Here is a 115343-nt window from a genome sequence, read left to right as displayed (position 1 = left end):
TCGCATTACGAGAGACGTTATTGAGTTCGTCATTGCGAGGAGCTTTTTAACGACGAAGCAATCTGTTTGTTTCGTGTTTCAAATGTACAGATTGCTTCGCTGTGCTCGCAATGACATTAAATTAAAGTAACTTCGAGCAAAAGCAAAACTATCAACGAAAAATTGACATTAATTAAGCAGTTTCAAAGTTTTTTAAATACTCCACCAATATGGATTAATAAACAGTTTGGAATAGAACAGTTTAATTTTCCAGCGGTAAATTTGGAAAACTTCTCTCCTACACCAATACCCGATAATTTAAGATTAGGGCATCAGATGGAATCTGTCTGTAAACAGTTGTTAGCGCATTCTTCTCAGTTTAATGTACTGGTGTATAATTTACCTATACGAGAAGGAAAACAAACCCTTGGTGAAATTGATTTTATACTTAAAGATGCTACTACCAAACAGGTTATACATGTAGAATTGACCTATAAATTCTATATCATAAACCCAGATATAACAGAACCTATACACCAATTAATAGGACCCAATAAAAGTGATGCATTCTTTATGAAAATGGAAAAAATAAAGAACAAGCAATTTGCATTATTAGATTCAGAAGCTGGTACAGCTGCATTATCCAGTTTAAATATTGAAGCTTCTAACCTGAAACATCAAACATGTTTTAAGGCGCAACTCTTTAAACCTTACAACTTAGAAGCTTTACATCTAAGTCCAATAAACAAGAATTGTATTGTTGGCTATTGGTTACGGCTAAAAGAATTTACTACTGATGATTTTATCACCTGCCGATTCTATATTCCAAACAAAAAGGAATGGACTTTAAACCCAAATGTAAACGTAGAATGGATTTCATATACCGATGCACTATTAGCTATTGAATTACAACTAGCTAAACAAAAATCGCCATTAGTATGGATGAAGAAAAACAATATGCAATTTGAGAAGTTTTTTGTGGTTTGGTGGTAACAATTGCATTTTAAAATTAGTTGTTTATAAATGTTGAAAAGTAGGTTTTAAATTACCTGCTAATTATAGTACTTTTAAAATAGGGATATGTGTAATCGTTCATATATCAGCATGTTGTGCTTCATTATGACAAACCGCTAACCAATGATAAAATTCTTTAGAAAAATCAGACAAAATTTACTTTCAGAAGGTAAAACCAGAAAGTATTTTAAATATGCTATAGGTGAGATTTTCCTTGTTGTAATTGGAATTTTAATTGCATTGAGCATTAATAATTGGAATGAAAAACAAAAAGAAGAAAAGAGTGAACTATTAATACTTAAAACGCTACAAAAAGACTTTATCGAGAACAAAAAAATATTTTCAGACATAGTCGATAAACAGACCTTTGTTATTGGTAATTGTAAATCACTAATTGAATGTTTTGAAAGAAAAAATGTACAATATAAGAGAGATTCTATTGGTAGATTTATCTACTATGGGGCTTTTAATTATTATAGAGCCGAACCTATTTTGGGAGGTTATCAAGCTATGGTTGGAAGTGGAGATTTAAAAATATTGAAAAGCGAAACTCTTAAATCAAAATTAGCTTTATTTTCTGCAGAAATAAATCAAGGATTTGAAGATGAATCACTATCTATAAATTTACTAAATACACTACATAATGAATTCAAATCAATTGAAACCTTATTTTTAGACAATAAACTTAGACAATCTATTGGTTTAAGCAAGGTTAAAGAAGATAGAGAACAACAGAATATAATAATTTCAAATTTATATCAAAATTCAAATATTTTACACCCACTCTTTATGAAAACAGGTGTTGAAACTAATAGATTAAAATTGTATGCTAAAATGTTAGATTACTCAAATGAGATATTGAATTTGGTTGAATCTGAATTGAAAGAAAAAATAACTAAAGCATAACAATATGTTTAATTAATTGCTTGGTTTTCGACTACTTACAAAAATACTTGCATATTTTTATTAGGTTTTTATTTGCTAAACCAGTCAACTAATCATACACAATCAAGTTACCTGCAACCTCTAAAAGTCAACCGAATTGATAAAACGAAAAGTATTACTTACATCAGTTTTTATTATTGGAATGATTTTATTGAATTCTTGTAATAAAAAAATAGTGAGTCCGGCTAATTCCAATGCGAATACAGATTCAAAAACTACTCAAGAAAAGCCTTATTTAATCTTAATTTCACTTGATGGTTTTAGATGGGATTATGTAGAAAAATATCAGCCGCCAAATTTGAGTGCATTCATTAAAAAAGGTGTTAAGGCAGAATCATTAATACCCTCATTCCCTACCAAGACTTTTCCAAATCATTATACCATTGCTACTGGGCTTTATCCTGAAAAACATGGAATAATAGGGAATATTTTTTACGATTATAAGAAGGACACGCTCTTTAATAAAAGAAGCCCAGGGATGGCAGAAGATGGAAGCTTTTATGGAGGCTCACCGATTTGGGTAGAGGCAAATAAGGCAAATATTGTAACTGCCAGTTATTTCTTTGTAGGTACAGAAGCAGATATTCAAGGTATAAGACCAACGTATTATTATACATTTGATAATAGCGTTAAAAATGATGAAAAAGTTAATCAAACAATTCATTGGTTGAACTTGAATGAGCAAAACAGACCGCATTTAATCACTTTATATTTTGGTGATATGGATAAAGTTGGACACGATTATGGTATTAATGACGAGGAATTAAAAAAGGCGTTATTTGATTTGGATAGAAATTTAGGCGATTTGTTTAAAGGAGTATCAGAAACTGGACTTCCTATGAATATTATAATAGTTTCTGATCATGGCATGGGAAATCAGTCTACTAACAAAATTATCCCCATAGATTCCATCGAAAACGATAACTTGTTCATGACGATTGAAAATGGTACAATAGTAAACATTCATCCTAAAAAAGATGGTGAAATAGATTCTGTACTTCAGTATTTAAGACATAAGGAAAGTAATTTCAAAGCTTATAAAACTGAGAATACACCAGGTTTTGAGTACATCCCAAAAAATAAAAACTGGGGTGCAATACAATTAATACCAGACTACGGTTATCATTTTTGGAATCAAAGACGCAAAGACGCTCTTGTCGAAGCGGGTGTTACAACCTTTGGAGTGCATGGTTATGATAGCAAATACAAAGAAATGCATGGGATATTTTATGCGAATGGTCCTGCCTTTAAAAATGGCTATGAAATACCTTCGATAAAAAACATTCATCTTTATCCATTAATGTGTAAGATATTAGGCTTAGAAATTCCAAAATTAATTGATGGAGATATAAATCAAATCGAAAGCGTTTTGAAATAGTAAAGAACAAACAATAATTATAACATAAAGCCAGCAGACAACAAACCGTATAAACAATACGGACTTTGGGCTTAATTGCAGGGATCGAGTATTTTTATGAAGTCCGAAAAATTTTTGGGATTTTGCACTGAATGGGAAAAAAAACAAAACCAAATGATTTCGCCATGCACGTGGCGGAAAGCAAACGCTAGTTTTCTACCATACTATTCATGTCTAAATTGTTGTATGCAATATGATTAAATTATCTTAATGAATGAAAAAAACAATAGAATTAGCTAATAGATTTAGAGAAATTATCATAAATGGGACTTGGATAGCGAATACCAATTACAAGGACCAATTGGAAAATTTAGATTGGAAAATTGCGGTATCAAAAATTGATTCCTTAAATACTATTGCAATAATAGCTCAACACGTTCATTACTTTGTTAATGGAATCAAAAATGTCTTTGATGGCGGTAATCTTGAAATAAGAGACAAATACAGTTTTGATTTTCCTGAAATAAAATCAAAAAGTGAATGGAAATCCTTCTTGACCAAATTTTGGGAAGATGCAGAAAACCTGGCAAAATGTATAGAGCAATTACCTGATGAAAAATTAAATCAGGGATTTGTGGATGTTAAATACGGAACCTACAAGAGAAATATTGATGGATTGATTGAACACAGTTACTATCATCTTGGACAAATTGTATTGATAAAGAAAATAATATTTGCGAGGCAATAAATACTACATACAACAATGGCGATAGCAAGTAGAGTATAAAGTACTATATTTAAAAGCTCTGGCTCGTTGACCAGAAGAAAACGAAAAGTTTCATTACTTCTGCACTACGTTTAGTTAAACCGATAAGAGCGATTAATAAATTCACCGACCTGAAATAGTAATGACAAAAAAACAAAGAAAACGCATACTTAGAATAGTATTTATTATTGCAGGTGTAATGTCTTTAATGTTTGTCCCATGGGTTTTAGTAAAAGCTTGGATTCTACCACTACCTGATACTATTAAAGAACAAGTAAATGAAGCAATCGGTCATGGATTTGATGGAATGATTGTCTACGTGGACCAATCTGGTAAGCAACCAGAATTATACGCAGCAGGTTGGCACAATCGAGAAAATAAAATACCTGCCGACCCGAAAGCCTTATTCAAAATTGCGAGTATCAGCAAATTATATATAGCTGTTGCAACTGCCAAATTAGTTAAAGACAAACGTTTGTCATTGGATAAAACGCTCGCTGATTACTTACCGGAATTGAAAGGAAGGATTGCTAATGCAAATAAGATTACTTTAAGATTAATGGTGCAACACCGAAGTGGAATTCCCAATTTTACCGATACCCCTGGCTATTGGGAAGACATATCGAGAGGCAATAGGGAAACACTAGATTTGGTACTGGATAAGCCAGCTGACTTTGAACCAAATAAAAAATATAGTTATTCAAATACGAATTATTTATTGATAGGTGAAATACTTGATAAAACATTGGGATATAGCCATCACCAATACATTAAGAGTGAAATTTTGATTCCGCTTAAACTTAACAATACTTATAGTTTGCTAAGTGAAGTAGATTTAGACGATGTAATGAGTGGATATTACAAAGGTTATGATGCTGATATAAAATATAATGATTTTATAAACCCTGCCGGCTCAATGGTGGCTACAGCAGAAGATACGGGAATATTCTTGCGAGCATTAAATGACGGTTCACTATTTAATGAAGGTGAACAGGAAATATATTCATCCATTTATGTATATGAACATACAGGATTATTGCCGGGATACTCAAGCATTGCCAGGTATCACAAAGATATTGATACCGTTGTTATTCAGTTTGTAAATACTGGTGGTGGATACACTTGGAATTTATCGGAAATCGTATATAACCGGATAGTAAAAATAGTAAGAAGTAAAAAAGCTCATAACAAAATGTAAATGAGATGCAGGGTTTAGAGCAAAATCGAAAGGTCTCTGTATATTTATAATATCAACAAACCTTATGGAATTGGATTTGGACAAAAAATAAAAATAAGCCCATTCGAATATATCTTTTAGGTATTGGAAGGCAATAAACTTTAGCTTCGTGGGTATACGAACACGAAACGTTTCTTTTCTTACCTGCTATGTATGGCTCATGGGTTACCAGTAATTTTAATAATGAATTCTAATTATCAATATATCTCAGAAAGATCGATTAACCTTGATTCGGAAGATGAATTTCGCGATTTGATAAATACGCAGGGAATATTTGAAGATGAATTTTTAGAAAAAATAAAAACTCAAAGCCCAAGTTTACAATTGAAATATGACAATGATTACCTAACTCAAATTAGATATGTAAATCAACTAAACAATATCGATATTGTACTTATTAATTCAGCTAAAAGTTTTCGCTATTTTAAAAATAAAAGAAATCGAATCAACTTTTTAATACCGACAGAGAAAGAATCAAATAGTTTCATTGGTGAAGATGGTACAGCAAAATTTACAACTCCAAAATCAAATTTAATTGAAGTTCCATTTCAAATTATTGCAAAAATATCGAGAAAAGATAAACCATTTTCTTGGCTTCCATTTGAAGAATTATACATTACATATCCCATATTTTCAGGCACAAGTGAATTCATTTTTTTAGATTATAGTGAACCGTTATCTCCCGAGTTAATTGGAAATTACAAAAACATTGACTATCCATTTGGAAAAATGGACACAGCGGGAATACATAAATTCAAACGAACCAATTTATCTATCAAATCCATTAAAGATCTTAATGAAGATGAGGATTTGGATTTTGAATATTGGTACGCGGGAATATCAGGAATCCCTTTTTGGATTCAACACCCAGATATACCTAAATGTCCAAAAACAGGTAATTTAATGCGCTTTGTTTGTCAGTTGAACACTTCAGAATTAGTTAAGGTTAGCCAATCAAATCTAAAATCTAAGGAAGATTATTTTACGCAATACAATAAAAGTTTAAGATTTTGGGGTAGCGGATCTTTGTATGTTTTTATGGAGCCAATTAGCAAAGTCGTTGGACTTATTATACAAGACACTTAATTCTAAAAAACGAAATCAAATAATCTCCCTAAATGTGTTTTGTTATACAGCAATAATTAGTAGTTCCTAAATGAAAAAATGACCTATTTTAAAAGTATATTTCATCTTGTATTTAGTTTCTTGCTTAATTTATAAGATAATAAATTGGAACTTTTTTTGGAATGAATTAGTGAACTGGAATACTACACCATTCTATAAAGGGTGGGAGGTTATTTCTTTATCAGCCCTTATGTTACTTGGATTAACTGGCTTGTTAGTTGTCTTTATACTAACTAAGTATATAAAGAAAAGAAGAATATTAAATAGTGTTGAAATAGTACTAGCTATTTCTTTTTCGATTGTATTATGGTTTGTATATAAATAATTAAAGCCCCAATTTCTTGGGACTTTAGTATTCATAAAATTCATTTAAAATATGCTACTCTACCGTATAGATTATCGTATTCTTCTGAGTAACCCTAAAATAGCCATGTGCGTAATTATCTGGGTTAGTTGTGTTAATACAATTACCCTTTATTGCTACAGGCGTAGATTCAAAAAGACCGACACCACCAAGTTGATCGATTACAATATCAATATAATTGTAATAGGGTCTAGAAATACTGTGCATACTAATAGTTACCACATCACCTGGGGCTAATGGTTTTATTTCTCCCTCTTCATCATCATCATCTTCATTTATTTCGAACCACCAATCTACCTCGTTACCGTTTATAAATTCATCATCACCTGATTCTAGTATTGGTAAAAGATCTTGCGGTCTTTCATACTTAAAAAAGTAATTATCCCCTTCCGCTTCAAAATCATTAAAAACAATATGTAATTCAATGGTTTCATCATCAAATCCATCTTCCGTATCTTGAAATACATCTATAATATCTGCCACCGGATTCATAGTGTCATTTGCAGTATATGATTGTCCGTCATAAATAATTTCTAAGGTATAACTAGCGTCCAATTGCGGATTAAATGTATCAGTAGTATAAGTACCATCAGCTTGGTCTGTAAAGAGATAAACTTCTCCATTGACATCATTGGTTACAGAAACCTGTGCTCCAACTACATCTGTACTTTGGGTATCAAAAAACGGTGTAGAAGTACGTAACGTAATGGTTTGCTCATTACCGGTAGTACCTTTTTCCCAATCTAGAGAAGCTTCTACCACCAAACGTATAGTATCTGTCTGTACATCAACATCAATCACATCTGTACATGAAACTAGAGTACATAAAAACAAAAGTGCTATAAATTTTATTGGATTTTGCATGTCTTAAAATTTGAAGTTATAGGTTAATGAAGGCACAATACCGAAAATTGCAGTTCTAGTAGCTTCATTAGCCCCTGTTTCTATATTCTGACCAAATGAAATGGAAGCTGCATTTTTACGGTTGTACGCATTATACAGCCCTAATACCCATTCTCCTTTTAGTTTCGCATTTGGTTTTTTATTCGGTTTATAATTGACTGATAGATCTAAACGATGATAAGCAGGTAAACGATCAGAGTTTCTATTGGCATAGCTTGCCACTGAAATACCTTCATACTCATATTGCCCATTAGGGTATGTAACCGGTCTACCTGTTTGAAAAACAAGGTTGGTTCCAAAACTCCATTTGTCATTTAATTGATAAGATCCAGAGATAGAAATATCATGAGTTCTATCATACGGAGTATTATACCAATTACCATCGTTAATACCTAGTCCGCCAGCAGTACCACCAGGAGTTCTTTGTTCAGATTTGGAAAGAGTGTAAGCAATCCATCCTGTAAATTTCCCTTCATTTTTACGGAATAATAGCTCTAATCCGTATGCTCTAGATTCCCCAGTTAAAATTTCGGTTTCAATTGTATTTTGTCCAATAAGGTCTGAACCATCTATATAATCAATTCTATTATCGGTATTCTTATAATACACTTCAGCTTCCATAGAATACGCCTTGTTTTTAAAGTTTCGAAAATACCCAAGTGCATATTGATTAGATAATTGCGGGTCTATATACTGTCCGCTTGGTGCCCATACATCTAAAGGTGTTGCAGAAGAAGTATTCGATAATAAATGAATGTACTGCGCCACTCTAGAGAAACCGGCTTTTAAAGAAGAGTTATCATCAATCGTATAGGCTAAAGAAGCTCTAGGTTCTATATTTCCGAAAGATTTAATGGCATCACCATTTTCGTAAACAGTCTCCCCTACTGCCATTCCACGCTCATAAATGCCTAAGTCTGAATTATAGACTACTGGTTGGTTATTTTCATATTCTGTCATTGGTTGACCACCCATTCTAGTAAACGCACTATAACGCAACCCGTATTGAGCCGTAAATTTATCTGTCAATTTATGTTCAGCATTTACATAAACTCCGCTTTCGATAGCCTTTTTTTGATCTAGCAGTAACGGATTAACTGCCGAGGTTTCAGAAGTTGGTTTTATCTCACCTGGATCAAACTCATAATATATTCCGCTTGCGCCAAAATCTAATTTAAATTTATCGCTGAAATAGTATTTTAGATCATATTTAAGGTTGTAATTGATAATAGACGATTCCCAGTCGAACTCAGCAAAAGTAAGACCTAACTTATAATCGTACTTACTATAGATAACAGAAAGGTTTGAAAAGAGCTTGTCGTTAAAAATATGATTCCAACGAAGATTTCCGGTAGAGTTACCGTAAGAATTACTGAAAGTATCCCCTAGTTCAAAAGAATCTCTTCCAAAATAACCAGATAGAAAAAGTCTGTTATTCGAATTGATCTTATAATTGGTCTTTAGGTTTAAGTCGTAAAAACCAACACTATTATCTTCCCCAGCCGCTTTTAATAATAGATTGGCATATGAGCTTCTACCAGCAATTAAAAAGGATCCTTTTTCCTTAAATAACGGACCTTCAAGAGCTAAACGACTAGAAATTATACCTATACCACCAGTAGCAGCAAACCGTTTACTATTACCGTCTTTCTGACGCACATCTAAAACAGATGAAACACGACCCCCATAACGCGCAGGAATTCCGCCTTTATATAATTTCACATCTTTGATAGCATCAGCATTAAATACAGAGAAAAACCCGAACATGTGCGATGTATTATAAATAATAGCCTCATCTAACAAAACCAGATTTTGATCGCCCGCTCCCCCACGTACATGAAATCCGCCGGTGCCTTCTCCGTTATTGGTGACACCTGGCAACATCTGTAACGACTTTAAAATATCTACTTCGCCAAGTACAACAGGCATCTGTTTTACGGTTTCAATATTCATTTTAAGAACACTCATTTCTGGTTTTCTTAACACCGCAATTTCAGACTCTTCTGCAACCACTTCAACTTCATCTAATTTGGTAGACACCTCAGAAATTTCGAAATTGAATTGTTGGTTTTTGTTAAGGTTCACCTCCTGCTTAATATCAGAATACCCCATATAGGTAATTAGCAAACGATATTCTCCTTTAGGTGCACTAATGGAATAAAAACCATATTCATTGGTAACGACACCTATAGATGTTCCTTCTAAAAATACAGATGCCCCAAAAAGCGTTTCTCCATTATCTATATCTGTAATTTTACCGCTAATGGTATAACTTTCTTGGGCAATTAAGAAAGTAGTACTTAGAAATAAAGTTAGAGTGGTAATTAAGTTTAACCACCTTAATCGTACTTTCTCTTTTCTTCTTCTTGTCATATTATTTATTTGAATGATTGATGAATGCCACTAATTGACAACTTAATTTTTAAAAGGTTGCATGTATCTAAATATTTAGCAAAAAAGTAACATTGATATTCATTAATCACTGTACCTTCATAACACTAATTTTTCTAAAAATTGTTGGTGATATGCAACCATCAACATTTTCAACTGTCTTTATATAGAAACCTAATTTAGAGTACAATCAACCTCTTTAATTAATTGGAAACCGAAATACGTTTTACGCATAAGTCTCTTATTGAAAACAGCAAGTCTGGCGACAGAAACTCGCAGTACCAACTGTACGAGCTTTATGTTGATGCTATGTACAATATTGGTATGCGGTTTTTAGGATGTAAGGAAGATGCAGAAGATGTTGTACAAGATAGTTTCATTGATGCTTTTAAAAACCTTCATAAATTTAAATATGAAAGCACATTTGGGGCATGGTTAAAGCGAATTGTAATTAATAAAAGCATCAATCACTTAAAAGTTAAACGGTTACCGCTAAGTACCATAAATGATCATGAGTTTCACTTAACCGAAGAGGTAGCATATGAAAGGGTTGCTGCGGTAGATATTTTAAAGGTAAAAACAGGAATAGAAAAACTTCCCCAAGGTTACAGACAAATTATCAACTTATACCTACTTGAAGGGTTTGACCATAACGAAATAAGCGAAGTATTGGGCATAACAACATCAACTTCAAAATCTCAATACCACAGAGCAAAAAAGAAATTAGTAGAAATTATAAACACATTATAATGGATCAATTTGAAAAAAATATAAGAGAAAATAAATCGGTCTTTAATGACCAAAAGGCAGACCGTGCCAAAATGTGGGCACATATAGAAGCGGAATTAAATAGTAACCAACCAAAAGTTATTCCGCTTTGGAAATCTCCTATGCTTCGTATTGCTGCTAGCATAGTTTTAGTAATTGGTATTTTAGGTCTTATTGGTGTTTCTGCGTATAGTGGCGTTACTGCAGAAACAAATTATGTTTCCCAAGAATTGCAGGATATAGATATGCATTACCAAGGTTTGGTGTCATATCAAGTTCAATTGGTAAAAAGCAACCAGCAATTGTCAGAATCTGATAAAGAAGAATTTCTATCCTTTATGGTAGAACTAGATAAAGAATACCAACAGTTGAAAATTGAAATGCAGAACAACTTAGATAATGAGCTCGTACTTGAAGCGATAATAGGCAATTATAAAAAACGAATAGAACTTATAGAAAACCTATTACAACAGCTTAATGAATCTAAAATTAAAGACGAAGATTATGGATATACTTTGTAAAAAACTGTTCCTTTTCGCCTTTGCGATGTTTGTCGGCTTTACCGTTTTGGCGCAAGAAAAGGTGTCTAAAGAGACCACTAAAACCTACCATTTCGATAATACAGGGGAATTATATTTAGAAAATAAATATGGTAATATTAATGTTTATGGATGGGCAAAAGAAGAGGTTTCCATAACGGTTAGTATTACTGTTACCGACAAGAAAAAAGAAAATGCTAAAGACTTATTGGGGCGTATAAAACCAATAATAAGACAAAGTGAAAAATTCATTTCTGTGAATTATGAAATTGGTGAAAAGAGTACCGGATTCTTTTCTAACTTATTTGAAAAAGCCAATCCGTTTGATTTTGATCGTAGTAATGTTCAAATAGATTACAAAATCTATATCCCTAAAAAGGTAGAGTTGGAAATCGTCAATAAATTTGGTGACGTATTTATAGAAGATTGGGTAGGAATATTAAAAGCAGATGTACAACATGGCGATATGTGGATAAATGATAATTTGAACAAAGCAGATATTAGCATGAAATATGGCAAGTTAAAAGCTAAGAACATCAACTATGCCAACGTAGACTTAAATAATGGTGGCTTAGATATAGACCATGCTAATACTATGAGGTTAAATAGTAGTGGTAGTACAATAGATATACAACAAGTTGAATCTTTAGAATATTACGCTAATAAAGATGAAGCGGATATTAAAGATATAAGTACACTATATGGTAATCTTAAATTTAGTCAATTACGTATACGACACTTAAATAAAGACATTGATTTAAATTTGAAGATTTCAGATTTTTGGATAGACCATGTTGTTTCTCAAAATTCAAAAATTACCATTGAACAGGAATCTTCTGAAGTGAGTATAAATATTTTAAACTTTCCACATAGTTTCTCTGCTATATTAGAAGAAGGTTTGGTTCGTTTGCCAAAATCATTTCAGAATGTAGATTCAAAATTACAAGATAAAGGTAAGAAGCTACGAGAAATAAAAGCTACCTATGGTAAAGGCGGAAAAGGGCATATTATCATTTCAGGTAAAAAGGGAGTAGTTCTATTGAAAGAAATTTAAAAATAAGATTGACTTATAATTGCACCCTTTTTTAAATAAAACGGTAAATTGAAAGCTTAAATTAAAACTAGGTTTACCACATGAAAGGAATAAATAATTTAACGTTCATTCTCTTTATTTTTTTAAGCATAATAAGCACAGCACAAGATGCTAATTATGCAAATCTTCTTCAGAATATAGATTCCAGAGAAAAGACTTCATTAAATGGAAAATGGGATATGATCGTAGATCCCCTTGAAAATGGGTTTTACAACCATAGGCTACAGGAATACAATAAAGGATATTTTAGGAATGCAAAAATGCAATCTCCTTCTGACCTTATTGAGTATGATTTTGATACCAGTTTACAGTTAGATGTACCAGGTGATTGGAATACACAAATGGACAAGCTATATTATTATGAAGGCACAGTTTGGTATAAAAAGGACTTTGACTATACGCCTACTTCCAACGAATTAACTTATCTATATTTTGAAGCGGTAAATTACGAGGCTATTGTTTATTTGAATGGAGAAAAAATTGGCAAACATGTTGGTGGCTATACTCCTTTTCAGTTCGATGTTACGGATAAACTTGTTGACGGAAATAACTTTGTTGTTGTAAAAGTTGATAATAAACGTAAAAAAGAAAATGTACCTACAGTAAACCAAGATTGGTGGAACTATGGTGGCATCACTAGATCTGTCCACTTAATAAGCGTACCTAAAACTCATATATCTGATTATTATGTTCAATTAGAAAAAGGAGAAACCGGTAAAATTAAAGGGTGGGTAGCTATAGAAAATGCAACTGACGGAGACGAAGTAAGCATTAAGATTCCTGAGCTTAAGAAAACGGTAAAAGCAAAATTAAATGATGGGAAAGCATCTTTTCTAATCAATGCTAAACCAAGTTTATGGTCGCCAGATTCTCCTAAGTTATATGAGGTTGTTTTAGAAACAAGTACAGATAAAATTATAGATCATATTGGCTTTAGAACGGTAACAACAGATGGCTCTAAAATACTTGTTAATGGAAAAGAAACTTTCCTAAAAGGTATTAGTATACATGAAGAAGCAGCATTTAAGACAGGTCGTGTAATTTCTGTTGAAGAGTGTAAAGTACTTTTAAATTGGGCAAAAGAACTAGGCTGTAATTTCTTGAGGTTAGCGCACTACCCACATAGCGAAGCTATGGTGAAAGAAGCTGAAAAGATGGGCTTTTTAATCTGGTCTGAAATACCGGTATATTGGACTATTCAATTCGAAAATGAAGACACATATGCAAATGCGGAAAATCAATTAACCGAAATGATTTCTCGCGATAAAAATAGAGCATCTGTAGTGTTATGGTCAATGGCGAATGAAACACCAGAGAGCGAACCACGTTTGTCTTTCATAAGTAATTTGGCAGAAAAGGCACGTAGCTTAGATAATTCTAGATTAATAACTGCAGCTTTGGACACCCAAGGTAAAGGAGATGATGGTAATTTAATAGAAGATCCATTAGGTAAAGTTGTTGATGTTATTGGTATTAATAATTATTGTGGATGGTATTATGGCAATGTAGATTCATGCAGCAGTATAAAATGGGCAAGCGCATATAATAAACCAATGATTATGAGTGAAATCGGTGGCGGAGCTTTATATGGTAAACATGGCGATAAAAATGAAAGATGGACAGAAGAATACCAAGACGCTCTTTTTAAATCTAACATTGAAATGATGGAAAATATAGAATTTATGGCAGGCCTTTCTCCTTGGATTTTGATGGACTTTCGTTCATCTAGACGTCCATTACGTAGAATTCAAGATGATTTCAACAGAAAAGGACTTATTTCTGAACAAGGGATGAAAAAGAAAGCTTTTTATACTTTACAGGAATTTTACCTTGATATGGATAAGAAATAATACTATTAGATATGCTAATTGAGAATTCAAAATTTTTAGTTAGCATATTTTCCTTCTACATAAGAAGATAGAATACTGCTATTCGGTGTTTTACAATTTTGTGGAAAATCATAGAAATAGATACACTTAGGCAATCCGTTTTTAAAAGTAATACGCACAGATCCTTTACTATTGCCACTAAACCCGGAAAAGTTATAATTGGCACTTAACACCATTGGTCTGCCTTCGGTGTCACGAGATGATGTTGTTACTCCAGAAATACTTCCCTTAGTATATCTGTTAAAAGACCATGTTTTAGATTGATCATAAACCAAATCATCAATCAATTTACCGAAGTTTTGACTGCCTGTTGGCCCGCCAGACTTTTTCATCGTAGTATATTTACTGTCTTCATTCATTCGTATACCAGGTTCGTTCAGCGCAAATAGTTTTAAGTTTTCTTCAAAGCGTTTTAAACCGGGACTATCACATTCGTTAAGTTTAAAAATTTTGGCCATGTCATTTTTAAGTCCCGTTGCCTTATGAGCCATATCTACAGAATTACCCATGCTATTAGGGTCGGTAATCATCTTCATCATCGTACCTAGCCCATTCGCTCTTTGTTTACCTTCAATTTCCATTTTAGCATCATATAAATCTGGCTTTGCATACAATCCACTACCTACCCAAACGTATTCAACACATATTCTACTCACCTCTATTCCGTAGCCATCGGTAGTCACCTCTTCTGTTGCACAGGTTTGATTCATAATTTCTACTTTATTTGCTGGTAACGAATTAGCACATTGCCCACCGTAAGCCCTTAAGTATTGCCCAAAAATTAGTAAAAATTGCATATCATCTCTGCTAACGTCAAGTTCTTCAAAATGACCACGGAAAATATAATCGTAAAATTCAGCGTAATAGAGTCCGTCTGTATTCAGCTCTAAAACTTCTGAATTATCTTCTACAGATATTGGTTTAAAATGATGTGATTTAAAAAATGAAGTGAAAAGTAGCCATATGAAACTTAGTAGAAATACTCTAAGAAAAATAACAGATGATTTCATAGTTTGGTGGTGGTTTTAAAATGAAACATTCTGAGGGAAAGTTAAAGATATAAAAATTATATACACTTAATAATGAAGTCATTGAAATAAAAAAGCGATTAATGTTTAATTAAACATTAATCGCTTTTTTAGCTTTGTATTTTAAAATTATCCAGTATAAGCACCAGATGAATACGTTAATTCATAACTGTGGGTATAGACTTCAAAAACGATTCCGAAGGGATCTTCTACATAACACATTTTATATGGTTTCTCGTTCGGATAGTAAGAACGAATTGGCATACGTTGCTTTCCACCATGTGATACAATTTTAGCAACCAATTCTTCAATATTCGGGTCCTGGATACAAAAGTGAAATAACCCTGTGTTGAATGGATTAAATTCTGGAGCCTCTTTTACACCATGTGGAAAACAGAACAACTCTACACCAATACCATCGGAAGTAGACATGTGGGCAATTTCAAATTCTTCCCAGTCATCACCAAAAACATCGACACACATTTGCCCTATAGCAGTTTCTTTTTCCTTCTTAATTTTTGATGGTTTCATTATCACATACCATCCCATTACTTCAGCGTAGAATTCTACTGCTTTCTCTAGATTAGGAACTGTAATACCTATATGTGAAAATGATTTTGGATATTCTTTATTCTTGTTCATAGTTCTAATTTTAATGTAAAATAAACATATATTTGCCTTTTTAGCAATAACTTACCTAAAAGTATTATAGTTACCAAATAGAGTTAATTGCTGATTATCAGTTATTTAATTCTATATGAGTTTAAAAATATATTGCCCTTTAGATTATACAATGAATTTAATTGGCACCAAATGGAAACCAATAGTTCTCTTTCACCTTCTAGAAGGACCACTACGCTCAGGAATTCTTCAAAAGAAAGTGCCAGGTATTTCAAATAAAATGTTCACCCAAACCGTAAGAGAATTAGAAAAAGACGGATTGGTGATTAGAGAAGTGTTTCCCGTTGTACCACCAAAGGTAGAATATGCTTTAAGCGAACGTGGAAAATCTCTTAAAAGCATTCTTCTAAGTTTAGATTCTTGGGGTGCAAATGATGCGTCAAATTGCTAATTCATAAGTTATTAGCGTAGTCCAACACAACAAATAACGAAATTTTGGGTTTTATTTAAAAAATATGGGTTTTTGGTGCAACTATTTGTTAGTTAGGTTGTCTATTAAGTAATCAATCAAAAATCGAACAGTAATGAAACCACTAAAATTAACTCTTCTCCTATTATCACTTGTATCTTGTTTGGATAGCTTCGGACAAGAAGAAACTAATGAATACCTAGAATTTAACGACCGTAATAATGTTGTACATGGTGTTTACGTAGGTATAAACATGGGTGTGGGAGAAATAGATGGCGAAAACGCATATATGGGCGGACTAAAAATAGCATACGTAGCCAATCAGCAATTTGAAGTCGGATTTGCAAGTAATTTTCTTTACTCCGAACAAGATATATACAACAATAGCTTATCTAGGTATGAAGATTTAATTGCCGTTTATGGTGGCTTGCATTTAGAGCCTATTTTATTTAGTAAAAATCGGGTCAATTTAAGTTTCCCTCTTTTATTAGGTGCTGGAGCCGTAGGTTATGTAGACAATAAGTTTAGGCATGATGATGACTTTGAAGAAGAGCTTACTGAAGATGATTTTGATGCCGTATTCGTTGCAGAACCTGGCGTTAACGCACTATTTAACATATCAAGATATCTACAAATAGAAGCTGGTGTAAAATATCGCTTCTCAAGTAAAATAGACCTACCTCCTACGCGTATTACACGTATTAACGGTTTTACCGCTGGCATAGGAATTAAAGTAGGCATATTTAATATGGGCAGAAACCGTTATAAGAAAAACGTACAATAATGAGAAAAAAGAAATCCAATAAAGTTTATTCTCAAGAAGTTATAGACACGCAACATGTCTTTACAGAGGATAATAAAGTTTTTATAAAGAAGAAAACTTCTATTAGGTCCAACCCAAAAGAAGAATGGTCGCCTATAAAATTTACATGGGTATCTGTTGCAAACGTTCAAGATTCTTTAGTACTTGAATAAACTATAAAAGCTACCTACATTTGAGGTCAACTATACTATTCATGACCACAAAAATAATTGAGATAACAGCCGATGAAACATTACCCATTAGACATCAGGTAATGTGGCCTAATAAATCAATTGACTACGTAAAACTGCCAAATGACAATGAAGGTCTACATTTCGGACTTTTTTTAGATAAAAAATTAATTTCGGTAATCTCTTTATTTATTAATGACGGAGAGGCTCAATTTAGAAAATTTGCTACATTAGAAAATTACCAAGGCAAAGGATATGGCAGTATACTTCTAAATGAAATTATGCAAATTGCCGATAAGCAATCATTAAAAAGAATTTGGTGTAATGCCAGAAGAAACAAATCTGAATTTTATAGGAAGTTTGGTTTGGTAGCTACTAACATCATTTTTGCAAAAGGCGAGGTAGATTATGAAATCATGGAACGGATATTTTAATAACTTATTTCTGAAAATTTTGTCATTTTTTTATGGTATTGATAATAATGCCAAAAATTACTTACATCAAGAAGTAATCCGTTAGAATCATTTAAATATTATCTTATTTTAGAACAAAAGTTTTCTCTTTGATCATAATTTAAATAGCAGTTATGCAAATATTTACTAAGCTTATAAAGTCGATATTAGTTGTATTAATTCTCAGTTCAAGTGTAACTGCCCAAGAAAATTCCAGCCAAATGAGTTCAACTGAAAAAGAAGAAATTGCATTCTTGCTTTTCGACAATTATGAAACCCTTGATGTATTTGGACCTGCTGAAATATTTGGACGATTAACCGACTTATATACTTTAAAATTCTATTCACTAGAAGGTGGTATTGTGACCAATAGACATCAAGTCCCTATCATGACAGAAAAACTAGCAGATATCAATAAGAAGCCATTTGCCTTTTTGATCCCTGGTGGTTTAGGAACAAGATTAGAAGTAAATAACGATAAGCTAATAACTTCTATTAAAGATATAAGCCTATCTAGCACATATGTAATGACCGTATGTACAGGAAGTGCGCTCTTGGCAAAAACAGGACTTTTAGACAAAAGGAAGGCTACTTCAAACAAACGTGCATTTGCATGGGTCGTTACCAACGGACCAGAGGTGCAATGGGATAAAGAAGCTCGTTGGAAGGTAGACGAAAATTATTATACTTCTTCAGGTGTAAGTGCAGGTATGGATATGGCTTTAGGATTTTTAGCCGACCGACACGGTTTAGATTTCGCTAGAAATGTAGCTTGGGAAATAGAATACAATTGGATAGAAGACAAGGACAATGATACGTTTACTGCAGAATGATAAACTGCATGAAAAGCAGTTAACGTATCATTTGAACTTATGACATCTACTTCTTCCTTTTCATTAATTCTGCTTCAATATCTTTAAGCGTAAATCCTTTTGCCTGTAACAGCATTAAGTAGTGAAATAATAAATCAGCACTCTCGTACAAGAATAATTCATCATTATCATCCATAGCTTCAATCACCGTTTCAACGGCTTCCTCCCCTACTTTCTGTGCAATTTTATTGATTCCTTTTTTAAATAAAGAAGCAACATAAGATTTACTATCGTCAGCAGATGTTTTTCTTTCTTTGATTGTATCTTCTAGTTCAGTAAAGAATCCGAATTGTGAGTTATTTTCTTCATTCCAACATGTATCTGTACCATTATGGCATGTAGGACCCACAGGATTAACAGTAATTAAAAGAGAATCGTCATCACAGTCATTCTTAATAGAAACTAAGTTTAGAAAATTTCCACTTTCTTCACCTTTGGTCCATAAGCGCTGCTTAGAGCGACTAAAAAAAGTAACCTTACCAGTTTGTGTAGTTTTTTCTAATGCGTCAGCATTCATGTACCCAAGCATTAATACGTTTTTAGTACGTGCATCTTGTATGATTGCAGGTACTAATCCGTCACTCATTTTCTCCCAGTTTGGTGTATTAAACTTCATATTCTTTTTATTCAATTTCAATTCTATGTTTTACTAAAAGCTAACTCTGTATACTGAATACTAGTTAATTGCAAATTCTACAGCAGCATAGGCATGTTCTTTGGTTGTATCAACAACCGCAATATCACAATCTTCTTGCTGAATTAGCAAAGGTATTTCGGTACATCCTAAAATCACGCCTTCTGCACCATCTTTTTCAGACTTTTTTATGATGTCTAAATAGTGTTGTTTAGATTCGTTGGATATGATTCCTTTAGATAATTCTGAATAGATAATAGTATGTACTATTTCGCGGTCCTCTGTATTGGGTACCATAACTTCGATACCAAATTGGTTCTTTAGAATATCTTTATAGAAATCAAGTTCCATAGTATACTTAGTACCCAATAACAGTACTTTTTGAAATCCCCTTTCTTTCACCACTTTACCGGCTACTTCAGCAATATGTAGTAAAGGAACGGTAATTTTCTCCTTAATTGATGGTACACTTAAATGCATGGTATTGGCACAAATGAGAATAACTTCTGCACCAGCATTTTCTAATCGAACAGCAATATCTGTCATTTGAGCATGTAATGCTTGCCAATCACTTTTTGCTTGTTTAGCAGAGATATCGGCAAAATTAACAGATTCAATAATACATTCACAAGAGCTTTGTCCGCCTAATTCTTCGGATACTTTAGTGTTTAATAATTGATAATATAGTTGAGTAGACTGCCAAGTAATACCACCTATTAATCCAATTTTCTTCATTGCTTTATTATTTGTTCGTTCTTCCGTTCTATTTATATCAAGCTATATTATCCGTTCGATTAAAGTGTTCCAATCTCTACCAGCGATTAATAAAACATTGGAGTAATTAAATCTCCAAACTGAACGCAGCAACTGCTACTGCAAACTTCCCACTATTACTGCGTAGTAATTCTAAATCCGTACTGGAATTCCATTATCCCTTAACTCCTTCTTCAGTTCTTGAATACCAATTTCCTTAAAATGAAAAACACTAGCAGCCAAAGCAGCATCTGCCTTACCATCTATAAAGGTATCGGTAAAGTGTTGTTTATTACCAGCACCGCCAGAAGCAATTATAGGTATATTTAAATCCGTTGACAATTTTGCCAATGCTTCATTTGCGAATCCGTCTTTGGTACCATCATTATCCATTGAGGTAAACAAGATTTCTCCAGCTCCGCGCTCTTCCACTTCTTTTGCCCACTCAAACAATTTACGTTCGGTAGGTACTTTTCCTCCAACCAAATGAACAATCCATTCGCCATTTATCTGTTTAGCATCAATAGCAACAACGATACACTGCGATCCGAATTTAGCAACCAAATCATTAATCAACTGTGGATTCTTTACAGCAGATGAATTAACTGAAACCTTATCTGCCCCATTTTGAAGCAGCACATCTACATCTTCAACAGAAGAAATTCCGCCACCAACAGTAAAGGGTATATTTACTTTTTCCGCTACTCGGAAAACCAAATCTGCTAACGTTTTACGTTTCTGCTCTGTTGCAGATATATCTAGAAAAACCAGCTCATCTGCCCCTTCTTTACTGTAAATCTCAGCAAGTTCAACAGGGTCTCCAGCATCTCTTAAATCGACGAAGTTGACACCTTTTACAGTTCTACCGTCTTTTATATCTAAACAAGGTATTATTCTCTTAGCAAGCATATTTCTTAGTATTAAGTACTAACTACTCATTTTTAATATTCAAATCGACTCCGTCATAAAATCCTAAATCCTTTTCTTTAATCAGTTTCACATAAAAAGCAATCTGACCGGTATGGTATGAGTAATGCTCAACCGCATGCATAATTGCACCAACTCCAGAAAAAGACATTCCTTGTACAGACCTCACTTTTGTCAACTTATCAGCTGTTGAATCAAAAATGACACGTTTTACGGAGTCTACCGTATCTTCTAATTTATGTAATAACTCCCCTTTCGTTAGTCCTGAACCAACAGAAAACTCGGCATCTCGATTTCTATTATCATCAATTTCGCCTATGGAAGAAATCACATATTGCGTCATATTACCACATAGGTGTAAAATGAGATTAGCCATACTATTCAATGAAGGATTAGGTTTTTGCCAAACTTCATCTTCTGAAATTTCTGCAAGGCTCTTTTTAATCATGCGTGTACTTTCATCCATTCTGTACAACGCATTCTCAACGATTTCCTCCACTAAGCGAGCTTCTTTATCCATTGCTTAAAATATATGATTCCAATTGTTTTAAACTGATTCTATTTTCATAAATAGCTTTGCCTATGATTGTACCTTCACAACCCATTTCGGCTAATTTAGGCAGCTCATCAAAAGTAGAAATACCTCCGGAAGCAATTAGCTTTAAATCATTGGTCTGCTCTAAAATACGTTTGTATAATTCAAACGACGGACCTTCTAACATACCATCTTTACTGATATCAGTGCAAATTACATAAGTAATACCTTTTTCTTGATACCCTTGTATAAATGGGATAAGCAGTTCTTTAGATTCTTCTTGCCATCCAGAAACCGCTACTTTTTCATCCATAGCATCAGCGCCAAGAATAATTTTATCCGCACCATGCTTTTCAATCCATCCAATAAAAGTATCTGAATCTTTTACAGCGATACTACCACCTGTAATTTGTTTTGCTCCACTTTCAAAAGCAATACGTAAATCATCATCAGTTCTTAAACCACCACCAAAATCAATTTGTAAACCGGTTTGCGAGGCTATCTTTTCTAAAACTTTATGATTGACGATATGTTTAGATTTTGCACCATCTAAATCTACTAAGTGCAAGTGCATAATACCGTGTGCCTCAAATTCTTTGGCTACTTCTAAAGGGTTTTCATTATATATCTTCTTAGTATCGTAATCACCTTTTGAAAGACGTACACATTTACCATCAATGATATCTATAGCAGGAATAATTCTCATTCTTTAATCTAAAATTTGTTTATCAACAGACATCCACAATGGTGAATCTCCTATTTTATTAAATCCGAAACGCTCATACAACAAATGGGCATCCTTAGTTTTTAATGCTAATGTTTTAAGCTTTTTAATGGTAGTATCTTCTAATATCGCTTTCACCAAAATCTTACCATAACCTTGACCTTGAAATTTATCTAGAATAATCACATCCATGAAATATCCAAAGTAAATATAATCGGTAACTACCCTAGCAAAGCCAATTTGTTCATTTTTAAGTGTATATATTCCAAAACAGTAAGAGTTTTCAATCGTTGTTTTTACTTCTTCTAATGTTCTATTATCACCCCAATATGAATTAGCAATAAACTGTTGAATTGCATCTACGTTCAAAAGGTTTTTATCAGTTGAAATAAAATAATTTTGCTCCATTACATTTTTAAAAAATTCTCTAGAATTCGCTGCCCAACATCACTACTCTTTTCAGGGTGAAATTGAGTACCATAGAAATTATCTTTTTGTAAAGCTGCACTATAATCAACTCCATAAGAACATTCTGCGATAGTTTCATCGCACAATGGTGCATAGAAACTATGTACCAGGTAAATATGTTCTTTTTCCTCTATATCTTTAAACAAAGTAGATTTTAAGTTTGTAATCTGATTCCAACCAATTTGAGGAACCTTAACAGTGTCTTCAAATTTAATAACATCAACATCAAAAATCCCTAATCCGGTAGTATTACCTTCTTCAGAGGAGTGACACATTAGCTGCATGCCTAAGCAAATACCTAAAACAGGTTGCGTTAAAGTCGGAATGAGTGTATCTAAACCGCTATCATGAAGTTTGTGCATTGCGCTACTCGCCTCACCAACTCCTGGGAATATAACTTTATCAGCATGTTGTATTTCAGTTACATCATTACTTAAAATAGCCTCGTATCCCAGGCGTTTTATGGCAAATTTGATGCTTTGTATATTTCCTGCTCCGTAATTTATGATTACAATTTTCATAAGCTCAGATACAAGGTTAAAAGTACAAAGTACAAGGTGTTTATCGTATTTTTCATTTCTTTACATTCTATTTGCTCTTGACGTTTTTATCGAGGCAACGATTACTGCTAAAAGTTCTTTAGCCTCACTGTGCAATTTGTCTATTTCTTCTTTTCTTTCAGAATTAACTTCTAAAAACAATTCTAACCAATATGCAGATTCATCAATTTCCTCTTCAACAATCTTTAGTTTATTTATAAAATCAGCGGTAGATTTTGCTCTTTGCGAAGCTCGATAATTTGCACCAACAGAACTAGAACACCTAATTAATTGTCTTACCCAAGCATCTAACTCCCTTGATCTTGGAACATGTTTACAGAACACCCAGCAATCAATTGCAAATTGTTTAGTTCGTTTTTTTAAATCTTGCATTACTTTGTACTTTTAACTTCACACCTCGTACCTTATAATACTCCTTTTGTACTTGGCAACACCATTTTTTCAACATCTCTTTTAACAGACATTTTTATGCTCTTTGCAAAAGCCTTAAAAATAGCTTCAATCTTATGATGTTCATTGGTGCCTTCTGCTTTAATGTTCAAATTTGCTTTGGCGCCATCAGTGAATGATTTAAAGAAATGATGAAACATTTCTGTTGGCATATCCCCTACCATTTCACGTTTAAAGTCTGCATCCCATACTAGCCAATTTCTGCCTCCGAAATCAATGGCAGATTGCGCTAAACAATCATCCATTGGTAAACAGAAACCGTAACGCTCAATACCCAATTTATTACCTAGTGCAGCATGAAATACTTCTCCAAGTGCTATACCGGTATCTTCGATAGTATGGTGTTCATCAACTTCCAAATCACCATTAACCTTTATCATTAAATCCATTTGCCCATGACGCGCTAACTGATCTAACATATGATCAAAGAATGCCAATCCGGTTTTAATATCACTCTTACCAGTACCGTCTAAGTTCAGTTTTATGGCAATATCTGTTTCATTAGTTTTTCTATGAATTTCAGCTGTTCTGTCATTCAATTTCAAGAACTCATAAATCTTCTCCCAATCATTACTCTCTATAGCGATGTGACTATCTAATTCATCTCGTTTTACAGTAATCTCACCAGTTCCCAAATTGGTCTCATCATTTATGAAAATACCTTTAGAACCTAAGTTCTTTGCCAATTCCATATCTGTTAATCGATCACCGATTACAAAAGAATTTTCCAAATCGTAATCATCAGAAAAATATTCTGTCAATAATCCAGTACCTGGTTTTCTAGTATCGGCATTCTCATGAGGAAAAGTACGATCTAAGAATACCTTATCAAATACAACCCCTTCATTTTCAAATGATTTGAGAATGAAATTATGTACCGGCCAAAAGGTGTCCTCAGGAAAAACATCGGTTCCTAAACCATCTTGATTGGTAATCATGACTAATTCATAATCCAATTCTTTAGCTATTTTACCTAGAAAAGTAAATGACTTTGGATAAAAAATCATTTTTTCAAATGCATCTATCTGTTCATCAACTGTTTCTTTTATTATAGTTCCGTCACGGTCTATAAATAGTACTCTTTTTTTACTTTCCATATTAATTAGATAGTGCTTTTAAAGCGGTAATTACCATATTATTTTCTTCTGATGTACCAACTGTAAAACGTAGGGTATTCTCACATAACGGTTGTGTAGTGCGGTTTCTAACGACAATTCCTTTTACTAATAATTGATTATATCTAAGAGTAGCATCATCCACTTTTGCCAAAACAAAATTAGCATCCGTATCATGTATTACTTCAACAAACGATACTGTTTTTAATGCGTCTATCAATTTTTTACGCTCAACTAAAATTTCATTTATCTCATTTTTAACCGTCTCTTGATCTAAAACACGTTCAGTTGCTTTCTCTTGTGTCAATTGATTTACATTATAAGGCGGCTTTATTTTATTTACGACAGCAATGATTTCAGTAGATGCTATACAAATACCTAAACGTATACCTGCCATACCATATGCTTTTGATAAGGTTTGGGTGATAATTACATTTGGATAGTCGCCAAGTTTAGACACCCAGCTTTCTTCGGATGAAAAATCGACATAAGCTTCATCCATAACTACTAAACCATTAAAAGAATTTAAAAGCTCTTCAATAATTTTTGTTGAAAAACTATTACCGGTAGGATTGTTTGGAGAACATATAAACAACAGTTTCGTATGCTCATCAATAGCTTTTTTAATTTCAGAAACATTAGGCTGAAAATCATTGGTTAATAAAACCTCTCTATTTTCAATCATATTAATTCCAGAAAGTACTTTGTACATTCCATACGTGGGTGGTAATGTGACAATATTGTCCTGATTAGGCTCACAAAAAGCCCTGAATAGCAAATCTAAAACTTCATCACTACCATTGCCCAAAAGGATATTTTCTTCTTTAATTCCCTTTTGTTCAGCCAATATCGTTTTTAAACCACGTTGTTGTGGGTCAGGATAACGATTCACACCATTCTCGAACGGATTCTCATTTGCGTCTAAAAAGACCATTGTAGACCCGTCTGAAACATATTCATCTCGTGCTGAAGAATAAGGATTTAATCCTTTAACGTTCTCTCTTGTTATGTTATCTAAATTGAAACTCATTACTTCACAATTAGGTCTCGACTATGCTTGACCGGACAATACTCTATTTTTTTAGGCTATTTAATCTAAGCGTTACTGCATTCTTATGAGCTTCTAGACCTTCTGCCTCCGCCATTAACTCAATAGCATTACCAATAGCAAGAATCCCTTTTTCACTTATCTTCTGAAAAGTCATACTTTTTAAGAAACTGTCTAAATTAACGCCACTATACTGTTTTGCATACCCATTTGTTGGTAAAGTATGATTGGTTCCCGAAGCATAATCACCTGCGCTTTCGGGTGTATAATTACCTATGAAAACTGAACCCGCATTTTGTGTGTTATCGATATAAAAATCTTCATTTTCTACACAAACAATATAATGCTCTGGTCCATATTCATTAATTAAGTCGACAGCTTCTTTGTCGCTCTCCACATAAATTAATTTACTATTAGCAATAGCTTGTCTAGCAATCTCTTTTCTTGGTAAGTCTTCCAATTGAACGGCTACTTCTTTTTCAACAGCATTAATCATTTCCGTAGAAGTAGAAACCAAAATAACCTGACTATCCACACCGTGCTCTGCTTGACTTAATAAGTCTGAAGCAACAAAAGCAGGGTCTGCAGAATCATCGGCAACTACTAGCAACTCTGACGGACCAGCAGGCATGTCAATAGCAACACCATGTTTAGTTGCAATTTGTTTAGCAACGGTTACATATTGATTTCCTGGTCCGAAAATTTTATATACTTGTGGTATTGTTTCTGTACCAAATGTCATCCCAGCAATTGCCTGTATGCCACCAACTTTTACAATTTTAGTAACTCCACATAAATTTGCTGTATACAAAATTGCAGGATTTAGTTTCCCTTCTTTATCAGGTGGAGAGCAAAGAACAATTTCAGAACAGCCAGCAATATTTGCAGGAACAGCTAACATTAAAATGGTTGAAAACAAAGGAGCCGTACCTCCTGGAATATAGAGACCTACTTTTTGAATAGGTCTTTTTTCTTGCCAGCATGAAACACCAGCAGTCGTTTCGACTTCAACACGACCCGTTTTCTGAGCAGTATGAAATACTTCTATATTTGATTTCGCTAATTGAATAGCAGATTTCAACTCATCTGAAACTAAAGCTTTTGCTTCCTTAATTTCATCTTGTGATACCAGAAGATTATCTAAGTTCACCTTATCAAATTGCTGGGTATACTTTTTTAAGATAGTATCGCCACCAAGCTTAACTTCCTCAAAAATAGTATTGACCAATCCTTCAATATCGGCAACAGTTTGGGTGGGGCGCATAAGAACGTCTTTCCAATCTTGTCTTTTAGGATTATATATTTTGTTCATTTCTTTAACTAGCTATTAGCCTTAAGCTGTTTGCTCTTGGCAAAAAAATAATCATTTACAATAGCTAATAGCGAAAGGCTAATAGCTAAAAGCTTAATTACAATACCATTTTTTCTATAGGACAAACAAGAATACCCTCTGCTCCTGCTTTTTTCAACTCGTCTATTACTTCCCAAAAAGAATCTTTATTAATAACTGTGTGTACAGAGCTCCAACCTTCATCTGCCAAAGGTAAAACTGTTGGGCTACGCATTCCTGGTAATAATTTTAGAATACCATCTAATTTATCATTTGGTGCATTAAGCAAAACATATTTAGACCCTCTTGCTCTTAAAACCGATTGAATTCTAAACTGTAGTTTTTCAAGTAGTTCCTTTCTCTCTGCAGTAATCTTTGGAGAAACTGCCAACACCGCTTCACTAGTTAACATTACTTCAACTTCTTTTAAGTTGTTTTTAAAAAGTGTGCTACCACTAGAAACAATATCGCAAATAGCATCTGCAAGGCCTATATTTGGAGCTATCTCTACCGATCCATTAATAATGTGTAAATCTGCCTTAACTCCTTTATCTTTCAAATAGTTAAGTACTGTATTTGGATAAGAAGTAGCAATACGTTTACCTTCAAAATCCTTAACAGAATTATACTTAACTGATTTAGGTACAGCTAAAGACACCTTACACTTAGAGAACCCTAATCTTTCAGCAATAGATATATCTTCTCCTTTTTCAATTAATACATTTTCTCCAATTATGGCGATGTCAACTACACCGTCTCTCAAGTATTGAGGTATATCTCCGTTTCTCAAATAAAACACTTCCATAGGAAAGTTTCTTGAAGATGCCTTAAGCTGGTCTTTACCATTATCAATGGAAATTCCACAATCTTTTAAAATTTGAAGGGATTCCTCATTAAGTCTTCCCGATTTCTGAATAGCAATTCTAATTTTAGTCATTTTCTTAATTTAGTGCTTGGCAACCAAAAGAGATTTAAATACAAAACCCGTTTGATTGCTCAAACGGGTTTTAAAATATGTTGTTCTACTACAATACATTCCTACCTCGCCTAAGCGTGTGTATGAATATGATGATGTGTAGTTCTATTTTTCATGATACTGTAAAAGTAAAAGGTATTTTCCATTTCACAAAACAAAAGTTTAAAATGAAACAAAAATAATTGACTCCGTGTTTTAGTTATTACCTAAAATTAAAGGTAATCCATCACTACCACCAACAATAACCACCTTAGAATTTGGCGATTCTGATAATTTTAATGTAGCATCGATACCTTTATCTTTTAAGATTTGGTCATTTAAAGAAGCACTTAAAATACGGTTGGCATCTGCCTTACCTTGTGCTTCGATTGTTACTTTTTCTGCTTCTTTCTTAGCCGTAACTAGTCTAAACTCATATTCTAAAGACTCTTGCTCTTGCTTTAGTTTTCTTTCGATAGCATCTTTGATTGTTGGAGGCAAGGTTACATCTCTTACCAAAATCTCATTCAATTGAATATACTGACCAGATACAATTTTTTGAGTCTCGTCAAAAATCTCTTGTTGAATAGCATCTCTTTTACTGGAGTACAATTGTTCTGGTGTATAACGACCAACGACTGAACGTGCCGCAGAACGTATTGTAGGTAAAAGAACTCTTTGAATATAATCCTCCCCTTTTTCTTGATGTAATTTCCCTAAATCATTACGAATAGGTTCAAACCAAGCAGAAGCTTCCAATTTAATATCCAAACCATTACTTGATAATACATTCATACTTTCAAGAACTTCTTGTTGTCTTACTTCATAAATAGTAACTCTATTCCATGGTGCAACTAGATGAAATCCTTCACCCATCGGTGGTTCATCGGTAACTACACCTCCACCAAAAGTTTTATACAAAACCCCTGCCTGACCTGAGTCGATGGTAACAGTAGATTTTGATATTCCAATAATCAATACAATAAAAATAAATATTGCGGGTAGCGCAATCTTAGGTAACTTATCCATTCGTTTCAATTTAAATTAATCCGTTATATTTTCTGATAAACCATTCTGCCGCGAAAGCAAAAACTATGATTCCCAAAAGAAATTTGAAATCTATCAAAGATACGATATTTTCAGTGCTTTTCTCTGTTGGAACGTAAGCATCGTTAGTACTTAAATCCTTTAGTAACACATCTATTTGAGCTGGATAAAATATTTTTCCGCCAGAATTAATCGCCAGTTTTTCCATCTTTAAATTATCACTAGAAACAAACTGATTTTCCATATCAAATTCAGAGATAACAAATGATCCTTTTTCTATTTTTGATTCCTTTTCAACAGAAACAACAAAATCATACTCACCAGCAACTAGATTAGACAAATCAGCTTCAAAAAAACCATTTTTAAGTACCATTGGATTGATTTGACTTTTTTGAGTATCAGTATTCGTTACTTTAATGCTAACCTTTGCATTTTTATCAAAAAGAAAAGTCTCATCAAAATATGTGGCAGTTATAACTGTATTATTACTACCCTGATATACTTTTTCATAATCGACATTGAGTCTAGATTTGTTTTTGGAACTTGTTAAGTATCGAATTAAATTTCCAATAAACTCATCAAAGTTTACAAATTCGTTAGTGTTTCGATACGTTTGTACACGCCATTTCCAAATATTCTCCCCTATTAAGGCTGCCCTTTTACTACCGTTTTCGTCAATTACCGACAGTAACGGTTGTTGAATATTTAATCCTTTAATTTGAGTACCCAATAAAGTTTCAAAAGGGGATGTGATTAAGATAGGTCCTGCATCACTTACTAAAGGTGGATAATCCGTTAAATCAAAATTGGTAATATCATACTTGGTAAAAGCATTGTTTAATAAGCCAAAAACTTCTTGTTGCGGATAACCTGTTTCGATCTCAATACCAACATTTAATTTATTTATAAAAGTATAATCTGTTTGAGATCCGGTAATTATAAAGGTATTAGCATTTTTACTTTTGGCGAAATCAAAAGATTGTTTGAATTTAGCTGTAGGTTGATAAAATATAAATAAATCAACATCTTCTAAAACACTATTACTAGCACTAGATTTTAAAATAGAAACTTCCCGTTGTTCATTACTTTCAATTGCTTTTTTAAGGGCTCCCAAATCTGGATGCAAAATATCCGAAATTAAAGCAATCTTAGTTTTCTCATCAATCACCTCAATACTAGTAGCTCTACGGTTATTTTTAATATTACGCTCTTCAACTAATTGAGAGACTTCCACTTCTAATTTTTTAATACCAACACTATTTGCATCTATTTGAATAGCAATAGTTTTAAAATTAACATCGGCGTTAAATTTTAAATTCTCCTTATGCACTATTTTACTATTCATTTTAACAGATACAGAAACAGAAACGGGAGTGTTACCCTGATATGAAACATAGGTTTCTAATGGGAATTTATTCTTTAAAAAGGCATACTTATTAGTCTGTATTGGTCCTACAGAAATATCTTTATATTTAGTAGTGTCTCCTAAAACCATTGAATAAATAGTGTTATTTCTGTCGATTTTGAAATAACTATAATCTTCACCTATAGTTTGATTGCCATCCGAAAGTACAAGGGCAACCATTTGTTCTCTTGCGTAGACATCTTTTAAAGAAGAAAGCGATTTATAGATGTTGGTGTTTTTATCTTGAAAAGAAAGGCTGTCAAGAATATTAAGATCAGATCCAAATTTGTAATCTGCTATTTTAAATCTATTAGATATTTCTTTGGATGCCTTTATTTTTGAAATAATCTCTTTTAATTCTTCACCTTTTTCAGCAACAGAAGTAGAGTTATCTGCCAAAATCACCAAATTAGGTTTTTCTAATGTATAAGTTTTTTGTGCGAACTGTGGATTAATTAGAAGTAGTAATAATCCGAAAATTCCAACAAAACGTAAAAAGGCTAAAAGCAAATAGATTTTACTTTTAGCCTTCTGTTTATAAATGTATTGAAAGACAACGATACCCAAAGCTACAATTGCAGCAAGAATAATGTACAATATCGTTTTGCTTTCCATGTATTAATTAAAATTGAACCTAAATATGTAATATATAATTAATATTCCAATGTATTTTAATCTTGATTTAAGTTAACATACCTCCATCAACATTCAATACCTGACCTGTTACATAGCTAGAAAGGTCTGATGCAAAATAAAGACATGCATTAGCAATATCTTCAGTAGAACCACCACGTTTTAACGGAATACCGTCTCTCCAACCTTGTACAGTTTTCTCATCAAGCTTATCTGTCATTTCTGTTTCAATAAAACCTGGAGCAATTGCATTACATCTAATATTTCTAGATCCTAGTTCTAAAGCTACAGATTTAGTAAAACCAATCATACCCGCCTTAGATGCAGCATAGTTTGTCTGTCCGGCATTACCCTTAACACCTACAACACTACTCATGTTAATTATTGAACCACTACGTTGCTTTAACAAAGTACGTTGTACAGCTTTTGTCATATTAAATACAGACTTTAAGTTGATATCAATTACAGTATCAAAATCAGCCTCAGACATACGCATCAACAGATTATCTTTAGTAATACCTGCGTTATTGATTAAAACATCGATTCTTCCACCAAAATCTTCTAAAACTTTTGCAACCAATTCTTCAGCTTCTTGAAAATTAGCAGCATTACTTTTGTAAGCTTTAGCAATTACACCTTTTGCTTTCAATTCTTTTTCTAATTCAAGAGCTGGCGCTTCGCTAGAGCTATATGTAAATGCAACATTTGCACCGTGATCAGCAAAAACTTGGGCTATACCCATACCAATACCCCTACTTGCTCCTGTAATAATTACATTTTTATCTTCTAATAATTTCATAAGTCCGTTATTTTAAACCGATGTTTACCAAATATACCTTTTGTTTAATTTATAGGCTAAAAAAAATCCCGCTATAAACGGGATTTTATATGAAAAATATGAGTTCTTAACCCATTACTTCTTTTACTTTCAAACCAATTTCTGCTGGAGAATCTACAACGTGAATACCACAATCTCTCATGATTTGTTTTTTAGCTTGCGCTGTATCATCGCTACCACCTACAATTGCACCAGCATGGCCCATAGTACGACCAGCAGGAGCAGTTTCACCTGCGATAAAACCAACTACTGGTTTTTTGCTACCACTAGCTTTGTACCATTGTGCAGCATCAGCTTCTAATTGTCCGCCAATTTCACCGATCATAACTACACACTTAGTATCTGGATCATTGATTAAAAGTTCAACAGCTTCTTTAGTTGTAGTTCCAATAATTGGATCACCGCCAATACCGATTGCGGTTGTAATTCCTAAACCTTGTCTTACCACTTGATCAGCAGCTTCATAAGTTAAAGTACCCGACTTAGAAACGATACCTACGTTACCTTCTTTAAATACAAAACCTGGCATGATACCAACTTTTGCTTGACCAGGAGTAATAACGCCAGGACAGTTAGGTCCAATTAAACGACAATCTCTATTTTTAATATAGTTGGCAACCTTTACCATATCGGCAACTGGTATACCCTCTGTAATTGTAATAATAACTTTTATACCTGCTTCTGCAGCTTCCATAATTGCATCTGCAGCAAATGCAGGCGGAACAAAAATAATTGTTGTATCTGCTCCAACTTTTTCAACAGCTTCGGTAACCGTGTTAAAAACAGGTTTTCCTAAATGCTCTTGTCCTCCTTTACCTGGAGTAACGCCACCTACGATATTAGTACCGTACTCAATCATCTGCTCGGCATGGAAAGTACCTTCACTACCAGTGAAACCTTGTACGATTATTTTGGAATCCTTATTTACTAATACGCTCATACTACTGTAGTTTTTATTTTTTTAATAGAACAAAAATATAAGTTGTTAATGAATTTTATAGCATTAACAGCCTTATTTATTATCCATTTTTTTAATTATTTCTGGAATCTTCTTTAAATATGCTAATTGTTTCAACTTTTCGCGTGATTCTTCTATGGGAGTTCCAAAATAACTCTTACCGCCGGAAACCGATTTTGTAACACCTGTCTGCCCCATTATCACCGCTTTTTTACCAATTGTAATACCACTTGCAGTACCAACTTGACCCCAAAGTGTTACTTCATCTTCAATAATTACACAACCTGCAATACCAGTCTGTGATGCTATTAAACATTTTTCGCCAATAACGGTATCATGACCAACATGCACTTGGTTATCTAATTTTGAACCAAATCCAATAGTTGTATCGCCCGTTACACCTCTGTCTATAGTACAAAGTGCACCAATATCAACGTTATCCTTTAAAACAACCCTACCTCCGGAAATCAATTTATCGAATCCTTCTGGTCTTTTCTTATAATAAAATGCATCTGCACCTAAAACAGAACCCGCATGTATGGTAACATTATTTCCAATGATACAGTTATCATAAATAGAAACATTAGAGTATATCAGGCAATTATCACCTATTACTACATTATTTCCAATAAATGCATTAGGCTGTATTACAGTATTTTTTCCAATTTTAGCAGTTACAGAAATAGTCTGACTATTTGGAACAAATGGCTGAAAAAAGCTTGTCAATTTATTGAAATCCCTAAATGGATCATCTGAAATTAACAAAGCCTTACCTTCTGGGCATTCTACATTTTTATTGATTAAAATTATGGTTGCCTTAGACTGTAAGGCCTTATCATAATATTTTGGATGATCTACAAAAACGATATCACCGTTTTCTACAACATGAATTTCATTCATGCCAAAGACAGGAAAATCATCTTGCCCAACATATTCGCTTGATATAATATCGGCGATCTGTTTTAATGAAAAAGTAGTCGGAAATTTCAAATGACTTGCTTAGTTTCTAATTAGTAAATACATACTACTCTTTAACACGCTCCATGTAAGAACCATTGGAGGTATCAATTTTAATTTTATCTCCTTCATTGATAAATAACGGAACATTTACCTCTGCTCCTGTTTCCACAGTTGCCGGCTTAGTAGCATTAGTAGCAGTATTACCTTTTACGCCTGGCTCAGTATAGGTAATTTCTAAAACTACACTTGCAGGCATATCTACAGATAATGGCATACTATCTTCTGTGTTGAACATGATCTTAACCACTTCACCTTCTTTTAAAAGACCAGGTGCATCAAGAGAACTTTCTTGAAGGGTTATTTGATTGTAATCATCAGTATTCATAAAGTGATATGTATCTCCTTCTGGGTATAAATATTGGTACGAACGAGTTTCAACTCGAACATCTTCAATTTTATGACCTGCAGAAAACGTATTATCCAACACTTTACCAGAGGTAACACTTTTAAGCTTTGTACGCACAAAAGCAGGACCTTTACCCGGTTTTACGTGTAAAAATTCGATAATCTTATAGATATCATTATTATATCTTATGCATAGTCCTTTTCGTATATCTGATGTAGAAGCCATTCGTAATATGTATTAATGTTATTAACTTAAGTTTAAAATAGATTTACTAATTGTTGCTGAAATATCCTTTCATAATTCCACGTTGGGAATCGCGAATAAATTGTAAAATTTCATCGCGCTCAGGAGTTGCCTCCATTTCAGCTTCAATTATTTGTACTGCTTGAGAATTATTATAATTTTTTTGATATAGAATACGATAGATATTCTGTATCTCTCTAATCTTATCAGATATAAAACCTCTCCTTCTTAATCCTACAGAATTAATACCTACGTATGATAATGGCTCCCTTGCTGCTTTCACATAAGGTGGCACATCTTTTCTAACTAAAGATCCGCCAGTTACAAAAGCATGTTGCCCTACCGATACAAATTGATGCACAGCAACTAAACCCGCCAGAATAACATTGTCGCCAATGGTTACATGACCTGCCAAGGTAGAATTATTTGAAAATATACAATTGTCACCAACTAGGCAATCATGAGCAATATGGCAATATGCCATGATTAAACAATTCTTGCCAATTACCGTTTTCATACGGTCTGATGTTCCTTTGTGGATTGTAGCACACTCTCTAATAGTGGTATTATCTCCAATAACTACGGTTGTTTCTTCTCCGTCATACTTTAAATCTTGAGGAGATGCAGAAATAACGGCACCAGGAAAAATATTGCAATTTTTTCCAATACGAGCTCCTTCCATTATGGTGACGTTAGAACCTATCCATGTACCATCACCAATTGTTACATTGTTATGAATGGTAGTAAAAGGTTCAACTACAACATTTTTAGATATTTTAGCTCCTGGATGAATATAGGCTAAAGGTTGATTCATTCTAAGTTCTTTTAACTATTTGCGCCATTAACTCTGCTTCACTTACCAATTTATCATTAGCGTATGCATATGCCTGCATATGACAAATACCTCTTCTAATAGGTGTAATTAAACTACAGTGAAATATTAAAGTATCGCCTGGCAGTACTTGTCTTTTAAATTTTACTTTATCTATTTTCATAAACAAAGTCAAATAATTTTCTGGATCAGGAACAGTACTTAAAACTAAAATACCACCCGTTTGCGCCATAGCTTCTACTTGAAGTACACCTGGCATTACCGGAGCCCCGGGAAAATGACCAACGAAGAAAGGTTCGTTCATCGTAACATTTTTCATACCTACTACATGCTCATCAGAAAGCTCAATAATTCGATCTATTAATAAGAAAGGAGGTCTGTGAGGAAGCATATCCATTATCTTGTGGATATCCATTAATGGAGGTAAACTTAAATCGTACTTTGGTACTTTATTACGTTTTTCTAATTTTATGATTTGAGACAGTTTCTTGGCAAATTGGTTATTTACATAATGCCCTGGTTTGTTTGCTATCACCTTACCACGAATACGTGTACCAATTAAGGCTAAATCTCCAATAACATCTAATAATTTATGTCTTGCAGCTTCGTTAGGTTGGTGTAATGTTAGATTATCTAAAATACCATTTGCCTTAACAGAAAGCTTCTTTTTGTCAAAAGCCTTCTCTAATTTTGACATTGTAGCTTCAGAAATTTCTTTATCCACATAAACAATGGCATTATTTAAATCTCCACCTTTAATAAGTCCATTTTCCAAAAGCATTTCCAGCTCGTGTAAAAAACTAAATGTACGTGCATTAGAAATTTCCGATTTAAAATCAGAAATTTTATCCAGAGTAGCATTTTGAGTTCCTAAGACTTTAGTCCCAAAATCTACCATTGTCATCACTTGATATTCGTCTGAGGGAATGATTGTTATTTCGCTACCAGTTTCTTCATCTTTAAATGAAATAACATCTTTTACAATGTATTCTTCTCGAACTGCATCTTGCTCAACAATACCAGCACTCTCCAAAACTTCTACAAAAAACTTAGAAGAACCATCCATAATAGGCGGTTCAGCAGCGTTCAGCTCTATTAAAACATTATCTATTTCAAGACCAACCAAAGCAGCTAAAACATGCTCTGAAGTTTGAATCTTTACACCATTTTTTTCCAAATTGGTGCCTCGTTGTGTATTTATAACAAGGTTAGCATCAGCTGGAATTATAGGTTCTCCTTCTAAGTCTACCCTTTTAAATGCATAACCGTGGTTTTCATTTGCAGGTAAAAATTTAATGGTAACATCGCTCCCAGTATGTAAACCTACTCCCGTTAGGCTTACCTTTTTACTAATTGTTCTTTGTTTGTTGTTTGTTGTACTCATCCTCAGTCCTTCTTTTCTAAAGTGTCGATTCTACTAATTATTTTTGGTAAGTTCTTAAAATGAACATAAGATTTGTTGAAATCACCGTAATTCAATGCTGGTGAACCCTGCAATACTTCATTATCTTTTACATTTCTACCAATACCAGATTGGGCTTGTATTTTCACAAAATCACCAATAACAATATGGCCTACAATACCTACTTGTCCACCAATCATACAATGTTTTCCTATTTTGGTAGATCCAGCTATTCCTGTTTGCGCAGCAATAACGGTATGCTCACCAATTTCAACATTATGTGCAATCTGTATTTGGTTATCTAACTTCACGCCTTTTCTCAAAATAGTAGAACCTAAAGTTGCTCTATCTATGGTAGTACCGGCACCAATATCTACATTATCTTCTAATATTACATTACCGGTCTGTGGTACTTTCGCAAACTCCCCATCTTCATTTGGCGCAAAACCAAATCCATCAGCACCTAAAACCACTCCACTATTTACTACACAATTGTTACCGATTATGGTTTCTGAATAAACTTTTGCACCTGCAAAAAGAATAACATTATTTCCAATTTTTACATTGTCACCAATATATACATTAGGGTATACTTTAACGTTATCTCCTAAGGTTACATTATTTCCCAAATAAGCAAAAGCTCCTATATAAACATCGGAACCATAAGTGGCGGTGTCCGATTTAAAAATAGGTTCTTCTATCCCTACTTTATTGTTTTTGACTTGATTGTAGTATTCTAACAATTTAGAAAAAGACTTATAAGCATCTTCAACTTTAATCAAAGTAGTTTCAAGATCTTGTTCAGGAACAAAACTTTTATTTACTATTGTTATAGATGCCTTTGTCTTGTAAATGAACGAAGTATACTTAGGATTAGCTAAAAAAGTAAGGGAACCTTCTTCGCCTTCCTCGATTTTAGCAAGTTTATGTACGGCTATTTCTGGATTTCCATGCACTTCTCCTTCTAAGATACCTGCAATCTGACCTGCTGTAAATTTCATGAGCGTAAAAGTAAGAAAAATTGTTAAACACCTTCTTTAGGATAACACATATAATATTTGGTCACTGTTTTTGAAAGTGCATTCAAATTAAGGTGGTCAGATAATTTGGCAACATCTGTTATCTTTCCATTTTTTCTTAAAATGTTGATAGTCTGATGTTCCCTATCATAAGCCTTATTCTTTAACTCTCCCTTGAAAACAAAGTATGAAGCTTCTTCATCTGTAAGATTGTAACGCTTTTTCACCTTATTTTGTTGAATTAAAAATTTACTATCAGAAATAGGATCCTTTTTAACCTTAATATGTAAAAGCTTTCTATGTATTATCATCTCGCAAAGAGCGGATAACACAAAATCACTTGAATTTTGCCATTCTTTTAAAGCAGCCAATATATCAACGTCATCAAGTTTGGCGAATTTTTCTAACGTATCACTATCAAAATTATTTATATCAATATGGTGGGTTAAGAAATAACCTAGCGCTTGGCTACAGACTAAAGTTTCTCCTTTTTCAATAAGTGATCGTGCTCTCTTAAGAATACTAATTAGTAAACGTTCTGCGACTACTGCAGTCTTATGCAAGTACACTTGCCAGTACATAAAGCGACGAGCCATAAGGAATTTTTCTACCGAATAAATTCCCTTTTCCTCTATTACTAAATTACCGTCTACAACGTTTAACATCGTAATTAATCGTTCCGCATTGGTATTACCCTCCGCTACACCAGTATAAAAGCTATCTCGTTTTAAATAGTCAAGTCTATCCATATCTAACTGGCTAGATACCAATTGATTTAAAAACTTTTTCGAGTGCTTACCGGTGAAAATAGAAATTGCTTCCGTTAAACTTCCGTTAAATCGCTCATTAAGTTCCTTCATAAATTGAAGCGAAATAAACTCATGACTAACACCTTCTACAATGCTATGCTCCATAGCATGTGAAAAGGGACCATGCCCAATATCATGTAAAAGTATAGCTCCTAAAAGTCCGTCTTCTTCTTTCTGAGTTATTTCAACTCCTTTAAAACGAAGTACTTGTATTGATTTCTGCATTAAATACATGCAACCCAATGCATGATGAAATCTAGTATGGTGTGCCCCAGGATACACTAAATAAGATAGCCCCATTTGAGAAATTCTTCGGAGCCTTTGAAAATAAGGATCTGCAATGAGGTCAAAAATGAGCGTATTGGGAATTCTAATAAATCCGTAAATTGGATCATTAAAGATTTTCAATTTGTTTGATGTCTTCAAGATAACGTCGTCTTTTCTGAAATTAACATTTCAAAGTTATACAAAAGCATTAGCATAGAATTTGATTATCGTCAAATAATAATTCAATGAACAAAATAAAAATATTATGGGTAGATGATGAAATTGATTTACTCAAACCTCATATCATCTTTCTTGAATCTAAAAACTATAGCGTAATCACCTGCCAGAGTGGACAAGAGGCTTTAGAAGAATTAGCGGAAACTAGAGTAGATATTGTTTTCTTAGATGAAAATATGCCAGGTATATCTGGTTTAGAAACACTTTCAGAAATTAAAGTAATAGATAATTCCTTACCCGTGGTTATGATTACCAAGAGTGAAGAAGAGTTTATAATGGAAGAAGCTATTGGTTCTAAAATTGCCGATTACCTAATTAAGCCAGTAAACCCAAACCAGATTTTGCTTTCTTTAAAAAAGAATTTAGATCATTCTAGATTAGTTTCTGAAAAAACCACAAGCAACTATCAGCAAGAATTCAGAAAAATTGCGATGGACTTATCAATGGTCAATTCTTATCAAGAATGGGCAGATTTGTATAAAAAGCTTATTTATTGGGAACTACAATTAGAAGAAATTGAAGATAGTGGCATGTTCGAAATTCTTGAATCGCAAAAGACGGAAGCAAATCAGCAATTTGGGAAATTCGTAGAGCGCAACTATGAAGATTGGTTTACAGATATTGATGCACCGGTAATGTCTCATACACTATTCAAAAAATGGATTGCACCAGAAATTAAAGATCAAAAAACTTTATTGATTGTAGTTGATAATTTGCGTTACGATCAATGGTACGCTTTTGAAGATACTGTAAACTCCTTTTACAAAAAGAAAAAAGAAGATTCATATTATAGCATATTACCTACGGCTACACAATATGCGCGTAACGCTATATTCTCTGGACTTACCCCTTTAGATATGGAGAAAAAGTATCCGGATTGGTGGAAAAACGATACGGATGAAGGAGGTAAAAATTTATTTGAAGACAAATTTCTTGATGCACAGTTAAAAAGATTGGGATTAGATTTAAAATGGGAGTATCATAAAATTAGTAGTCTTAAACAAGGAAAGCATTTAAGTCAGAATTTCAAAGGGCAAAAAGACAATGACCTAACTGTTATTGTATATAATTTTGTGGATATGCTATCTCACTCCAAAACCGAAATGGAGGTAATAAAGGAATTAGCATCTAATGATAAATCGTACAGATCGCTAACCACAAGTTGGTTTAAAAATTCCCCAATGTTAGAAATTATTCAACAAGCACAAACTTTGGGAATGAAGTTAATCATCACTACTGATCACGGAACTATAAATGTAAAATCACCTTCAAAAGTGGTGGGCGACAGAGATACCAGTCTAAATTTACGTTACAAGACCGGTAGGAGCTTAACTTATGAAAAGAATGATGTGCTAGCTGCAAAAGATCCTAAATCTATTCATTTACCAAGTATTAATATGAGTAGCTCTTATATTTTCGCTAAGAATGATTTGTTTTTTGCTTATCCAAATAATTACAATCACTATGTTAGTTATTATAGAAATACATACCAACATGGCGGTGTATCATTAGAGGAAATGATTATACCTTTTGTAGTTTTGGAGCCTAAATAGTTTTAGGAATATGGAATATATTTATAAAGAAAAAGATTTAAGCAACATTGTAAAGCAGCTAATAGAAAAATCAAATAGCAAAACCTTAGCTTTTTATGCTCCAATGGGTGCTGGTAAAACTACACTTATTAAAGCATTTATTAAGGAGTTAGGAAGTAAGGATAATGTAAGCAGCCCTACATTTGGTCTAGTAAATGAATATGCATTAGAAAATGGAGAATTATTAGCTTATCATTTTGATTTTTACAGACTTGAAGATGAAGTAGAAGCTATGGATATGGGCATAGATGATTATTTAACCTCTGACAGTTGGATATTCATGGAGTGGCCAGAGAAAATACCCAACCTAATTCCGAAAGATGTTCAAGAAATAACTATAGAAATTCTAGATGAGTCAACTCGCAGGCTAAAACTCTCATAACTAGTTGCTATAGCGATATGGTTTTGTATAAACCTTATATGTAGAAAACGAACATCGTTGAGGCGGAATTTTTATTGTATTTATTCGATGAAAAACCAAAAAATCGATGTAATGTTTATAAAATCAGATAAAATGCTCATTTTTAACGTTTAAAACATTTTTAATTGTACATTATTTCTTACGTTTGTAGGAGAACAAACTAATGTTTAACCAAAAACCCCTTGAAAATGAAAAACAAAAGAACTTTCTTAGCTTCCCTTGCCTTAGGCGTATTTTTATTAGCAATGGCTGCTCCAGTTATTGATATCGATAATCAGCAAGTCGGAATTGATAAAAGAAAATTAAAAGAAAAAATTTAAGTACAAATTTTTATTTATAAAGGGTGTATGCTAATACACCCTTTTTTTATACTTTTTTTACATTACCATCGTTAGAAGTTTATATATAATTTTTAATGACGCCTAAAGTAAAAAATAAAAAAGCCCAAAGAAAGATTCTACTAGAATCTATAATGGTCTTTTTCATAGCTATTTCTCCATTTTTGTATAAATTATACGAATATATTCCTGAAGCTACAGGAAGTTCTGTAACTATAATTGGTATTACAATCGATAGTCATGGTTTTGCTGACGTTTCAACATTTATTTGGTTCATGATGGGAAAAATTGTACCGTTATATTTGTTGATATTTTGGTTTCTAACTGTTAAAAATTGGTGGTATCATATTATACTTATTCCAATTGCTATGTATGCCTTCCAAATTTTTGAGGTTTTATACAACTATGATAACGATATAGATACAGAGAATTTACTTTGGTTATTGCCAATTTGTATAATAATTATTCCATTTGTATACTTTTTAAGAATTAAAATATATGACAAGCATGTTCTTGGTATTGATTTGGATGCAATGGATGCAGAACTTAAAGAATTAAAAGAAAAGGATTTCAGTTCGTCAAAAAAAAAAGCCGCAAACAAGAATGATATAAATGATGCACCTGGATTCCCGACATTATCAGAGGAATTAAACTCTAAACTATCTACAGGTAACATAGAAAATTTTTTAAAAATTTTACAAAATCGCTTGCAAAACTGGCTTCATCTTAAATTTTAGCATAAAACTATCTTTACAAATAGTACAAACATTCATTTCTTTAAAAATTGTACATTTGAGTTTCAAGTCATTGATTTGAACAACGGATATTTTAGTTATGAACCAACCCACTTCACCCTTTAGCAAACATCAATTAATTCCACAAGAGGAAACTTTAGAAGTTTTACGTCAAAAAGGTGAGCTTTTTATAGGTTTACCAAAAGAAAATCAATATCAAGAAAAAAGAATTTGTTTAACTCCAGATGCTGTTAATGCAATTACAGCAAATGGACATCGTGTTTTAATAGAATCTGGTGCAGGTGAAGGTGCACATTATTCAGATGCAGATTATATTACTGCAGGTGGTGAGATAACAAGAGATACAAAAAAAGTTTTTGCTTGTCCACTTATTCTAAAAGTGGAGCCTCCTACCCTAACCGAAATAGAATTTATAAATCCGCAAACAACGGTTATTTCTGCGCTTCAAATTAAAACTCAATACAAAGAGTATTTTGAAGAACTTGCCAGAAAAAGAATTACCGCTATTGCTTTTGAATATATTCGTGATGAAGAAGGAAAGTACCCAGCTGTAAGGTCTTTAAGTGAAATAGCAGGAATTTCCTCTGTATTAATTGCTGCCGAATTAATGGCTGCAAATAATAACGGCAATGGTTTAATGTTTGGTAATATCAGTGGAGTACCACCTGTAGAAGTTGTTATTATTGGAGCAGGTACAGTTGGAGAGTTCGCCGCGCGTTCAGCTATAGGCATTGGTGCCAATGTAAAGGTTTTTGACAACTCTATCACCAAACTCAGAAATATACAGACCAATTTAAAACAGACCGTTTACACTTCTACTATTCAACCAAAAAATCTGCTTAAAGCTTTAAAACGTTGTGATGTAGCTATTGGTGCCACAAGAGGTAAAGACAGGTCTCCTGTAGTGGTTACAAGCACTATGGTAGAGCATATGAAAAAAGGTGCCGTTATCATAGATGTAAGTATTGATACAGGCGGCTGCTTTGAAACTAGCGAGATTACCGATCATAATAAACCTACAAGAAGAAAGTTTGATGTAATACATTATGGAGTTCCAAACATACCGTCAAGATATCCAAAAACAGCTTCTGTAAGTATAAGCAATATATTCACTCCGTATTTATTAAAAATTGGTGAAGATGGCGGTTTAGAAAATTCATTACGTTTTGACAAAGGTCTACGTAACGGACTTTATATGTACCATGGTATTCTTACCAACAAATCTGTTGGAGAGTGGTTTGACTTACAATACAGTGATATTAATTTTCTTATTTTTTAGAATACTGAAAGCATTCTTTTTTCTATCCTATAAAAAGACATAATTTTGCATTTTAATTTTACATAAAACGCATAAATGGATTTTCTTAAAAGGTTAGGTTTTTTCTTGGTAGGTTTATCCATTGGTATAGTATTTCTTACTTTCTTTCTTAAAAAGAAATCTCAAGAAACCGGAGTGTATTTTTGCTATCTTCCTGATTGTAGAACACTAAAAGATATTCGTTCAAAGTCAATGTACTATAGCGATGAAGCAAAGCAAAAACTTCAAGAGTTTCAATTAGACTCTATTGGGGTTACCTATATTTTAACAGAAGGTGATGTTGATTTTGGCAAAAGCGATACTAAATCTGTTCCTTGTAAAACATACATTGTAGAATCTGAATACAAGGAACGAGATTATAGGTTTACCGTAAAAAATTGTAGAGAAAAAGCCACCATTCAGAAAGTGGAACTACAATAACTAAAATTTATATCTTTCTACGCTTTCTTTCTTTTTTCAATAACGATAGCTCTCTACTGGTTTGTCCGGCAACAGAAGTATTTTCATCCGCTCTTCTAATTAAATAAGGCATTACATCACGTACGGGTCCAAATGGTAAATATTTAGCAACATTATAGCCATTGGCCGCTAAATTATATGAGATATGGTCACTCATTCCATACAACTGCCCAAACCAAACGTGTTCATTATTTTTAGCTATACCTTTTTGCTCCATTAACTCCATTAGACGGTAACAACTATCTTCATTATGCGTACCGGAAAAAATAGATAGAGAATCAAGATTATCTATCATATATTCAATGGTAGCATTAAAATTTTCATCTGTTTCGACCTTTGTTTTGCATATAGGAGAAGTATACCCTTTTTCTTTGGCTCTTTCATTTTCCTTTTCCATGTAAGCACCACGTACAACCTTCATACCTACCAAAAAACCATCTTTTACCGCACGTTCTTGAAGTGCTTTCAAATAAGGCAATCGATCCCATCTGTATGTCTGTAAAGTATTAAATACAATTCTTTTCTTTTTGTTGTATTTACGCATCATATCTTCAGCTAAATTGTCTGCGGCATCTTGCATCCAACTTTCTTCGCCATCTATAAGCAAAGACACCTCTAAGTCGTGCGCTTTTTTACAAACCTTATCAAACCTATTAACAACACGTTGCCATTCAGCTTGTTCCTTTTTTGTAAGTTCTTTTTTCTCGCTAATTTTTTGATACAACCCAAATCTTCCAAAACCGGTTGGTTTAAAAACTGCATAGGGAATAGCTTCCTTTTCTTTGACAAAGTCTAAAATTGTCAAAATCATTTCGGTAGCCGTGTCAAAAGGGTCTTCTTCTTCCTTACCTTCAACTGAATAATCTAGAACAGAGCAAACTCCTTTTCCCCACATTCGGTCCACTACAGGCAAGCAATCACGTTCATTTACGCCTCCACAAAAATGATCAAACACAGTAGCCCTAATAAGACCTTCTACAGGTAAATGTGCTTTAAAAGCAAAATTGGTAATTACCGAACCCATTTTCACTAATGGTTCATTTGAAATCATTTTAAAAAGAAAATAAGCTCTTTCTAATTCTGAGTCTGATTTTAAAGCAAATGCCGTTGCGGTATTTTCAAATATTTGGTCCATTTTTTAAAATTTCTATAACGATCAAATATAATCACAGAATTTATAATCCTAAGACTAAAAATAACCTTTATTTTGCGGTGAAATAGTAATCAATACTAAGCCATATTTTTAATGGATTCTATAATTTCAGATTCTTACGCAGTACATTTTAACGAAAAAGCTTTTCAAGCTTTAAATTCCCATTTAGCTCAAAAGAAATATTCTATTGTTTTTATTTTGGTGGATGAAAATACACATGAACTTTGTCTACCAAATTTTATGGCAGAGATTAGTGGTGAATATCAGTTTGAAATTATTGAAATTGAATCTGGTGAAGTAAATAAAAACATTGAAACGTGCATAGGTGTTTGGGAAGCTTTATCTGAATTAAGTGCCGACCGAAAAAGCGTTATGATTAACCTTGGTGGTGGCGTATTGACCGACATGGGTGGGTTTATAGCTTCAACTTTTAAAAGAGGAATAGATTTTATAAACGTACCTACTACCCTTTTATCTATGGTAGATGCTTCTGTAGGTGGTAAAACGGGAATAGATTTAGGTTCCTTGAAAAATCAGATAGGTGTTATCAACCAACCAGTAATGGTATTAGTTGTGCCAGATTTTCTTGATACTCTTGATAATAGACAAGTACGAAGCGGTTTCGCAGAAATGCTGAAACACGGACTAATCCAAGATACAGCTTACTGGGAATTATTAAAAGATGCAGAAAGTTTAGAGGATATGAAAAATCATATTCTAACATCTATTCAGATAAAAAACAAAGTTGTACTTCAAGACCCCACAGAGCAGCATATTCGTAAAATTTTGAATTACGGACACACACTTGGTCATGCTATTGAATCTTACTTCTTAGAGAATGAATCTAAAGAAATGCTTTTACATGGTGAAGCAATTGCGATAGGAATGATTTTAGAAGCTTATTTATCAAATAAACTTTTAGGACTAACTAATGAAAGCTTAGAAGATATAAAAACTACATTCTTAAATAGATATGATAAAGTAGAATTTTTGAATGATGATATTGACAACATTCTTAAACTTATGAAGTATGATAAGAAAAATTCGCACGGTAAAGTAAACTTTGTCCTCTTAAAATCTATTGGTGAACCTGAGTTCGATGTAGAAATTCCTGTAGATTTATTCTCAGAAGCTTTCGCTTACTACAAAGTTTAAAAACTTCATATACTCAAACAGGCACTTTCACAACTCTATAAAGCGAAATGTGACTTTAATTGCTAGCTTAGTTATAGATAATCACAACCCTCTATAAATAAATTAGTTATGACCAGACGACTTATTGATTACCGTAAATTAGACCACCAATTAGCAGCACTTTTAATAGAAACTTATCCTTATGGATATGGTGATGAAGACATTATCAGCTTCAAAAATATTAAAGGTGATTATGTTGAAGCTGTAGAGTTAAGAACAGTAGACACATTGTACCTTGTTAAGATAAGTAAAAGCCTTTCTAACTTCATCGCAAATTTTGAAGAGAATATAGAAAAGGAGTTAGAAACCAAAACACCCGAAGAAGTAATGCAATCGGAAGATATGACGAAAGCACTGTACTTAAATTTTGAGATCGAAAATGAAGAAGAACTAGATTAACTAAAATAGCGCTCGTTCAATATATTTTCATGATGTTTTTGGTGACCACTTATCACTAAACCTAACGCGGCTACTGACCAAGGAATATCACTAGCAGTACCAGTTCTTTTTAAATGTTCATCTAACATTGTATCGAACAAATTTATTGAGGCGTTACGAACAAAAAGATATTCTTTAAGTATATCTTCTTTGGTTCTATGATTAGCATTACTTTCTTCAACAAATACATTATGATCAAAACCAGGCAATGGGGTTTTATCATTTCTTGATATTCTAAAGGCACGATATTGAAATACCCGCTCAGTATCAATCAAGTGCACCAAAACTTCAGCTACGGTCCATTTGCCTTCTCCGTAACTATATTTAAATTGTTCATCGGATAAACCATGAACCAAGTCTTTAAAGCTTTCTTTACCATTTTGTAAAGCTGATTTCAAATCATCTTGCTCATCGAGGGTATTTAAATAGGTTTTATAAAAATATAGAAATTCATTTTCCTGTAATTCCTTAACTCTCATTGAATAAAGTTTATATAATTAAAAATCAAAAAAGCCCAATTATATAAGATAACCGGGCTTTTTTTAAGTTAGTTGAATAACCGTTATTTATAACTCATTAAAAATGGTATGCATCAAACGCTTTTTATCGTTGAAGCTTTCTTCTAATGAAATCATAGTTTCAGTTCTACTAATACCATCAATATCATCAATTTTGAAGATAATGTTTTTGGCATGTGTAGTATCCTTTGCTCTAATTTTACAGAAAATATTAAATTTCCCTGTTGTTATATGTGCTATAGTTACATTAGGTATTTGATTTAAACGCTCAAGAACAAATTTTGTCTGATGTGTTTTTTCAAGAAAAATACCAACATAAGCTATAAAAGCATATCCTAGTTTTACATAATCTAAAGTAAGGGATGATCCTTTTATAATTCCTGCTTCCTCCATCTTCTTAACTCTTACATGCACTGTACCAGCAGATATAAGTAGTTTTTTTGCAATATCGGTAAAAGGAGTTCTGGTGTTGTCAATCAACATATCCAGAATTTGGTGGTCTATTTCGTCTAATTTGACTTTGCCCATAGTTGTAAAATTTTTGCCAAAAATAAAAAATAATCACATTAAATTCATTGAAACTTCGTTTTTTTTATAGAAAACGTAAACAATTTTACCTTTTCAAAGAAAAAAGACAAAGAATATCACGGTTGAAGATTCAATAAATCATTTTCTTTTAACCACTTAAGGTCATTTTCATCGTTGCAATTCAATGTCTTATGCGCATACAATTCTTTAGGTTCCTTTTCAAACACATGTAATTCTGGCCTAAACTCAACTTTGCCCTTATTTAAAACCTCTTTATATTGTATCGCAACCGCTTTACTATTGGTTAAAAGATTAGAAATATAGTCATCATTCTTAATTACTACATCTACAAATTGTTTTCCATTTTCGGGAATAGATAGGTACTGCTCTATACTATAATCTGAAATTGTGTTGTTTAAAAGAGTAGAAACACCTTTTAAAAGAGCCTTAAATATGAAAGCTCTTGTTTTCTCTCTATTATAATCTTCATGATAATGACCAGCTTCAAATAAAATAGTAGGGGTTTTACTCATTTGAAAAGCATCACCAACACAATTAGCATTAAAACCATCATCATACCTACCTACTTGACCGGGAATCTCTTCTTGCAACTTATTATTCATAGCTGCAATTAATTGCATACTTAATTCTCGTGATGGAGAATTGTTACGTTCCTTGTCAAAAGCTGGAGCCAAAAAAGAAACTGTAGCAGGCTTGTTAGTTTCCCCAACATTAAAAATAGTTCGCTGATCATGTAAATTAAAGCAGAAGTATGGTTCAAAATCTTGAAAGACCTTTCTTAGCACACGACTCTCTGGTTGTGATAAATCTTGCGCATCCCTATTAAGATCAATTTTATTAGCATTGACTCTCGTATAATCTCGAGCTCCATCAGGATTTAAAATCGGAATAATTTTTAATGTACATACGTTTGAAATATCAGATACTTCTGCAACATTCCGTTTTAAATAATTTAATAAATCAATTACAGCCTTCGTTGTCGTAGATTCATTACCGTGCATTTGAGACCACATTAAAATACGTTTTGGCCCATTACCAAACGTGATGCTTTTAATTGATTCTCCACGTACAGACTCCCCTACTTTTTCGATTTTAAAAGTGCTGGGCAGGCCATTTATAAATTCATCTATATGGTCATACGTAATATATCTCCCTAAAATATTAGAAACATAAATCTCACTATAATTTGATTCATTCATTTTCACTCAACTTTTATAAATGCAAAAATACTACAGCCTTAGTTTACATTTGTAAACATTTACAATTGAAATTAAACTGAACACAAGCTTCCTTAGTTTACAAAATTAACTTTTAAAATAATTTTAATATTAAAATATTTTAAATCAGTGTTTTATAATATTTTATTTAAACCAAAACTTAATAAATAACACTTGTATAACACCTATTTATTAAACTTATAACAGAACTAGACTAAAGAATATATTAACTTTGTAAACATGCTAGACACCACATCTTTTATATTAAGGTTAAAGACAATTTTAGCTCACAAGGAACTTTCATCGGCTGCATTCGCAGATTTAATAGATGTACAACGATCAAGTATTTCACATTTATTAAACGGCAGAAATAAACCCAGCTTAGAGTTCATTATGAAAATTAATGAAGCATTTTCTGAAGTCGATTTGCAATGGTTGCTGTACGATGAAGGTGACTTCCCCAAGTCTGAAAATAAAAATCAAATTCATTCTTCGAATAACAAAAATCAATTTGAACATAATTCTAATCATAAAACACTTGAACGAATAGTCATGTTTTACACTGACGGAACATTTAAAACATACACAGAGAAATAAATTTCTCTCAGCATAGAAACTATTCTATCCATTTCATCATTACCTCACTCCTATTTTCATTATTTTGCAGTATGATGAAAAACTTATTATCTACAGCAGCTTTATGCATAATCCTAGCTTCTTGTTATCAACCTGAACGCGAATGTGAAAAATATAAAACAGGTACTTTTAAATTCACTTACGAAGTTGACGGTGTAGAAAAAGAGGGCAAATTTGCCAGAAGCGAAGACTACAGTGTGGATTATTACGAGAATAAAATTGACAGTGCTACAGTTCGCTGGTTTAACGATTGCGAATTTGTTCTACAAGATATTCACAGCAAAACAGCCATACATTATAAAATAATAAGCACAACGGACTCTTCATACACCTTTGAATATAAAAGTGCAGTAAAAGACCCTAATAAGAAGCTTGTAGTTAAAACCGGAACTGCTATAAAAATCAACTAACCATGTTCGAAATTTTCACAAATCCAGATGCTTGGATCGCTTTGCTCACATTAACTTTTCTAGAAATTGTTTTAGGAATAGATAATATAATTTTTATATCAATTGCAGCAGGAAAGCTTGAGCCCAACCAAAGAAAAAAGGCGACAAGCTTAGGATTGGTTCTAGCCATGGCAATGCGTATTGTATTGCTCTTTGGTATATCATTACTTACATCAATGAAAAAACCTTTTTGGGTATTTGATAGCGATTGGATTAGCGGAGGAATTAGCGGCCAAGGAATAATCTTATTTCTCGGTGGTTTATTTTTACTCTATAAAAGCACCAAGGAAATTCATGAAAAAGTAGAAGATAAAGGACATGATGAGCGCGAAGTAAAAAAAGCCAGATCAACCTCATTAACTAACGCCATACTTCAAATAACCGTAATAAACATAGTATTCTCTTTTGATTCTATACTTACCGCTATTGGTATGACTAACGGAATATCGCCCAATCCTAATGATGCCCTTGTGCTAATGATTGTAGCTGTAGTAATATCTGTAATTATAATGATGATATTCGCAAACCCTGTTGGAGAGTTTGTAAATAGACATCCATCAATTCAAATATTAGGATTGTCATTTTTAATTCTAATTGGCTTTATGTTAATAGCAGAATCTGCACATCTAAGCCATTTGGTTGTATTTGGTAATGAAGCAGGTACAATACCTAAAGGCTACCTATACTTTACTATTGCCTTTTCTTTAATGGTAGAATTTTTTGATTTACGAATGAAGAAGAATAAAAAAAACGTTGGGGAAATAGAGGAATAAATTTACTTTTCATCAACCACTTAAGCCCCTTGTAATCAATTGTTTCACGATTGCTTTACAAGGGGCTTTTATGTATCTTGGTTACACCATTCAACTTTTAACCAAGAACAATCATGAAAGACAACAAAAAGAAAAATCCAGCTAAAATTAACCGACGCAGTTTTGTGAAAAAATCTGCCTTGGCAAGTTCTATTTTTATAGTACCAAGACATGTATTAGGCGGACCTGGGTTTATATCCCCTAGCGACCGTTTAAACATTGCCGCTATTGGAGCCGGAGGAAAAGGTATTAGCGATATAAAGAACGCATCTGTTAATGGTAGAGAGCGTGTAGCAGCTTTATGTGATGTAGATTTTTCAGGAAGTGCGGCAAAAAGCATTGAAAACTTCCCAAAGGCAAAATTATATGATGATTTTAGGGTAATGTTAGACAAGAAGAAAAACATAGATGCCGTAACAATTTCTACGCCAGATCATATACATGGTCCCGCAGCAAAATGGGCTATGCAGCGCGGCATACATGTTTACGTGCAAAAACCCATGACACATAACATTAAAGAAGCCAGAGCGCTAACCCAAATGGCAAGAACCAACAAAATTGTCACTCAAATGGGAAATCAAGGCGGATCCAATCCACTTCTTGGTATGGTGCAACAATGGATAGATGAGGATAAAATAGGTGCGGTATCAAAAGTACAAGTATGGACCAATAGACCCGTTTGGCCGCAAGGAATTGAAATGCCCAAACCAGATGCAAGCCTTAAACCCGATGCTCTAAATTGGGACTTATGGCTAGGACCTGCAACCGAAAGGGAATTTGTACCCAACCTACACCCTTTTAATTGGAGAGGTTGGTGGGATTTTGGAACAGGAGCCCTTGGCGATGTTGGCTGCCACTTAATAGATATACCTTTTAGAACATTAAATTTAAAGTACCCTACGGATGCAGAATGTAGTGTTGCATCAGTATTTTCAAAAATGTGGACCCCAGATTACTACCCAGAAGGCTGTCCCCCTTCTTCTTTCATAACCTTGCACTTTAATGCTACAGACAAATCAAAATCACCTATTGAAATGACATGGAGCGATGGTGGTATCCGTCCATCACATCCAGACATTATTCCTGCAAATGATGATATAGGCGGCAAAGAAAGTGCTAACGGTGTATTAATCATTGGTGAAAAAGGAATCATCTCCACTAATATTAACGATAGCTCTCCTTTAATGCCAAAATTATATCTTAACGATGGAACCACTGAGTTTGGACCTGAAGTCGAGGAGAATTTAGAGCCAGAGTATGGCCATCAACGTAAATGGATAGACGCTTGTAAAGCCGGTTTTGGCAGTGATGAGCACCTAAATCTAACATCCTCTTTTGATTACGCCGGACCTATGACAGAAACAGTACTTATGGGTAATTTAGCTATTAGAAGTTACATGCTTCAACGAGAGAATTTTGAAGGTGCTATGGAATTCTTTGCTCGTAAAAAACTACTGTGGGATGGAGAAAATATGAGAATAACGAATATGGAAGAAGCCAACCAATTTGTTGGTAGAACATATAGAAAAGGTTGGGAAGTTTAAAATCTAATATAAATAATGCGCATAAAAAAGGGAGGCTGAAAGCCTCCCTTTTTTTATATAAATTAATCAACCTTAATTCGGTCTATTAAAAGCAACCTTTGGGTTTGCTTCTTTTTGTTCTTTAAACAAGCGTTGTTGCTGCTTTACGGTCATTGTACTACCATCATGACTCCAGCCTGGAGGTCCAAAAATGTACATTAATTTATGACTTAACTTTTTAGACTTTTTTACGTCTGCCCAAATATCTTTAAACTCATGCGTAAGTATTACAATAGGGTTGTTAGAATTAGGCGCATGAATAACACCAAATTTTACATCAATCTCTTCGTCATACTCTTTCCAGGTTCCAAAAATCTTATCGAAAAAGTTTAAAAAACCACCGTGATTCTTATCTAAATACTCCACATTTTGAGCGTGGTGTACTTGATGCATTGTATGTGTATTGAATATTTTTTCAATGAATCCCATTTTGGGCACATACTGAGAATGTAGCTGAAATTGCCAAAAAGATTCTATTGCCAAACAAACCACTACCATTTCTACCGGAAATCCAATGATAGGCATCCATACATAGAAAAATGGCTTGTACAATAAGGTAAACCATCCATTACGGATTGCAGTACCAAGATTAAAGTTATCCGAAGAATGATGTACTATATGTGCTGCCCAAAGAATACGAATTTCATGATTTGCTCGATGGAACCAATAATAGGTAAAATCATCCGCTAATTGACACAGTAACCAAACGTACCATGCATAGCCAAACGATTTATAGCCCATTATGTTAGTTCTAACCCCATCTACCATAGGATTGAAAAACTCATAAGCATATTCAAAAAGAACAACTAACAAAATAACTTTTAATAAAGGTCCAATAATTGCCGAGCCAATACCCATTACACTACTAGCAGCAAAATCTTTCCAATCATAAAGATCATCATCTCCATGGGTTTTGCTGTAGGTTAATTCTAATAAAATAAAAGCAATGAAAGCCGGTGCACCGTATACCAGCGGGTTAGTAAAATCCATTAATTCAAAATTTTTGTAAAGGTAGTTATAAAACCAACTATTCTTTAAAGTTGTCTAATCTTAACTCTCTATATTGAAATAAGGCATCTCAATAATTAAACAGTTATTCTTATTTCTTTCCTTTTAATATAGCATTCTGTTCTTTTAGCAATTTTTCCATACTTGACAACAATACTATGTTCTTAGGTGTTTCAACTTCCTTATTCGTAGGGTCTTCTGACTTTTCCTTAAACCTATTTATAAATTTCACCATTACAAAAATGGTAAATGCAATTATTCCAAAATCAATTAAGGACTCTATTAATTCTCCATAACCTATCGCTACCTCTTCAACCTTTTCGCCCGCCTCTCTAAGAATCCATTTCTTATTGGAAAGATTAACATCGTCAGTTAATAAGGAAAGCGGGGGCATAATAATAGCGGAAACAATTGTACTAACCACTTTGTTAAACGCAGTACCGATTATTATACCTACTGCGAGATCGATCATATTGCCCTTGATGGCAAAATTCTTAAACTCTTGAAAAAAATTCTTCATAAAAACGACTAATCAAATAATGTAGGTTCATCTGCCGAAGGGTCTTTCCCATCCTTCGATTTTTCATTTTCATCGTTAGATGTTAGAGACTCCTCATCTACTACCTCTATATTCTCAGGTTGTTCAGGCGCTACCGGCTCAAAAGGCAAAGGCTCCAGTAAATTGATGTTTTTCACCTTTTCAGTAATGAATTGATTACCTAAAGCTTTTATTCCTTTAACCGATATAAAATCTTCAATATCAACAGATTCATTTTCTTTAGCATCCCTACCTCTTGGTTTAGGAAATTCAATTTCAACCATTGGTCTCCAATCTGTTGAAACCAACTCTAAATATGATTTTGGATGTTCAGAAATAAATGATTCCTCTTTATTTTCGCTTTCCACCAAGAACCTTTTTACATAAAAACGTTCTTTTTCACCTTCCCAATAAATAGCCGAAATTGGTTTTTCAGGTATCCATTTTTCCAAAACGATCATATCATCATCAAAGTGAGAAGTCAACACAGGTAAAAATGTCTTAACGACCCCTTTCTGATTAATCACCAATAAAAGATCATCACCTTTAAATTCACCTAACAACTCACCCCTTCCATCAACATTCAATCTACGTACAACATCATCGAACCAAATCTTCCTTGGCTTTAATGTAGATACACCTTTCTCCTTTAACTCAATTCGTTTTACAGAATACTTAGTGACTATATTACCTTTAGAAGCTCTTCCTTTAATAAGAACATCAGAGAAATCTATATCCCATTTCAGTTTTTTAATACTACCCACTTGACGAAGTAAAACAGTAATAACTTCTGCTTCTCCGTTAGGGTTAGCAGTGAAATACAATACTTGGGAACCAGCTTTTCCTGTAGTTAAATCATAAAGTCTATCTCTAGTAATACTCGTAACATTAAATCGCTTTATGTACGTTGCACCGCCCTTACCATCTTTATAAACTAAATTATAAGTAGTACGCTTATCTTTCTTCTTAAATACGGCTACGTGAATAATTCCCTTACCCACAAAAATTTTAGAATCAACTTTTGACACCATCATTTTACCCTCATTGGTAATAACAATAATATCATCAATATCACTACAGTCCGTTACATATTCGTCTTTCTTTAAAGAGGTGCCAACAAAGCCTTCTTCCCTATTTACATAGAGCTTGGTATTCCTTATAGCTACTTTAGTAGCTTCAATATCATCAAAAATTCTAATTTCGGTTAAACGTCCTCTTTCCTTACCGTAAGTTTCTTTAAGATTTTTGAAATAATTTATTGCAAACTCAATCAGGTTCGCCAAATGATGTTTTACCTCTGCAATTCGCTCTTGAAGACTTTCTAAATATTGCTGTGCTTTGTCCAAATCGAATTTAGAAATCCTCTTAATACGTATTTCTGTAAGCCTGGTAATATCCTCCTCTGTAACGGCTCGTTTTAAATGTTTAGTAAAAGGTGCCAAACCTTTATCTATTGCCTTAATAACGCCTTCCCAAGTCTCCTCTTCTTCAATATCGCGGTAGATACGATTTTCAATAAAAATTCGCTCTAAAGAAGCAAAATGCCATTGCTCTTCCAATTCCTTTAATTGAATCTCTAACTCTCGCTTTAACAATTCCACTGTAGAATCAGTAGACCTTTTAAGCATTTCCGTAACACCGATAAACAATGGCTTATTATCTTCTATAATACAACCAAGCGGTGAAATTGAAGATTCGCAAGCGGTAAAAGCATAAAGGGCATCTATTGTTTTATCTGGTGATATCCCAGAAGGAAGATGTATTAAAATCTCAACATCTGCCGCTGTGTTATCCTCTATTTTTTTAATTTTTATCTTGCCCTTATCATTGGCCTTTAAAATAGAATCTATTAAACTACCAGTATTAGTACCATATGGTATTTCATTGATTACTAGCGTATTCTTATCTAATTGAGCGATCTTTGCACGAACTCGTATTTTACCACCTCTTAGTCCATCATTATAGTTTGTAACATCTATAATACCTGCTGTTGGAAAATCTGGATAAATCTTAAATCGCTGTCCTTTTAGGTGTTTGATTGAAGCATCAATTAGCTCTACAAAATTATGCGAAAGTACTTTGGTAGATAAACCAACGGCAATACCTTCAGCACCTTGTGCCAGTAACAGAGGAAATTTAACTGGAAGATTTACAGGCTCCTTCTTTCTACCATCATAGGATGATTGCCATTCTGTAATTTTAGGGCTAAAAATAACCTCTAAAGCAAATTTAGAGAGTCTAGCCTCAATATATCTAGATGCAGCTGCACGATCTCCTGTTAGAATGTTACCCCAGTTTCCTTGAGTGTCAATCAGCAAATCCTTTTGACCAATTTGCACCATAGCATCAGCAATACTAGCATCACCATGTGGGTGGTACTGCATTGTATGACCTACAACATTGGCTACCTTATTATATCTACCATCATCCAACTCCTTTAAGGAGTGCATAATTCTACGTTGAACAGGTTTAAAACCATCTTCGATAGCTGGTACAGCACGTTCTAAAATAACATAAGAAGCATAGTCAAGAAACCAATCCTTATACATACCAGATACTCTTGTTAGAGCATCGGTCGGTTCCGCATCAGCATTATTACCCTCTGAAAGATTATCGTTATTCTCCTCGTTTAAATCGTCATTTTCTTCCATTCAGAAGCAATCGTATTTACCTAGTTTATATTACTTTATCTTCAATTAAATCAACCTCTACTTTAAGATTGTTAATTATAAATTTTTGTCTATCTGGCGTATTTTTTCCCATATAGAAACTCAACAATTCTTCAATAGACATTGCCTTGTCTAACATTATTGGCTCAAGACGAATATCTTCACCAATAAAGTGCCTAAACTCATCTGGAGAAATTTCACCCAAACCTTTAAATCGAGTTATCTCAGGTTTGCCCGTTAATTTATTAATTGCCATTTGTCGCTCTTCATCGCTGTAACAATATATAGTTTCTTTCTTATTTCTCACCCTAAACAAAGGTGTCTGCAAAATGTACAAATGATTCTCTTTGATCAACTCTGGAAAAAATTGCAAAAAGAATGTAATCAACAACAACCTAATATGCATACCATCAACATCGGCATCGGTAGCTATTATGATATTATTATATCTTAAATCTTCAATTGACTCTTCTATATTTAATGCAGCTTGCAATAAATTAAACTCTTCATTCTCATAAACTATCTTTTTAGTCATTCCATAAGAATTTAAAGGCTTACCCTTTAAACTAAAAACAGCTTGCGTATTTACATCTCTAGATTTCGTAATTGAACCAGATGCTGAATCTCCCTCAGTAATAAAAAGAGAGCTTTCTAATCTACGATCATGCTTTATATCACTTAGGTGAACTCTACAATCTCTAAGCTTCTTATTATGAAGGTTAGATTTTTTAGCCCTATCCCTTGCCAATTTACGAATACCTGAAAGTTCTTTTCGCTCTTTCTCGGCCATCATAATTTTTCTCTGAAGCTTATCGGCCGTATCTGAATTCTTATGCAGATAGTTATCTAAATACTTACCAACAAAATCATTGATATATGTACGAACAGTTGGCAAATTACCACCCATGTCCGTAGAGCCCAATTTTGTTTTAGTCTGACTTTCAAATACAGGTTCCATCACTTTTAAGGCGATGGCAGAAATGATAGATTTTCGAATATCGGAAGCTTCATAATTCTTTCCGTAAAAATCACGAATTGTTTTAACGATTGCCTCTCTAAATGCAGCTTGGTGTGTACCTCCATGAGTTGTATGTTGTCCATTAACAAACGAATGATATTCCTCACTATATTGTGTTCTGCTATGGGTAATTGCGATTTCGATATCTTCTCCTTTCAGATGGATAATAGGATAAAGCATATCATCCATATTATTATTATCCTCAAGAAGATCACGTAATCCATTTTCAGAGAAAAACTTTTCACCATTAAAAACAATGGTTAATCCAGGATTTAGATACACATAGTTTTTAAGCATGCGCTCTACATACTCATTTCTAAACTTGTAATTTTTAAAAATAGCTTCATCAGGTATAAATGTAACTTTGGTACCTTTTCTTTTTGAGGATTCTTCAGGACCAACCTCGTTCTCTAAATTACCCGAACTAAATTGAGCCGTTTTAACCTGGTTATCTCGTGATGATTGAACTTCAAAAAAACTGGACAATGCATTTACTGCCTTTGTACCAACTCCGTTTAAACCAACAGATTTTTTAAAAGCACGACTATCGTACTTACCACCCGTATTCATTTTAGAAACTACATCTACTACTTTACCAAGTGGAATACCACGACCATAATCTCTTACTTTAACCACCTTATCCTTAATAGATATTTCTATGGTTTTGCCAGCACCCATTACAAACTCATCTATACAGTTATCTATTACTTCTTTTAAAAGTATATAAATACCATCATCTGCAGAAGAACCATCTCCTAATTTACCAATGTACATACCAGGCCTTAATCGGATATGTTCTTTCCAATCGAGCGAGCGTATGTTATCTTCGGTATATTTAGTAGTGTCTTGGGACATTTAAAAAAGTTTATGAAAGTTGCGCTAAAGATAGCACCACTCGGCAAAAGATAAAACCCCTATCTGTTAAAGTAATTAACAATAAGTTAGGTTTTATTGTTGATAGCTTCGATAATCATTGCAAAATTTTAATCAGAAATATTCAAAAAAAACTTTTAAATGATGATATGTATCATAGGAATTATTTTGTCCTTTTTATATCTTTAAACTAGATTTTGAATACCTATGGAATTTATTGATTATTACAAAATTCTAGAAATAGACAAGAAAGCCTCACAAGCCGATATTAAAAAGGCATACCGAAAATTGGCACGCAAACTACATCCAGATTTAAATCCGAATGATAAAACCGCGCAAGAAAAATTTCAACGGATAAATGAGGCTAACGAAGTATTGAGCGACCCTGAGAAAAGAAAAAAGTATGACCAGTACGGTAAGGATTGGGAACATGCCGATGCTTATGAGGAAGCCAAACGAAATCAACGTAGCTCTTCTTCAGGAAATCGTGGCGGTTACACCAGATCAAGCGGAACGAATGAAGACTTTTCAGATTTCTTCGAATCAATGTTCGGCGGTGGCGGTGGTGGTTTTGGTGGCGGAGGCAGAAGAACTTCTCAGTTTAAAGGTCAAGACCTAAATGCAACTCTAAAATTAAAATTGCGTGATATTTTAGAGGATCAAAAACAAACTCTTGATCTTGGTTCTAAAAAAATTAGAATAACCATCCCTGCCGGGGTAGAAGATGGACAAACCATTAAAATTAGCGGTTATGGAGGTGATGGAGTAAATGGAGGACCAAAAGGCGATTTATACTTAAGCTTTGAAATTAATAATAACACTAACTTTAAACGAGTAGGAAATGATTTATATAAAAATGAATCCATATCCTTATATGACGCAATACTAGGAAGCTCTATAGAAGTGGAAACCTTAACAGGAAAAGTAAAACTGAAGGTAAAACCCGAAACCCAGAACGACACTAAAGTAAAATTAAAAGGAAAGGGAATGCCTGTTTACAAGAAAAAAGGTGTTCATGGAAATCTTTATATTACTTACAAAGTAACAACACCTACCAACCTTTCAGATAAAGAGAAACAATTATTCAAACAACTTTCAGAATTACGATAGTATGGATTCAGAAAATTATATACAAATAGAGCTGTATTGCAAACGGACACAAACGCCTGTTGAATTTATAGACGAGCTTCTAGAATTTGAAATGATAGAGGTACAGCAAATTGAAGACAAAAAATATGTTGAACCCCAGTATATTGTTGAAATAGAACGCATATACAGATTACGTAATGAACTAGGAATAAATATGGAAGGCATAGACACCATAAACCATATGTTAGAAAAAGTCAACCGATTAGAACAAGAATTAAAATTATTGCGAGATCGGTTGACTATTTACGAGCACTAGACGTTAAAACGGAAATGCATAACATCTCCATCCTTAACAATGTACTCCTTACCTTCTACTCTCATTTTACCGGCTTCTTTTACTTTTGCCTCACTACCAAAAGTAACATAGTCATCATAAGCGATAACTTCAGCTCTAATAAAACCTTTTTCAAAATCTGTATGAATAACTCCCGCTGCTTGCGGTGCAGTTGCACCAACAGGTATAGTCCAGGCACGAACTTCTTTTACACCAGCCGTGAAATAAGTTTCCAAATCTAATAATTTGTATGCTCCACGAATTAATTTAGCGGAACCAGGCTCTTCCAAACCTAAATCCTCTAAAAACATTTGACGCTCCTCATACGTTTCTAATTCCGTAATATCAGCTTCAGTACCAACAGCCAAAAAAATAACTTCTGCATTTTCAGCGGCAACCATTTCCCTTACTTTTTCTACATAAGCATTACCAGTAACTGCTCCATCTTCATCAACATTACATACGTACATAACCGGTTTATCGGTAATAAATTGAAGAGGCTTAACGAATTCAATTCTAGATTCCTCATCAATTTTAATTGCCCTAACAGATGTACCTGCCTCAAGACCAGTTTTAATTGCTAGTAAAACCGCCTCTTCTTTTTGAGCTTTTTTATTACCCGTTCTAGCAGCTCTTTTAACTTTCTCTAATTTCTTGTCAACGGTCTCCAAATCTTTCAACTGAAGCTCCATATCTATAGTTTCCTTATCTCTAATAGGATTTACATTACCATCAACATGAACAATGTTGTCATTATCAAAACAACGAAGCACATGTAATATAGCATCCGTTTCCCTAATGTTTCCTAAAAACTGATTTCCTAATCCTTCTCCCTTACTTGCACCTTTTACAAGTCCCGCTATATCAACTATCTCAACTGTTGCTGGCAAAACCCTTTCTGGATTCACTAATTCTTCTAATTTTTCTAATCTTGAGTCCGGCACATTCACCACACCTATATTTGGCTCAATTGTACAAAATGGAAAATTTGCACTTTGTGCTTTCGCATTAGACAAACAATTAAAAAGTGTTGATTTACCTACATTTGGTAATCCTACAATACCTGCTTTCATAATTAAGAATATTTCGAGGGTGCAAATATAGTTTTTACTTAAATATTTTACGCTCAAAATCGCAGTATAACTTTTGCGAAATTTTATACACTTTATTTATATAATACTCAAATATTTTAGACGGAGGATAGTTAAAATATCTAATTTTAACATATTTTAAGAATTATTTCTTACTTTGGCGGTAGAACATGTGAAATTTATGGAACTTCATTCAGATGAAACAATATGGTATTTCTTTAAAAAAGGCGAGGCTAACGGCTTTAGTCTACTTTTTAAAAAATACTACCCACAATTACATGTATATGGTTTAAAGCTGAGCAACAATCAAGAAATCACAGAAGATTGCCTTCAAAACTTTTTTATTCAATTATTTGAAGATCGGGAAAAAGAAAATTCAATTAAAAACCTTAAAGCATACTTATTTGTATCCTTTAAAAGAAGGTTAATTAAACAACTTCAAAAAAATCAAAAAAACCTTCCAATATCTGAAGCGCAACTTTTTAAAACCAACTTTACTTTTTCTGCCGAAGAGATTTCCATACATCAGGAGATACAGTTTCTTTGTACCTCTACCCTAGCCAACTTAATCAATAACCTTTCTCCAAGACAAAAAGAAGTTCTTTATTTAAAATATTATAGTGGAATGAATAGCTCTGACATTGCAGAAGTAATGGATATGAACTACCAAAGTGTTTTAAATGTACTACAAAAAGCATTATCAAAACTTCGCAAATCATCTGAAAATCAACAAATTAAAAATATTTTAAAAAAAATTTGAAAATAGTAGGGTATATTTTTAAGAATTAAAACTCTTATAAATGGAACACCTTACTAAATGGACAACAAACACAAATTCGATTTACAGTATTTCTTAACAGATGCGTCATTTAAAAATTGGGCAAAAGGTCTAAACAAAAATGATATTACGTATTGGAATAATTGGATACAAAGCCACCCAGAATATTTAGAAACTGTCGAGAATGCCAAATCGATAGTTACAGGAATTAATTTTAATCAAAATTATCCTAGTAGCGATAAAGTAAATAATGCACTTTCAGAAATTTTACCTAAACTAGATATTGATTCCTCTACAAATAAGAAGACAAAAAAATTACGATCATTAAACAGTGTAATTTTTACCAGTGCAGCTGCTGTATTACTAGTACTTATCAGTTATACAAGCTTTGCATATTTCACAAATCAATCCACAACAATTCACAAAACTAATTTTGGGGAAATTATAGATTTAAAATTACCGGATGGCACATCAGTAGTTCTTAATGGTAATTCTGAAATCTCTTACGAAAATGACAATCCAAGATTACTACACCTAAAAGGGGAAGCCTATTTTAAGGTAAAACCAATACCTAGTACAAATGCTAAATTTTGGGTAGTAACAAACGATTTAAAAGTTGAAGTACTGGGCACTCAATTTCACGTTAATACTAGAAAGCAAAAAACAAATGTAGTACTTGATGAAGGTTCTATTCACTTAGAATTCAAAAATGGAGAAGTAACTAAAATGATACCTGGCGAAATGGTATCATTCTCAAATGATAGTGAAAAACTAGTACACAAAAAAGTAGACATTAAAACTCCCTACGCACTCTGGCGTGGTGGCACCTATGCCTTTAACGAGATTCCACTTGAAGATGTCATGCTCAATCTAGAATCAACATACGGACTTGAAGTAGAATATTCATCAGACTCCTTAAAACAAATTCCTATTTCAGGTGGTATACCAAACCAGAATCTAAAAATATGTATTTCAGCTATAGAAAAGGCTACAGGAACTAGAATTATTAACAAAGGAAATATATTACGAGTACAAGAAAACCCTATTTATTAACTAAACTATTTATTTATGAGAACGAACAAACTAATGAGATTGCTGCTTGCAGTAATGCTTTTTTCAAGCATCACCAGTGCAACGGCAGCTAATGAACTCAAGGAAAACGTGACCCTTAGCGAATTTCTAAATGAGATCAGCGCAAAACACGAAGTGTTTTTTACATACAATCCAACGTTGGTGTCAACAACAAGTCTAAATCCTGAGGAGTATAAATTTCCTGTTTTAGACAAAATCATTAATAAACTAGAACGCAAGACTAGTTTTGATTTTGAATACCTTGGTAACAAATATTATGTGGTTTACCATAAAAAGCCTGAAAGAGCAAAGGTTTTAAAAATCAATTCTACTGTTAATGGAATTTCTGCTACGACATTAAACAAAGTTGTACAAAATAGCATTTCTGGTAAGGTAACAGATGATTCTGGTATGCCTTTAGCAGGAGTTAACATTTTAGAAAAAGGTACTACAAATGGTACAACTTCAGATTTTGATGGTAACTATACTATAAACATAACAGATGACACAAAATTAGTATTTAGTTATATTGGTTTTGCAACACAGGAAATCTCAACACTAGGTAAGAACGTAATCAATGTTCAACTATCTGAAGGAATGCAGTTAGATGAATTTATTGTTGTTGGTTCTCGTACCGCTCCAAGAAGTAATGCTGACACTCCTTTACCCGTTGATGTTATTGGCGCTAAAGATTTGAGTTCAACTGGTCAAGCTACTTTTGATAAAGCTTTACAGTACAGAATACCATCTTTTAATACCGTACAAACTCCGGTTAACGATGCAACTTCTTTATTAGATCCATATGAAATTAGAAACATGGGTCCTTCAAGAACATTAATATTAATTAACGGTAAGCGTAAAAACTTAAGTGCTCTATTATATACACAAACATCCCCAGGACGTGGTGAAACAGGTGCTGATATATCTGCAATACCAACAGATGCGATAAAAAGAGTTGAAATCTTACGCGATGGTGCTTCCGCTCAATATGGTTCTGATGCAATTGCAGGTGTAATGAACATTATATTAAAAGATTCTCCTAACGAAGGTTCTGCAACAGTAAGAACAGGAATAACTTCTGAAGGTGATGGCGAAATGTTTGGTGTTGCTTTAAACAATGGTTCATCTATAGGTGAGGACAAAGGTTTTATAAATTATACTATTGACCTTTCAAAAGTAAATCAAGCAAATAGACCAGGTACGGTAAATGCTGCAGGTGAAGCGGCTGATTTTGGTGCTTCTATAGCAGATGTACAAGAGTTCTTATCTAGAAGACCTGATGCTGGAAATATAAATGGTTCTCCAGAAACAGCAGCAGCTAAATTTTCTGTTAACCTCGGTTATGACTTAAGTGAAAATACTTCTATGTATGGTAATGCGGCTTATGTATACAAGGCTGTAAATAGTTTTGCTAATTATAGAACACCGTATTGGAGAACTGTAGATGATTTTCCATATTTAGCTGACTTTTTCCCAGGAGACAATCCAAATACAGCTGGTGGATATGATGGCTATGTACCAACATTTGAAGGTGAGTTGAGTGATTATAATGCAACAATAGGCTTTAAGTCCGTTATTAACGATTGGAATCTTGATGCAAGTTTTACAACTGGTGGTAATACTCAAACGTATAAGGTAAACAATACGCACAACAGAAATGTTGTTTATTCTCCTTCAACTTGGGTTGATGCAAATGGAAATGGTGTTGTTGATGATGGTGAAATTACAGAAGGTTCTGAACTATACAGAGAAAATAGTCAGCAATCATTTGATCCAGGAGGAACAAAGTTTTCTCACAATGTAGGTAACATTGATATATCAAGATTACTTTCTGATAAAGTAAGTATTGGTGTTGGTGCTGAGTTCAGAACTGAAACTTTTGAAGTAATTGAAGGTGAGTTAGCTTCTTATGATGGTGGTGGTGCAGATTCATTTGCAGGTGCTTCTCCTCAAAATGCAGGTAAATTTAACCGTTACAATATTGGTGGATACTTAAGTTTAGATTATGATGTAACAGATGCCTTCCTTTTAAGTGGTACTGTAAGAACTGAAAACTATTCTGATTTCGGTAATGCTTTTGTTTACAAATTCAGTTCACGTTATAAAGTTAGTGATGCATTCACATTAAGAGGGTCTATATCTTCAGGATTTAGAGCTCCTACTCTACACCAGATTTACACTCAGAAAGCTCAATATAGCTTTGTACCTGGACAAGGTATTCAAGTTGGTGGTTTAATAAATAATGTATCTACACAAGCTAAATTATTAGGAATTCCACAATTAGATGCTGAAACATCAACCAACTTTACAATTGGTTTTGGTGGTAAAATTGATAACAAATTCAGCTATACATTCGATTACTACAATATAGCAGTAAAAGACAGAATTGTTTTAGGTTCTGAGATAGGTCCAAGTGGTGATGCAACAAACCCGCTTGACATCTTGCTAACTAACAATAACTTAAGTGATGTAAGTTTCTTTTCAAATGCAATAGATACTAAAACTTCGGGTATTGATGTGGTTCTTGCGTATAAAGGAATAGAAATTGGTGAAGGAAATTTAGATTTGAATTTATCTGGTAACTACACTATTCAAAATGAAAGAGATGGAGCTGTAAAAGATGTACCATTAGTAGCTAACTCTGGTCAATCTGTTGTAAACGAAACTCAAGAAGCTTTGTTCTTTACATCTAGACCAGAAACTAAATGGATTTTAGGAGCTAACTATGATATTAACAAATTCGGTTTCTCTCTTAATAATACATATTTCGGTAAAACAACATTTCAACAACAAGGTTTAGACAATAATCTATTCACTGAGTTTACTCCAAAGATTGTAACTGATTTAGGTATTAATTTTAGTGCAACTGATAAATTGACCTTAGCCTTAAACATTAACAATTTATTGAATGTTTTACCTGAATGGAGCTTTAAGTCTAAAAACGCTGCAGGTGATGCTATTTTAGCTGATGCTGCTCAGACTCAAAACCAATCTAACTTAATAACTTTCAACCAACGTTATTCTCAAATGACGTATGATGGTTATCACTTTAGCCAATTAGGTACAATGTTCAACTTATCATTGAATTATAAATTTTAGTTTGATTTAGTTTATTTAAAAAAAAAGCTACCTATTAATTTAGGTAGCTTTTTTATTTTAGTACAAATATGTTGAGTTCTTTCAATATTATTTAAATCAATTAACGAACAATTTCCACTTACTGTATAATCTCAAAAAATTGGTATTCCAATAAAAGTAAAAACTTCTCTTACTCTGGGTGCATAAAACGTTGCTTAGCCAAAAGTACTTCTTCGGTTTCAACATGGTCATCATCTGGCACACAACAATCTACAGGACAAACAGCAGCACATTGTGGCTCTTCATGGAAACCAACACATTCTGTACATTTATCTGGAGAGATATAGTAAACTTCATCACTTATAGGCTCTTGAACTTCATCTGCATCAACTTCTTTGCCATTTGGCAAAACAACACCACCTTTTAAAGAGGTACCATCACTGTAACGCCATTCATCTGCACCTTCATAAATTGCAGTGTTTGGACATTCAGGTTCACAAGCCCCACAATTTATACATTCGTCTGTTATTATAATTGCCATAATTTCTTCTACATTAAAATGCCCAAAAAAGAACGGGCATGCTTATTTTTGCACAAAGGTAATTCCTAGTGAATTAGTATACAAATATAATGACCCATAGCAACCTTAGTATAGAAGCTTTTGTTAAACTTGGAAAATTTCTAAGTAAATTTTGTGATTTAATAGAAACAAACACCATTTCTGACCATTTAAATGATAAGTGGATTGCTTTGTTTAAAACAGAAATTGAGAGAGCAAAACATTATAATGGATGGTTTACAGAAGAAAATTGTATTCATGCCTTTAAAGAATGGAGTATTGCATTAACCAAAGAAAATCTGGATACCTGGTTAGAGCAGTATGATTTAAATGCAAATAGGGAAAAAGTGGTTGCACTTATTATGGCCGGAAATATTCCTCTAGTAGGCTTCCACGATCTATTATGTGTTTTAATTACAGGAAATATGGCATTGGTAAAATTATCTAGTAATGATCAAAAACTTATTCCACTTATAATTGAGTATCTAATAGAAATTGAACCATATTTTATTGATCGCGTTACATTTACAAAAGAAAAGTTAGGTCATTATGATGCCGTAATTGCAACCGGAAGTAACAACACCGCTAGATATTTTGAATATTATTTTGGTAAAAAACCTAATATAATTCGTAAAAACAGAAATTCAGTTGCTGTTTTAAAAGGTGATGAAACAACCGAAGATCTGACTGCTTTGGGAGAGGATATTTTTAGATACTTTGGTCTTGGCTGTAGAAGTGTTTCTAAAATCTATATTCCGAAAAGTTATAATATTGATACTTTTTTCAAAGCAATTTTTCCATACAATGATATTGTAAATCATAATAAATACGCAAATAATTACGACTACAACAAAGCAGTTTACCTTATGAGCGAGTTCAAAATTTTAGATAATGGTTTTCTAATTCTAAAGGAAGAAGAAAGCTTCGGTTCTCCTATTGCTTCTTTGTTTTACGAGTATTACGAGGATACTGACGCCTTGAAAACTAAGCTTAAAAAAGAAGAAGATAAAATTCAATGCATTGTTGCTTCAGGTTTTATAGAGAATGAAGTATTATTTGGTGAAACACAAAAACCATCGTTAAATGATTACGCAGATGGTGTAGACACTATTGAATTTCTATTAAGAACATCATAGAATTTAATACCCAACTTTACCTGAAAATCTTTAAAAAATCCTGACATTTGCATCCTTAAATTACACACAAAATGAAAAAATATAATTTTAGCGCTGGTCCTTGTATATTGCCAAAAGAAGTATTGTTAAAGGCTTCTGAAGCTGTTATGGACTTCAACGGTTCTGGACTTTCACTTATAGAAATTTCACATAGAAGCAAAGATTTTGTTGCAGTAATGGAAAATGCAAGATCATTGGCTTTAGAACTGCTTGACCTAAAGGATAAAGGTTATACAGCGCTTTTTCTACAAGGTGGTGCTAGTTTACAATTTTTAATGGTCGCTTATAATTTGCTGGAGAACAAAGCAGGGTATCTTAATACAGGTACTTGGAGCGATAAAGCAATTAAAGAGGCTAAATTGTTTGGTGAGGTTGTTGAAGTAGGTTCATCTAAAGATGAAGATTTCAAATATATTCCTAAGGGATATACCGTGCCAAAAGGCTTAGATTATTTACACCTTACTTCTAATAATACCATATACGGTACACAATTCAAAAAATTCCCAAAAACTGACGCACCATTAATTTGCGATATGAGTTCTGACATCTTCTCTAGAAGTCTAGATTTCTCTCAATTCGATTTAATATACGCTGGTGCCCAAAAGAATATGGGACCTGCAGGTACAACCTTGGTTGTTGTTAAGGATGATATTCTAGGCAAGGTTTCTAGAAAAATACCCTCTATGCTAGATTATAAATCGCATATATCAAAAGATAGTATGTTTAATACTCCTTCTGTATTTGCTGTTTATACATCCATGCTTACTTTAGAATGGCTTAAAAGCCGTGGTGGTATTTCTGCTATTGAAGAAGAAAATGAAAAGAAAGCAAGATTATTATATTCAGAGATAGACTTGAATCCTGTATTTGAAGGATATGCAAATATTGAAGATCGTTCTTTAATGAATGCTACATTTAATATCACCGATGAAGTTTTAAAATCAACTTTTGACGAGATGTTAAAAGAAGCTGGTATTAATGGATTAAATGGTCACCGTTCTGTTGGTGGTTATAGAGCTAGCATGTACAACGCGCTTTCTTTAGAGAGTGTTGGTGTATTGGTAGATGTAATGAGTGAAATGGAACGAAAAGGATAAAATAGAAATTTTCTAGTTCCGTAATTAATATTTCGCTCAACAATTAAATTTTAGTAAAACATATGAAGATATTAGCGAATGATGGTATTTCTCAAAACGGTATTGCCGCTTTAGAGAAAGCCGGTTTTGACGTGTTAACAACCACTGTTGCTCAAGAACAGTTGGCTAATTATATTAATGATAAAAAGGTAGATGCTTTATTAGTGCGTAGCGCAACTAAGGTTAGAAAAGAATTAATTGACGCCTGCCCTACTCTTAAATTAATAGGAAGAGGTGGTGTTGGTATGGATAATATTGATGTTGATTACGCAAAAGCAAAAGACATTCATGTTATTAATACCCCTGCAGCGTCGTCAGAATCTGTTGCTGAACTGGTCTTTGCACATCTTTTTGGTGGTGCTCGTTTTTTATACGATGCAAATAGAAATATGCCTTTAGAAGGTGATAGCAATTTTAAAGGGTTAAAAAAATCTTATTCTAAAGGTACTGAACTACGAGGGAAGACTTTGGGTATTTTAGGCTTTGGCAATATTGGTCAAGCTACAGCAAAGCTTGCTATTGGGGTGGGTATGAATGTTATATATTTTGATCCAGAAGTTAAAGAAACTAATATTGATCTTTCTTTCTTTGACGGTCAAAAAATGACTTTCGATTTAAAAAGTAGCAAAAAGTCAGATTTACTTGAAAAAGCCGATTATATATCATTACATATACCGGGGCAAGATAATTATGTATTAGGTAAAACCGAGTTTGCTCAAATGAAAAAGGGTGTCGGTATTGTAAATGCTGCACGTGGTGGAGTTTTAGACGAGGTTGCCCTTATTGAAGCTTTGGAAAATGGTTCGGTATCATTCGCAGGATTAGATGTTTACGAATCAGAACCAATTCCTGAAATAAAAATATTGATGCATTCAAGCATATCACTATCACCACATATTGGCGCCGCAACACTTGAAGCACAAGAAAGAATAGGCTTAGAATTGGCAGAGCAAATAATTTCATTATTAAAATAGGTGCTCAATACCTTATAATGTTGACTCTTTTTCGTATTTTACAGCATAAACATTAAATTAACTATTACAATGGCAGGATTATTAGATTTATTAAATAGCCCAATGGGGCAACAATTAATAAGTGGTGTAGCAGGACAAACAAATCAACCTGAAGATAAAACCGCAAACGTACTTAGTATGGCAATGCCATTAATTCTAGGTGCTATGAAAAAGAATGTATCAACACCAGAAGGTGCTCAAGGTTTAATGAGTGCTTTATCTAGTAAACATAGTGGTGGCATTTTAGATAACTTAGGCGGTCTTTTCGGCGGTGGTGTTGATGACAGCGTTATGTCTGATGGCGCTGGTATTCTTGGTCATGTCTTTGGTAACAAGCAACCACAGGTTGAAAGTGCTTTGAGTGCAAAATCTGGATTGGACGCTGGTTCGGTTGCTCAAATATTAAAAATAGCAGCTCCTATAGTAATGGGCTTTTTAGGGAAGCAAACAGCACAAAGTAACGTTAGCGACAGTAATGGTATGAATGCCTTACTTGGTAGCATGCTAGGTGGACAACCACAAGAAAACCAAAGCTTAATAACAACTTTATTAGATGCTGATGGTGACGGTAGCATCTTAGATGACGTTGCCGGTATGGTAATGGGAAGCAATAAAAAACAAGGTGGTCTTGGAGGTCTTTTAGGAGGTCTTTTTGGTAAATAAGATTCTAAACCTTTTAATATAAGCCGTTTGCTTTTGCAAGCGGCTTTTTTTGTATCTTATATTCTATGAAAAAGAATACATTTTATAGTTTACTGATTTTAAGTGCTACTACTCTATTATTTATAAACTGTAGCACAACAAAAGACTCTTTGTCCATTACCGAAAGTGAAGAAAAAACCTTTAAACAAGTACAAGAAGATACCATTACAATTTCTAGTGAAAAAACAGAATATGAGATTATTATAATTGAACCTGGCTTTACTACTTGGCTAAGTTCAATTGCAAAACCTGAGGGATACTATTCTCAAAATTTTCTTGAAAACAGAAATAACATTATGGTATTAGAATGGAATAATAGGGTATTACAACCTTCTCGGTTTAATCCAAATTTATATGAACTTCGCATAGATTATTCACAGCAAATAGATTACGGTTACGAGGTTAATTACAAACTCTATAATTACTTCATATATTTTCAAAGAAAATACAATCAACGCCTAGGACCTTTTGTACCCCGTATTTAAAAAGTATATTTGTCGCTTTTAATACTAGTCATGCAAAAATTAAAAGAGCGCTGGGGTGTAACCAGTAATTTTCAATTAACCATCATCTTTATTGTATTTGCTATTACAGGTTCATCTTCTGTTTATGTAGCTAAACCTTTTTTAAATTTAATTGGCCTACACCAAGCTAATTTTCCAGATGTTTGGTGGGGAAGTACTTTATACTGGATTTTGCGAATTCTATTAATTTTTCCCTTTTATCAAGTACTATTGGTAATTTACGGGTGGTTATTTGGTCAATTTAAATTCTTTTGGACATTTGAAAAAAAGATGCTTAAAAGAATTGGGCTTGGATTCTTATTTTAATTCTTTTTGTTAGGTTTTATTTAACATTCAGTTCTACTTCTTTTAGTATTTTAGCGAAGTGAAGAGTTCAATATTTACATATATTTCTGTATTTATCCTGCTTAGCTTAATGCTAATCAAGGTGACTTCTTTTCATGTTTATACTCATCAAGACAATACCGTAGATACTATAGAGAACTGTAGTATTTGTGATTTGGCCGTTCAGAATCAAAATTCTGAATTTACTTTCGTAGCCATTTTAATGCTAGTCCTTTTATCGGTTATTATTTTTACTGGTAAAAAACTATCGCCTTTGGTTTTTGAGGCACCTTCGTTTTATTTTCAGTATGCCATATTTGGTAGACCTCCTCCTTTCAATTAGTATACTTTCCAATAATTAAATCGATTTAATTTTAAATCGATACATACTCGCGTAAAACTTATATAATGAAATATTATTTATATGTTTTCGCAATCTTTTGTAGCTCATTTATTTATGCTCAAGATTGCAATTCAATATTACTAGGAGAAATAGTTGATTTCCATGACAACAGTACGTTGAGTGGAGCAACTATTAATATCACAGGTAAAAATCTTTCAACAGTTTCTAAAGAAAATGGAAAATTTACTTTTAAAAACTTGTGTGATGGAGTTTTAGAATTAGAAATATCACATCCAGAGTGTACTACCAAATTTGTTACCGTAACAATAAATGGCAATACTTTTTCGGAGATTAGGCTAGAACACCATTTAGAAAAGCTAAATGAGGTAAAAGTAATTGGTGATGTTCCCAAAAGCACCAATTCTGCACAAGAGAATATTTTATCGGTAAAAGATATAGAGCGAAATAGTGGTAATAGTTTAGGCGATGCACTTAAGAAAATTGTAGGTGTATCAACATTAAATACTGGTGGTAACATTGTTAAACCAATAATACAAGGTTTAAACGGTAGTAGAATCTTAATTCTAAACAATAACGTTCGCATGCAAGACATGGAGTGGGGAGAAGAACATGCCCCAAATGTCGATGTCAATGCTAACCAAAATATTAGTGTCATTAAAGGCGCTGCAGCAATTGAATACGGTGGTGACGCCATAGGCGGAGTAATTGTATTAGAACCGTTACCTGTTATTAGAACAGATTCTTTGTTTGGTAAAACACAATTAAACTTATCGTCTAATGGTCGTGGTGGTAATGTTACATCTTCGTTGACCAAATCGTATAAGTCTGGTCTATATATTAAAGCCCAAGGATCATATAAAAAATTAGGAGATTTAGAAGCTCCAGATTATATACTTTCAAACACCGGTATCAACGAAAGTGGTTTATCTCTAAATGTTGGAAAGCGCGATTTTAAACAAGGCTGGGAGGGCTATTACTCGTACTTTAATTCAGAGATTGGTATATTAAGGGCCTCTCATATTGGTAATGTAGATGATCTAATAAACGCTATTAATAGTGATGTACCTAGTGTTATAAATGATTTTACTTATGATATTACCCAACCCTACCAAGAGGTAACCCATCATTTAGGAAAACTTAGTTATTACCGAAGATTTGAAGGTTTTGGAAAATGGACCACACAATATGATTTTCAACAAAATAGAAGGTTTGAATATGATATTCGTGTAGGTGATGATGCAGATAAAGCATCATTAGACTTGAAACTGACAACACATTCTATTTTAACCAATATAAAATTTGACGCTAAAGAAGGTTTTGACCTCAAGGTGGGCGCGTTAGGTAGATATCAAACTAACTTTGCAAATCCTGATACAGGTGTAAGAAGACTGATACCTGATTACGACAAATACGATTTCGGACTATTTGCAATTGGTAGCTATGAACTAAACAAGGATTGGACGTTAGATGCAGGTGCTCGTTATGACTTTAGCAGAATAGATTCAAAAAAATTCTATAGAGTTTCACGATGGGAAGAACGTGGATATGATGTAGATTTTGCAGATATAATTATCGAAGACTTAGGCACACAATTACTTGTTAATCCTGTTTTCGACTACCATAATTTCTCTGGTACTGCAGGGTTTCATTATGAATTAAATGACAAAGATCATTTACGTTTTAATTATGCATACTCCCAAAGGGCACCCAATCCTTCAGAATTATTTAGTGACGGGCTACACCACTCTGCAGCACGTATAGAATTGGGCGATTTAAGAATTAAGAGCGAGACGTCATCTAAACTCTCTGTATCCTTAGAAAGAAATACCAGTAAATGGGGCTATACTTTTGCTCCTTTTCTAAATAGTATGAGAGACTTTATACTTGTTGAACCAACCGGTGTAGAATTTACTATAAGAGGTGCTTTCCCCGTATGGTCTTATCGTCAAACCGATGCCATTCTATTGGGTGTTGATGCATCCTTATACAACAATTGGTCTTCGAAAGTTAGAACAGACCACAAGTTTGCATGGGTAAAAGGTACTGATACAGAAACAGACACACCGCTAATAAACATACCTGCAGCCAACTTTACAAATAGTATTACATATACAATTCCTAAATGGAATAATTTTCTTGTAAGTCTAGAAAGTCAGTATGTTTTCGAACAAACGAGATTTCCAGATAATATTGAGGTCTTTTCACCCGAACAGCAAGAAAATGTGATTTTAGATATCAATACACCACCAGATGCTTATCACCTTTTATCCCTTAATACCGAAGCATCTTTTACACTTAAAAACAAAAATGATTTAACTGTAGGTCTTACTGCAAGCAACCTATTAAATACCAATTATCGTGATTATTTAAATCGCCAACGATATTTTGTAGACGACATGGGCAGAAATATAAGTCTACGCTTAATATTTAACTATTAATAATAATTACTAACAAATGAAAACAAGTACAACTATGAGAAGAAACAAAACCTTAAAAACAGTTTTAGCATTAAGCTTAATGGCAACAGTTTTGACATCATGTTCTAGTGATGATGATACGCCAGAAATAGTAAACGAAGAAGAAATTATTACTACAATGACGGTTACCTTAACAAGTGCTGATGGTACTGCAACATTTCAATCTCAAGATTTAGATGGAGATGGACCAAATGCTCCTGTTATTACTGCAGATAATTTAACTGCAAATACAATCTATGTAGGTAGTATTGAGCTATTGAACGAAACAGAAACTCCTGCAGAAGATATAACAGAAGAAGTAGCTGAAGAATCTGATGAACACCAGTTTTTCTTTAGCCTAACCGGTTCTCTTGCAGAAGTTGCTTATACCGATGAAGATGCTGACGGAAATCCAATAGGACTTGAATTTGAATTAACTACTGGCGATGCAGGTTCAGGTACCATAACTATTACTTTACGTCATGAGCCAACAAAACCAAACGATGGTAATTTGACAGAAGCTGGAGGAGAGACTGACATTGCTCAAACTTTTACAGTAGTAGTAGAATAAGAAAAAATTATTAATATTAAAAAAGCCTTTGAATTTCTATTCAAAGGCTTTTTTAATATTTTCTATTCTTCTAATTGATACCACTCTATATCTGTCAACACTTCTCTTCTACCCTTTTTTCTGGGAGGATAATTAGTGACTAGATAATTAATTATCACTTCTTCATTCTCTCCCAAATCCCAAAGGTTTTGTGTTTCTTGCATCCACTTAATAGTCGATTTCCAGCGCTCTTCATCCATTCTATTTTGTATAACTAACTTAGAAGAATGGCAATTAGTACAATTTTGGACAGTCTCCATCATACCAGGTGCTTCAACAAAACCGGTACGAACATGAATTCCATTTTCAATCTTATCAAATTGATCATCCGTTTCAGGTAAAACTACTATTTCTGTTTTGGGTTCATCATCTCTTAATACTGACAAACTTGGGTCCACCATAAAATAGACTAATATGATTGCGCCAATAGCAATTACTGCAAAAATCAATAATATTTTCCGATACAATTCTTGAAATGCTAATTTCAGCTTTTCATTAGTATGCTTTTTCATCTATGCTATTTTTACAGCTATTCTATGACAAGCATTATTTAAATATCCTTTGGGATTCCAACCTGGCAATAACATTGGCTGGCTAACACCATTTGAATCTGTTGCTCTAGCCCAGACTTCATAGTAACCTTCTTGTGGAAAAGAAATCTTTGCAGAAAAATGTTGCCATGCTAATCGATTGGCTGGTTTCTCAATTGTACATACCTTCCAAGTAGCACCAAAATCTATAGAGTATTCCATTTTAGAAACTTCTAGCTCACCAGCCCACGCATGACCTCTAATATTTAATTTTTTTTCAAGAGAAAGTGTTGCTCCAGATTTAGGATATGTAATTAGGGATTTCACAGGCATAGATTCAATAATACACATATCTTCATCTGCCACTTTTTCTCCAGGCGCAACCGGTTTACATGGTACTCTGTAAGCTGTTCCTGTCATTTTAGTACCATCATGCACTATATTCCTAATACTTAAACGTTGCAACCATTTTCCTGAAACCGATGCTGGCCAGCCACCAGCAATTACACGCAACGGATAACCATGGGCTATAGGAATATCTTCACCATTCATTTTAAATGCAAGAATAGTTTCATCTTGCAATGCCTTTGACATTGGTGCCCCTCTAGAAATAGGCTCTTTATTTGGATCTCTACTCAAATGAACGTCTGCTGCATGATAACCAAAATATACTGCATCCTCTTTAATACCAACATCCTCTAAAACATCACGCAATCTAACTCCTGTCCAACTAGCGCAATAAACAGCACCAATTGTCCATTGATTACCTTTTGCCGGAGGATCAAACTCGCTTCTACCATTACCACCACATTCTAATGTAAGTTGATAGGTATATTGCTTAAACTTCGATTTTAATTCTGAAAGTGAATATGTTTTTTCTTGTATAACCGACTCCCCATCTATGGTAAGAGTCCAGTTATCAACATCTATATCTTCAGGTATGAGTCCGTTATTTCTTATGAATATGGACTTGTTTGGAGTTATTTTATCATCTAAAAGATGTGCTTGAGCTTCTATGTTCCAAGGCTTGTCGTTAAGTACCACCATATCCTTGTCCTTATTGAACAATTTAAATGGATCTGTATCTTGTAAAGCTACAGGAACGTAACCATCTGGCATTAAATCTTTAAATACGATTTCTACACCTAATAAGGCAGCTAAACCACCTAAGCTAGATTTGGCAACAAAACTTCTTCTCTTCAAAACGTACGTAATTTGAGTTAAAGTTAAGGTTTTTGCTAAAAATAAAAGTATGCTTTACACTTCTATTGTTTGTCCTTTTTTGGCTCCCTTAAATACATAAGTATATAACCACATTAAGGTAAAAGAAGGTATTATATCAAAACCTGGGATAATTTCTTCAACGAAAGTAAATATACCGGCAGCCTGCCCTACTTTACCCTTATACATACGTGTCATTAACCATGCGGATAATGGAGCCCATACAATATCAGAAAATTCCCCTACAAAAGGTATTACAAAAGACAGCATCCCGATGCCGTCAAAAAGCAAGCCCATTAATAGTTGCTTGTATTTTTTATTTTTTAAAATTGACATACTTAAAAATTAGTTATTCTTTATAAAGAATGCAACAAAGATGCCAAAATTTCAAAATAAACAAAAGGTAGTTCGTCTCTTAATTAAGAAAGTTTAGCGCTTATCAACTTTAAAAATTCATTTCTGGTCTCTATTTTTTCAAACTGACCTCTGAACCCTGAAGTAGTAGTTACAGAATTTTGTTTTTGAACACCACGCATCATCATACACATGTGAGAAGCCTCAATTACAACCGCTACTCCTTTAGGTTTTAATGTATTGTTGATACATTCTAAAATATCATGTGTAAGGCGTTCTTGCACTTGTAATCTTCTTGCAAAAACATCAACTACTCGTGGTATTTTACTTAGCCCAACTATATGACCATTAGGAATATACGCTATATGAGCTTTTCCAAAAAATGGTAACATATGATGCTCACATAAAGAATAAAGTTCAATATCTTTTATAATCACCATATCATCATATGATTCTTTGAACATTGCACCTTTTAATATTTCAACTGCATCTTGCTGATACCCCTGGGTTAGAAATAACATAGCCTTTGCTGCACGCTCAGGTGTTTTAACCAAACCTTCTCTTTCCACATCTTCACCAATTTCATCAATAATAGACGAGTATCTACTTTTTACTTCATCGGTAATTTCAAGATTGTATTCTTCTAAGTTTTTATAAGGGGACATAAAATGCATTTAATGTTTAACCTAATTAAATTTAGGTTGAACAAATTTAGTATATTCTTTCATCATGAAACATAAAAATATCATAAATAGTTAAGATTACATTATAACATAAAACTATAAAGTACCATTATCAACTAGCTAAAGAAGTAAAAGAGAAATTCTATTTTTAACGTGCTTCTTTTTGATTAATTTTGAATTTCAACGAATTAGTATTAAAAACAAACCCTTCACATGATAAAAGCTTCTAACATTCATAAATATTACGGAGAATTAGAGGTTCTAAAGGGAGTTGACCTTCACATTAAAAAAGGAGAAATTGTTTCTATTGTTGGCGCATCTGGGGCAGGTAAAACAACTTTATTACAAATTTTGGGCACATTAGATATTCAGTCCAATAGAAAAGATAGCACCCTATTGATCAACAACATAGAGACAACTAACCTAAATGATAAAGATCTTGCTAAATTTAGAAATGAACATATTGGATTTATCTTTCAATTTCATCAATTACTACCTGAATTTACAGCAATAGAAAATGTTTGTTTACCTGCATTTATCAAAAAAACACCTAAATCTGATGCTGAAAAAAGAGCAAAAGAGCTTTTAGATTTCTTAGGTCTATCTCATCGATATGACCATAAACCATCAGAACTGTCAGGTGGTGAGCAACAACGAGTTGCAGTGGCACGTGCCTTAATAAATAATCCTTCTATCATATTTGCAGACGAACCAAGTGGTAATTTAGATTCTGAAAGTGCAGACAATCTTCACAAACTGTTTTTTGAATTAAGAGAAAAATTTGGTCAGACTTTTGTTATTGTTACGCACAACAGTGAGTTAGCTGAAATGGCAGACCGTAAATTAACCATGGTAGATGGTAAAATTGTAGATAAAGAAATCATTTTAGCATAAGCCAAAACACATGCTAAACGAACTTTTATTATTTGCAAAGCAACCTGTTTACATGCGGGATGCGAATACATCTATAACACATAAATTAAGAACCTTTGTTAAGTTATTGGTCTTGGCATTGTGTGCAAGCATCATACTTTTAATTATCGCCAGTGTAGTAGAAAATATATTTCACCTAAATTTAGGTAAACATGCTATAGATGATCTGTTCGAAAATTATACGGTAATGATGATCTTTTTCCTAGCCGTAATAATAGCCCCTTTTTTCGAAGAACTCTTTTTTAGAGGACCACTTGTCTTTTTCAAAAATTCGAAATTATTTAAAATTGCTTTTTATTTATTTACAGTTCTTTTCGGGTTTATGCACATAAGCAACTTTGAAATGACCAAGCAGGTACTTCTATTCTCTCCACTATTAGTAGCGCCGCAAATTAGTGTTGGTTTTCTTTTGGGGTATATTAGAGTACGTTTTGGTCTTATTTGGTCTATGGCTTTACATGCCTGTTATAACATGGTTTTAATCGTCCCCGTATTGATCATGCAACTATTAGATATCCCTATTGAATGACAAAAAGTGAATTAAAAATATTTCTTGATGAGAAGGTTGTTCAGTATAATAATCCTGAATTCTTAGAAACTGACCCTATACAAATACCCCACCTCTTTAATAAAAAAGAGGATATTGAGATTAGTGCTTTTTTAACAGCAACCATTGCCTGGGGCAATAGGAAAAGTATCATTAATAATTCTCATAAGCTAATGGACAAAATGGGTCAAAGCCCGTATGATTTTGTGATGAATTACTCAGATGATGATTTAGAAAATTTAGCCGGTTTTGTACACAGAACATTCAACGACATTGATTTAACCTTTTTTATACAAAGTCTTAAAAACATATATACCAAACACAATGGTTTAGAAGGTGTTTTTACAAAACATCAAGACCGTGATTCACTACAGCCTACTATTTCAAAATTCAAAGAAATATTTTTTGAAATTCCGTATGAGCAAAGGACAACCAAACATGTTTCTGACCCCTTAAAAGGATCTGCTGCTAAAAGAATAAACATGTTTTTGCGATGGATGGTAAGGGATGCATCTACACACGTGGATTTCGGAATCTGGAAAAACATCAGCCCCGGTAAATTATCTTGTCCTTTAGATGTACATTCTGGAAACGTAGCTAGAAAATTAGGTATATTAAAACGTAAACAGAACGACGCTAAAGCTCTAGCAGAATTAGACAAGAACCTAAGAAAACTGGACCCTTTGGATCCAGTTAAATATGATTTTGCATTATTTGGATTAGGAGTTTTTGAAAAATTCTAATTGTTAGTCTTGTACTGCTGATCCGTCAATGTTTTCATAAAAGCAATAATAGCTTTAGATTCTATATCGGTTAAATTCAAAGAATCTGAAGGTAAGGTCTGTAGCGGCACATCTAACCCCATACCTTGACCACCGCCCACATTGTAAAACTGAACCACTTCTTCTAGAGTTTCATATACACCATTATGCATATAAGGTCCTGTCAATTCTACATTACGTACAGTTGAAGTTTTAAAGAAATGTTTCTTTTCATTTACCTCATAAGGAAAAAATTGACCTAAGTCATCATCTAACACAGGATTGTCAAAACTAGCGTTTTTAGGAACTCCTAGATTTTCAAACTCCGTCTCCATATACTTAGGAGGTACGGTACCATTAAATGCCGGAGGGAAATGACAGGTTGCACAAGCTGCCTTGCCCATAAATAAATTAAATCCGTTAATTTCTTCAGTAGTCATCGTATCTTCTAAATCATTCATATTTCTGTCAAATTTCGAATCGAATGGAGCAAGACTACGAATGTATGTAGCTATAGCATTTCTAACATTCATATTTGTTATTTGCCCATCATACAAAGCAGCAAACAGATTTTTATAATTAGGATTCTGTTGTATTTTTTCTTCTAATTTATTTAAATCTATATGAAATTCATTTTCATTATTGGTTACACCAACTATTTGGTCCTCAAGACCATCTGCCCTACCATCATAAAAAAGCGAACGTTGGTAAACTGTATAGGTTAATGTTGGCGAGTTACGCTGTAATTCTTCACCATTAACACCAATTGCTTTTATATGACCATCAGTAAAAGCTTTTTCCTTGATATGACACGTTGCACAACTAATAGTTTCTGAACTTGATAAAGATTGATCATTAAATAATTGTTGCCCTAATGCTATTCTTTCGTCAGTAATTTCAGGTGATCTTTGTAATGAAAACATCTTCATATTGAAGAAATTTTTATCAAAAAGGTTTGATATTTCCGGATTTAAAGAACGAGAAGTACTTAAGTCAATATTCCAATCTTTAGCTGTTTCATTTACTAATTTAAGTTGATTATTGGTATGCTCTTTTATAAAGTTATAACGGTTAAAATCATCGAAATTTGATTTTTTTAAAACTTTTATGGCTGACGAAATTTCAATTTTCCATTGTCTATAAAGTTCTGTATTAGAAAACGCGTCTTTATAAATTTCGATAATATTATCTAAAGACTCATAATTATAAACCGCTTCGTTTAATGAATTCGCCAACATTGGGGAATCAAATCCTGTAATTCCCTTCGCTGCTATGTTTACAATAGCATCACGAATCATTTTAAGATGATGTCGATCTCTTTGGGTTATAAGAATATGGTTCTTTTTTACGAATGGTATTCTAACTTTTAAATATGTTAAGACAGAATGTAACTCTTTATTCGAAATACTATCCTCTGAATACAAAAGCTCCTCCAAAACTTGATAACTTTTAGGGTTTTGGATTTTTATATCTTGATAATCATCTATCTCAACCTTCAATAAATTCGGCGCGTTCATAGAAAGATAATTTTCATAATCATAAGCAATAAGCATAGGCTCTACCCTCTTGTACCATTCCCTACTTTTTAAAAATAGTTTTTTGTTTTTAACTAGAGAATTCAGCGTATCAATTTGAAGCATATAGTGCGAAGTACTATCTAATGTGGTAAAATAGTAATTACGAATAGCATCATTAAACATGGATTCTTTATCATTTGACACCATTTGTTTAGATGTAATCTTACTATCATTACATGATATTAAAGAAACAAATAGTCCAATAAAAATTAATATAATTTGTAATGCCTTCATAGTACTAGAAAAAAATTTGTGAATAGAAAAGGTTCCCTTAATTGGGAACCTTTTAATATGATATTATAAAAATATTTATCTAGGTAAACCTGTCAATTTAAAAAGAACGGATCCTTCTAAAGATGCACTACCCTCACTAATTGCAGTTGGATCAACAAATTTAAGTCCGTCTGCTCTTACGGCTGTCTCGGGTGTTGTACTGTAATTCCATCCATGAACTTGAGCACCACCAATAAAAGTTGGTTCAGAAGCTCCAATTATATCAGTTACATCAAAAAGACCTGTAATTTCCCACATACTGGTGGTATTACCAATTCCTAATCCTGCAGCAACAGTTTGGTTACATTCCATAACTTCAACAAAAGCACCTGTATTCAAATCTAATTGCCAAAGTTTGGCAAAACCTGTTATATCAGCATTTAAGTCTGCATACCCATTTGGATCTTCTTGTATATATGCATAGTTTTCTGTAACCATAATATTATCAGGAGAGTGCATACCGTCACCTTTACCACCTTCAACATCACCATCAACAACTACCGTTAAAACTGCATCGCCAGTAGGATCATTTTCATTAAGCTCTAATTTGTATACACGACCAAAACCTGTACCTCTAAGGTTTAAATCTGGATTATCTCCACGAATTCTACCAGTAGCATTAAAGTAAACTTCCCTGTTAGCTTCTGCAGAACCTCTTCTCCAATCAATATCTTCAATTCTCTGAAAACCAATAGCAGAAAGATCTATTGCTTCTTGATTTAGCTCATCAATTGTTCGCTCGCTAACCTCTACCCACTCAACATCGTAAGCAATATCTTCAGCCATACCCATTTCAAATAACTGTCCGCCTTCACCAGGTAAAGATTCAATAGGATTTTTACCTCTAAGTACATATAATTTACCACCATATAAATCTCCTCTAGCACCAACATACATTCCAAAATGAGCTTGTGGGTAGGTATTATCGCTATGGTCATCACCCATGAATATAACAGTTTGCGAAGTGTATGCATCTTTACCAATGGCAACGGCATTTTCCGTAGACCATTCGCCCAAGGCAGGTAATCTTTCTACCTCTACTCTATTCTCTTTAGCTCTAAATGGATTTACTTTATAAACACCCTTGGCATTTCCGCCCCATTCACCACCAGAAAGATATAAAGGTCCAAAACCATGCTCTTCAACCGTAATTGCAGAACCAGAACACATAGCTGTAAAGGCAGTTGCCGTAGAGTTTACGATATAATCTCCTTGTAGTGGCTGAAGTTCAGAATTCAACATTATTCTCGCTATTGAATAATCTGCTTCTAAATTATTAATTAATGCATAGTTACCGTCTTCTGTTGGAAATAATGCTGCACCATCCATATAAGAACCATAAACGAAAGTAGAATCTGATTCTAAAATATCGGCAGAAGACATAATCATATTCAAATTCGCAGAACCTGCAAACGCGCCTTTAAGTTCAAAAATTTCATTTGGTGTTACAGAACTGGTTAAAGGTATTGACTCTGACAAGGTTAAATCTTGCCCATCCGCACCATCTGAACCATCTGCTCCATCGGCGCCGTCTGCACCATCAACACCGTCAATACCATTGGTACCATCAACACCATCTTCTCCATCACAGCTCATTACGGCCATTCCTAGAAAAGAAAGAAACAATGCTTTAATTAGTAAATTTTTTGATTTTTTCATTATCAATATAGTTTTTAGGTTATAAAGTCCAAAACTATACCGACAACCTTTTAGAAAGGTTCACTGAAAATTAGCAATTAATGAACAGAAGTTTATGCTTGTGTTAAGATGTAAATTTAACTTAAAACCATGGTAATCAAAAGATAAAATAAAAGTTAACACACCAATTAAACAATTGATTACAAGTAAATTAAGAAACTATACCTAAATTACCTAGAGACAGCTTCTGTTCTTTTCCTCCTTCAGAAATAGATTTGTAAATAGCCTCAACGATAATCATATCACGTTTTCCCATCTCGCCTGGTGCTATATTTTTAGAACCCGTAAGAATATGCTTTGAGAAATCATCCATTTGCAGAGCCTGTTGCCTTTTGTGCGGAAACTCTAATATATTACCGTTAGAAGTTATACCACTTATTGGGCCATAACTATGTGCAGGGTCAAGTTCAAACCAACCATCACTACAATGCACTTTTAACCTGTTACCATTCGCATTATGTGAAGTCATCATATGCGCCACTGCTCCATTCTCAAATTTAAATTGCGCGGTAATGGTTTCATCAGTATCCTTAAAATAATCTGGTCTTGTACTAAACTCTTGAGCAGAAACAGATATAGGGTTTTGACCTGTGCCATAAATGCTGGTTTGTATTGCATAAACACCCATATTCATTAATGCACCGCCACCAGATAATTTTTTATTTAATCGCCATTGATCAGGGTTTCCTTTAGAGATGTAACCTGCATCTGAAGAAACAAAAAGAACATCTCCAAAGGTTTTCTCTTTTACGAATTTTTTCACCTCTTTGGTATATGGGTCACTTTGCATTCTATAGCCCACAGAGAGTTTTACATTATTCTCATTACAATAATTAATAATGGCATCGCACTCTGCAACACTAATAGCCATGGGTTTTTCACAAATAACATGTTTTCCTGCTTTGGCAGCTCTGATACAAAAATCCGCATGCATACTATTGGGTAATGCTACATAAACAATATCAATTGTATCATTTTTTACAATAGCATCAAAATTATCATAGTTATATATGCTTTGCTTTGGTATATTATACTTCTCTTTCCAAATTGATTCTTTCTCCTTAGTACCAGTGACAATTCCTGCCAAATAACAATGTTCCGTTTCCTCTAACGATGGCGCCAATTGATAAGTACTATAACTACCTAAACCTACAAGAGCTATTCCTAACTTTTTATTCTTGTCACTCAAAGTAAATGCATTTGCCATTGGTAAGTTTCCTAATAATGCAGACCCTAAAATTCCTTTTGTAGCTAAACTGCTAAAAGAGCGTCTTGTAAAATGTTTCATGTATTTATTTTTATGAATAAAAAGTATTGAAAATTAAATAAAAATCAGTGAACGCCTAAATTACGTCGTTAATTTTTTATTCAAAATATCACTAATTTTTAAAAAATAAATTGGCTAATCCTTTTTTAAAGAAGCCTAAATTATCGATATGATATTAACTTAGAAATCAACCTTTTCAGAATATAGATTCAAGCTTTTATTCTTATTTTCGTTATTCAACAGAACCTTATCAAACCATGAAAAAACTTTTACAACTATCTATTTGTCTAGCGACTTCATTTGCCTTGGCACAGTCTAGGGAACTGCCTATAGATACTGTCATTACCTCACAGCACAATGCAACAATTAATGGCACTACATTTTCTTATACCGCACAAACGGGAACACAACCGGTATGGGATGAGAATGCAAAGACAATTGCATCATTACATTACACCTATTACACCAGAAACAATATTAAAGATAGAGCAGCAAGACCCTTGTTAATTTCATTTAATGGTGGACCAGGATCTGGATCAGTTTGGATGCACTTAGCGTATACCGGACCTAGAATATTAAAAATTGATGATGAAGGATATCCCGTTCAACCTTACGGTGTTAGTGAAAACCCACATTCTGTATTAGACATTGCAGATATTGTTTATGTGAATCCTGTAAATACAGGATATAGCCGCACCATACCTGCAAGTGGTAAAGATGTTGATAGAGATAAGTTCTTCGGAATTAATGCGGATATTAAATATTTAGCCGAATGGCTGAACACTTTTGTTACTAGAAATAACAGATGGCGTTCACCTAAATATATTATTGGGGAAAGTTATGGTGGTACACGTGTAATGGGGCTTTCATTAGCGCTACAAAATCAGCAATGGATGTACTTAAATGGTGTAATAATGGTATCTCCTGCAGATTATAAAGTAATAAGAAATAGCGGACCTGTAGCCGAAGCCATAAATCTACCATATTTTACTGCCGCAGCATGGCATCATAAAGCTTTACCCCCTGCGTTACAAAGTAAAGATTTGCTAGAAATTTTACCAGAATCAGAAGCATACACCATTGATAAATTAATACCAGCACTTGCAAAAGGCGGGTTCTTAAGTGCTGCTGAAAAAGATACCGTTGCAGATAAAATGGCATACTATTCCGGTCTAAACAAAAAAGATATTCTTGACCAAAATTTAGTGGTTCCTACATCTTTCTATTGGAAAAATCTTTTAAAGGATAAAAGCGGGCATACCGTAGGGCGTTTAGACTCTCGATACTTAGGAATAGACAAACAAATAGCAGGCATGCGCCCTGACTATAATTCCGAGTTAACCTCGTGGTTACATAGCTTTACCCCTGCTATTAATTATTATTTACAGGAAGAATTAAATTTCAAAACCGATGTAAAGTATAATATGTTCGGACCAGTTCACCCATGGAACAATGATGATGATAATACGAGGGAAGATCTTAGACAAGCAATGGCACAGAACCCATACTTAAATGTAATGGTACAATCTGGCTATTATGATGGCGCTACTACATATTTTAATGCTAAGTATACAATGTGGCAAGTTGACCCAAGCGGCCGTATGAAAGATAGATTTAGTTTTAAGGGCTATAGATCAGGACATATGATGTACTTAAGGCGAGAAGATTTAAAAACAGCAAATGATGATATCCGTGATTTTATTAAGCGAACCATTGCTACAGGTAAAAGCGCCAAATATTAATCGGCACTTACATTTACTTTTCTAAAACACTAGTAGTCATTCCCAACACCAACAATGAATTAATTTCAGTTGTTGCTGTTGGGAATATTTTTTTAGAGCTAAAATCTGCAGTTTTAATAGCATCTTTAAACAACTGCTCCCTCTTGCGTTGTTTTCGTTTTTTGAAAATATCAATGGTGACCCCTACTGTGACCCCTCCTAATACGGTTGCCAATAAATCTTCATTGCTCCATCCTCCATATTGATTCTGATCTATACTTTCTTTTGCCAATCCAATTAGTAAACTACCACCTACAGCACCAATAAAGGTCCAGGTTCTGTCACCATCAGAAATTTCATTGGCAACTCCTGCACCTACTAAACCATATAAGTTTCCTCCTAAAAAGTGAAGTACTTTGTCTTGTTCTATTTGAGAATAGGTGCTATGAAGCGTAAAAAGAAGAATTAAAATTATAAGAATCTTTTGCATACCGTGCAAAGATAAATATTCTAGGCTATGCCACCATTTTAAATTATACCACTATTTACAGGTTAAATACCCATTCGATTTATTTTATATTATCTTAGAATTTCAAAAAAAAATATGGAACTAAAAAATTTTATTAAGAGCCTATCAATCATGCATTTGTTCTTACTTGGAGGGTTAATCATTTTTACGGTTTGGGTTATTCTGCAAATAAACACGTTCAATACCAGTACCAATGGACAAGGTCCTTTTTTATATGCTGTACCTGTCTTTGCTATGCTAGGGTATTTTGGTAGTCAATGGATTTTTAAAAAAATGACATCTAAAATAAAAATGGATATCAAGTTTGAAGAAAAATTAAAAAAATATCAATCTGCACTACACTTAAAATATGCACTTATAGAAATGCCTGCGTTTATAGGACTCTTTGCCTATTATAATACAGGTAATGCATTGCCTCTTGTTATTTCTATATGTCTATTAGCTTATTTAGCAGTGCAAAGACCAAATAAGGATAATATTATAAATAGCATACCACTAACACCAGACGAAAAAAACCAAATTCAAAATACCTAATTAGATATATAAAATGAAAACAGTAAATAAATTAACAATAGCCTTTATGCTAACTTTATTAGGTTTGACTTCTTTGCATTCCCAAGATTGGGCAGATTTAAAACATTTTGAAGAAGCAAATACACTATTATCTGAAACTGAAAATAATGATGACCGTATCGTTTTTATGGGAAATTCTATCACAATTGGATGGTTGAAAAATCGTCCAGAATTTTTTAAAGATAAGCCCTATGTAAATAGAGGGATAAGCGGGCAAACTACACCGCAAATGTTAATACGTTTTAGACAAGACGTGATAAACCTTAACCCTAAAGTAGTAGTTCTTTTAGCCGGAACCAATGATATAGCAGGAAATACAGGTCCTTCTACTTTAGAAATGATAATGGACAATATTAAAGGTATGAGCGAAATGGCACATGCCAATAATATAAAGGTAATTTTGTCCTCTACCTTACCCGCTTATGACTATCCATGGAAACCAGGTTTAGAACCCTCAGGTAAAATAATTGCTTTAAATAAAATGATCAAACAATATGCAGATAAACAAGGTCACATTTACTTAGACTATTTTTCGCAAATGGTTGATAAACGTAATGGTCTACCAAAAAAATATGCTAGAGATGAAGTACACCCAACTGTTAAAGGCTACAAAGTTATGGAGCCTTTAGTTGAAGCCGCAATTGCTAAAGCTTTGAACGAATAGTATTTGATTTAGACTGATTTAAATCAGTAGCTCTTAATTTACTAAACCCAATACGCATTAGAATTTCAACTAAGAATTTAATTTAAATTTGTTGGTATTAAATAGCTTACATACTAGTTAAGATTTGATTATTTTTGAAAAAATTTGACTTATATAAAATGAAAAAGACACTATTCCTATTGGTCGCTACGGCCATTTCATGTAATTCTTCTCAAAAAACAGTTAAAGATGTGGCTACGGAAGCATCTACTGTTGCATCTGAAATTACATACGCAGAATCAATTACAGAAGCAGAATTAAAAGAGCATTTATACATCTATGCATCAGATGATTTTGAAGGTAGAGAAACTGGTCAGCCTGGTCAGAAAAAAGCTATAGCATACATAAAAGCCGAGTATGAAAAATTAGGAATACCTGCAGCAAAAAAAGATGGAAATTATTTTCAAGAAGTGCCTTTAGAAATCAGTAAACTTCCTACTGGAAAATTAAGTCTCAATGGCACAGATTTTACTATAGGCGAACATGTGCTAACATTTACTGCTGCAAACACAACTGCTGAGGAAATTGTATATGCAGCTTATGGCATAGAAGATCCATCATACTCTGATTATAATGATATTGACGTTGAGGGCAAGATTGTTCTAATGAAATCTGGTGAGCCAAAAAATGATGATGGTAACTATACAATTACTGGCACTAATGAAACTTCTATCTGGAGTAACATGTCAGAATCTTTAACAAAAAGAATTCAGATTGCAGTAGATAAAGGTGCAACTGGTGTTTTATATTATGACGCTGATAACTTTAATAGGTTTAAACGTAGGTTTGAATCTATGAAAACTAATAATAGTGGAAGAATGGAAGTTGTTGATGATAACGCTCCTGAATTCTATAGTTTATTTATAGACCAAGTTCTTGCTACTAACTTACTATCTAATATTGAAACAGATAACGAGCCTAAAGTATTAAGTAAAAGCTTACAATTAAGTTTTGAAAGTTCTAACGATAAAATTGCATCTGAAAATGTTGCTGCAATCATTAAAGGTTCTGAAAAACCAGATGAGTATTTAGTAATTTCATCTCACTTAGACCATATTGGTATTTCTGCTAATGGAGATATTAATAATGGCGCAGATGATGATGGTTCTGGTACAGTTGCTCTTTTAGAAATCGCAGAAGCGTTTAAGAAGGCTGCTAATGAAGGTAATGGTCCAAAACGCTCAATTGTATTCTTACATGTAACAGGAGAAGAAAAAGGCTTACTAGGCTCTCAATATTACACAGATGTAGACCCAATTGTTCCACTTGCAAATACAGTTGCCAATCTTAATATTGATATGATCGGAAGAATTGATCCAGCTCGTGAAGGAGACCGCAATTATATTTATTTAATAGGTTCTGACAAACTAAGTTTAGAGCTTCATAATCTTTCTGAAGAGGTTAATAAAAAGTTCACCAATATAGAACTTGATTATACCTATAATGATGAGAACGATCCAAACCGTTTTTATTACAGAAGTGATCATTACAACTTTGCAAAGAACAATATTCCAATTATATTCTATTTTAATGGTACCCACGATGATTATCATAAGCCAAGTGATACTCCAGATAAAATCAATTACGATTTGTTGGAAAATAGAACAAGATTAATTTTTTATACCGCTTGGGAAATTGCAAATAGAGAACAAAAATTAAAAGTAGACTAAAAGTCTTTAGATACTGTAAATGAAGAAGCCTAATAGTTATGGTAACTATTAGGCTTTTTTTATGCGCTATGAATAAGTTAGTAACCAACTCTAAATAAAAAAAGCCTTAGAAATAAATCTAAGACTTTTAGTTTGCTTTTAGGGTGGAAGACCGGGTTCGAACCGGCGACCCTCGGTACCACAAACCGATGCTCTAACCAGCTGAGCTACAACCACCATTTGTAAGCGAGTGCAAAGATAATTTTTTTAAACAGTTCTAACAAATAATAATTTGAAAATTCAATAAATATTTAATTTTAAGAATCATTTATAATAATTTTTCTAACTTCAAGTTTTATCTAACACAACCTATTAAGATTACACCACTTTCATAATGCATTCTATATCAAATTATAAGCATAATTTTTTACTATTTGCATTTATATGTACTAGCTTTTTTAGTGCTTTCGCTCAAAAAGACAGTATTGATTTTTATCATGAAAAAATTTCGAGATTAACCCATTCCCTTAATTTTTCAGAAAACACACCTGAATATATTGACAACTTAAACCAGCTCTCTTATTACCAAAGACTAATAGAGCAAGATTCTATGCTAGTAAACTCAGAAAGAGCACTTGCACTGAGTAAGAAAAATAAATATATACAAGGGGAGCTTGAAGCCTTAGCAAATCTTGCAACTTTATACTTGTACACAGGTCAAACAGACAAGTCAATTGAATTCTCCTTAGAGACAATTAAAAATCCTGAATTAAGTAGTTTTCCTAAAACAGAAATGAAAATTTATAATATTCTTGGACAAGGATATTATTTCAAAAATGACTATCCTTCCACTTACACTCAATTCTTACATACTCTAGCTATAGCAGAAAAGAATAGTGATCAATTTCACTTGTTTCGAATGAATATGAATTTGGGCACTATTTTTAGTCGCCTTGAAGATAATGTGGAGGCTTTAAAATATTATGCTGTTGCCTTTAAACACGTTAAAAATTTAAAAGACCCAACTAAAGAAGCTATGATGCTAAGTAATATGGCATTCTTAAATATAGAATTAGGAAATTTAAACCAAGCAAAGATTGAATTAGACGAAACATTAGCGCTGCTTGAAAAAAATAAGCAAACAACATGGTTAGCATGGACCTTTTCTACTTTAGGGTTGTATTATTTAACATTAAATGATTTTGATAATGCTTTAGTGAATTATCAGAAATCTTTAGATATGCATGATGAGTTCAATGATGTAAAAGCAAAAGCTGATATAAAATATGGTCTTGGAAGATCATATTTAGGACTAAATAATTTAGTGAAAGCTGAGGCGAATATAAATGAAAGTGTAATGCTATATGCATCTTCTGATTATGATACAGGTCTAGAAAAAGCATATAGAACGTTATATGAAATTAGCAAAAGTAAAGATGATGTAGCAGAGTCTTTAAAATACCTTGAACTAACCGAAAAACTTTCTAACGACAATTTCAAGAAAAAGAATAGACGAAATTTAACAATGCTCAATGCAAAATTAAATTTTGAAAAAGAAACCGAAAATCTAAAAGCTCAGAATGAATTAGCTATAAATCAACAACGTAAGTACGTAAAATGGGCATTAGCAGCACTATTCACTTCACTAGTCATTGTTTTCCTTATTTTAAATGCTAACAAAAGAGAAAAATTATTAAACAAAAAACTAGCAAACCAAGCTAAAATATTAAATAAAAATCAAGAAGCATTAACTCAAATAAACTCTAATCAAGATCGTCTTTTTTCTATTGTTGGTCATGATTTAAGAGGTCCAATTATATCATTGAATGAAATTCTAACTTTGTATCTAGAAGATCCTGAAGGCAAGGATTATTTTGAAAAATTTGCTCCACAATTAAAAGAAGACTTAGAGCAAGTTCAATTTACAATGGATAACCTTTTACATTGGGGAAAAACTCAGATGCAAGGAAATACAATAAACGTTAGAAGCATTTCTGTTAGAAATGAATTGGATATTATATTACAGCTATTTCGTAATGAAATAAATAAAAAAGCGATAACTATAAATAACCAAGTTGCTGTCAATCATAGTGTTTTTGCCGACCTTCAACAGTTCAATGTTATATTTAGAAACTTAATCAATAATGCCATTAAATTCACTCCAAACGAAGGTATGATTACTATCAAAACTAAAATAAAAGATAAAAACTTAGTTATTCAAGTTTCTGATACTGGCGTTGGCATGACAGAATCTGATGTACAAAAGTTATTCAGTGACACTGAAAATTTCTCTAACTATGGTACAAATTTAGAGAAAGGCACCGGCTTAGGACTTCGTTTGGTGAAAGCTATGGTCATTAAAAATAGCGGAGAAATTATTGTAAAAAGTGAACCGAATAAAGGAAGTCAATTTATTGTTCAGTTGCCCGTGGATATTGCATAAAACATAATATTTGCTACACTCGTAAAACAATTATAAGGTTTAAAATAATTTTCTGATACATTCATTTTTTTACATTTCGTCCCTTAATAATTATTTGTATCAAAAAAATCAAAATCATCGACGAACTACACTTTTAGAACGTTAAAACACACAATAATTCGCATTTCACAACATTTATTACTTATCCGTAATCTTCTAAACTAATTTTAGATTCACATTATAGTGATATCTATGAAATTTAGAATATTAAAACCATTTTATTTAAACAACCTGCTTCAAGGTTGTATGGTTATATTCCTAATTTTATCATTCACCACTTTAGCTTCACAATCTTCAAAAAGAGATACTTTACTGAGCGAAATAGAAGAAATAAGAAATTCTTCAAACTTCAACTCTAAAGATACTCTTTATATACACAACTTAATTGCACTTGCATACGAGTACCGTTTTCATAATTTGGATAGTCTGTATACGCTTAGCCAAAAAAATTTAGCTTTAAGTAAAAAGGCTGAATACACAAATGGTGAGATCAGTTCATATCATTCAATGGGAGGATATTATTCTGATAAAGGTAAAATAGACCAAGCTATTATATATTTCAATAAAGCTTATAAACTTGCAGAAAAATATGAAAACAACTTTTTAAAGGTAAGAACCTTAAATGATTTAGCTAAGGAGTATGGGTATAAAGGTGATTATTCAAAATCATTAAAATGGTATTTAGAAGCAATGGAAATTGCAGAAAAACATAATTATAAAAATTCTATTTCCATTATAAATGATAACATTGCCCACTTATACCTTGAGCAAAAGGACTTTCAACAAGCGATGGTATTTTTACAAAAATCAAAAGCCATACATGAAGAAGTCGGCAATCCTGTCTTTCTTGCAGAAACTCTAAGTAACATTGCCTCTACATATGCAGACATGAATGAATTGGATTATGCTATGTATAATATTAACATTAGTATAGCTACGTTTGAAAAAGAAAAAATACTAGAATGGTTAGCATACTGTTATGAAATTAAAGGAAAAATATATCTCAAAAAGAATAAGAATACTTGGGCACTTTATTGGTATAAGCAAAGCGAATTATTACACCAAGAAATAGAGGATGACAGAGGTAAAATAGATCTACTAAATGGTATGACAGAAGCCTACTTAAATCTTAAAAAAGATAGTATAGCAGAAGAATATGCATTTAACGCATTTAATTTATCTAAGAAAATTGGTCTTAGATCCGGAATTAAAAACAGTACACAAAACCTTTCCAAAATATTCAAAATAAAAAAAGACTTTGAAAAATCGCTTTGGTACCATGAGCTATACCAAACAACGTATGAATCTCTTTCTGCAATTAGTAATGAAAAAGCATTGAATATGCTTAAAACTAGAGTAGAATATGATCAACAAAAACAACTACTAATCGTTGAAAATGAAAAAGCACTAGCAAAACAGAAAATTTACATTTATATTTTTATAATAATACTTTTCATCTTTGCTATTATAACGTTCATTGTACATAGAAATCAACAAGAGCAGAAAAAACTGAATCAAGAACTAAGAAATAAGAAAGCTGATCTTGAACAAAAACAAGCTTACTTAAATGAATTGAATCAGACAAAAAATAAATTATTCTCTATCATTGGTCATGATTTAAGAGGACCAATTGGTGCTTTTCAGGGGCTATTAAAATTATTTAAGGAAGGAGAAATGACCAAAGATGAGTTTTTGAATTTTGTTCCTAAACTTAAAGTTGATATAGATACCATTTCCTTTACACTTAACAACTTATTATCTTGGGGGCAAACCCAGATGAATGGGTCTATTACAAGACATTCCATAACCAATTTAGATAGTATTGTTGAGGAAAATATTGCACTATTATCTGAAATTGCAGAAGCTAAATCTATTACTTTAATTAATAGAATTGAACCTAATTGTCAGGTTTGGTCAGACCCCAACCAGATTGATATCATTATTAGAAACTTATTAAGTAACGCCTTAAAATTTACACCTAATAATGGTAAAATCATTATTGGTGCAATTCAAAAAATTAAAACATGCGAAATTTACGTTAAGGATAACGGTTTAGGAATGAGTGAAGAAATCATAGGCAAACTTTTCGAAAAAGATTCTAACCACACCACTTACGGTACCAACGATGAGAAAGGTACAGGATTAGGTCTTTCTTTATGTAAGGAAATGGTTGAGAAAAACAATGGTAAAATATGGGTACATAGTGCTTTGGGTAGAGGGTCAAGCTTCTACTTTACCATACCAAGAATACAAAAACAGTACAAAGAATCTGCTTAAATTAAGCTATCTAGCGAATCTACCGCCACCATTCTTTCAACGGTAAAACCTTCTGCATAATCTACACCAACCAGTCTTCCTAAATCTTTTGCCCTATAGTGAACACTCTCTATAAAAGTTTTACTACTAATAGGAGTTTCAGGCTCATTACTACTAGGATCATGAAATTGTGAGCCATATGCTAAAATTGAATCTGTTTTAGCCTCCAAATATTCACTAATGTCAACAACAAAATCTGGAGTAATATTTTTCCATTGAATGTAATGATATACTAATTTAGGCCGCCATTCTTGTTGGTTCTCCTGCCCTATTCTAGTCTCTATACGTCTTAATCCACTTAAAAAACAAGCGTCGCTTACCAATTTACTTCCCTTGCCGTGATCAATATGTCTGTCATCAACAGCATTACACAATACAGTATGCGGTCTGTATTTGCGTATCATTTTTATAATTTCTAGTTGATGCTTTTCATCATTAACGAAAAATCCATCTCTAAACCTTAAATTCTCACGAACTTCTACACCTAATATTTTTCCTGCAGCAGCAGATTCTTTATCACGAATTTCTGCAGACCCTCTTGTACCCAACTCTCCACGAGTTAAATCTACGATACCAACTTTTTTACCTAATGCAATCTCTTTGGCTATAGTGCCACCGGCACCAAGCTCTGCATCATCAGGGTGCGCTCCAAATACTAAAATATCTAACTTCATTCTATACCAATTCAAATTGATGCTTATTATTTTATACTTTCTAAAGCCTGTAAAATATCCTTCTTTAAATCTTCTACTTCTTCTATACCAACAGAAAAACGAATTAGTCCGTCAGCAATACCTTGTTCCGCTCTTACCTCTGCACTCATAAGTGCGTGTGATGTTTTGGATGGTGACAGCACTGTGCTCTCTACACCAGCAAGACTCATTGATGGTTTAATTAACGACAATTCTTTTTGAAATTGAGATGCATCTAAATCTGAATTTAATTCAAAAGATAACATTCCCCCAAATCCTTTCATTTGCTTTTTGGCAATTTCATGATCTTGGTGAGATGGTAAACCTGGGTAATATACTTTTTCAATCTGTGATAATCCGTCAAGGAAATGAGCCATTGCCAAAGCATTCTCATTTTGTGCCCTTACCCGTATTCCCATTGTTTTCATACTTCTTTCCAACAACCAAACGGTATAATCACTGAGGCTACCACCAAAATTTTTTGCTAAATGAAAAATACGCTCCATATTTTCTTTTGTAGAAGCTACTGCGCCTGCGCAAATATCTGAATGACCACCCATGTATTTGGTAGCACTATGAATTACGACATCAATACCAAAATCAATTGGATTTTGGTTTACCGGACTCGCGAATGTATTATCGATTAAAGTTGTGATTCCATGTTTTTTCGCAATGGTAGCAACGCCTTCTAAATCGGTAATTGTCAATAGTGGATTAGAAGGTGTTTCTATATAAATTACTTTAGTGTTCTCTTTAATTTGAGCTTCAAATGCTTCGGCACCCCACCCCTCGGTAAAAGAATATTCAATACCGTATTTAGAGAACTCTTCGTTGACCAAATTGTATGTTCCACCGTATAAGGTCTGTTGTAAAACCACATGATCTCCTGCTCTTAAAAAGGCTAATAAAGCTGTACTCACTGCAGCCATACCGCTACCAAAAATAAGTGCAGATTCCGCATGTTCCAATGCCGCAACCTTTTTGCAAAGTCCTTCTTGATTTGGTGTATTAAAATATCGGGGATAACGTTTTACATCAACATCTTCATAAGCATAAGATGTACTCATATATAATGGAGAAATTGCTCCACGATGTTGTTTGTCCTCTAATTCACCAACGTGTGTACAAATGGTGTTCAATCCTTTTTTATTCGAATTCATATGCAAAAATTATAAAAAATAAAGGTAAGGAATAGAATGTAAATGTTATCTCTAACATCGCTATGAATGTGATTAAACTATTATAGCTTCTTTCGTCTCCTTATAGCTTTAAAACTTTCAGAACACAATTAAAATAACTTTGAAAAAATATAAAACAGAATAATAACAACAAGCTAATAATACTATATAAATAATTAGCTAGAATTATAAAATATTGAATAGTTTATTCAAAAACCTTTGAAATACTAGAACTGTCACATTTTGTTTTTAGATTTATAAGTATATCCACAAAGAATAAATTAAAAAAATCTAACATTAGCAATAGCCTATTTGAATATCTATCTATCATGAAAAAATCAATTTATATATTTCTTCTAATTGTAGCGTTAGCTGCATGTAAAAACCAAGAACCAGTTACAAAAGGATATCAAGGCCAAGGGAAAAGTGCAGTAGTCTCCACTTTATCCAAACCAGTTCAAAAACAGTGGAAAGGCACTTGGACTTTCGATAATGAAGCCACCTTTTTTAGTAATGATTTTGAAAGTGGAAGACTAAACGGAATAACCTCTGACGGAAACAATCACTTTACCGCTTTAATAACAGCTGAAAACACACCAGTTAATGTGAGTCCTTGGTATGCTTTTAAGGTTTGGTCAAAAACTCCTAAAACTATAACCATTAAAATGACCTATCAAGATTCTCGTAGTAGATATTATCCTAAAATAAGTACAGATGGTGAGAATTTTAAAGTTTTAGATAGTACAAATTATACTGCCTTAAATAAAGGTGTTGGTGATTTTGGCATTAAGGCAGCACCAGAATTCGTCGAGATAAAAGTCAAAATAAGTGAAACACCAACATATATTACCGCGCAAGAGCTTTATGGCTCTACACGAGTAAAAAACTGGATAGATTCCTTATCAACCAAGCCATTTATTTCTACATATGAAATTGGAAAAAGTAAGGAGAATAGAGCTATGAACTTAATGGAGGTAAGTTCTAAAAAAAATAAAAAAGCTGTTATGGTGATTTCTAGACAACATCCACCAGAAGTTACTGGTTTTCTGGCAATGAAATCTTTTATTGAAACCTTAACAGGAGACTCCCCAAAGGCTCAGAAATTTAGAAATAACTATGACTTATTTGTTGTCCCATTAATGAATCCAGACGGTGTTGATAATGGCAACTGGCGACATAATATGGGCGGAATAGATTTGAATAGAGACTGGCAAGATTTTAATCAGCCAGAAACAAGAAGTGTTAGAGATTTTCTGGTAACAAAAGAATCTGAAGGATATGAGTTTGTCTTCGGTGCAGATTTCCACTCTACATGGGACGATATCTACTACCCTATCGACACTACGATTACCGGTGATAAAGGTAAAATTGTTTTTGATTGGATAGCGAATATTACCGATAGATTGCCTCAAAAGCATACAAATGTGAAACCATCAACCAATATTAAGCCTACTATGGTATCACGCAATTATTTTTATGTGAACCACGGTATGCCAGCTATAGTTTTTGAATTAGGAGATAACACACCTAGAGATTTCTTAAAACAAAAAGGTAAGGTAGCCGCTGAAGAATTAATGGATTTACTGGACAATAAAGATTAAAAACAATCTTTAAGGTATATTAACAAAAAAAGCCTCGTGGTATACCACGAGGCTTTTTTTATACTAATATTTTTATTTGCTGTAATTAACTTTATACCTCCAAAAGCTTATTCCGCCTAATACCAGCACTCCTGCAACTAAGTAATAAATAAAAGTTGGCGTAATAACCTGGGCTCCACTAGCGTAACTATGAAGACCAACCAAATAAAAGTTAACACCAAAGTAGGTCATCATAATACTACCAAAAGCAACAACACTCATAAAATTGAAAGTCCATTTCCCTCTTAAGCCAGGAACCAATCTTGTGTGTATTACAAAGGCATAGATCATAATAGAAACAAGTGCCCAAGTTTCTTTTGGATCCCACCCCCAATAGCGACCCCAACTTTCGTTGGCCCATTGTCCACCTAAAAAGTTACCAATGGTAAGCATGACAAGTCCTGTGGTCAAAGCTAATTCATTAATTATGGTCAATTCTTTTATGTTGATTGCCATACGTTTTTTATTCTTTTTGGTTGTCAAAATCATTAAAATTAATGAAACAAGACCTAAGATCATACCAACGGTTAAAGGTCCATAACTACCAACAATTACGGCTACGTGTATCATTAACCAATAACTGTCTAAAACTGGAACTAAGTTACCTATTGATGGGTCAACCCAACTTTGGTGTGCTATCCATAAAAGCATAGAAGTTACAAATGCAGATGCTGCAAAAGTCATATCACTTTTACGACCTAGCGCCCAACCAATACCCATGGTAGCCCATGCTACGTATAATATACTTTCATAAGCATCACTCCAAGGTGCATGACCAGAAATATACCAGCGTAGAACCAAACCAGCAGTGTGCCAAATGAAAAGTAACATTATAGTTCCCTTAAAGAAATATATTGCAACTCTCCAAATCGATCGATCTTTGAAAATTTGAAAAACAAGAATAAAGAACATCAAAAGCCCTACAACTGCATAATACCTATACAGTTTATTGAAGATGTTTAGTTTATTATAAATAACCTCAGTATCAATCTTTTTCTTTGATGGCAATACTTCACTACCATGATTTAATTGATTCTGCTGAAAAGCTGCCAATAATTTATCTGCAGAAGCATAATCTCCACTTTCTTGAGCCTTACCTAGAGTCATTAAATAATAAGGCATTGCATTCTTTACAAAGTTGGAGTAAAGAGAATCTCTAATTTCATACTGCCCTCCCCTATACTCTACTGCCGAAATCCATTTGTTATTTTCATCGTCAAGCAACGGAAATATCTTAACAATATCTTGACCTAAAGCCTGATTCAATAAACTCAATCTGATATTGGCATCTTTAAAATCTTGCTGAAATTTATTTGGGTTGGTAGTAGCTGTTGCTTCCCTTAAAAATGGCTCTAATTTGTACTGCCCTTGTTTATCAAAAAAATCGGTTGCTTTTACATATTCTTGACCGGAAGGAATACCAATAACTTTCCTAATACTATCATTCTGTGATTTCTTATCTAACGCAATAAACTCTGTATTGTACCATACAGCAGGGTTCATCATCATAGAAAGTAATACCTGATCCGAAGAAAAATCTAAATAGGTGTCCTTATAACTTAACTTACGTAGTAATTCTGATGAAAATGTATTAATAGGCTTCATACGCCCACCTTCATCTTGTATTACTAGCTTACCAAACTTATCAGCATGTTCTTTACTTACCATACTGGCTTTAAGCAAAGAATCTATTTGTGTCTTGCTAGGTGCCTGTTGATGCCCTTCTTCTGGTGTGTGTTGCTCTTGTGCAAAAGAAGAAAATGAGAATGCCATTAAAACAGCCAACACTCCAAACATTTTTTTCTTTTTGATCTTAAGTTGATCCAAAGAATCAGCTAAATCTTTAAAACGGGTCTTACCAAAAAACATAATTCCCATTAAGCCTATGTATAGTAGAAAATAACCAATATAGGTGATCCAAGTTCCCCAAAAGTCATGATTTACAGATAATGTTGTTCCTTTTTCGTCCGGATCAAAACCCGATTGAAAAAAGCGGTAACCATCATGATCCAGTACGTGGTTCATAAAAATGTCGTAATCAAAAGGTCTTTCATCCTCAATGGTAACCCTACTCATGAAAGATGCATAACCTTTATCTGTTCCAGGATATTTCTCGGCTATAAAATCATTCAATTTAATCCCAAAAGGTAATTCGTAAACTTTAGAACCATATCTAATAGAAAAATTGAGTCCGCCTACATTAACCTTTTCGCTAAAATCAGAAGGTCCTTTACTGCCTAATAATTTTATTTGTTTTGTTTCTCCGTTCGCAGTAACATCAAAAATTATAGCATCTTGATCTATTTTTGTTTTCTCTGCTTCAGGTATTTCAACAATACCATATGAACCTTGAGTAATTGAATCTGGAATAACAAACTGCATACCGGCCGTATTATACAACGAACGCAAGACTAAAGGTTGCAGACTATCTTTTACCAAAACACCTTGAAACTGATCTGCCATGCGCATATAATCCCCTTCAAAAGGAGAATGAACTTGATAAACAGAATCTGTAGTCATTATATTAATGGCACCATCAGTTTTGTTATTCAAAGCAAATAATACATTATGTATGCTGGCTACTTTACCATCTTCTAAATAGTGATCATGACGTTCACCATCGCCTGCTTCAACTATTTTCAAAAATTTAGTTCCATTAATATCAGGTAGTAAACCTTGCTTGGCACCTTTTATAAAATCTACATAAGAAATTTCAAAGTCTTCATTGTTGAAATCTGCTTTCCATGGAAGATTAGATTTTATAGCCTCTGGAGTAACTATTAAAGCATCTTCTAAAATCTTTCTTCTAGCCTCTCCATCAATTTCACCATCAACATAAACCGTTAAAAAAGTTTTATCGGAATAAAATACATTTTCAGTTTTTCCTTCGCGAATAGGCATCATACCTTCAAAACTGATGTATCTGGTTACAAATGCACCTATAATTATCAATACCCAAGATAAATGCAATAATAATACCGGCCATTTTTCTAGACGCAATAAGCGATATCTAGATATGTTTCCTAAGAAATTAATAACAAAGAACACCATTATAACTTCAAACCACCAGGCATTGTAAATCCAAATTCTTGCAGTTTCTGTGCTATACCAGCTTTCTATAAAAGTACCGAATGCCATCGCTGTTGCAAAAGCGATAAATAGAATAGACATTAATCGAGTAGAGAAGAATATTTTCTTGAACATTTCCGTCATGGAAGTAGGAGTTGATTTTCAAGATGCAAAAATACGGTGTTTTCATCATTTACGAATGGCTTTTACTGCTTTATAACTTCATTAAAACTGTTAATTTTAATACAACAAGACTTCTATAAACTTTGTACTTTTGCCATATGATATCCGTTGTAATAGTAGGCACAGGAAATGTAGCTCAGAATCTCTTTAACGCATTAGAAAAGGCAAATGACGTAAGCGTTAAACAGGTAATTGGCAGAAACCCTCAAAAATTGGCTTTCGTAACAGATCAAGCAATAACAAGTTCTAATTTTGAAAAGATAGTAGCTGCCGATATTTATATTCTTGCCATTTCAGACGATGCCATCAGCGTTGTAGCCCAAAATTTTAAAAATATTGATGGTATTTTAGTACATACATCTGGGGCTACTTCCATTGATGAACTAAGTACCGCTAAGCGTCCGGGCATATTTTATCCTTTACAGACATTTACCAAAGACAGAATTATTACGTTCAACGAAATTCCTATTTGCATAGAATCACCAAATGAAGATGATTTAGAATTATTAAAAAAACTAGGGAATACCCTAAGCAACACCGTTGTAGAATTAGGTTCTGACCAAAGAAAAACACTACATGTAGCGGCAGTTTTTGTCAATAATTTCACTAATTATATGTATACCGTAGGCGCAGAAATCTGTTCTGAACATCAAATAGATTTTAAATTACTACAACCTTTAATTAAAGAGACTGCGGCTAAATTAGACAAGATCACTCCTTTAGAAGCCCAAACAGGACCTGCAAAACGAGGAGATCAGAAAACATTACACAATCATTTACAATTAATAAAAGACAAACACCAAAGGGAGCTATACACCCTATTAAGCAACGCAATTAAAGAAAAGCATGGAAAAGAGTTATAAAGAATATTTAAAGGATATTACTACATTTATTTTTGATGTAGATGGGGTATTTACCGATGGTAGTCTTTTGGTAACGAGCGAAGGCGAGTTATTACGAAAAATGAGTGTTAAAGATGGCTATGCACTTAAAGTTGCGCTTAGTAAAGGATATAATGTATGTATTATAACCGGTGGTACAAATGAAGGTGTAAAAACTAGATTAAGAGCTTTAGGAGTTACCGATATTTATATGGGAGCACATTACAAAATGGATGCTTTAGAAGAATATTTGGACATTTACCACATAGATGCGGAAAACGTATTGTACATGGGTGATGATATACCAGATATACCACCCATGAAAGCTGTAGCCTTAGCCACTTGCCCACAAAATGCCGTTGCTGAAGTAAAAAGTGTTAGTCAGTATATTTCACACATTAACGGAGGTCATGGCTGTGTACGTGATGTTATAGAACAAGTGTTAAAAGTACGTGGTGATTGGAACAGTCATTTTAGCGCTGCAAACGATTAAAATATGCTAAAGAATAAATTAAAAGACTATCATCTAATTTTAGCATCGGGTTCACCAAGAAGGCATCAGTTCTTTAAGGATATGGAGCTTGATTTTGAAGTACGAATTAAGTCTGTTGACGAAATATATCCAACAGATTTAAAAGGAGCTGAAATATCAGATTATCTAGCAAAATTAAAGGCAGAAGTTTTTAAACTTGAATTAAAACCTAAGGATATTTTAATTACTTCTGATACCGTGGTTTGGTACAATAATGAATCTTTAGCGAAGGCTATTGATAGTGAAGAAGCCGAATCGATGTTAAAAAAAATGTCTGGAGAATGGCATCAAGTAATTACATCTGTATGTTTTACTACTAATGAACGACAGATAATACAACATTCTATAACCGAGGTTAAGTTTATAGAGTTATCTATTGAAGAAATTCGCCATTATATAAAAGAGTATCAACCTTTTGACAAAGCAGGTGCTTATGGTATTCAAGAATGGCTAGGCTTAATTGGCATTGAACAAATTAAAGGTTCATACACAAACGTAGTTGGTTTACCTACTCAATTAGTTCATGAAACATTATCAAAATTAGTAACCTAATATATTGTAATTATAAAAACATAGCAGGTATGAAATTCTTAAAACTAAATACAACTTTTTTTAGCATTTTCGGTGTATTAATAGTACTTACCAGTTGCAAGGAAAAACCAGCGAGTAATAGTAACACCTTAGCTATGTCTACCTCAGTTTCAAAAACAGAAGCTCTTAAAAAAGAGCTTTCGCAAGAGTTTAAAGACTATTGGTACAATGGTACCGCAGAAATTACATCCTATAATTTAGAACAAGCCAGATACGGGGAAATAAGAGAAGGAAGCGCTGTTATGATCTATGTAACAGAACCTTTTACACCAGGAACGCAAGTTAAAGCAGACAATAGTAACAAGAATAATATTCCGGTTTTAAAACTGAATGCTACAAAAAATTATATAACAGGTATTTACCCCTATTCTATAATGACCAGTAGCTTCTATCCTGTGTATGATAATGAACATGCGATAAAACTTTCATTTTCATCTCAAGAATGGTGCGGACATGTTTATGCGCAGTTGAATAATAAAGAGGATTTTGAAATAACGAGCCATTCTTATTTTGAATCTGAAGCTGATCAAAATTATCACTTAGAAAAAGCTCATTTAGAAAACGAAATTTGGAATAAAATCAGGATTAACCCTTCAGATTTACCAACGGGTGAAATAGTTATGATTCCATCATTAGAATTTATTAGGCTTACCCATAAGGAGTTTAGGTCATATAAGGCAATTGCCTCTTTAACCGAAGCAAATGGTTTAAAAACTTATGAAATTAGTTATCCTGAGTTAGAAAGAACACTAAAGATTAATTTTGAAAATAAATTTCCATATATGATAGAAAATTGGACAGATACTTTTCATGATGGATTCGGTGACAATAAAAAAGTTTTAACTTCAAAAGCAACAAGAATTAACAGGATTACAACACCCTATTGGCAGAAGAAAACGAATAAGGATTTATCTTTGCGAGATAGTTTAGGGTTATAGTGTATGAAAGAATTTATTACCGAACATCATAATGAGCTAATCTACAGTCTCATTGTATTAATTGTTATACTTGTTTTAAAATTCTTATTTACCACAGCGGTAAGAAAGGTAAGTAAGATCAGTGATTACAATCCTGTACGTACAAACCTCATTATCAAGTTTATAAATATAGCTCTAACCATTATTGCAATGGTTGTTCTTACTTTGGTATGGAGTGTAAATTATAGGGATTTAGGCGTTATGCTGTCCTCTGTTTTTGCAGTAATTGGTGTAGCATTATTTGCGCAATGGTCTATTCTTAGTAATATAACCGCAGGAGTAATAATTTTCTTTTCTTTCCCATTTAAAATAGGAAATACTATTAGAATATTAGACAAAGAATTACTTGATCCTAACAATACAGACCTAGATAAATTTGTAATAGAAGATATTAGGGCTTTTCATCTTCATTTAAGAAGAAGTAACGGCGAGATTCTAACCTACCCGAATAACCTAGTATTACAAAAGGGTGTCATATTAATTTCAACCTATCAACAAGGTGAATTTTTGAACACGGAAGATGAGGAAGAACAAACGCTTTGATTTTGTTAAAGAAGTCGTAAAAAAGCAAGCGTAGGTACTAATCTTATTATATTTGGAATTACTACCAAAACCAACTTAAAATGCGATACTTATTAGGGTTCATAGCCTGTAGTCTTTTTGTAGTCAGCACCCTTAAAGCCCAAAGCCCTAAAAATAGTTCAGCAACCGACATTTATCATTCCATTGAAAAATTAAATTTTCTTGGTACGGCACTTTATATAGCTGCCCATCCAGACGATGAAAATACGCGTCTAATTTCTTATTTATCCAATAATGTAAAGGCTAGAACAGGGTATTTATCATTAACTAGAGGTGATGGAGGTCAAAATTTAATAGGACCGGAATTACGAGAACTTTTAGGAGTTTTAAGAACACAAGAATTACTTGCCGCAAGACGAGTAGATGGTGGTGAACAATTTTTTAGTCGCGCTAATGATTTTGGGTACTCTAAACAACCTAGTGAAACACTTGAAATCTGGAATAAAGAAGCTATTTTAGGAGATGTAGTTAGAACGATACGAAAGTTTAAGCCAGATGTAATTATCAATAGATTTGACCATAGAACTCCTGGATCTACACACGGTCACCACACCTCTTCAGCAATGTTGAGTTTTGAAGCTTTTGACCTTGCCAATAATGCTAACGCGTATCCAGAACAATTAAAAAATACTAGTACTTGGCAACCCAAACGTTTATTTTTCAATACGTCTTGGTGGTTCTACGGAAGTGAAGAAAAATTTAAAGAGGCAGATAAATCCAACATGTTACATATGGATGTTGGTACCTATTACCCAATGCTAGGTATGTCTAACAATGAAATTGCTTCTTTGGCAAGCAGTCAACATTTATGTCAAGGATTTGGCAGACTAACTTCTAGAGGAACAGAAGATGAATATGTGGAGCTTTTAAAGGGTGATTTACCAAATGATAAATCTAATTTATTTGACGGCATAGATACATCTTGGTCAAGAATTGATGGCGGTAAAGCTATAGGTGAAATTTTGTATGATGTTCAAGAGAATTTTAATTTCAAAAACCCTACAACTCATATTCCGGCATTATTAGAAGCTTACCAATTATTACAAAAGTCAACTGATGAACATTGGAAAGAGCTTAAAACCGATGAGATAACATCAATTATTGCTTCTATATCAGGTCTATATTTAGAAGCCTCTACCATGTCACCTTATACAAACGCAGGAGAAATTGTAGATGTTCAAATTCAGGCATTGAACAGAAGTGATATCGATATTAAATTGAAATCTTTATTCTTAAACGAACAAAGTATAAATATAGATAACGTTGTTTTAAACAATAATAAATCATTAGAGAAGAAAGTAAAACTTACCATTCCAACAACCACAAAATTCACTAGTCCTTATTGGTTAATGGAAAAGGGCACATTAGGTACTTATACGGTAACCAATACAGAATTAATAGGTAAACCAGAAACACCTAAAGCTTTCAATGCAATTTTTAATATTGAAATTAATGGTATAGCCATTCCCATTGTTAAGCCTGTAATGTACAAATATGCAAAACCTGAAAAAGGAGAAATACATCAACCTTTTGAAATTGTTCCTGAGGCTACCGCAAGTTTTGCAGATAAAGTATTAATCTTTGCAAATGCATCCTCAAAAAGAATTCCAGTTACCATTAAGGCTCATAAAGACAGTATTTCTGGTACTATTGAATTAAAATACGAATCTGGTTGGCAAGTGGACAAAAATTCGCAACCATTTACAATAGCTAAGAAAGGTGATGAGCAAATAGTATTTTTTACATTGAGTCCGCCAGCAACCGAAAATGAAAGCAGCATCTCCCCTATTATAAGATTAAATGGAAATGAAATTAGCAAGGAGCTGGTAACTATTGAATATGATCATGTGCCCACCCAAACAGTCCTATTACCATCAGAGGCAAAAGTTGTTCGTCTAAACATTGAAAAAGCTGGAGAAAATATTGGCTATATAATGGGTGCTGGCGATGAAGTACCTACAAGTTTAGAACAAATAGGATATAATGTTCAACTAATTGACCCTACAACTATTACAAAAGAATCATTACAAAAATATGATGCTGTTGTTTTAGGAATTAGAGCTTATAATGTTATAGATGAATTAAAATTTAAACAACGATTTATTCTTGATTACGCTAAAAATGGTGGTACAGTAATTGTGCAATACAATACAGCCAGTAGATGGGGTAATCAATTTGAAAATATTGCTCCGTTCAAATTAGAGATATCAAGAGACCGTGTTACTAACGAAAATTCTAATGTTGAAATAATCGCAAAAGATCATTCGTTAGTAAATTTCCCAAACAAAATAGATCAAGCTGATTTTAATGGTTGGGTACAAGAGCGCGGATTGTATTTTCCGAATAAATGGGCAGACGAATTTACTCCGGTTTTAGAAATGCATGATGAGGGAGAAGATTCAACAAAAGGTAGCTTGTTAATTGCCCCTTACGGAAAGGGTAACTATATTTATACAGGACTAAGTTTTTTCAGAGAATTACCGGTTGGCGTGCCAGGAGCATATAAATTGTTTTCAAATATGCTATCTATAGGTAAGGACAAAGTGGAAAAGAAAGAGAAAATTAAAGGATGAGCAAAGAACGGGACGAAAATAAAACTTGGAAAAAAGAGTATAGCATTGTACTTATACTCAACCTCATATATGTTCTTATTTTTTATTACGTAATGACCTCATTTAATTAATATGGAAGGATTAGACTGGATTATTCTTGCCGGCACACTTCTCTTCATTGTAGTCTACGGTGTATGGAAAACCAAAGGAAGTAAAAACGTAAATGATTACGTACGTGGTGGTAATGACTCTAAATGGTGGACAATAGGTTTATCGGTAATGGCCACCCAAGCCAGTGCAATTACTTTTTTATCTACACCAGGCCAAGCTTTTCACGATGGTATGGGCTTCGTACAGTTCTATTTTGGGCTACCCTTTGCCATGATTATCATCTGTATGGTTTTTGTTCCTTTATACCATAAAATGAAGGTTTACACCGCCTATGAGTTTCTTGAAGGCAGGTTTGATCTTAAAACTCGTTCTTTAGCTGCAGTGCTATTTTTAATCCAAAGAGGTTTAGCTGCAGGTATTACCATATTTGCTCCTTCTATAATTTTATCTGCAGTATTGGGTTGGGACTTACGTACATTAAATATTATTATAGGCACACTAGTAATCATCTATACAGTATCGGGTGGTACAAAAGCTGTTAGCGTTACGCAAAAGCAGCAAATGTTCATTATCATGACTGGTATGTTCATTACCTTTTTTTTTATTTTAGGGTATTTACCATCAGACATTACATTTAGCAAAGCGATGAAAATTGCTGGGGCCAGTAATAAATTAGAAATATTAAATTTTGATTTAGATACTTCAAGCAGATATACTTTTTGGAGTGGAATTACAGGTGGTCTCTTCTTATTTCTTGCATACTTCGGTACCGATCAAAGTCAGGTGCAACGTTATTTATCCGGTAAATCTGTAAGAGAAAGTCAGTTAGGTCTTATTTTTAATGCCATTTTAAAAATACCCATGCAATTCTTTATTTTATTAGTAGGTGTAATGGTATTTGTTTTTTATCAATATAATCCGTCTCCATTAAATTTTAATCCATCTGCTACACAAGCAGTAATGGAATCAAGCTATGCAGAAGATTATAAATTATTACAAGAAGGCCAAGTTGCACTTGAGGCAGAGAAAAGAATTGCACAGAATAAGTTCTCTGCTGCATTAGAGATAAAAGAGTTCACAGCCGTTGAGGATGCTAAAAAACAAATAATAAGAATTAATCAAAAAGATAGTACTAATCGTGTAGCTGCAAAATCACTAATTAGTCAAGCAAACAAAACTGTCGAAACTAACGATAAAGATTATGTATTCATTCACTTTATACTCCATAATTTACCCACTGGTTTAGTGGGTCTATTACTAGCTGTTATTTTATCTGCAGCAATGTCATCTACTGCTTCAGAACTAAATGCATTAGGAACTATTACCGCATTAGACTTATATAAGCGAAATAGACAAAATACTGCATTAAGCGAAGAGCATTATGTAAAGGCCTCTAAATTCTTCACCTTAATTTGGGGAATAGTTGCTATATTAATTGCTTGTGTAGCCAATCTTTTCGATAATTTAATTCAGTTGGTTAATATTATTGGTAGTATCTTTTACGGTAATGTGTTAGGTATTTTTCTAATTGCATTCTTCTTTAAGTTTATAAAAGGAAATGCTGTATTCTTCGCAGCGGTAGTAACACAGGTTATAATATGTATTATTTATTATTACTTAATTCATATTTATCCTTCTGGTCAAGAAAAACTAGGTTATTTATGGCTCAACTTTTTTGGTGCTGCCTTTGTCATTACAATATCCTTTATATTTGAAGCCTTTGACAGAATGCTTAAAAAACCCTTACCATCAGCTTAAGAAATTAGGCACATTTTAAAATATTCAATGGTACATAAAAAAATTGTAACTTATTTTGAAGAGCATTACAGTAAATCTCCCACCCTTATAAAAGCACCGGGAAGAATTAATTTAATTGGTGAGCATACAGACTATAATGAAGGATTAGTATTACCGGCATCTATTGAAAAAGGTATTTATTTTGCTGTCTCTGGAAATGACCTTAACAGCATACGGATTGAAACGTTTTTAACACAACCGGAGAAAATAGAATTTCAACTTAATAGTCAGCATAATCCTTTTAATTCTTTTTGGGGAAATTATTTTAAAGCAATCATAGAGATTTTGGTATCTAAGGATTATCCGCTAAAAGGCATGGATTGTGTTTTTGGCGGGGATATTCCTATTGGATCAGGCCTTTCCTCTTCCGCGGCACTTTGCTGTGGTTTTATCTATGCGATTACCAAAGTATCAGGTAAAAGTATTTCTAGAGAAAAAATAGCATTAATTGCCCAAGAAGCTGAACATAAAATTGGACTTAATTGTGGTTTAATGGACCAATATGCAGTTCTCTTTGGTAAAAAAGGAAATGCATTTTTACTAGATTGTAAAGACTTAAGTCATAATTATATTCCCATTAACCTTAATGGCTATAGTTGGGTACTTGTAAACTCTAATATAAAACATAATTTGGCTGTTGATTCGGAGTACAATAAACGACGAATTTCTTGTGAAAATATAGTTAAAGCAGTTCAAAAAAGTAGACCTGAAATTAAATCGTTACGAGACGTTACTTTAGTAGATCTAAATAGTTTAGTTAATGTTTCTAGTAGTATTGATATTAAGCGGGCAAAGTATGTCATCGAAGAAAATGACCGTGTTCGCCAAATGATTAAAGTCTTGACCTTGGGTGATGCATTAGCGGTTGGTGAGGTTTTAAGAAAGGGGCATTGGGCCATGTCTACAGAATATGAAATAACTACTACGGAATTAGATACGTTGGTAAAAATAGGTGAAGGATTAGAAGGTGTATTAGGCTCTAGAATGATGGGCGGTGGCTTTGGTGGTTGCACTATAAACCTCGTACAAACCAATACGCTAGATGAAAGTATTAATTCTTTACTTCAACAATATAAGGACCAAACCGGTATTGATGCTGAATATTATCCTTTGTCCATAGATGACGGTGTCAAGGTTTTCGAATAAAGATTAAATTATAATTCATAAAAAAGTCCGTGCTTTAAAACACGGACTTTTTAAATTTTATAAAAGGTTTTTCTTATTTAGAACCCCACTCTTTTAATGAATCGTTGTTCATTTTAATGTAATCGTTGTTACCAGCTGCAGTAGCTCCTGCCAATGATTTCTTTGCAGCTTCTATAGCTCCCTTTTTATCACCAGCTTTAGCCAATATTAAAGACTGTTGTCTTAGTTGCCAGAATGCAGGCTTTTCAGTCATCGACATTGCTTTGCCCATCCATTCTTTAGCTTTATTGATATCTTTTCCCTCGCTTGAGTAATAAACAGCTGCAGCGTAGTAATCCTCAGCAGACGGACCGCTTAAAACTTTATCAATACTACTCATAACAGTAGCATCTGTAGGTACAGAGAAAGGTATTGCAACATAAGTGTTTTCCCAAATAATACCAATATTTGCGCCATTTCCTGTTACATCATCAAAAGTGATCGTAAATGTCTCAACAGGCATTTCAATATTATGAACAGTTGCAGATAACTGAGCAACTACTTTACTATCGTCCCAATTACTTGGAGTACCACCACCAACAATATCTGTATAGATGTAAACTTCCCATTTAGAAGCACCTGGTTTAGTGAATATAGAATATGTACCTGCTTTCACTTCTTTTCCTGCAATAGTTACATCAGTATCAAATGTTACTAAAGTATAACCATTAGCTCCTGTACGCCATAATTTGTCAAAAGGAACCAAATTACCAAACACTTTTCTACCTCTCATAGAAGGTCTAGAATAGTCTATGCTTACTTCTGTTAAACCTACTGTCTGCATTAATTTTGCAGAAGGACTTGGGGCAGGTGTATTTATTTGAGCTTCAACAGTTAAGGAAGCTACAATTGCCAATAAAAAGAGTACTACTTTGTTCATAATTATTTTGCTAATTAGTTTATAATCGCAAAACTACTTATAAAGGAGGGCTAGAAATGTTAACAAAATCTTAAATAGTTGAAAGCTATTTTAATAAACCGCAAATGAAGTTGCCACTACACCATCTTCAAGATATAATGCCAAATAATAAATAGAAGATTCTAGAGGATGTGTGATAATACCTTTCTTTCCTATTTCACCAGAATTTTCCCAAATCTGTCTTCCCGATAAATCATAAATTATTTGACCGAATACAGTCTTTTCTGTAGCTATTGAATAATGATATTGATTTGATGTATTGTCTCTATAGATTATAACTTTATTTTCTACATCATCATTTTCCGGCAGTTCTGGTTCAGAAGGATTTTCCTCATTTTCAGGTTCTTCTGGAGTTTCAGGTTCCTCCGGATTCTCAGGTTCTTCAGGAATTTCCGGTTCTTCTGTAACAACATCTGGGATTTGAAATGAAAATAATCTTGAAGGCGATTCAATTGTAGGGGTTTGTCTAGAATAATATTCCGAAGAAAAGAAATATGAAGAAGAACTCGTTTGTGTTAATCCTTCTGCCTGTATAAAATTAAGACCAAGTGATTGCTGTATAAATCCATCAAAAACTGAATTTAAATTTAAACTTTCAATAATACCAACAAACGGACTTAAGATAGAAGAGTACCCAATAACAACTAGCCTATTAGTATCTAGGTCATAAGATGCATCGGTTATTAAGCCTACATTTTCTACGGCTCCTACTCTACTAGCTACATATGTTCCTGGTAATTTAGGAAACTCATAGGCTACAGAACCTAGGCTTTTCCATTGCTTTGTTAAAATTATGATACTTCCATCAACAACAAAAAATGATTCCGCATCCCAATCACTATTTCCATTATTTTCAAAGTTTTGTTGATCCTCATATGAAAAATTAATAGTAGTAGCAGTAACTATATCGGAGTTTAAGTAATCGTCTTTCAAAACTCTATGTACAGCCAAATCAGTTCTAATGCCTAAATTGTTACCAAAATCACCTATATAAATATAATTCTCATCTTGAGAAATAGCCTCCCAATCAATATTAGAAACATTAGAAATCGTTACTCTTCTTTCAATAGTAAGTGATAATGTATCTAACTCATATAATACAGCCGCATTACCAGAATCGTTATGTGTTATTAGATTTCCATTAAAATAAATTAAACCAGAAGTTTCAAATATTTCATCAGGTAAATTACCTACAGTTTGCACATTCTCTTGAGCGGTTGAATACGCTGAGTAAATGAACAATATAATAGTAGCTATGTATTGATAGAAAATTTTCATTGTTGCAAAATAAACTAGAATAAAGTTAATCCCTTGTATTTAAGAGACCTAAATTCAATTTAATCGATAAAGTTAATTTTTAACCCATTAAAAAAGTATTTTTAATAATGTTTAACTATTTTTGAATATTGTTAGACAAAAAAAGGAATTCATCCATGTCCAAATTAAGCATATGAAATTATATCAACTACATTCTAAGCAAGCGTTACCTATTTCTAAGGAAGAAGCTTGGAATTTTTTATCGGATCCTGCTAATTTAAAAGTTATTACCCCTGAACATATGGGTTTTAATATACTTTCAGGTGCAGATAGAGAAATGTTTCCTGGACAAATAATTCAATATAAGGTATCACCATTTCCTGGGTATACCACCAAATGGGTTACAGAAATAACCCACGTTAAACATGGTAGTTACTTTGTTGACGAACAGCGATTTGGTCCTTACGCTCTATGGCATCACAAACATTTTATTAACGAAATAGACGAAGGTGTTATAATGGAAGATATTATTGATTATAAAATTCCTTTTGGTTTACTAGGACAACTAGCCCACCCACTAATAGTAAAAAAACAATTAATGGAAATATTTAAGTTTAGGGAACAAAAGTTAAAAGAGCTATTTGGGACTGTAAACAATATTCCAAATCAACTTCAACTTAAATCATTTTAAATGAAAAATATACTTTTAATTGGCGGTTCTCATGGTATCGGTCTTTCTATTGTTAAAGAATTACAAGATACTCACCATCTTTATGTTGCCTCCCGCACAGATGAATCATTAGATCACGAAAATATTACACATCTTAATTTTGATGCAACAACCGATAGTTTAGATATTTCTGAATTACCGGAAACTTTAGACGGTTTTATATACTGCCCAGGTAGTATTAATTTAAAACCTTTTAAAATGATGTCATTAGAAACTATAAAAGAAGATATGCAACTTAATTTCTTTGCTATGGTTAATGTAGTAAAAGAAATAATATCCAAAATGAACGAAGGTTCTAGTATGGTCTTTTTTAGCACAGTAGCTGTTGGTACGGGTATGCCCTTTCATACTAGTGTAGCTGCTGCAAAAGGTGCAATTGAGGGTTTTGCAAAATCATTGGCTGCAGAATATGCGCCTAGAGTTCGGGTAAATGTTGTGGCCCCTTCATTAGTAGATACACCCTTAGCAAAAAGACTATTAAATAATGATAAAAAGAGAGAATTAATGAGTGATCGCCACCCACTAAAAAGAGTTGGTAATGCTGAAGATATTGCTAACACCGCAGTTTTTCTATTGAGTGACAAGAGTAGTTGGATGACTGGGCAAATAATTGGAGTAGATGGCGGACTTTCAACTTTAAACGTAAACTAAATGTCAAAAAAAATATCAATCTTTTGGTTTAGAAGAGATTTAAGGCTCGATGATAATGTTGGTTTTTTAGAAGCATTAAAAGGAGATTATCCAGTGCTTCCAATTTTCATTTTTGACGAAGAAATACTTTCAAAACTACCTGAAGATGATGCACGAGTAACTTTTATTCAAGATACATTGCAGACAATGCGTAATGAATTGCAAAAAGAACATAACAGCTCTTTGGCAATGTATTATGGTAAACCTATGGATATTCTTAAAAATCTGACTGAAGAGTATGAAGTTATGTCATTATATACCAATAGGGACTACGAGCCATATGCTAAAGAAAGGGATGAAAAAGTTTCAGAATTTTTAAACGAAAATAATATAGAATTTAAAACATTCAAAGATCAAGTTATTTTTGAAAAATCTGAAATTGTAAAAGGTGACGGTGATCCTTACGTTGTGTATACTCCTTATAAAAATAAATGGCAAGAGCAATTTGATGTTGACCAAGATTTAAAAATTCATTACACAAGTCAGTACTTATCCAACCTGATATCCAATTCTCGTTTACCTAATTTATCACTTAGTGATATTGGTTTTAAGAAATCGGATATTGAGATTCCCGATTATGATATAACCCCAACGTTAATTGATAATTATGAGGATACCCGCAATTTTCCAGCCAAGGAAAATGGTACCTCACATTTAGGTCCTCATTTACGTTTTGGAACCGTATCTGTTCGTAAAATGATGAAAAAAGCAATAGCAGAGAATAATAAGGTTTTCTGGAGCGAATTAATATGGCGAGA

General features: G+C 33.3%; 111 protein-coding genes and 1 tRNA gene (1 of these 112 only partly in view). 62 read left to right on the top strand and 50 right to left on the bottom strand.

All coding sequences use genetic code 11. The features are described from left to right. Positions 1-162: 162 nt before the first annotated feature. The 6 genes from P178_RS0114845 (at position 163) to P178_RS0114820 (ending at position 6384) form a co-directional block, all read left to right on the top strand. Positions 163-972, top strand: coding sequence for a DUF1853 family protein (locus tag P178_RS0114845; protein ID WP_027066950.1), 810 nt, complete (start codon positions 163-165; stop codon positions 970-972). Between the two features lie 144 nt (positions 973-1116). After that, positions 1117-1899 (top strand): DUF6090 family protein, encoded by a 783-nt coding sequence (locus tag P178_RS22715; protein WP_027066949.1) that lies wholly within the window; start codon positions 1117-1119, stop codon positions 1897-1899. Positions 1900-2035: 136 nt separating this feature from the next. Continuing rightward, on the top strand, positions 2036-3316 hold the full coding sequence (locus P178_RS0114835) for an ectonucleotide pyrophosphatase/phosphodiesterase (protein WP_231500553.1): 1281 nt from the start codon (positions 2036-2038) through the stop codon (positions 3314-3316). A gap of 253 nt (positions 3317-3569) precedes the next feature. Next, the gene (locus P178_RS0114830; protein WP_027066947.1) at positions 3570-4043 is read left to right on the top strand and encodes a DUF1572 family protein; all 474 of its coding nucleotides are present in this window, start codon (positions 3570-3572) and stop codon (positions 4041-4043) included. A gap of 160 nt (positions 4044-4203) precedes the next feature. Next, positions 4204-5259: a serine hydrolase domain-containing protein gene (locus P178_RS0114825; protein ID WP_036146935.1), complete on the top strand. Its 1056-nt coding sequence runs from the start codon at positions 4204-4206 to the stop codon at positions 5257-5259. 192 nt (positions 5260-5451) lie between these two features. Further along, complete coding sequence (locus P178_RS0114820; protein ID WP_027066945.1) at positions 5452-6384, top strand: hypothetical protein; 933 nt, start codon at positions 5452-5454, stop codon at positions 6382-6384. A gap of 418 nt (positions 6385-6802) precedes the next feature. Here P178_RS0114820 and P178_RS0114815 read toward each other — a convergent pair whose 3' ends face one another. Further along, the gene (locus P178_RS0114815) at positions 6803-7651 is read right to left on the bottom strand and encodes a DUF4249 family protein (RefSeq protein ID WP_027066944.1); all 849 of its coding nucleotides are present in this window, start codon (positions 7649-7651) and stop codon (positions 6803-6805) included. A gap of 3 nt (positions 7652-7654) precedes the next feature. Then, positions 7655-10063 (bottom strand): TonB-dependent receptor, encoded by a 2409-nt coding sequence (locus P178_RS0114810; RefSeq protein WP_051638324.1) that lies wholly within the window; start codon positions 10061-10063, stop codon positions 7655-7657. Positions 10064-10288: 225 nt separating this feature from the next. On the opposite strand from P178_RS0114810, the gene P178_RS0114805 reads away from it, so the two are divergent. From P178_RS0114805 to P178_RS0114790, 4 genes are all read left to right on the top strand, one after another. Beyond that, the gene (locus P178_RS0114805; protein ID WP_027066942.1) at positions 10289-10831 is read left to right on the top strand and encodes an RNA polymerase sigma factor; all 543 of its coding nucleotides are present in this window, start codon (positions 10289-10291) and stop codon (positions 10829-10831) included. After that, the gene (locus P178_RS0114800; RefSeq protein WP_027066941.1) at positions 10831-11370 is read left to right on the top strand and encodes a hypothetical protein; all 540 of its coding nucleotides are present in this window, start codon (positions 10831-10833) and stop codon (positions 11368-11370) included. The genes P178_RS0114805 and P178_RS0114800 overlap by 1 nt, the downstream gene beginning before the upstream one ends. Further along, positions 11354-12442 (top strand): DUF4097 family beta strand repeat protein, encoded by a 1089-nt coding sequence (locus P178_RS0114795; protein WP_155941652.1) that lies wholly within the window; start codon positions 11354-11356, stop codon positions 12440-12442. Before P178_RS0114800 ends, P178_RS0114795 begins: the two co-directional genes overlap by 17 nt. Positions 12443-12522: 80 nt before the next feature. After that, positions 12523-14331, top strand: a complete 1809-nt coding sequence (locus P178_RS0114790; protein ID WP_027066939.1) for a glycoside hydrolase family 2 protein — start codon at positions 12523-12525, stop codon at positions 14329-14331. Between the two features lie 35 nt (positions 14332-14366). Here the strand turns inward: P178_RS0114790 and P178_RS0114785 are convergent, their stop codons facing one another. Both P178_RS0114785 and P178_RS0114780 read right to left on the bottom strand, forming a co-directional pair. Continuing rightward, a complete protein-coding gene (locus tag P178_RS0114785; protein WP_027066938.1) occupies positions 14367-15380 on the bottom strand; it encodes a hypothetical protein in 1014 nt (337 codons plus the stop codon). A gap of 147 nt (positions 15381-15527) precedes the next feature. After that, the gene (locus P178_RS0114780) at positions 15528-16040 is read right to left on the bottom strand and encodes a VOC family protein (RefSeq protein ID WP_027066937.1); all 513 of its coding nucleotides are present in this window, start codon (positions 16038-16040) and stop codon (positions 15528-15530) included. Positions 16041-16155: 115 nt separating this feature from the next. Between P178_RS0114780 and P178_RS0114775 the strand changes: the two genes are divergently transcribed. From P178_RS0114775 to P178_RS0114755, 5 genes are all read left to right on the top strand, one after another. Continuing rightward, a complete protein-coding gene (locus tag P178_RS0114775; RefSeq protein WP_027066936.1) occupies positions 16156-16470 on the top strand; it encodes a winged helix-turn-helix transcriptional regulator in 315 nt (104 codons plus the stop codon). A gap of 133 nt (positions 16471-16603) precedes the next feature. After that, positions 16604-17272 carry a hypothetical protein gene (locus P178_RS0114770; protein ID WP_139251952.1) on the top strand — a complete coding sequence of 223 codons (669 nt, stop codon included), beginning with the start codon at positions 16604-16606 and terminating at the stop codon, positions 17270-17272. Next, positions 17272-17463 (top strand): hypothetical protein, encoded by a 192-nt coding sequence (locus P178_RS0114765; RefSeq protein ID WP_027066934.1) that lies wholly within the window; start codon positions 17272-17274, stop codon positions 17461-17463. Before P178_RS0114770 ends, P178_RS0114765 begins: the two co-directional genes overlap by 1 nt. A 41-nt stretch (positions 17464-17504) precedes the next feature. After that, positions 17505-17915, top strand: coding sequence for a GNAT family N-acetyltransferase (locus tag P178_RS0114760; protein ID WP_027066933.1), 411 nt, complete (start codon positions 17505-17507; stop codon positions 17913-17915). Between the two features lie 152 nt (positions 17916-18067). Then, on the top strand, positions 18068-18766 hold the full coding sequence (locus P178_RS0114755) for a DJ-1/PfpI family protein (RefSeq protein WP_197026809.1): 699 nt from the start codon (positions 18068-18070) through the stop codon (positions 18764-18766). A 46-nt stretch (positions 18767-18812) separates the two neighbouring features. On the opposite strand, the gene hisIE is transcribed toward P178_RS0114755, so the two are convergent. The 22 genes from hisIE to P178_RS0114645 form a co-directional block, all read right to left on the bottom strand. Further along, entirely contained in the window at positions 18813-19421 is a 609-nt protein-coding gene (gene hisIE, locus P178_RS0114750; RefSeq protein ID WP_027066931.1) for a bifunctional phosphoribosyl-AMP cyclohydrolase/phosphoribosyl-ATP diphosphatase HisIE, read from the bottom strand. 60 nt (positions 19422-19481) lie between these two features. Beyond that, positions 19482-20174, bottom strand: coding sequence for an aspartate/glutamate racemase family protein (locus P178_RS0114745; RefSeq protein ID WP_027066930.1), 693 nt, complete (start codon positions 20172-20174; stop codon positions 19482-19484). Between the two features lie 171 nt (positions 20175-20345). After that, complete coding sequence (gene hisF / locus P178_RS0114740) at positions 20346-21101, bottom strand: imidazole glycerol phosphate synthase subunit HisF (RefSeq protein ID WP_027066929.1); 756 nt, start codon at positions 21099-21101, stop codon at positions 20346-20348. A gap of 22 nt (positions 21102-21123) precedes the next feature. Continuing rightward, positions 21124-21639 carry a DinB family protein gene (locus P178_RS0114735; protein WP_027066928.1) on the bottom strand — a complete coding sequence of 172 codons (516 nt, stop codon included), beginning with the start codon at positions 21637-21639 and terminating at the stop codon, positions 21124-21126. Continuing rightward, entirely contained in the window at positions 21632-22360 is a 729-nt protein-coding gene (hisA, locus tag P178_RS0114730) for a 1-(5-phosphoribosyl)-5-[(5-phosphoribosylamino)methylideneamino]imidazole-4-carboxamide isomerase (RefSeq protein ID WP_027066927.1), read from the bottom strand. The genes P178_RS0114735 and hisA overlap by 8 nt, the downstream gene beginning before the upstream one ends. A gap of 3 nt (positions 22361-22363) precedes the next feature. After that, positions 22364-22786: a GNAT family N-acetyltransferase gene (locus P178_RS22165; RefSeq protein WP_036146930.1), complete on the bottom strand. Its 423-nt coding sequence runs from the start codon at positions 22784-22786 to the stop codon at positions 22364-22366. Beyond that, entirely contained in the window at positions 22786-23367 is a 582-nt protein-coding gene (gene hisH / locus P178_RS0114720; protein ID WP_027066926.1) for an imidazole glycerol phosphate synthase subunit HisH, read from the bottom strand. Before hisH ends, P178_RS22165 begins: the two co-directional genes overlap by 1 nt. 60 nt (positions 23368-23427) lie before the next feature. Next, positions 23428-23778 (bottom strand): four helix bundle protein, encoded by a 351-nt coding sequence (locus tag P178_RS0114715; protein ID WP_027066925.1) that lies wholly within the window; start codon positions 23776-23778, stop codon positions 23428-23430. Between the two features lie 32 nt (positions 23779-23810). Next, a complete protein-coding gene (hisB, locus tag P178_RS0114710; protein ID WP_036146926.1) occupies positions 23811-24953 on the bottom strand; it encodes a bifunctional histidinol-phosphatase/imidazoleglycerol-phosphate dehydratase HisB in 1143 nt (380 codons plus the stop codon). 1 nt (position 24954) lies between these two features. Continuing rightward, positions 24955-26001, bottom strand: a complete 1047-nt coding sequence (gene hisC, locus P178_RS0114705; RefSeq protein ID WP_027066923.1) for a histidinol-phosphate transaminase — start codon at positions 25999-26001, stop codon at positions 24955-24957. Positions 26002-26044: 43 nt separating this feature from the next. Next, positions 26045-27331, bottom strand: coding sequence for a histidinol dehydrogenase (gene hisD, locus P178_RS0114700; protein WP_027066922.1), 1287 nt, complete (start codon positions 27329-27331; stop codon positions 26045-26047). Positions 27332-27428: 97 nt separating this feature from the next. Continuing rightward, on the bottom strand, positions 27429-28286 hold the full coding sequence (gene hisG, locus P178_RS0114695; RefSeq protein WP_027066921.1) for an ATP phosphoribosyltransferase: 858 nt from the start codon (positions 28284-28286) through the stop codon (positions 27429-27431). Positions 28287-28520: 234 nt separating this feature from the next. Beyond that, positions 28521-29333, bottom strand: a complete 813-nt coding sequence (locus tag P178_RS0114690) for a prohibitin family protein (RefSeq protein WP_027066920.1) — start codon at positions 29331-29333, stop codon at positions 28521-28523. A gap of 10 nt (positions 29334-29343) precedes the next feature. Further along, the gene (locus P178_RS0114685) at positions 29344-31371 is read right to left on the bottom strand and encodes a hypothetical protein (RefSeq protein ID WP_027066919.1); all 2028 of its coding nucleotides are present in this window, start codon (positions 31369-31371) and stop codon (positions 29344-29346) included. A gap of 67 nt (positions 31372-31438) precedes the next feature. Then, positions 31439-32188, bottom strand: a complete 750-nt coding sequence (fabG, locus tag P178_RS0114680) for a 3-oxoacyl-[acyl-carrier-protein] reductase (protein WP_027066918.1) — start codon at positions 32186-32188, stop codon at positions 31439-31441. A gap of 106 nt (positions 32189-32294) precedes the next feature. Further along, positions 32295-33167, bottom strand: a complete 873-nt coding sequence (gene sucD, locus P178_RS0114675) for a succinate--CoA ligase subunit alpha (RefSeq protein ID WP_027066917.1) — start codon at positions 33165-33167, stop codon at positions 32295-32297. Positions 33168-33239: 72 nt separating this feature from the next. After that, positions 33240-34175 (bottom strand): UDP-3-O-(3-hydroxymyristoyl)glucosamine N-acyltransferase, encoded by a 936-nt coding sequence (locus P178_RS0114670; protein ID WP_027066916.1) that lies wholly within the window; start codon positions 34173-34175, stop codon positions 33240-33242. A 34-nt stretch (positions 34176-34209) separates the two neighbouring features. Then, entirely contained in the window at positions 34210-34776 is a 567-nt protein-coding gene (gene efp, locus P178_RS0114665; protein ID WP_027066915.1) for an elongation factor P, read from the bottom strand. A gap of 46 nt (positions 34777-34822) precedes the next feature. Next, on the bottom strand, positions 34823-35608 hold the full coding sequence (gene lpxA / locus P178_RS0114660; RefSeq protein WP_027066914.1) for an acyl-ACP--UDP-N-acetylglucosamine O-acyltransferase: 786 nt from the start codon (positions 35606-35608) through the stop codon (positions 34823-34825). A gap of 1 nt (position 35609) precedes the next feature. Next, positions 35610-37010 carry a bifunctional UDP-3-O-[3-hydroxymyristoyl] N-acetylglucosamine deacetylase/3-hydroxyacyl-ACP dehydratase gene (locus tag P178_RS0114655; protein ID WP_027066913.1) on the bottom strand — a complete coding sequence of 467 codons (1401 nt, stop codon included), beginning with the start codon at positions 37008-37010 and terminating at the stop codon, positions 35610-35612. A gap of 2 nt (positions 37011-37012) precedes the next feature. Beyond that, positions 37013-38029 carry a UDP-3-O-(3-hydroxymyristoyl)glucosamine N-acyltransferase gene (lpxD, locus tag P178_RS0114650; protein WP_027066912.1) on the bottom strand — a complete coding sequence of 339 codons (1017 nt, stop codon included), beginning with the start codon at positions 38027-38029 and terminating at the stop codon, positions 37013-37015. Positions 38030-38052: 23 nt separating this feature from the next. Continuing rightward, on the bottom strand, positions 38053-39282 hold the full coding sequence (locus P178_RS0114645) for an HD domain-containing protein (protein WP_027066911.1): 1230 nt from the start codon (positions 39280-39282) through the stop codon (positions 38053-38055). A gap of 86 nt (positions 39283-39368) precedes the next feature. Between P178_RS0114645 and P178_RS0114640 the strand changes: the two genes are divergently transcribed. The 6 genes from P178_RS0114640 to P178_RS0114615 all read left to right on the top strand — a co-directional run bounded on the left by P178_RS0114640 (position 39369) and on the right by P178_RS0114615 (position 44204). Then, a complete protein-coding gene (locus P178_RS0114640) occupies positions 39369-40913 on the top strand; it encodes a response regulator (protein ID WP_027066910.1) in 1545 nt (514 codons plus the stop codon). 10 nt (positions 40914-40923) lie between these two features. Further along, entirely contained in the window at positions 40924-41334 is a 411-nt protein-coding gene (gene tsaE / locus P178_RS0114635) for a tRNA (adenosine(37)-N6)-threonylcarbamoyltransferase complex ATPase subunit type 1 TsaE (RefSeq protein WP_027066909.1), read from the top strand. 227 nt (positions 41335-41561) lie between these two features. Continuing rightward, positions 41562-41693, top strand: coding sequence for a hypothetical protein (locus P178_RS23655; protein ID WP_262493289.1), 132 nt, complete (start codon positions 41562-41564; stop codon positions 41691-41693). Between the two features lie 95 nt (positions 41694-41788). Continuing rightward, the gene (locus P178_RS0114625; RefSeq protein WP_027066908.1) at positions 41789-42448 is read left to right on the top strand and encodes a hypothetical protein; all 660 of its coding nucleotides are present in this window, start codon (positions 41789-41791) and stop codon (positions 42446-42448) included. Positions 42449-42545: 97 nt separating this feature from the next. Further along, positions 42546-43745, top strand: a complete 1200-nt coding sequence (locus P178_RS0114620) for an alanine dehydrogenase (RefSeq protein WP_027066907.1) — start codon at positions 42546-42548, stop codon at positions 43743-43745. 75 nt (positions 43746-43820) lie between these two features. Further along, positions 43821-44204, top strand: coding sequence for a DUF4258 domain-containing protein (locus P178_RS0114615; protein ID WP_027066906.1), 384 nt, complete (start codon positions 43821-43823; stop codon positions 44202-44204). Positions 44205-44211: 7 nt separating this feature from the next. Here the strand turns inward: P178_RS0114615 and P178_RS0114610 are convergent, their stop codons facing one another. Next, positions 44212-45378, bottom strand: coding sequence for a proline dehydrogenase family protein (locus P178_RS0114610; RefSeq protein WP_027066905.1), 1167 nt, complete (start codon positions 45376-45378; stop codon positions 44212-44214). Positions 45379-45489: 111 nt separating this feature from the next. Here P178_RS0114610 and aroB point away from each other — a divergent pair, with 111 nt between their 5' ends. Then, a complete protein-coding gene (gene aroB / locus P178_RS0114605; protein ID WP_027066904.1) occupies positions 45490-46551 on the top strand; it encodes a 3-dehydroquinate synthase in 1062 nt (353 codons plus the stop codon). A gap of 108 nt (positions 46552-46659) precedes the next feature. Further along, the gene (locus P178_RS0114600; protein ID WP_027066903.1) at positions 46660-46989 is read left to right on the top strand and encodes a hypothetical protein; all 330 of its coding nucleotides are present in this window, start codon (positions 46660-46662) and stop codon (positions 46987-46989) included. On the opposite strand, the gene P178_RS0114595 is transcribed toward P178_RS0114600, so the two are convergent. The 3 genes from P178_RS0114595 to P178_RS0114585 form a co-directional block, all read right to left on the bottom strand. Then, entirely contained in the window at positions 46986-47507 is a 522-nt protein-coding gene (locus P178_RS0114595; protein ID WP_027066902.1) for a DinB family protein, read from the bottom strand. The genes P178_RS0114600 and P178_RS0114595 overlap by 4 nt on opposite strands. Before the next feature lie 87 nt (positions 47508-47594). Next, complete coding sequence (locus P178_RS0114590) at positions 47595-48074, bottom strand: Lrp/AsnC family transcriptional regulator (protein ID WP_027066901.1); 480 nt, start codon at positions 48072-48074, stop codon at positions 47595-47597. A 116-nt stretch (positions 48075-48190) separates the two neighbouring features. Beyond that, positions 48191-49294, bottom strand: a complete 1104-nt coding sequence (locus P178_RS0114585; protein WP_036146918.1) for a M14 metallopeptidase family protein — start codon at positions 49292-49294, stop codon at positions 48191-48193. A gap of 258 nt (positions 49295-49552) precedes the next feature. Here P178_RS0114585 and P178_RS0114580 point away from each other — a divergent pair, with 258 nt between their 5' ends. The 4 genes from P178_RS0114580 (at position 49553) to P178_RS0114565 (ending at position 52753) form a co-directional block, all read left to right on the top strand. Next, the gene (locus tag P178_RS0114580; protein ID WP_027066899.1) at positions 49553-49909 is read left to right on the top strand and encodes a helix-turn-helix transcriptional regulator; all 357 of its coding nucleotides are present in this window, start codon (positions 49553-49555) and stop codon (positions 49907-49909) included. Positions 49910-49980: 71 nt separating this feature from the next. Further along, positions 49981-50358 (top strand): hypothetical protein, encoded by a 378-nt coding sequence (locus P178_RS0114575; protein ID WP_316930014.1) that lies wholly within the window; start codon positions 49981-49983, stop codon positions 50356-50358. 2 nt (positions 50359-50360) lie between these two features. Further along, positions 50361-51170, top strand: a complete 810-nt coding sequence (locus P178_RS0114570) for a TerC family protein (protein ID WP_027066897.1) — start codon at positions 50361-50363, stop codon at positions 51168-51170. Positions 51171-51283: 113 nt separating this feature from the next. Beyond that, the gene (locus P178_RS0114565; RefSeq protein WP_027066896.1) at positions 51284-52753 is read left to right on the top strand and encodes a Gfo/Idh/MocA family protein; all 1470 of its coding nucleotides are present in this window, start codon (positions 51284-51286) and stop codon (positions 52751-52753) included. Between the two features lie 72 nt (positions 52754-52825). On the opposite strand, the gene P178_RS0114560 is transcribed toward P178_RS0114565, so the two are convergent. The 4 genes from P178_RS0114560 to P178_RS0114545 form a co-directional block, all read right to left on the bottom strand. Beyond that, the gene (locus P178_RS0114560) at positions 52826-53782 is read right to left on the bottom strand and encodes a sterol desaturase family protein (RefSeq protein WP_027066895.1); all 957 of its coding nucleotides are present in this window, start codon (positions 53780-53782) and stop codon (positions 52826-52828) included. A gap of 109 nt (positions 53783-53891) precedes the next feature. Continuing rightward, on the bottom strand, positions 53892-54320 hold the full coding sequence (gene mscL / locus P178_RS0114555) for a large-conductance mechanosensitive channel protein MscL (protein WP_027066894.1): 429 nt from the start codon (positions 54318-54320) through the stop codon (positions 53892-53894). Positions 54321-54328: 8 nt separating this feature from the next. Beyond that, the gene (locus P178_RS0114550; RefSeq protein WP_027066893.1) at positions 54329-56989 is read right to left on the bottom strand and encodes a DNA gyrase/topoisomerase IV subunit A; all 2661 of its coding nucleotides are present in this window, start codon (positions 56987-56989) and stop codon (positions 54329-54331) included. Between the two features lie 25 nt (positions 56990-57014). Next, entirely contained in the window at positions 57015-58880 is a 1866-nt protein-coding gene (locus P178_RS0114545; protein WP_027066892.1) for a DNA topoisomerase IV subunit B, read from the bottom strand. Between the two features lie 225 nt (positions 58881-59105). On the opposite strand from P178_RS0114545, the gene P178_RS0114540 reads away from it, so the two are divergent. Both P178_RS0114540 and P178_RS0114535 read left to right on the top strand, forming a co-directional pair. Beyond that, the gene (locus tag P178_RS0114540; protein ID WP_027066891.1) at positions 59106-60008 is read left to right on the top strand and encodes a DnaJ C-terminal domain-containing protein; all 903 of its coding nucleotides are present in this window, start codon (positions 59106-59108) and stop codon (positions 60006-60008) included. A gap of 1 nt (position 60009) precedes the next feature. Further along, positions 60010-60303: a chaperone modulator CbpM gene (locus tag P178_RS0114535; RefSeq protein ID WP_027066890.1), complete on the top strand. Its 294-nt coding sequence runs from the start codon at positions 60010-60012 to the stop codon at positions 60301-60303. On the opposite strand, the gene ychF is transcribed toward P178_RS0114535, so the two are convergent. Beyond that, entirely contained in the window at positions 60300-61394 is a 1095-nt protein-coding gene (gene ychF, locus P178_RS0114530; protein WP_027066889.1) for a redox-regulated ATPase YchF, read from the bottom strand. The two genes, P178_RS0114535 and ychF, sit on opposite strands and share 4 nt — an antisense overlap. 199 nt (positions 61395-61593) lie before the next feature. On the opposite strand from ychF, the gene P178_RS22160 reads away from it, so the two are divergent. The 3 genes from P178_RS22160 to P178_RS0114515 are packed head-to-tail and all read left to right on the top strand — an operon-like array spanning position 61594 to position 66360. Further along, positions 61594-62172, top strand: a complete 579-nt coding sequence (locus P178_RS22160; RefSeq protein ID WP_051638323.1) for an RNA polymerase sigma factor — start codon at positions 61594-61596, stop codon at positions 62170-62172. Between the two features lie 57 nt (positions 62173-62229). Next, positions 62230-63243 (top strand): FecR family protein, encoded by a 1014-nt coding sequence (locus P178_RS0114520; RefSeq protein ID WP_027066888.1) that lies wholly within the window; start codon positions 62230-62232, stop codon positions 63241-63243. Positions 63244-63258: 15 nt separating this feature from the next. Further along, the gene (locus P178_RS0114515; protein ID WP_282179800.1) at positions 63259-66360 is read left to right on the top strand and encodes a TonB-dependent receptor; all 3102 of its coding nucleotides are present in this window, start codon (positions 63259-63261) and stop codon (positions 66358-66360) included. A gap of 169 nt (positions 66361-66529) precedes the next feature. On the opposite strand, the gene P178_RS0114510 is transcribed toward P178_RS0114515, so the two are convergent. Next, entirely contained in the window at positions 66530-66880 is a 351-nt protein-coding gene (locus P178_RS0114510) for a 4Fe-4S dicluster domain-containing protein (protein ID WP_027066886.1), read from the bottom strand. An 89-nt stretch (positions 66881-66969) separates the two neighbouring features. On the opposite strand from P178_RS0114510, the gene P178_RS0114505 reads away from it, so the two are divergent. From P178_RS0114505 to P178_RS0114465, 9 genes are all read left to right on the top strand, one after another. Further along, the gene (locus tag P178_RS0114505; protein ID WP_027066885.1) at positions 66970-68034 is read left to right on the top strand and encodes an acyl-CoA reductase; all 1065 of its coding nucleotides are present in this window, start codon (positions 66970-66972) and stop codon (positions 68032-68034) included. 71 nt (positions 68035-68105) lie between these two features. Further along, positions 68106-69170: a 3-phosphoserine/phosphohydroxythreonine transaminase gene (serC, locus tag P178_RS0114500; RefSeq protein ID WP_027066884.1), complete on the top strand. Its 1065-nt coding sequence runs from the start codon at positions 68106-68108 to the stop codon at positions 69168-69170. 62 nt (positions 69171-69232) lie between these two features. Next, the gene (locus P178_RS0114495; RefSeq protein ID WP_027066883.1) at positions 69233-70183 is read left to right on the top strand and encodes a D-2-hydroxyacid dehydrogenase; all 951 of its coding nucleotides are present in this window, start codon (positions 69233-69235) and stop codon (positions 70181-70183) included. Positions 70184-70252: 69 nt separating this feature from the next. Continuing rightward, positions 70253-70885 (top strand): DUF937 domain-containing protein, encoded by a 633-nt coding sequence (locus P178_RS0114490; protein ID WP_027066882.1) that lies wholly within the window; start codon positions 70253-70255, stop codon positions 70883-70885. A 65-nt stretch (positions 70886-70950) separates the two neighbouring features. Then, entirely contained in the window at positions 70951-71409 is a 459-nt protein-coding gene (locus P178_RS0114485; protein ID WP_027066881.1) for a DUF6146 family protein, read from the top strand. Positions 71410-71439: 30 nt separating this feature from the next. Beyond that, positions 71440-71754: a DUF6787 family protein gene (locus P178_RS0114480; protein WP_027066880.1), complete on the top strand. Its 315-nt coding sequence runs from the start codon at positions 71440-71442 to the stop codon at positions 71752-71754. A 109-nt stretch (positions 71755-71863) separates the two neighbouring features. Further along, positions 71864-72115: a hypothetical protein gene (locus P178_RS0114475; protein WP_027066879.1), complete on the top strand. Its 252-nt coding sequence runs from the start codon at positions 71864-71866 to the stop codon at positions 72113-72115. A 65-nt stretch (positions 72116-72180) separates the two neighbouring features. After that, positions 72181-74574: a TonB-dependent receptor gene (locus P178_RS0114470; RefSeq protein WP_027066878.1), complete on the top strand. Its 2394-nt coding sequence runs from the start codon at positions 72181-72183 to the stop codon at positions 74572-74574. A 16-nt stretch (positions 74575-74590) separates the two neighbouring features. Further along, the gene (locus P178_RS0114465) at positions 74591-75163 is read left to right on the top strand and encodes a hypothetical protein (protein ID WP_027066877.1); all 573 of its coding nucleotides are present in this window, start codon (positions 74591-74593) and stop codon (positions 75161-75163) included. 62 nt (positions 75164-75225) lie between these two features. Here P178_RS0114465 and P178_RS0114460 read toward each other — a convergent pair whose 3' ends face one another. The 4 genes from P178_RS0114460 to folE form a co-directional block, all read right to left on the bottom strand. After that, complete coding sequence (locus tag P178_RS0114460; RefSeq protein WP_027066876.1) at positions 75226-75714, bottom strand: hypothetical protein; 489 nt, start codon at positions 75712-75714, stop codon at positions 75226-75228. After that, entirely contained in the window at positions 75715-76935 is a 1221-nt protein-coding gene (locus tag P178_RS0114455) for a sulfite oxidase (protein ID WP_027066875.1), read from the bottom strand. 54 nt (positions 76936-76989) lie between these two features. Next, positions 76990-77289: a hypothetical protein gene (locus P178_RS0114450; protein WP_027066874.1), complete on the bottom strand. Its 300-nt coding sequence runs from the start codon at positions 77287-77289 to the stop codon at positions 76990-76992. Positions 77290-77372: 83 nt separating this feature from the next. Further along, the gene (gene folE / locus P178_RS0114445) at positions 77373-77972 is read right to left on the bottom strand and encodes a GTP cyclohydrolase I FolE (protein ID WP_027066873.1); all 600 of its coding nucleotides are present in this window, start codon (positions 77970-77972) and stop codon (positions 77373-77375) included. A gap of 231 nt (positions 77973-78203) precedes the next feature. On the opposite strand from folE, the gene P178_RS0114440 reads away from it, so the two are divergent. From P178_RS0114440 to P178_RS0114430, 3 genes are read left to right on the top strand one after another with little or no spacing between them, the layout of a single operon-like run. Further along, on the top strand, positions 78204-78884 hold the full coding sequence (locus P178_RS0114440; RefSeq protein ID WP_027066872.1) for an ABC transporter ATP-binding protein: 681 nt from the start codon (positions 78204-78206) through the stop codon (positions 78882-78884). Between the two features lie 10 nt (positions 78885-78894). Then, entirely contained in the window at positions 78895-79452 is a 558-nt protein-coding gene (locus tag P178_RS0114435; protein ID WP_027066871.1) for a CPBP family intramembrane glutamic endopeptidase, read from the top strand. Beyond that, complete coding sequence (locus P178_RS0114430; protein WP_027066870.1) at positions 79449-80213, top strand: TIGR02757 family protein; 765 nt, start codon at positions 79449-79451, stop codon at positions 80211-80213. Before P178_RS0114435 ends, P178_RS0114430 begins: the two co-directional genes overlap by 4 nt. Here the strand turns inward: P178_RS0114430 and P178_RS0114425 are convergent. The 3 genes from P178_RS0114425 to P178_RS22155 form a co-directional block, all read right to left on the bottom strand. Next, positions 80210-82042 carry a cytochrome-c peroxidase gene (locus P178_RS0114425; RefSeq protein ID WP_027066869.1) on the bottom strand — a complete coding sequence of 611 codons (1833 nt, stop codon included), beginning with the start codon at positions 82040-82042 and terminating at the stop codon, positions 80210-80212. The genes P178_RS0114430 and P178_RS0114425 overlap by 4 nt on opposite strands. Before the next feature lie 75 nt (positions 82043-82117). Then, positions 82118-83740: a hypothetical protein gene (locus tag P178_RS0114420; protein ID WP_027066868.1), complete on the bottom strand. Its 1623-nt coding sequence runs from the start codon at positions 83738-83740 to the stop codon at positions 82118-82120. A 190-nt stretch (positions 83741-83930) separates the two neighbouring features. After that, positions 83931-85067, bottom strand: a complete 1137-nt coding sequence (locus tag P178_RS22155) for a Gfo/Idh/MocA family protein (RefSeq protein ID WP_036146909.1) — start codon at positions 85065-85067, stop codon at positions 83931-83933. A 236-nt stretch (positions 85068-85303) separates the two neighbouring features. On the opposite strand from P178_RS22155, the gene P178_RS0114410 reads away from it, so the two are divergent. After that, the gene (locus tag P178_RS0114410) at positions 85304-86788 is read left to right on the top strand and encodes a S10 family peptidase (protein ID WP_027066867.1); all 1485 of its coding nucleotides are present in this window, start codon (positions 85304-85306) and stop codon (positions 86786-86788) included. Between the two features lie 13 nt (positions 86789-86801). Here the strand turns inward: P178_RS0114410 and P178_RS22150 are convergent, their stop codons facing one another. Continuing rightward, positions 86802-87257 (bottom strand): hypothetical protein, encoded by a 456-nt coding sequence (locus P178_RS22150; RefSeq protein WP_177214972.1) that lies wholly within the window; start codon positions 87255-87257, stop codon positions 86802-86804. Positions 87258-87371: 114 nt separating this feature from the next. Here P178_RS22150 and P178_RS0114400 point away from each other — a divergent pair, with 114 nt between their 5' ends. The 3 genes from P178_RS0114400 (at position 87372) to P178_RS0114390 (ending at position 90242) form a co-directional block, all read left to right on the top strand. After that, complete coding sequence (locus P178_RS0114400) at positions 87372-87830, top strand: hypothetical protein (protein WP_027066866.1); 459 nt, start codon at positions 87372-87374, stop codon at positions 87828-87830. A 13-nt stretch (positions 87831-87843) separates the two neighbouring features. Continuing rightward, positions 87844-88533, top strand: a complete 690-nt coding sequence (locus P178_RS0114395; protein ID WP_027066865.1) for an SGNH/GDSL hydrolase family protein — start codon at positions 87844-87846, stop codon at positions 88531-88533. 158 nt (positions 88534-88691) lie between these two features. Further along, positions 88692-90242: a M28 family peptidase gene (locus P178_RS0114390; RefSeq protein WP_027066864.1), complete on the top strand. Its 1551-nt coding sequence runs from the start codon at positions 88692-88694 to the stop codon at positions 90240-90242. A gap of 141 nt (positions 90243-90383) precedes the next feature. On the opposite strand, the gene P178_RS0114385 is transcribed toward P178_RS0114390, so the two are convergent. Continuing rightward, positions 90384-90459, bottom strand: a tRNA-His gene (locus tag P178_RS0114385). Between the two features lie 156 nt (positions 90460-90615). Here P178_RS0114385 and P178_RS0114380 point away from each other — a divergent pair. Continuing rightward, positions 90616-92664, top strand: a complete 2049-nt coding sequence (locus tag P178_RS0114380; RefSeq protein ID WP_027066863.1) for a tetratricopeptide repeat-containing sensor histidine kinase — start codon at positions 90616-90618, stop codon at positions 92662-92664. Between the two features lie 231 nt (positions 92665-92895). Further along, positions 92896-94980, top strand: coding sequence for a tetratricopeptide repeat-containing sensor histidine kinase (locus P178_RS0114375; RefSeq protein WP_081819454.1), 2085 nt, complete (start codon positions 92896-92898; stop codon positions 94978-94980). Here P178_RS0114375 and bshB1 read toward each other — a convergent pair. Both bshB1 and P178_RS0114365 read right to left on the bottom strand, forming a co-directional pair. Continuing rightward, a complete protein-coding gene (gene bshB1, locus P178_RS0114370; protein WP_027066861.1) occupies positions 94977-95693 on the bottom strand; it encodes a bacillithiol biosynthesis deacetylase BshB1 in 717 nt (238 codons plus the stop codon). The genes P178_RS0114375 and bshB1 overlap by 4 nt on opposite strands. A 26-nt stretch (positions 95694-95719) precedes the next feature. After that, the gene (locus P178_RS0114365; protein WP_027066860.1) at positions 95720-96871 is read right to left on the bottom strand and encodes a trans-sulfuration enzyme family protein; all 1152 of its coding nucleotides are present in this window, start codon (positions 96869-96871) and stop codon (positions 95720-95722) included. Between the two features lie 347 nt (positions 96872-97218). On the opposite strand from P178_RS0114365, the gene P178_RS0114360 reads away from it, so the two are divergent. Then, positions 97219-98490, top strand: coding sequence for a M14 family metallopeptidase (locus tag P178_RS0114360; RefSeq protein ID WP_027066859.1), 1272 nt, complete (start codon positions 97219-97221; stop codon positions 98488-98490). Positions 98491-98562: 72 nt separating this feature from the next. On the opposite strand, the gene ccsA is transcribed toward P178_RS0114360, so the two are convergent. After that, a complete protein-coding gene (gene ccsA / locus P178_RS0114355) occupies positions 98563-101742 on the bottom strand; it encodes a cytochrome c biogenesis protein (protein ID WP_027066858.1) in 3180 nt (1059 codons plus the stop codon). Positions 101743-101879: 137 nt separating this feature from the next. Here ccsA and P178_RS0114350 point away from each other — a divergent pair, with 137 nt between their 5' ends. The 8 genes from P178_RS0114350 (at position 101880) to galK (ending at position 110950) form a co-directional block, all read left to right on the top strand. Then, positions 101880-102644: a Rossmann-like and DUF2520 domain-containing protein gene (locus tag P178_RS0114350; RefSeq protein ID WP_027066857.1), complete on the top strand. Its 765-nt coding sequence runs from the start codon at positions 101880-101882 to the stop codon at positions 102642-102644. After that, positions 102628-103155: a KdsC family phosphatase gene (locus P178_RS0114345; RefSeq protein WP_027066856.1), complete on the top strand. Its 528-nt coding sequence runs from the start codon at positions 102628-102630 to the stop codon at positions 103153-103155. Before P178_RS0114350 ends, P178_RS0114345 begins: the two co-directional genes overlap by 17 nt. 3 nt (positions 103156-103158) lie before the next feature. Beyond that, positions 103159-103746 carry a Maf family nucleotide pyrophosphatase gene (locus P178_RS0114340; RefSeq protein ID WP_027066855.1) on the top strand — a complete coding sequence of 196 codons (588 nt, stop codon included), beginning with the start codon at positions 103159-103161 and terminating at the stop codon, positions 103744-103746. 29 nt (positions 103747-103775) lie between these two features. Next, positions 103776-104723, top strand: coding sequence for a hypothetical protein (locus P178_RS0114335; protein WP_027066854.1), 948 nt, complete (start codon positions 103776-103778; stop codon positions 104721-104723). A gap of 3 nt (positions 104724-104726) precedes the next feature. Continuing rightward, on the top strand, positions 104727-105305 hold the full coding sequence (locus tag P178_RS0114330) for a mechanosensitive ion channel domain-containing protein (RefSeq protein ID WP_027066853.1): 579 nt from the start codon (positions 104727-104729) through the stop codon (positions 105303-105305). 80 nt (positions 105306-105385) lie between these two features. Further along, positions 105386-107917, top strand: a complete 2532-nt coding sequence (locus tag P178_RS0114325) for a PIG-L family deacetylase (protein ID WP_027066852.1) — start codon at positions 105386-105388, stop codon at positions 107915-107917. Between the two features lie 111 nt (positions 107918-108028). Then, complete coding sequence (locus tag P178_RS0114320) at positions 108029-109765, top strand: sodium:solute symporter (protein ID WP_027066851.1); 1737 nt, start codon at positions 108029-108031, stop codon at positions 109763-109765. Positions 109766-109792: 27 nt separating this feature from the next. Further along, positions 109793-110950, top strand: coding sequence for a galactokinase (gene galK / locus P178_RS0114315; RefSeq protein WP_027066850.1), 1158 nt, complete (start codon positions 109793-109795; stop codon positions 110948-110950). Between the two features lie 73 nt (positions 110951-111023). On the opposite strand, the gene P178_RS0114310 is transcribed toward galK, so the two are convergent. Together P178_RS0114310 and P178_RS22145 are read right to left on the bottom strand one after the other, a co-directional pair. Next, positions 111024-111869, bottom strand: coding sequence for a DUF2911 domain-containing protein (locus P178_RS0114310; protein ID WP_027066849.1), 846 nt, complete (start codon positions 111867-111869; stop codon positions 111024-111026). A 90-nt stretch (positions 111870-111959) separates the two neighbouring features. Continuing rightward, positions 111960-113186 carry a hypothetical protein gene (locus tag P178_RS22145; RefSeq protein ID WP_051638322.1) on the bottom strand — a complete coding sequence of 409 codons (1227 nt, stop codon included), beginning with the start codon at positions 113184-113186 and terminating at the stop codon, positions 111960-111962. 172 nt (positions 113187-113358) lie between these two features. Between P178_RS22145 and P178_RS0114300 the strand changes: the two genes are divergently transcribed. The 3 genes in view from P178_RS0114300 to P178_RS0114290 are tightly spaced (each overlapping or abutting the next) and all read left to right on the top strand, a layout consistent with a single transcriptional unit that may run on beyond the window. Further along, entirely contained in the window at positions 113359-113856 is a 498-nt protein-coding gene (locus tag P178_RS0114300) for an SRPBCC family protein (protein WP_027066848.1), read from the top strand. Continuing rightward, the gene (locus P178_RS0114295; protein WP_027066847.1) at positions 113857-114546 is read left to right on the top strand and encodes an SDR family NAD(P)-dependent oxidoreductase; all 690 of its coding nucleotides are present in this window, start codon (positions 113857-113859) and stop codon (positions 114544-114546) included. It abuts the gene before it with no gap. Beyond that, positions 114547-115343 carry the 5' portion of a cryptochrome/photolyase family protein gene (locus P178_RS0114290; protein ID WP_027066846.1) on the top strand. 514 nt of this gene lie beyond the right edge of the window, so the window shows 797 of its 1311 coding nt (coding positions 1-797); it begins with the start codon at positions 114547-114549; the stop codon falls past the right edge of the window.

This window comes from Maribacter sp. Hel_I_7, assembly GCF_000688315.1.
In the GTDB taxonomy this organism is placed as follows: Bacteria; Bacteroidota; Bacteroidia; order Flavobacteriales; family Flavobacteriaceae; genus Maribacter; species Maribacter stanieri.
Note: the sequence above shows the minus strand (reverse complement) of the source record. Positions and strands in the feature narration are given on the sequence as shown.

Excerpts from the sequence above, each read along its gene's own strand:
- hisIE (WP_027066931.1), bottom strand. The coding sequence starts at position 19,421 with ATGAAGTTTAATACACCAAACTGGGAGAAAATGAGTGACGGATTAGTA.
- hisC (WP_027066923.1), bottom strand. The coding sequence starts at position 26,001 with ATGAGTTTCAATTTAGATAACATAACAAGAGAGAACGTTAAAGGATTA.
- P178_RS0114300 (WP_027066848.1), top strand. The coding sequence starts at position 113,359 with ATGAAATTATATCAACTACATTCTAAGCAAGCGTTACCTATTTCTAAG.
- hisA (WP_027066927.1), bottom strand. The coding sequence starts at position 22,360 with ATGAGAATTATTCCTGCTATAGATATCATTGATGGTAAATGTGTACGT.
- P178_RS0114450 (WP_027066874.1), bottom strand. The coding sequence starts at position 77,289 with ATGTCAATTTTAAAAAATAAAAAATACAAGCAACTATTAATGGGCTTG.
- ychF (WP_027066889.1), bottom strand. The coding sequence starts at position 61,394 with ATGAAAGCAGGTATTGTAGGATTACCAAATGTAGGTAAATCAACACTT.
- P178_RS0114325 (WP_027066852.1), top strand. The coding sequence starts at position 105,386 with ATGCGATACTTATTAGGGTTCATAGCCTGTAGTCTTTTTGTAGTCAGC.
- P178_RS0114395 (WP_027066865.1), top strand. The coding sequence starts at position 87,844 with ATGAAAACAGTAAATAAATTAACAATAGCCTTTATGCTAACTTTATTA.
- tsaE (WP_027066909.1), top strand. The coding sequence starts at position 40,924 with ATGGAATATATTTATAAAGAAAAAGATTTAAGCAACATTGTAAAGCAG.
- P178_RS0114310 (WP_027066849.1), bottom strand. The coding sequence starts at position 111,869 with ATGAACAAAGTAGTACTCTTTTTATTGGCAATTGTAGCTTCCTTAACT.
- P178_RS0114615 (WP_027066906.1), top strand. The coding sequence starts at position 43,821 with ATGGATTTTCTTAAAAGGTTAGGTTTTTTCTTGGTAGGTTTATCCATT.
- P178_RS22715 (WP_027066949.1), top strand. The coding sequence starts at position 1,117 with ATGATAAAATTCTTTAGAAAAATCAGACAAAATTTACTTTCAGAAGGT.
- P178_RS0114595 (WP_027066902.1), bottom strand. The coding sequence starts at position 47,507 with ATGAGAGTTAAGGAATTACAGGAAAATGAATTTCTATATTTTTATAAA.
- P178_RS0114780 (WP_027066937.1), bottom strand. The coding sequence starts at position 16,040 with ATGAACAAGAATAAAGAATATCCAAAATCATTTTCACATATAGGTATT.
- hisG (WP_027066921.1), bottom strand. The coding sequence starts at position 28,286 with ATGACTAAAATTAGAATTGCTATTCAGAAATCGGGAAGACTTAATGAG.
- P178_RS0114690 (WP_027066920.1), bottom strand. The coding sequence starts at position 29,333 with ATGGATAAGTTACCTAAGATTGCGCTACCCGCAATATTTATTTTTATT.
- hisB (WP_036146926.1), bottom strand. The coding sequence starts at position 24,953 with ATGGAAAGTAAAAAAAGAGTACTATTTATAGACCGTGACGGAACTATA.
- fabG (WP_027066918.1), bottom strand. The coding sequence starts at position 32,188 with ATGAAATTATTAGAAGATAAAAATGTAATTATTACAGGAGCAAGTAGG.
- P178_RS0114760 (WP_027066933.1), top strand. The coding sequence starts at position 17,505 with ATGACCACAAAAATAATTGAGATAACAGCCGATGAAACATTACCCATT.
- hisH (WP_027066926.1), bottom strand. The coding sequence starts at position 23,367 with ATGAAAATTGTAATCATAAATTACGGAGCAGGAAATATACAAAGCATC.
- P178_RS0114465 (WP_027066877.1), top strand. The coding sequence starts at position 74,591 with ATGAAAACAAGTACAACTATGAGAAGAAACAAAACCTTAAAAACAGTT.
- P178_RS0114600 (WP_027066903.1), top strand. The coding sequence starts at position 46,660 with ATGACCAGACGACTTATTGATTACCGTAAATTAGACCACCAATTAGCA.
- P178_RS0114350 (WP_027066857.1), top strand. The coding sequence starts at position 101,880 with ATGATATCCGTTGTAATAGTAGGCACAGGAAATGTAGCTCAGAATCTC.
- P178_RS0114365 (WP_027066860.1), bottom strand. The coding sequence starts at position 96,871 with ATGAATTCGAATAAAAAAGGATTGAACACCATTTGTACACACGTTGGT.
- P178_RS0114810 (WP_051638324.1), bottom strand. The coding sequence starts at position 10,063 with ATGACAAGAAGAAGAAAAGAGAAAGTACGATTAAGGTGGTTAAACTTA.
- P178_RS0114815 (WP_027066944.1), bottom strand. The coding sequence starts at position 7,651 with ATGCAAAATCCAATAAAATTTATAGCACTTTTGTTTTTATGTACTCTA.
- P178_RS0114620 (WP_027066907.1), top strand. The coding sequence starts at position 42,546 with ATGAACCAACCCACTTCACCCTTTAGCAAACATCAATTAATTCCACAA.
- efp (WP_027066915.1), bottom strand. The coding sequence starts at position 34,776 with ATGGCTTCTACATCAGATATACGAAAAGGACTATGCATAAGATATAAT.
- folE (WP_027066873.1), bottom strand. The coding sequence starts at position 77,972 with ATGTCCCCTTATAAAAACTTAGAAGAATACAATCTTGAAATTACCGAT.
- P178_RS0114320 (WP_027066851.1), top strand. The coding sequence starts at position 108,029 with ATGGAAGGATTAGACTGGATTATTCTTGCCGGCACACTTCTCTTCATT.
- P178_RS0114540 (WP_027066891.1), top strand. The coding sequence starts at position 59,106 with ATGGAATTTATTGATTATTACAAAATTCTAGAAATAGACAAGAAAGCC.
- P178_RS0114425 (WP_027066869.1), bottom strand. The coding sequence starts at position 82,042 with ATGAAGGCATTACAAATTATATTAATTTTTATTGGACTATTTGTTTCT.
- hisF (WP_027066929.1), bottom strand. The coding sequence starts at position 21,101 with ATGCTTGCTAAGAGAATAATACCTTGTTTAGATATAAAAGACGGTAGA.
- P178_RS22160 (WP_051638323.1), top strand. The coding sequence starts at position 61,594 with ATGGAACTTCATTCAGATGAAACAATATGGTATTTCTTTAAAAAAGGC.
- P178_RS0114715 (WP_027066925.1), bottom strand. The coding sequence starts at position 23,778 with ATGCAAGATTTAAAAAAACGAACTAAACAATTTGCAATTGATTGCTGG.
- P178_RS0114340 (WP_027066855.1), top strand. The coding sequence starts at position 103,159 with ATGCTAAAGAATAAATTAAAAGACTATCATCTAATTTTAGCATCGGGT.
- P178_RS0114410 (WP_027066867.1), top strand. The coding sequence starts at position 85,304 with ATGAAAAAACTTTTACAACTATCTATTTGTCTAGCGACTTCATTTGCC.
- P178_RS0114490 (WP_027066882.1), top strand. The coding sequence starts at position 70,253 with ATGGCAGGATTATTAGATTTATTAAATAGCCCAATGGGGCAACAATTA.
- mscL (WP_027066894.1), bottom strand. The coding sequence starts at position 54,320 with ATGAAGAATTTTTTTCAAGAGTTTAAGAATTTTGCCATCAAGGGCAAT.
- P178_RS0114495 (WP_027066883.1), top strand. The coding sequence starts at position 69,233 with ATGAAGATATTAGCGAATGATGGTATTTCTCAAAACGGTATTGCCGCT.
- P178_RS0114580 (WP_027066899.1), top strand. The coding sequence starts at position 49,553 with ATGCTAGACACCACATCTTTTATATTAAGGTTAAAGACAATTTTAGCT.
- P178_RS0114640 (WP_027066910.1), top strand. The coding sequence starts at position 39,369 with ATGAACAAAATAAAAATATTATGGGTAGATGATGAAATTGATTTACTC.
- P178_RS0114745 (WP_027066930.1), bottom strand. The coding sequence starts at position 20,174 with ATGAAGAAAATTGGATTAATAGGTGGTATTACTTGGCAGTCTACTCAA.
- P178_RS0114430 (WP_027066870.1), top strand. The coding sequence starts at position 79,449 with ATGACAAAAAGTGAATTAAAAATATTTCTTGATGAGAAGGTTGTTCAG.
- sucD (WP_027066917.1), bottom strand. The coding sequence starts at position 33,167 with ATGAGCGTATTAGTAAATAAGGATTCCAAAATAATCGTACAAGGTTTC.
- P178_RS0114820 (WP_027066945.1), top strand. The coding sequence starts at position 5,452 with ATGGCTCATGGGTTACCAGTAATTTTAATAATGAATTCTAATTATCAA.
- P178_RS0114610 (WP_027066905.1), bottom strand. The coding sequence starts at position 45,378 with ATGGACCAAATATTTGAAAATACCGCAACGGCATTTGCTTTAAAATCA.
- P178_RS0114375 (WP_081819454.1), top strand. The coding sequence starts at position 92,896 with ATGAAATTTAGAATATTAAAACCATTTTATTTAAACAACCTGCTTCAA.
- P178_RS0114755 (WP_197026809.1), top strand. The coding sequence starts at position 18,068 with ATGCAAATATTTACTAAGCTTATAAAGTCGATATTAGTTGTATTAATT.
- serC (WP_027066884.1), top strand. The coding sequence starts at position 68,106 with ATGAAAAAATATAATTTTAGCGCTGGTCCTTGTATATTGCCAAAAGAA.
- P178_RS0114790 (WP_027066939.1), top strand. The coding sequence starts at position 12,523 with ATGAAAGGAATAAATAATTTAACGTTCATTCTCTTTATTTTTTTAAGC.
- P178_RS22165 (WP_036146930.1), bottom strand. The coding sequence starts at position 22,786 with ATGGAGCAAAATTATTTTATTTCAACTGATAAAAACCTTTTGAACGTA.
- P178_RS0114570 (WP_027066897.1), top strand. The coding sequence starts at position 50,361 with ATGTTCGAAATTTTCACAAATCCAGATGCTTGGATCGCTTTGCTCACA.
- P178_RS22150 (WP_177214972.1), bottom strand. The coding sequence starts at position 87,257 with ATGCAAAAGATTCTTATAATTTTAATTCTTCTTTTTACGCTTCATAGC.
- P178_RS0114440 (WP_027066872.1), top strand. The coding sequence starts at position 78,204 with ATGATAAAAGCTTCTAACATTCATAAATATTACGGAGAATTAGAGGTT.
- P178_RS0114575 (WP_316930014.1), top strand. The coding sequence starts at position 49,981 with ATGATGAAAAACTTATTATCTACAGCAGCTTTATGCATAATCCTAGCT.
- ccsA (WP_027066858.1), bottom strand. The coding sequence starts at position 101,742 with ATGACGGAAATGTTCAAGAAAATATTCTTCTCTACTCGATTAATGTCT.
- P178_RS0114475 (WP_027066879.1), top strand. The coding sequence starts at position 71,864 with ATGCTAATCAAGGTGACTTCTTTTCATGTTTATACTCATCAAGACAAT.
- P178_RS0114520 (WP_027066888.1), top strand. The coding sequence starts at position 62,230 with ATGGACAACAAACACAAATTCGATTTACAGTATTTCTTAACAGATGCG.
- lpxD (WP_027066912.1), bottom strand. The coding sequence starts at position 38,029 with ATGAAATTTACAGCAGGTCAGATTGCAGGTATCTTAGAAGGAGAAGTG.
- P178_RS0114795 (WP_155941652.1), top strand. The coding sequence starts at position 11,354 with ATGGATATACTTTGTAAAAAACTGTTCCTTTTCGCCTTTGCGATGTTT.
- P178_RS0114550 (WP_027066893.1), bottom strand. The coding sequence starts at position 56,989 with ATGGAAGAAAATGACGATTTAAACGAGGAGAATAACGATAATCTTTCA.
- P178_RS0114380 (WP_027066863.1), top strand. The coding sequence starts at position 90,616 with ATGCATTCTATATCAAATTATAAGCATAATTTTTTACTATTTGCATTT.
- P178_RS0114770 (WP_139251952.1), top strand. The coding sequence starts at position 16,604 with ATGAAACCACTAAAATTAACTCTTCTCCTATTATCACTTGTATCTTGT.
- P178_RS0114435 (WP_027066871.1), top strand. The coding sequence starts at position 78,895 with ATGCTAAACGAACTTTTATTATTTGCAAAGCAACCTGTTTACATGCGG.
- P178_RS0114785 (WP_027066938.1), bottom strand. The coding sequence starts at position 15,380 with ATGAAATCATCTGTTATTTTTCTTAGAGTATTTCTACTAAGTTTCATA.
- P178_RS0114535 (WP_027066890.1), top strand. The coding sequence starts at position 60,010 with ATGGATTCAGAAAATTATATACAAATAGAGCTGTATTGCAAACGGACA.
- P178_RS0114420 (WP_027066868.1), bottom strand. The coding sequence starts at position 83,740 with ATGAAAAAATCAAAAAATTTACTAATTAAAGCATTGTTTCTTTCTTTT.
- P178_RS23655 (WP_262493289.1), top strand. The coding sequence starts at position 41,562 with ATGAAAAACAAAAGAACTTTCTTAGCTTCCCTTGCCTTAGGCGTATTT.
- P178_RS0114825 (WP_036146935.1), top strand. The coding sequence starts at position 4,204 with ATGACAAAAAAACAAAGAAAACGCATACTTAGAATAGTATTTATTATT.
- P178_RS0114330 (WP_027066853.1), top strand. The coding sequence starts at position 104,727 with ATGAAAGAATTTATTACCGAACATCATAATGAGCTAATCTACAGTCTC.
- P178_RS0114685 (WP_027066919.1), bottom strand. The coding sequence starts at position 31,371 with ATGGAAAGCAAAACGATATTGTACATTATTCTTGCTGCAATTGTAGCT.
- P178_RS0114505 (WP_027066885.1), top strand. The coding sequence starts at position 66,970 with ATGACCCATAGCAACCTTAGTATAGAAGCTTTTGTTAAACTTGGAAAA.
- P178_RS0114765 (WP_027066934.1), top strand. The coding sequence starts at position 17,272 with ATGAGAAAAAAGAAATCCAATAAAGTTTATTCTCAAGAAGTTATAGAC.
- P178_RS0114335 (WP_027066854.1), top strand. The coding sequence starts at position 103,776 with ATGAAATTCTTAAAACTAAATACAACTTTTTTTAGCATTTTCGGTGTA.
- aroB (WP_027066904.1), top strand. The coding sequence starts at position 45,490 with ATGGATTCTATAATTTCAGATTCTTACGCAGTACATTTTAACGAAAAA.
- P178_RS0114735 (WP_027066928.1), bottom strand. The coding sequence starts at position 21,639 with ATGGATAAAGAAGCTCGCTTAGTGGAGGAAATCGTTGAGAATGCGTTG.
- P178_RS0114565 (WP_027066896.1), top strand. The coding sequence starts at position 51,284 with ATGAAAGACAACAAAAAGAAAAATCCAGCTAAAATTAACCGACGCAGT.
- P178_RS0114400 (WP_027066866.1), top strand. The coding sequence starts at position 87,372 with ATGGAACTAAAAAATTTTATTAAGAGCCTATCAATCATGCATTTGTTC.
- P178_RS0114585 (WP_036146918.1), bottom strand. The coding sequence starts at position 49,294 with ATGAATGAATCAAATTATAGTGAGATTTATGTTTCTAATATTTTAGGG.
- P178_RS0114390 (WP_027066864.1), top strand. The coding sequence starts at position 88,692 with ATGAAAAAGACACTATTCCTATTGGTCGCTACGGCCATTTCATGTAAT.
- P178_RS22145 (WP_051638322.1), bottom strand. The coding sequence starts at position 113,186 with ATGAAAATTTTCTATCAATACATAGCTACTATTATATTGTTCATTTAC.
- P178_RS0114830 (WP_027066947.1), top strand. The coding sequence starts at position 3,570 with ATGAAAAAAACAATAGAATTAGCTAATAGATTTAGAGAAATTATCATA.
- P178_RS0114360 (WP_027066859.1), top strand. The coding sequence starts at position 97,219 with ATGAAAAAATCAATTTATATATTTCTTCTAATTGTAGCGTTAGCTGCA.
- P178_RS0114485 (WP_027066881.1), top strand. The coding sequence starts at position 70,951 with ATGAAAAAGAATACATTTTATAGTTTACTGATTTTAAGTGCTACTACT.
- P178_RS0114590 (WP_027066901.1), bottom strand. The coding sequence starts at position 48,074 with ATGGGCAAAGTCAAATTAGACGAAATAGACCACCAAATTCTGGATATG.
- P178_RS22155 (WP_036146909.1), bottom strand. The coding sequence starts at position 85,067 with ATGAAACATTTTACAAGACGCTCTTTTAGCAGTTTAGCTACAAAAGGA.
- P178_RS0114625 (WP_027066908.1), top strand. The coding sequence starts at position 41,789 with ATGACGCCTAAAGTAAAAAATAAAAAAGCCCAAAGAAAGATTCTACTA.
- galK (WP_027066850.1), top strand. The coding sequence starts at position 109,793 with ATGGTACATAAAAAAATTGTAACTTATTTTGAAGAGCATTACAGTAAA.
- P178_RS0114800 (WP_027066941.1), top strand. The coding sequence starts at position 10,831 with ATGGATCAATTTGAAAAAAATATAAGAGAAAATAAATCGGTCTTTAAT.
- lpxA (WP_027066914.1), bottom strand. The coding sequence starts at position 35,608 with ATGAATCAACCTTTAGCCTATATTCATCCAGGAGCTAAAATATCTAAA.
- P178_RS0114470 (WP_027066878.1), top strand. The coding sequence starts at position 72,181 with ATGAAATATTATTTATATGTTTTCGCAATCTTTTGTAGCTCATTTATT.
- bshB1 (WP_027066861.1), bottom strand. The coding sequence starts at position 95,693 with ATGAAGTTAGATATTTTAGTATTTGGAGCGCACCCTGATGATGCAGAG.
- P178_RS0114345 (WP_027066856.1), top strand. The coding sequence starts at position 102,628 with ATGGAAAAGAGTTATAAAGAATATTTAAAGGATATTACTACATTTATT.
- P178_RS0114510 (WP_027066886.1), bottom strand. The coding sequence starts at position 66,880 with ATGGCAATTATAATAACAGACGAATGTATAAATTGTGGGGCTTGTGAA.
- P178_RS0114480 (WP_027066880.1), top strand. The coding sequence starts at position 71,440 with ATGCAAAAATTAAAAGAGCGCTGGGGTGTAACCAGTAATTTTCAATTA.
- P178_RS0114545 (WP_027066892.1), bottom strand. The coding sequence starts at position 58,880 with ATGTCCCAAGACACTACTAAATATACCGAAGATAACATACGCTCGCTC.
- P178_RS0114560 (WP_027066895.1), bottom strand. The coding sequence starts at position 53,782 with ATGGATTTTACTAACCCGCTGGTATACGGTGCACCGGCTTTCATTGCT.
- P178_RS0114295 (WP_027066847.1), top strand. The coding sequence starts at position 113,857 with ATGAAAAATATACTTTTAATTGGCGGTTCTCATGGTATCGGTCTTTCT.
- P178_RS0114775 (WP_027066936.1), top strand. The coding sequence starts at position 16,156 with ATGAGTTTAAAAATATATTGCCCTTTAGATTATACAATGAATTTAATT.
- P178_RS0114655 (WP_027066913.1), bottom strand. The coding sequence starts at position 37,010 with ATGAGTACAACAAACAACAAACAAAGAACAATTAGTAAAAAGGTAAGC.
- P178_RS0114460 (WP_027066876.1), bottom strand. The coding sequence starts at position 75,714 with ATGAAAAAGCATACTAATGAAAAGCTGAAATTAGCATTTCAAGAATTG.
- P178_RS0114515 (WP_282179800.1), top strand. The coding sequence starts at position 63,259 with ATGAGAACGAACAAACTAATGAGATTGCTGCTTGCAGTAATGCTTTTT.
- hisD (WP_027066922.1), bottom strand. The coding sequence starts at position 27,331 with ATGAACAAAATATATAATCCTAAAAGACAAGATTGGAAAGACGTTCTT.